Consider the following 115,343-nt stretch of genomic DNA (forward strand, 5'->3'; position numbering starts at 1 on the left):
TGGCGCAACCAGCCAGCCATCGTGATCAGAGCCGGAAAACTCTAATCACCGGCGGTCCAAAGCTTGGTCTCAGAGCATGATGGGCCGGACTCTAATCAATTCTGGAGAAAATTCGCAGTGGCAGGTCAATGGCCATGCTTTCCGCCAAAACTGATGGAGGCGTTGGTTCTAAGTCGTAGAGCGAACGCATGAATGACCATTCCGCTACAATGACATCTTCACCGGATACCTTGCGGGAAAACTCCTGCGACACGGCGTTTGATACCATTCGCATCCAGTAACCGGTGTGATCGGTCAATTTCGGGACTGATGTCATGAATAGCTCCTTGTTGACTAGGAAACTAAAACGAGAAAGTTTCCTAGTCGACAAGAATGATCGACCTACCAAATGAGCCGCAGGTCTTTACGGTTCACAACGGCTGGAGTGCACACTTGTAGTTCGGACCTTCTAATCCAGAGCCAAAAAGGAACTAGAAGCGCCTATGTTCGCAGAGCTTTCCCAGAACGGGCAGTCCCGTCCCGACTCGGTCAATGTGCGATGAAAATACCGATTACCATCTAAAGAAACTTGAGCTTTGTGAAGCGGACAGTAAACTCGAGCCGCTGCCTCCGTACTACGTCCACTCAAAAGCGGAAATGCGGAAACAACTCTCGGAACGAGGCCGCGAGCGGACTGGCAGCTTGTGGGAGATTGAGCCTCTACTCGGAATGACTGTAGTAGGGGCGCATAGCGGATATGATTTCCGCTGCGGAGCGGGCAGATTGCGACGTGACATGCGTCAGCTTTTACCTCCACCAGCATCTGACTGCCCTTCTGCTCAGCGAGCCTCTTACTTCCGATTCCCAATCGGATATTTCCAACTCCCAATCGGAGCCAGCGGCCCAACGGCGGTTGGAGCTACGAAACAACGCCGCATGAGGCGGTTGCAGCCAACCTCTACGGGCTCGCCTTCCACAGGTATAGAGGTCGATATCTAGACCAGCCCGCGATGGCTCGCCGTCACAGCGCATGAGAACATCTTTGCATCCGCGACGGGCGTACTGTTCCTCTATAGCGACGCCTTACCGATTGATGCCCCGCCATCGACTTGGAGCGTCTGCCCCGTGATGAAAGCTGCGTCATCGGACAGGAGGAAGTCTATTGCCGCTGCCAGTTCTTCAGGCTTCCCGAACCGGCCCATTGGAATGCCTGAGAGGTAGCGCGCCTCACCTTTGCTCCCGGCGGGATTGTTGGCGCGAAATAGCTCCGTCTCCGTCGGACCCGGCGATACGGCGTTGACCGTAATCCCGGTCGGAGCAAGCTCGAGCGCCCAGCTTCGCGTGAAGCTGACAAGGGCGGCCTTGGCGGCGGCGTAGCTCGTCCGCTCGACGCTTCCAAGGACCGTCAGGCTGGAAATATTGACCACGCGACCCCAGCCACGCGCCCGCATGGCGGGTAGTGCTGCCTGAACGGCGACCAGTGCAGGAAGGAGATTGACGCGCATCACCTCCTCAAGCGTTCCAACGGCGATATTGCCAAGCGGTGCGGCTCTCACAAGGCCGACATTGTTGATCACGCCATCGACGTTGCCGTCCCGGACGATCTTCACCAGTTCCTCGTTGGCCGTGCGGTCGGCGAGATCGAGCGGATGAAGCGTACCGGGAAAGCTCTCTACCGGATTGCGGGCAATGCCTATGACCTTATGGCCGCGAGCGGCGAGCCGTTGAGCAAGTGCCAGGCCGATACCCTTGCTGGCTCCAGTGATCAGGAATGTTCTCTTCATGGAGTCTCCCTCTGGCCCTGCCTCATCGAAGCAGGGCCTTTCAATAGATGGGGATCACGCGACGACGCGGCGGCTTGCGGACAGGCGAAGGGCCGGCAGCATGTCGTCGGGTTCCGGGCGGCGGGTGTAATCGGGGTTCACCTCCGCATAGAGAATGACGCCATCCTGTCCGACGACGTAGCGGGCAGGCATGGGCAGGGTCCAGCTCGCATCGCCGTTGAAGGCGGGGAGATCGTTCTTCAGCGATTTGTAGAGCTCGACCAGATAGTCCGGCATCGCGAATCGCAGCCCGAAGGCGGCTGCCACGTCGTTATGCGGGTCCGACAGGATCGGGAAGGTCAGGTTGTTCTTCGCGACCGACTTGCGGCTGTTAACTTGGTTTTGCGGCGAGATCGCAACGAGATTTGCGCCCAGTTCCTCGAATTCCGGCAGCGCCTCCTCGAGAGCCTGGAGCTCCATGTTGCAATAGGGGCACCACACACCGCGATAGAAGCTGATGACGAGCGGTCCGCGCGCCAGAAGATCGGTGGAGGAGACCTTGTTGCCCTCTTGATCGGAGAGACTGAAGGCCGGCAGCACCTCGCCCGCTTTCCGGGCGCGAGCTGCCGCGCCCGAGGCAATCAGCTCGGCAGTCGCGCGGTGCATGGTCTCGATTACCCTGTATGGGACGTTGTACGGCGGCTTGCCGGCTTCAAAATCGGCCTTGAACGCATCGAGCTTGGATTGGAGTGTCATGATCTTGTTCCTTCAAGAGGTGAAGGCACTTCAGGGTGAAGCCGGAAGCGCGGTGATTGGGTAGGGGACGGTTCAGCCTTTGGCGGCCATGGATCGGGCGACTTCGGCCGCGCTGATGCCTTCAAGCGCCAGGCCATAGCCAGCACCCTCGTCGATGATCCGGCGCAGCTTCTGCGTCAGCGCGATGCGGGTGTAGCGGCTGGTCAGCGGCGGAAGAGCGGCAATGCCCTCGGCGATCTCATGGGCGCGGGCAAGCAGCCGATCGGCCGGCACAATCTCGTTGACCACGCCCCACTCTTTTGCCGTCTGAGCATCCAACACCTGGCGAGTCAGGATAAAGTGGCGGCCGCGGATCGAGCCGATCACTTCCGGCCAGAGCAGGTTGACACCATCGCCCGGCACGATGCCGAAGTCGAAATGCGGCTTGTCCTGGAAGACGGTTTCCGGCGTGGCCAGAATGATGTCGGTCAGCAGCGCATATTCCGAGTGCAGCAGCACCGGACCGTTCAGCGCGGTGATTATCGGAACCTCGATGTCGAGGATATTCATGAGCACCTTCTTGCCCTCGCGCAGGATCTTGTCATAGCCGCGCGGCGAGAAGAAATCGAAGCCCTCGGGGCTGATTGCATCCATGAAGGCATCGCCGGAGCCGGTGAGGATCACGACGCGATTCTCGGAATCGGAACCAATCTGGTGGAAGAGCTCGACGAACTGTTCATGGGTATGGCCGTTGAACTGAAGCTTGCCGCCATTGGTGTGGAGCGCGACTTCGAGGACGCCGTTTGGCGAGCGGGTCAGGCGGGCATTCGGGAAGCTGTTCTTGTAAGTGTCGAAACGGGACATGAGGGTCCTCCTATGGGTTTGACGCATTTTGAGTGATTTGAGGGGAAAATCAGGCAGCCGGCACGAGGGCTTCGATGCGGGCAATGGCGCGCTCTACGGCCGGGCGCGCAGCCACGGTCTCGTACCAGCGGGAAAGATTGGAGCGCTCGTCGAGCGTCACGGCGGGAAACTGCCGACGCCAGAGCCAGCCGAAATGCGCAATGTCGGCAATGGTGAAGTCGTCGCCGGCCATGAAGGCCTGGTTGGCGAGTTTGTCTTCGAGAAGACCGAGGATACGGTCGGCCTCGCCCGAGAAACGGGCTTCGGCGATCGGCTGCGGCTCGGGCGAGGAGCGCTTGAAGAAGCCGGCATTGCCAAAAGCCGGGCTCAGGGCAGAGGCGTGAAAGAAGAGCTGCTCGAAGACGCGGGCGCGGCCTTCGCCATCACTCGGAAGAAGCTTGCCCGTCTTCTCGGCCAGGTAAACCAGGATGGCGGCGCTTTCCGTAAGCACCAGGGCGTCATCGACAAGCACCGGCACCTTGGCGTTGACGTTGAGCGCCACGAAAGCCGCATCCTTCTGCTCACCCTTGCGGACATTGACCGGCTTCAGGTCATAAGCGAGGCCCAGTTCCTCCAGCGCGATTGGCACCTTGACGCTGTTGGGGGTGGCAAAGGCGTAAACGTCGATCATCTTCGTCTCCATCCGATCGTGTTCGTTGGAGAGCGTTATGACCATTCCTCGTCACTTGCTGCAGACGCCTTGTGGCGATAATGCTTATTCCGAAGAGGAATATGCAATGGACAGACTGCAGGCGATGGCGTCATTCGTGCGGGTGGTGGAAACGGGGTCCTTCTCGCAGGCGGCCCGGCAGATCGGGGTTGGCCAGCCGGCGATCTCGAAGACGATCGCGCAACTGGAAGATCGTCTTCAGGTACGCCTTCTTATCCGCTCGACACATGGCTTGACGCCCACGGATGCAGGGATGCGCTTTTACGAAAGGGCCAAAGCCGCGATACATGAAGCGGACGAGGCCGAGCTTGAGGCAAAGGGTGCAGGATCAGGATTGTCGGGACGACTTCGCGTCTGCGCAGCAACTACCTTTGCGCGGCTGATGGTCATTCCGTACCTGCCGGAGTTTATGGAACGACATCCAGACCTGGACGTCGATATCGTCCTAGACGACCGGGTGATCGATCTCGTCTCCGAAGGGATCGATATCGGCCTGCGAATGGGTGAGCTTACGGACTCCTCCGCCGTCGCACGCCGCCTTGCTACCGGTCGGCGTTCGGTCGTCGCGACGCACGCCTATCTGGAAAAGCACGGCGTTCCGAACGTGCCCGCCGATCTCGCCGCGCATGATGCAGTCGTCTACACCCAGCTTGGCAGAAGCTGGACCTTCTGCCGGAACGGCACCGAAGCGTCGGTCGCCGTCTCAGGCCGCGTGCAGTTCAGCGCTGCGGAGGGAATACGCGCGGCGGTAAAAGCTGACATGGGGCTCGCCGTCACCTCCGATTGGATGTTTTGGCCGGAGCTTCAAAGCGGCGAGGTTATCCGCATTCTCGAAGATTGGGAGCTGCCGCCCATCGATCTTTGGGCCGTGTTCCCGACCGGGCGGCTGGCTAGCGCCAAGGCGCGGGCGTTTGCGGAATTCGTTGAGCAGGTGCTTGCGTGAAATGCCCGGTCTGTGATCGAACGCAAGAAATTGAACGCTGGCGCCTCACTCCCCGCTCGGTCCGATCGCACTTGCCGCTTGCCTGCAGGTCGATGCGATCAGCTACAATGCCTTCATTCAAGAGCAGACACTCGGCATCCACTACAACCAGTCCAATGATGTTCTGGACTACATCGTCAACAGGGACGTCTTCCAATATCTCGAGGGCTATGCCGCCATCCCACGGGGACTTGGCCTCGGAATAGAGATCGATGAGGCCCATGTGATTGAGCGCGCCAAGGAGGGCCATCGCTGGCGCAACACGATCTGGCGGCATGCCGACGGCAGTTTCGCAGAGTGGTGACACCGTCTTGCCGAGTATCCCGGCGCCTTGAAGAGGATCTTCTGTGTCCAGGGATCCCCATTTCCTTGCTCGCAAGAAGCGGTCAGCAGTGACAGCAAACGGTCTGGCACAGTTTGCGGGCAGTCGCGTGTTGGCTGAGGGGCATACATGCGCTTCGATTTTGAGGTTGGAGGCTACAGCCGGTCGGCCAGGGCTCCCCCCGGCGTCAAAATAAGTCGCAGCCTCTGGTTGACTTGAAGGAGAACTTCTCTTTCTGTGAGGTGAAACAAGGGGGATTTCAATGACTTTAAAGCTCTTGGCCTTAGCCGTAGCTGCAGCCGCTATACTCACCGGCTGCCAGACGCAATATCAGGAGATGGGCGCCACCGGTGGGGTTACCGCCGCTCCAATAACGAACGATACGTATCGCATCTCCTCGCGAGGAAACGGGTTTACCGACCCTACCACCATCCAGGACTATAGCCTGTTGAAAGCTGCCGAGGTGACTTTAGCGTCCGGGGGAACACACTTCCTTGTCGTCACCGCAAACGACGCAACAAATCGATCTATCGGCTCGACACCCGGTACCTTCCAGACCAACGTCTACGGTAATACGGCCTTCACCACATATAACCCTGGCGTGACCTACGACATTGTCAAACCCGGGCAAGACCTGATCGTGCAAGTCTTGAAACTTCCCGTCGGCACCGCATCACCATCCGGAGCGTTCGATGCGCAACAGGTCTATAACAACATCAGCCCGAGGGTAATCAGGCCCAAGAAATAACGGGCCGCAGCGCGGCTGATGGTGATCCGGTGCGGAAGATCGCGGCTTGGGTTGGTGTGTTGCTCGTTGTGCTCGTCCTGTTAGGGCGGGAGGACAACAAGTCCTCGCCTCCATTTTCTGCCCCACAGCCCGCAGCTGTTTCTGCTGAGCACCCCCCAAAGCCGGTCGCCCCAGAGCCCTCTGCTGTCACAAACCGGCCCGGGACTGCGGCCGCACGTGCGGAACCAATGTATGTGACTGGCAATGGAGTCGCCTTTCGCGCTGGTCCGAGCATCGAACAGCAGATCATCGATCGCTTTGACAAGGGACGTGAGGTGACGCCTGTGGGCACAAGTACCGACTGGACTGAGGTCCTCGATCACCTGACGCAACGAATGGGATGGATTGCGACACGCTTTCTGTCTAATAGCCCGCCAGAACAAGAGGTACCTCGACAGGCCCAGTTACCGCCACAGAAGCAGCCTCCTTCCGCGCCTGCGACTTCTGACGCGACCATCGTTCAGCGGATCATCGCTCAATCAATCGCAAACTATCCCGGCTCCGCCCATGCCCCTATAGCCGGGATCGTGGAGGCCGGAGATGCGGAAAGCGAAGTGCATATTCCAAGCCTGGCGGCTATGCGCCCATCTGCTTTGCCGACGATGTGTCCAGAGATATGATTGGGGCGTTTCGCCAGCAGTGACGACTTGCGCCTACTGGCGAAAGTTTCGTTCTATTTTGCCAAGGGTCGAGACCGATCACTTGTCCGGAGTTGATTTTGCTGGCAAGCCCGCACCGTTTTCGTCGCCCGCTGGTCATGCCGGCTCGCTGTCGCTGCCCCGCAGCGGACCCGGCCCACAGGGATCCGCCAATGTGCATAGAGGTTGTAGTCTTTGACCTTGCCCCGCTGAACTAATCCATTTTGAAGTAAGCTCTGGCCTATTGAGGGGACCAGAGTATGAAGTGCAACCGTTTCACATATAGAGCCGATTTTCAGGATATCGAAGGTGCAAGATGCAGGCATGCACACCGGTCTCGGAGCGCTTTTTGGCGATGTTTTGCGCCGATGCTATTGCTTAATCTTCTGACACTCCCGGATCACTGGACGGAATGTTCTGCAGCCATAGATTTCGGCAATTCGCGATTTCCAATATCCTGAACAAGCGATGTCAAGGCCATTTCCAGGAGGTATGTCGACATACCCAGGTTCAATTGCTTCGCGCGTTGGCACACAAATGATACCATCCGACCCAGTGCGAGAACCTCGTCGGAATCGGATTCAGTTTGCGGAAATTCCGCCGTTTCAACCATTGCCATGACCGCCCCCGGTTTGATCAGTTCGCCGTGCCAATTCTCTGGCATCCATCTACCTGACCAGACCCGCCGTTACACGAACGTCACAGCTGCGTTAAACCAGAGTGGGCGTGTCGTCAGTTTGGGTTTCTCCCGCCGTTGCAAGCGCACAAACGAGTGCAACAATACGCCTTCTTACATTTGCGCTCTTTATCTTTGTGAAAGCTTGGTTCAGCGCGAATCCTTCGGTTGACGCTGCAAAAGCTTCCAACTCACGACCCTCGCTGCCTCCTGAAGCCTCCTGGTCAGGGCCGAGCAAGCTGTTCGGGAACAGCGCATTCACCTTGATCCCGAGGATCGAAGCGATTCCCTGAATACGGGAGGCTCCAACGCGGTTGGTGCCCTTTTCATATTTCTGGACCTGCTGAAACGTTATCCCAAGCCTTTCAGCCAACGCGGTCTGGCTCATGCCAATCATTTTCCGATGTAGGCGAATCTGGGAGCCGACATGCATGTCTATTGGGCTTGGCGTTTTCGGCTGCATAAGAAAATCTCCAGATAGTGGGGCACACGCAAAAGGATTGCTCACCCTTACGGTACACTTGAGCAGAACACACCTGCAATACAATTTTGGAGAGTTGAAGAAGATCAACCAAGCTCAGCATTGGTTCAGCTTGCTTCCTGCTGCAACGGCTCATCACGACGAAGGACTCTCGTAACACAGCGGATCGCACCATTGCGGCTGGCAAGGCAACTCCATCCCGGAACCGGTATCGGATCAAATCCGAGCCGCCGCCATATGGCGAGGTTGCGGCTATCAAATTCCTCCAGTGGCTCCCTATCGCCAAACTGCGGCACCCAGACCTGAGGACGATTGCGTTGGGGACGCAGTGCATTTTCGAGGAGCACATTGTTGTAGAGACGCGGGAGACGCTTGCCCGTATCCGCCACGACTGCCAAGGGCACTGGGTTTCTTTGAACAGCGAAGCCCTGTTCCTCAAGCAAAAGTACCGAGGCATGCAGCTGCCTTTTCAGCATTTGACAGGCCCTCTCGCCGTCGGGGTCGAACGAGATCGGATCCGCGACCAGAAGCAGCGGACGATCATCGACAAACAGGCCTGTGGCGGAAACATATTGGTCGACGTGGAATCCGCACTGATGAATGCGATCCTCATGACGGTTGTGCCGCTTCGAAAAATTCGGCTGAAGATGAGACTGCGCACGCACTCCCCGAGTGCCGCCTTCCTCACATTCGCGCCCCTGTCCCAAGTCCGCGATACGATAACCGAACAGGCTAGTATCGCGGCCGTCCATCTTCGAAATAGCCCGCCACAGGCCCCAAGCGTCGAGCGAGCGGTCTCGCCTAAAGCCAGGTGGAACCGTTTGAGAGTACCCGACGAGGCGGAAACCCTGGCCGACGAGCTGGTTTCCGCCCGGCACGAAGATACCCTCGGACGCGCGACCCATTGCGAGATGTGATGCAATCGCCGAGGCCAGAACATCGTTCGGGCGGGCAAGTACTTCGGTCCGTTCCCGGCCTTGCGCTCGTTCTGTCCGAATATGGATACGGTCTTGGATCCACGGGCTCCTGATCACACTGACGTCCGACCCCACAGGCACCAGGTTGGTCTGACAGATCGAGTTCAGTCCATCCAGCCACTGCCTCGCACCCTCGAATGCCATGCGATCGACGAAGATGTGGACGTGCAACTCCGCGGGCAAGGATGACAGAAGATTTGAGATTGGGGCGATCAACCTCGCCCCTTCACCAACTGCGCCAATACCAGTCCCCGCGAGGAACACTGTTGGAAGGGCAAGGCCCAGGTCCGTGATCAGACCACCGCAATCGGCCATCAGTGTCCGTTCGCAGGCGGAACTCAACGGTTTTCGTCCAGCGATGGCGATCGTTTCATAAGCGCCTGAAAGAATACTGTATTCTGGAAATTCCAGGCGCTCGGCGCCTGAGGTGTCAGTTCGCCGGTGGCCAAGACATTGAGCAGCTGTTCTGCATCCTGTCTTTTGACAGAAACGACATTCGACTTCAGGACGTGCAGATGGTCGGCGCCGAGCCCTGCCGATGACACGACGGACCGCCACATCCTTTGGCTGAAGTGAAAACGTCTAGCGGCATCCTGAAGAGCTGCAATCTCGTCGGCATGAAAGATGTTTGAGAGAGAGGCAAGGGTCGCTTGTGCATCGACCAGCGCGATCGACAAGGGACGGTAGTCTAGTTCGGCGGGTCCATGTGTCACGGCGACATCCGCATCGGAAAACCGCTCTCCATCGCGATATGCTTCGAATATGCGTCCCACACCGATCATTCCAAAGCTGACACATTCCGCCGCTCTCAATGCACCCATGCTGGCGCCACCCCAGACGCTCACCCCTTTTGACAAAGCATAGAGTATTTCCTTGTGCCAGACCGAGGCACAATCACCGTAAAGGCCATCAATGAGCCCAATGGCCGTGGCGCCGTGATGCACAGCTGCAATAAGATCGCCCGAACTCGCGGGCGGCCGAACGTCGAGATCAAGTCCCGACAGGTCCAAGCCGAAAATCGATGGGCCAGCGAAAACGACTGGCCTCATCACGACAGGCGACCGGCCACCAGCCGCTCCAGCATTTGTGGCGTCATCTGCTGGATCCCACCACGTACCGCCTTAAGGCCACTAGCAAGCACCCGTACAACATGAAGGCCCTTGACGCCGGTCTCCAGCGAAAAGACATATAGGTCCGCAACTCCAGCCTCAAACAGATGGTCCGCAAGCAGCACCCAATTCGGTTGACAGCCATCGGCGAGCAGATCGAGACTAAAGGCTTTGAGCTCGGCCTCACGACCCGTTCGCCGTATTGCAAAAGCCGCGTTGTCTCGCAGGAAGCGATGCGGCGAAAGATCATCCCGGGCACCACTGATGTCAGTCAATCGCGACTGAACGGCCTCAAGCAGGGCGGCGAGTGCTGCGTCATAGGTCGCCAGACGACATGCCACTCCAGCTGATCTGCGCATTGTCGGACCATCCGGTGTCATGACTGGACGATCAAGGCTTGCCATCACCACCGGGACACCGAGGTCGGTCGTCAGATCCTGGAACTCGACCACAATTTTCCGATCAAGAAGATGCTCCACCAGCGCGTCCAGTGATGGGTGCACACCATGTTTGAGCAAAACAGGCCGTGGTACGACTGTCCGTGTCTCGAAGGTATCAATCAGATAACAGGCATCGTTCTCGACAAGCTCGAGCAGCGCATGAAGAACGACCCGGTCACGATCGACACCCGCAGCCAGACCCTCCGAGCTCATATGAAACGTGCTCCGATCCCAAGGCATGTCAGCGCGAAAATCCATGCCGATCAGTTCGAAAGGTGCGAAAACATCTGTGTTTGTCCGAATAGAAACACCCCTCACCCAAGCCCGTTCTCGGCCCGGATCAAGAGCGCCAATGTCAGTGCGACCGACAGAGGCAAACGGGACGAGGCGGTGGCCGAGCGCAAGCATCTGCTCGACCGACCCGAACGCGCAGACGTGTCTTTGGGTATCTTCGGCAACCGCACCTTCGATTGCCTCCATGATCGCTGAATTCCGAGCCTGATCAACCGTAACCCCCTTGCCCTGCGACACCGAGAGCCCGCGGGAATTTGGCCGAACAGCAAACCAGACCGGTATGCCGAGACAATCGAGATCAGTGATGTCGCCCACCCGCGTGATCCCGAACCGCCTGAGGAGTTCAAGATCACACGTAGTTTGCGGGTCGCGCAGACCTTCCAAGCCCGCTACGGATCGCGACGGGCACTCCGCCACCATACGTTTCATCGGTCAGGGCGCTGTGTTCGGCGTATCGAACAGGATTGCTTCGAACAGTTCACCGGCTGAGGCTCCGGAGGGACCGACAGCCTGCAGGGCACCCTCAAGCGGTGACTGGGACTTGCGATTGAAGTCCCATCCGGCATCGGTGACCTCCCCGACGAAGGCAAAGTCCGCTTCGGAAACGACCGCGCGCCCGGCAATCAGCGCCTCGATGCCCTGGATCTGAACCTCATCGAGCTCGCTATCGGGTTGACCGTCCTGACTGAGCAGCATCGATTTTGCCGCAGCAGCAACACGCGCATAACCATCAACGCCCGGATGTTCCGCCTCATAGGCCGTGATCGCCTTGTGCGAAACGCTTGCGACCCGTAGCGGTGTTGTTCTGACAAACAACACGCCGGAACCTCGTTTTCCAATAATGTAGAATGCTGAATTCGTCATGGCTGTCCCCTACCTGATCCCTGCCAAGCGCAGTGCTTCGTAAAAATTTTCGTTTGCCGCGGGATCGCGATCCGGCGACAGGGCTGCAATCTCTCTGGCACTCATGCCAGGATAATTCTCCTGCAAGCGCCAGGCGCAAAGCCGTGCGCTTTCCAGATCGCCGTTGAGTGCGTGGCTCGCGGTCAGGACGCGCAGTGCCGGCTCATCGTCCTTCATGTGGCCGCAGAGCTCGACCGCGCCTGAATAGTCCTGACGATCGAAGGCGATACTGGCGCCTGCCCACCAATAGATATCCGGCGCCAGGGGGTTAAGATCGATCGCATGCTGGAACTTCAGCCACGCCGTCTCGCGATCCCCGAAATGCGCCAGTGCATCGGCATGTTGGAGTAAAAGGTCCGCCGAGTGAGGCGCCAGCGCCTCTGCCTCAAAAAACGTTTGCGCAGATCGATCGAAATCGCGCTGGTAGAGGGCAACCACCGCAGTCATCCAGTGACCCGCAGCAAGGGCGGGATCGCTGTCGATGGCTGCCTCGGCCTCTGCCTTTGCCCGATGGAGCAGGTGAGGATCGTTCCCCCCGAGCATCAACCATTCCAGGTGCAAAGTCTGGGCTATCCGGGCCCTGGCCACGGCCAGACCGTAATCGAGACCGATCGCCTTGCGGAACATGGAACGCGCGCGTCGAACGAGCGGCAGATCGCATTTGCCGCTTAAAAGTTGCTGTCCTTCCAGAAGGGCCCTGTAAGCGTGATCATCCAGATGTCGTCCGGGCTCGATCTGAAGACGTTCAATCTCTCGCGCAAGTGCACTGGCAACCTGTTTTGACAGCAGACGGAATGCCGCATGAAGCTGGTCGTGGTGCAGCTCGACCTCTAGGGACCATACGATTTCGCCCACACCTTCCGCGATGAGAGAGACCGAGAGGCGCGTATTGTCGAGCACACGCGCCGCAACACAAAAGTCTGCCCTCAGAGCGGCAAATCGTTCATCGCGATCACCAGCGTTGATCGCAAAGGTGCTGTGAGTGGCCAGGACCGAGAAGGTACGGTAACGGACGAGGCTGTTTGCAACATCTTCGACGAAGGCGTTGAAAACAGCGGAGGCAGGGTTGCCATCGACACGCACGGGCCTGAGAAATGCAACCCTCTGCTTGCTGCGTTGCAGGGGCTCGGACACGAGATCACGTGCTACTTTGCTGTCACCAATCTGCAGGCACGTAGTCTGAACTCTGCGTAAGAGTGCGACCGTCTCTTGGTCCGGCGCTCGCCTTTCGATACGGAGGTGAATTTGAAGTCCCTCGAAAAGCCGGTCGCATTCTTCAAGCGCCCCGATGCGTGCGTAAGCTGCTATGGCAGCCCTGTGGGTCTCTTCTCGTGAAGGATCAAGGCGCAGCGCGACCTCGGTCAGTTTTGCGATATCCGTGATACGGGCGCGACCGAAGCGGGTGAGTTCTTCGAGCACATGCACATAGGTGTGGAAGAAAAGATCTCTCATTCGCCGGCGTTCAGAAAGAAGCCAGAGATGAAACTGGTCGTGCCCAGTGTCCAGTCCTTGGAGCAGTTCGCCACTGACCGACAGCAGTGCTTGCACACGTTCGGTGACCGCCTCGGCGTTCAATCCCTCCAGGAAACGCCACAAATCGGAGCGCCTGGCCAGCGTACCGGCCCTCAGATAATGTCCGTCGCTGTCGATGAAACGGCCATCGTCTCTACACAGCTTCTGCAGCCGCAGCAGCAATTGACGCAGGTTCCCGAAGACGCGCTTGTCACCTCCACTCTCCCACAGCAGAGACGCTGCGGCGTGACGGGTCAGGACCTGATGAGGCGCCAAGACGAGCGCTGTGACGAGGATAAATCCTTTTGCCGGAAGACGCTCATCATCCGCATTACCGCGTTGCGGTATGCCAAAGAGCCGGAGTTGTGTCTCGCTTGAGTCTTCGAACACGGAGTCGTCCCCATTTCTCCCATCTAACAATGAGAGGTTGAAAATTGGAAGACGTCTTAGCTGCCATTTGACGTTGGTGTGACGCAGAAAGCTGCAATGCATGATCGCATTCGCAATTCCACTGCAACGTAACATCGCTTGCGGCCGAGGAACTCTAGCATGATTGCCTTTATGAGCCAGTATATGATGTTCGATGGCCGCATAGAGCCCTACCAGCGAGCCGATGACGTTGGCTATGCGATCAGCGAGTTTCTCTGGTTCGAGGAGCGACCTTTCTACCCGGCATCAGCGCTGGCGCAGGCCAAGGTTGCTCAGGTCAATCTGTGCTCCTTACAGGGCAGCGAAGACAATCAGGACAACTGCGACCTGGTCTTCCAGATGCCCAAGGCCGACGGAGGGCATTTCTACGAGATTGTCATGCGTTCGGATAATGGAACGGCCTATGGCGGCTGGGCATGGGGTGAAACGCTCGAATGCTTGGACCAAATTGCGAACGGGTATCGCGTACTTCGAACCCAAATACACGAGACCCAAGCGTCGTTCGAATATTCAAGCAAATCTCGGCGCTATGGGCCGACATCGAAGCTCCTCATGGACAAGAAAGCGCTTCGGCCCGGTTGGCAAAGTGCAATGATCAAAGGTTGATCGCGCACCTCTTATCCTTGACACAATCTTGGGTAAGCCGCGGCCGTCAAACTCAGCGGCCGGACTTCGGCTTCTTCGTAGGCCAGTCTTATCACGTGCGCTTTCAGCATGTCTCCCTATGGTAACCTAGCACGAAGGCGACGACTTTGTCTGAGGACATCTCGCATGGTTTGAGCGCTGTTCCGGAGATTTCCAAGCGATAGAGATTGAAGCTGACGATATCGGTTCCCGCCAGGTCTTCGGCGTAAAGCCAGATACGTTTGTGATCCGGCGATCGCTTGACGGTCACGCCCCAGCGGCTGCCATCGAACATCCCTTGTGAATAGCCGTCGGCAAAGTGCTCCAGAGCGCGCTCAAACGCTTCATGTGTTGAGCTATCTGTCATAGATGGAAGGATAGAGTGCAGTCGGGCTAACGACAAGCGCGCACCAGGTCACTGGAAATTACGCGCTTTGATCTTGAGCCGGTCGATATGCAAGTCTCGGATAAAGATATCGCGAGGTGCCGGCGGAGGCGCGCGCTCCCTCGTATCGCCTCCTCCGGCGGACCCATGGGCAAACTCGTCACCACGACCAGTTGTGAGCTTAAACTCCGTGTCTCTATCTGCAAGCCCTGAAAGGTCTGAGGACAAGTCGAAGAGTTGCTGTGCCACGAGATGCACGACATCACCTTCACGCTGGATGCGCCCGTTGATGGCCATCAAGGATGCTCCCAGTACGACACGCCGCCGCTTCTCGAAGAGTTTCGGCCAGACGACAATGTTTGCCGGTCCGGTTTCGTCCTCAATGGTGATGAACATCACGCCTTTTGCAGAGCCCGGCTTTTGTCGAACGAGCACGAGGCCCGCGGTCATGAGCCAGCGACCATCTCGCGCCGTCATCGCCTCCTCGCAAGTGGCGATGCTGCGCTTGGCCAGGTCCGCTCGCAAAAAAGCGATCGGATGGTCCCGAAGCGTAAGGCCGGTATGACCATAATCTTCGACGACGTTGTGACCCTCGGTCATTTGCCGGAGCTCAACATCGGGTTCGACCTGCTCGGCAATCGTTCTCATCTCGCGCTCAGCTGCTGCCGCGAAGAGCGGCAAGGGCTCATCGCGCAAGGCCTTGATGGCCCAGAGCGCATCGCGTCGCTCAAGCCTCATTGACGGATGCAAAGCATCGGCCTCAGCAAGTTGGACCAGCGAAGCCGCAGGCACCCCCGATCGTCGCCATATGTCATCCACGCTCGCGAAGGCCCCATCCATCCGGGCCGCGATAATCCGTGCTGCATCCGCAACCGCAAGGCCCTTTACCAGACGCATGCCCAGCCGCACCGCATGCCGACCGTTGTCGCCGCTCTCCTCCAAAGTACAATCCCAACGGGATCGATTGATACAGACGGGCAACACCGCGACGCCATGCGCACGAGCATCACCAACGATCTGGGCGGGTGCGTAAAACCCCATGGGCTGACTGTTGAGAAGCGCTGCGCAAAACACATCCGGGAAATGGCACTTCACATAGTTGGAGGCATAGGCGATCAGCGCAAAGGAGGCAGCGTGGGATTCCGGGAAGCCATAGGACCCGAAACCTTCCAGCTGAGAGAAGGTCTTTTCGGCAAATTCAGACGTGTAGCCGTTCCTTACCATGCCGGAGACGAGCTTTTCCTTGAAGCGGCTGACGCCCCCGGTGAACTTGAAGGTCGCCATCGATTTGCGAAGCTGATCGGCCTCGCCGCCGGTAAAGCCGGCACAGACCATGGCAACGCGCATTGCCGATTCCTGAAACAGGGGAACGCCGAGGGTCTTGCCCAAAACCGCCTCCAGCTCAGGTGTCGGATACTCGACCTTCTCCTTGCCCTCCCGCCTGCGCAGGTAAGGATGCACCATGTCGCCCTGGATTGGCCCCGGCCGCACGATTGCCACCTGGACAACGAGGTCATAAAATGTCCGGGGCTTCAGGCGCGGCAACATCGCCATCTGTGCGCGGCTCTCGATCTGAAACGTCCCCAGTGTATCGGCGCGACGGATCATCGCGTAGGTCGCCGGATCTTCTTGCGTGATCTTTGCCAGATCCAGATCATCATTCTTATGCGCGCGGATCAGGTCGAAAGCCTTGGACATGCATGTGAGCATGCCAAGTGCCAAGACGTCGACCTTCATGAATTTCAGCGCCTCGACGTCATCCTTGTCCCATTCGATGATCTGCCGATCCGCCATGGATGCCGGCTCGATGGGAACGAGGTCATCAAGGCGATCATGGGTGAGGACAAAGCCGCCCGGATGCTGGCCTAGATGGCGTGGTGCGCCCATCAGTTGTTGCGCAAGCTGCAGTGTTAGCACCAGGCGTCGATCATCGGGATTGAGATTGAGCTCTCGCACATTGCGGTCGCTCACGTCTTCCGACCAGGACCACATGCCCGACGACAAGGCCTTGATCAGATCCTCCGGCAGACCGAGCGCCTTGCCGACATCGCGGATGGCGCCTTTCGCCCGGTAGCGCGTCACGGTCGCGCAAAGAGCCGCCTTGTCCTTTCCATAGGTCCGGTAGATCCACTGAATGACCTCCTCGCGCCGCTCGTGTTCGAAGTCGACGTCGATGTCGGGAGGTTCATCGCGTTCCTGGCTGACGAAACGCTCGAACAGCAGATCGTTGGTTTCGGGGTCGATGGAGGTGACGCCGAGGATGTAACAAACGGCGGAGTTCGCAGCCGATCCCCTCCCCTGACACAGAATGCCCTGGCTTCGCGCGAACCGCACAATCGAAAACACAGTCAGGAAGTAGGGTGCATATTTCATCTTCTCGATCAGCTCGAGTTCGTGCCTGATGATCTGCAGCGTTTTAGGCGGCAAGCCTTCGGGGTAGCGGTCGGGCACGCATTGCCAGACATAGTGCTCCAGGGATTGCTGGGCAGTCTTTCCCGGAACGATCGCCTCCTCGGGATACTGATAGGTGAGCTCCTCCAAGGAAAACTTGCAGCGATCGACAATCTCTATGGTTCGACGCAAGGCTTCCGGATATCGAGGAAAGAGGCGCTCCATTTCTTCCGGAGGCTTCAAATAACGATCTGCATGACGTTCGCGCTCGAAGCCGACGGTATCGATCGTCGTATTATGGCGGATGCAGGTGACAATATCCTGGAGCTGGCGCCTGGCTGGCTCATGAAACAGCACGTCATTGGTGACAACCGTCTTCACGTTGAAGAGGGTCGCCAGCTTCGACAATTCGTGCAGTCGCAGTTGATCATTGGGTCGGCGCCTGAGACATAGCGACACATAGGCCCGGTCGCCAAAGATTTCTGCCAGTTTTCGAAGCTGGACCGCGCAGGTGTCATCGGCAAGATCGGGGACGAGAATAGCAAGCAGGCCATCACAAGACTGCGCGACATCGGCAAGGGTCAGGATGCAGTTGTCCTTGCCCCCACGGCTTTTGCCTAGCGTGATCAGCCGGGTGAGCCTCGAATAGGCGGCCCGGTCCGTCGGATAGACAAGGATCGACATGCCGTCGACTAAGTCGAGACGACAGCCAACCACCAGACGAACCCCTGTGGAACGCGATGCCTCAAGCGCACGCACGATGCCGGCAAGCGAATTGCGATCCACGACACCGATAGCGTCGATGCCAAGATCGCGTGCGGTGGCAAACAGGTCCTCCGCTGATGATGCGCCGCGCAGGAACGAAAAGTGGGTGGTGACCTGAAGCTCGGCATATCTCATGCAAAGATCCCCTGGACAAACCACTTGTGCGAGCCGGTGACGCCATCGACCCCGTCACCGGCGCGAAAGATCCAGAGACGTTCGCCGCCCTCGTCCTCGATGAGGAAGTAATCCCGAACGGCAGCCCATTCGGAGGTGCGCTGCCACCACTCGCCGAAAATCCGCTCGGGGCCGTCGGCGCGTCTCACTTTCCGGCGTTTTCCGCGCCACGTGACGGCAACTGGTGGATGGTCGGGCAAAAGCGCGATCACTTCGATCAATTCCGGATAGGCCAGCAGGCGGACCGGACGCGGCCAGTGATGAGACCAGGAGACGGTGACGTCGTCTGCCACAGCCGCGATACGCTGGACGCTACGTTCCGGCACGTCAGAGGCGACGGGAGCCAGCCGGTAAACCCGTTGCCCTCGATTGCCGAAGATATCGATGAGCGGTGTGATGTCCGGGACCTGGTCGTCAACAAGATCAGACGATCTCTGCGCTTCATCCAGCGGTTCTGCGAGGATGGCGATGAGCGTCAGTTTTTCGATGCCAAAGCCCGGATCAATCTTTTCCGTCCGGTCCCGGAACAGCTTGGTCAACCACGCCACGTCACGCGCTGGCTTGGCGGTCCCCGCCCGGATAGCCTGGTGGGTATTGTCGACCCGGTCGACGATGAGATCGGCTCGGCGAACTCCCAACCCCTTTCTCTGCAACGCATCGCAGAGCTGCACGACCAGGCGGCCGACATATTTGTTGATGGTTTCAGCGGCCCCGATTGGTTCCTGGAATGTGCGACTAACCTCAATCCATTCCGGGCTGCGAACAGGTTCGATCGGCTCGCTGAGGCGCCCAAAGGTCTGGTCGAGGCGACGCGCGATTTCGGGGCCGAAGCGAAGCGTCAGCGGTGCCCGCGCCGTAGCTGACAACTCGCCGATGGTGCGAAAGCCAAGGGTTTGTAGATCCCTGACGGTATTTTGAGGCAGACGCAGCAAGGAAATCGGCAAGTTCTCGACCGCGCGCACGGTTTCGCCAGCCGGCACGATGACAGTGGTCCGGTCGATCGCACGTGCACAGGCATGCGCGGCCCCCCAGGTATCTGCAATCGCGACACGCGCCGTCAGGCCCCTTGCAAGGAAGCGATTGGCGATGCCGGTCAGCATGAGACGTTCTCCGCCCCGAAGATGATCGGCACCATCCGTATCCATGACGATACCGTCAGACCCATCGACAGCAACGATTGGCGAATACTGGGCTAGTGCCCACAAGCTGATGCGCTCAAGGGCGGCTGCGTCCGCGGCCGGATCGGCATCGATCATCATCAGCCCCTGAAACAGGGCCTGGGCCTTTGCCGCTGGCATGCCGACACGCACACCAACTGCCTTTGCAGCCGCATCCGCCGCCGACACCCAGCGCTTTGAGCCGCTCTTTGCGATCACGGCAATTGCCTGCTCAGCCGGAATGGCGGGATCGGTGCGACGAATGCGATCCGTCGAAAGATCTGGAAGGTAGATCGATACGACCCTGGTCATCACATGCTCCAACGATAAACTCAGCACACTCGCCCGCACGCGATCTCATCAACTCCAGCAACCAGGTTGCGCGCCCCACGCCGGGTACCGGCAGCGCCCGGGATGGTAAGGCGCTGACCCGCCATCTGGTTGTGGAGGCGGTCGGTTGGCCAAAGTCATTCGCCTCCGTCTGTCGGCGCCATCGGCGCACCACAAGCGCCAGACTAGCCTTCTTCTCCGCGGCAAGCTGAAGCCGCCTGCTGGCCACCATTGGAAGGCGAACGAGTTCACCGACCACGGCACCCAGTCCGCCGTAGGAAAGCGCCTCCTCCATGGAGGCGAGCACGTCTTCTTCCCGATCGCCCTCGACGAAGATCACCCTGTTGGGATCAAGCCCTGCCTGCGCGAGTGCGGGGAAGAACAGATCCGGCCGTGTCAAACACCAGACGATCTTACCTTTGGTGCGGGCGGCAATACCCGCGACGAACAGGGCAGCCGCCGCACCATCAACTGTTCCGGCACCACCGCCGGCGAATTCATGCAATGCGCCGCGAGCAAGTCCACCACCTGGCAGCACCTGGTCGATCTCGGCGACGCCGAAAGGCAGACATGCGGACTGCTTCGTCCTCCCTCCCTCAAGACAGGTGATGCGATCACGTAAGTCCGCTATGACGTGCTCGCGCGCAGCCGCCATCGTTCACGCAAATCCTCTCGGTTCGTGTTGAGCTAATGAACGGTATCATGCCGTTTTCTCTGATGAAGTTCACGTTCTGTTCTGGCGAAGGGCGAGAGTCAAGCTCTTAAAAATGGGAAAATTCTCCTTCATTTTAGCAGAGAAAGAGATTCACGAGCCGAATCAGCGTGGTACGCTTCGCAGCGAAGTCGGTGCCACCAATGAAAATTATCGCTGAAAATGGCGGCACCGACTGACAATCGCGGCACCGCTTGCTGAAGACACATCGGTTCGAGATGCTTCGGACGCGAATGTATGTCTTGCAGCCTGGACGTCAGAAACGGAGGCTGGAATGTTCATTATTTGTTCTGGAGTCCTATGGTCAGTGCTGTTAAACTCACAGCAGGCGATATGGCTCGATGGAATGCAACAGGCCAAGCGGCCAGCTTCGCAACAAACGGAAAGACGGATAGGCACTTTTCAAGGATGACGGCATGACTTTGGCCTATCTGGACAAACTCAACGAGCAGCAGCGGAGTGCCGTTGAACACGGTATTGGCCTTCCGGACGGAGAGACGGCAGCGCCACTGTTGATCATCGCCGGTGCCGGCTCTGGCAAGACCAACACACTGGCACACCGGGTGGCACATCTGATCGTCAATGGAGCGGATCCCAGGCGTATTCTTCTGATGACATTTTCGCGGCGTGCCGCATCCGAGATGTCGCGCCGTGTCGAGCGGATCTGTAAACAGGTCCTCGGTGCCAATTCCGGTATCCTGACTGACGCACTATCCTGGTCCGGTACCTTCCATGGGATCGGCGCAAGGCTTTTGCGGATCTACGCCGAGCAAATCGGGCTGAACGTCGATTTCACCATCCATGATCGCGAAGACAGTGCCGACCTGATGAACCTTGCCCGTCACGAGCTCGGATTTTCCAAGACGGAAAGCCGCTTTCCAACCAAGGGCACGTGTCTCTCGATCTATTCGCGTGCGGTCAATTCGCAGACGCCCCTCAATGAGATCCTGCGGCTGCATTATCCATGGGTGGCGACTTGGGAAGAGCAGCTCAAACACTTGTTCGCGGCCTACGTCGAGGCCAAGCAGGCCCAGAACGTTCTCGATTACGATGATCTCCTGCTCTACTGGGCTCAGATGGTCAGCGATCCGGACCTCGCCGAAGATATCGGCAATCGCTTCGATCATGTGATGGTCGACGAATACCAGGACACCAACAGGCTACAGGCCTCGGTGCTGATGGCGCTCAAACCCGGGGGGCGTGGGCTGACCGTGGTTGGCGACGATGCACAGTCGATCTATTCGTTTCGGGCAGCGACAATTCGCAACATCCTCGATTTCCCGGCCGCCTTCAGCCCGGCCGCCGACATCATAACGCTCGATCGCAACTACCGCTCGACCCAGCCAATCCTGGCTGCAGCGAACGGCGTCATCGGTCTGGCGCGTGAGCGCTATACCAAGAACCTGTGGACCGACCGGCAATCGCTGGAGCGTCCTAAACTCGTCACCGTCAAGGACGAGACCGAACAGGCCAACTTCATCGTCGACCAGGTGCTTGCCAATCGCGAGACCGGGATGATGCTCAAGAACCAAGCCGTCCTGTTTCGTACGTCCAGCCACAGCGGTTCGCTTGAAGTCGAGCTTACCCGGCGCAACATCCCCTTCGTCAAATTCGGCGGCCTCAAATTCCTGGACAGCGCCCATGTGAAGGACATGCTGGCCGTCTTGCGCTTCGCCCAGAACCCGCGCGACCGTGTGGCCGGCTTTCGGCTGCTACAGATGCTGCCGGGTATCGGGCCCAAGACGGCCGGCCACATCCTCGAGACCATCGCAACCGACCCCGAGCCGCTGCTGGCGCTCGCAGAAGTGCCAGCCCCGCCTAAGACCGGCGAAGACTGGACATCCTTCGTTCAGTTGCTGACGAACCTTCGCAAGACGGACGCGGATTGGCCTGCGGATATCGGGCAGGCACGCCTCTGGTATGAGCCGCATGTTGACCGCATCCATGAAGATGCCGAGACCCGCAAGGCGGACCTGCTTCAGCTCGAGCAGATCGCCAGCGGCTACCCCTCGCGCGAGCGCTTCCTGACCGAACTGACGCTCGATCCACCTGATGCAACAAGCGACCAGGCCGGAGTACCCTTGCTCGACGAAGACTATCTGATCCTGTCGACCATTCATTCGGCCAAGGGCCAGGAATGGCGCGCAGTGTTCGTGCTGAACGTTGTGGATGGCTGCATTCCCTCCGATCTTGGGACTGGCACAACGGAGGAACTCGAAGAGGAGCGCAGGCTGCTTTACGTTGCCATGACGCGTGCCCGAGATCATCTGGCGCTGGTCACACCGCAACGCTTCTTCACCCATGGGCAGAACCCGCAAGGGGACCGGCACGTTTATGCAGCCCGAACGCGGTTCATCCCGGCAATGCTGCTGCAATTCTTCGAGGCGACGACCTGGCCGATGGTTTCGGCTGCAAAGTCCGAGCGAAGCGCCCAGCAGATCCGCGTGGATGTGGCCGAGCGCATGCGCGCCATGTGGAAATAGGAGGGGATCGATGTGCAATCTTTACAATGTCACTACGACGCGTGAAGCAGTCCTTCAGTTTACCAAAGCCATCCGCGATCAGGCGGGCTGGAACGAACCAAGCTTCGATGTCTATCCCGGCTATCAAGCGCCTGTGGTCCGGGTGGGAGCCGACGGCGCCAGAGAGGTCGCGCGAGCGACCTGGGGCATGCCATCACCACCTGCCTACGTGAAGAATTATGATCCGGGTGTCACCAATATCCGCAACGCGGGTTCCCCGCATTGGCGCCGTTGGCTCGGCGCTGCCAGCCGATGCGTTGTCCCCTTCACATCCTTTGCCGAGCCTGATCCCGCCAGCAAAGTTGAAGGTGGGCGCGTGCCCAATGCCTGGTTTGCGGGAGGCGATGACCGGCCGCTGATGTTTTTTGCAGGGCTCTGGACACCATGGACGGGCGTGCGGAAAGTGAGAGACGGCGCACAGGACTATGAACTCTTCGGCTTTCTCACGACCTCGCCAAACGAGATCGTCTCTCCAATCCACGAAAAGGCCATGCCGGCCATTCTGACCACAGCGGAAGAGGTCGATGTCTGGCTGACGGCACCATGGGACGAGGCACGACATCTGCAACGCCCACTACCTTCCAGCATGCTGATGATCGTGCCCCCTCAACCCAAGCCCATTTTGGGCAATCAAGATGTTTTGCTGTGATCATGGCGTGCCATAACCGATATGTGCTGGCCGGGTGGATGAGCCTGCGAACTCGCAGACGTCACTGGTCCAGTGTCCCCGCCAGACAAAGCTGGACAAACCGGGTGAATGAAAATATTTATTTATTCCGATATCTTCATTCGTAGTGGTGGTCGCCGTGAGCTTTCCAGCCAGCATCAGCGAGCAGCTTGCGCTTCTCCTTGACGACTTTCAGGTCGACAGCAAAGAAGCTGCAGTGCTGAAACTTGTGATTGCAAACCGAGGCAATATCGATGATCTCAGCCACGATGACATGTTCGTATGGAAACGCAAAATCGAGCCGCTCTGGCTCTATCAACTCCGTAGAATGCAGGATGGTCCGTTCTGAAGCGAGACGAAAAACCTGGCAATAACGTCAAAGACCATCGACGGTTGCCAGCCACACAGTGGCGATAAGCTGTCCTTCCGCATCCAGCACCTCGACCCGTGCACGGTCAATACATTGCTTCTCCACCCGAGCCTCTTGCGCGCGCTGCCGCGCCTGCCGAATGGCCTGGACGTGCGCTGAATCATGGCTGTTGAACCAACCTGATTGCTGATGGCTGATGTCTCCCGTACCGGAGCGGTGGTAGAATTTGTAATGTGGCATGGCGTGATGAACTGCACCGGGAGCAGTACGTTCCTGTTCCGATTGCAGAATTTGCTCAAAGATCGCGATCCGCGTCCACCTGCTGTCAAACATCCCTCGTCAGGCCTATCCAACCCCAACCATTTGGGCAGGATTTTGGGGTTGATCGAATTTCCAGTATCTGTTTCTCCTGCCATGCGGGCGCGACATGATGTTGGGCATCCCGGCCGCCGCTAGCCCCCAGCCAGCGGTCGCCCGCCACCTCGACATCGAGGCAGGACCACCTATTTCCCTTGTCCGGAGGGCGCGAATGCGATGCGCTATGAACTTGTCTTGATGGCCGTCCTCATCGTCATAACTATCACTGCGATTATTGGACACGGCTGGGAACTGCTCTAAGACCGCATGTCCAACTGTCTGGCTTGATCGACCACAAGGTGCCGCTGCCTAGGGTCTTGAGCCTACGATCGCCCTCCAGAAACAAGATCACCCGCTGGACCGCGTCGGCAAAGATGATTGCCGATGCCGCGGCACCGACCCCATGATATCGAGCGAGGTCACGCCCATGATCTTCAAGCGTTTCACTTCATTGGCAATAGCCTCAACGGCAACCTGTCGATTGGCATCCGTCTTACTTATGCGTTTATCTCGGGGAAAGCCCGTGCCCACTCACTGCAAGAGCGCTGACGCCCGAATGCGAACGCAAGAAACCAGTGATTAAACCACCGGGACACCATAGCCACTTTGGTGTGGAAGGCCTGCCCGGCCATGGCCCCGGCACGTATAATGCTCGTTCTGGATATCATTCTTTCGGTTCCATGGCGTCGCGCAAGCCGTCACCAAGGAAATTGACGGCTAAAACTGTGCCAAAAATCATCAGGCCGGGGGGGATTGCAAGCCAAGGGGCAACGCTGAGCCACGGAGACGCACTGTTCAGCAGGTTTCCCCAAGTTGGCACCGGCGGCTGGATACCGAACCCCAGAAACGATAGCGCCGATTCCAGCATGATGGCGCTACCGACGGCAAGGGTCGCCGCCACCGTGATGGGACCGATTGCATTAGGCAGGATGTGGCGGAACATCAGGCGCGCGCCCCCGGCTCCCAGTGCGCGAGCCGCTTCGACGAATTCACGTTCGCGCAATGCTAGGAACTGACTGCGGACCAGCCTTGCGGTCCCCATCCAGATCAGCATGCCGACGATGGCAACCAGCAGGGGGGGGCTGGGTCGAAACAGACCGGAGAGCAAAAGGACGAGCGGTAGCGTCGGGATGGAAAGCATAACATCTGTGAACCGCATCAGCAGGATGTCGGTCCAGCCGCGATAGAAACCCGACAGGGCGCCAACCAGCGTCCCAGCGATGGTCGCAATAATCGCGCCGGCTAGACCGACGGCCAGAGAGACACGACCGCCATAAATCAGGCGGGTCAGCACGTCCCGGCCGAGCTCGTCTGTTCCAAGCCAATGTTGGGCATTCATCGGACCAGGTGAGCCGATCAGGGTGAAATCCTGGCCGTCAAACGTATAAGGGGACACAAATGGCCCGATGATGATAACCACCGCCATCAAAAACAGAAAAGCGAGGCTCGCGACCGCCAGCTTGTGCTTGAGAAATCGCCTGAGAACACGACGGCCATAGCTCTGCGGCGGCGCCAGATGAGCCAGTTTGATCGTTGCATCAATCATAGCGAATCCTTGGATCGAGAGCGACATAGGCCAGATCAGCGATGATATTGGCGAGGACAATGCCCACGGATCCCATCATCATAAGCCCCATCAACATTGGGTAATCGCGCCCGTCCATGCTTTCCATGAAAAGACGCCCGATGCCGGGCCAGGCAAAGACCGTTTCTGTGATTACGGCTCCGGAAATGACGCTCGCGAAATCCACCGCCATGACGGTCACGGCCGGGATCATTGCATTTCGCAATGCATGGAGAAAAATCACACCGCGCGCGGAGCGCCCCTTGGCATAGGCCGTTCGAATATAATCCTGATTGAGCACATCGATCATGCCGGAGCGAATGAAACGACTCCAGCTCGCGACGGTCGCAAGCGACAATACGGCCGCCGGCATGACGATATGCGCTAGGCGGTCCAGGAAAGAGCCATCGCCGATTGATTTGTAACCGGCAGATGGGAGCCAGCCGAGCTGCACAGAAAACAAAAGCTGGAGCAACAACGCCAGCCAGAAAACAGGGGTGGAAATGCCGGCAAACGACACCATCGTGAGCCCGCTGTCGAGTTTCGAGCCCCGCCTGGCAGCGCTGATGATGCCGAGCGGCACCGCCAGAAAAAGTGAGATCAGAAGCGCGAGTCCACCGAGTTCGAGTGTCGGCCCCAGCCGCAGGACGATCTCGCCGAAGACTGGGCGGCCAGTTCGGATGGAATATCCCCAGTCCCCCAACAGCATCGATCTCAGCCACATCAGATACTGTACCGGGACCGGCTTATCGAGCCCATAAGCAACAGCGATCTGCTGCAGCGCTTCCTTACTGACCGCCGGATTTTCGGCATACATGTCGAGCGGACCGCCAGGGGCCAGATGCACGATGGTAAAGAGAATAAGCGAAATGCCAAGCAGGAGTGGTATCGCTCCCAGCAGACGGCGAAAAACATAACCGAAACTCATGCCGGCTCCCCGTCGAATGTGAACTGGCGTCCGACACCTGATGCCGAACGCCAGACAGATATCAATCCATGTACCAGTCGGCAGTATGCACGAAATTGGTCATGTTGGTCGGGTTCGGCACAAAGTTCTTTAGCGCCACAGTCTTCGCAATAAGAGCAACATTGGTCGTCAACGGGATCGACGGAAGATCCTCTGCCAGGATCTTCTGAAACTCAGCAGCAGCCGTTTTGCGCGCTGCCGGATCGAGGGTAGTTTCGAACTTCGACAGGGCCGCATCCAGAGCCGGGTTCGAATAGGACTGGCCATTGTTGGCCCCGCCAGTACCCCAGAACACAGAGTAGACTGGGTCGGCCGAGGTAATCCAACGACCGTAGATCAGATCGTAGCCGCCCTTGTAGCGTGCTTCACGATAGGCGACACCGGTCTGGTTGTTGGCAACCGCTTCAATGCCGATCGCCTTCAGCTGGGCAATAATCACCTGCTGGGCCAGTTCATCGTCCGCACGGCCGGCCTGCACCATGAAGGCATAGGAAAGACGCTCGCCATTCTTTTCGCGGATTCCGTCAGAGCCCGGCAGGTAGCCTGCCTCGTCAAGGATTTTGTTGGCGGTGGTGACATCATAGGCGATCGTCGGCGTATTCGGGTCATAGAACTCGAACACTGGCACGACCGGAGAATTGATTGGCTCGGGGAAGCCGCCCTGCGCCTTGCTCAGCACCGTGCGGTCGACCGCTGCCGCAATGGCTTTGCGCACATTGATATCAGCGAGAGATGGGCGTTTGAAGTTAAAATCGAGATGCTGCCAGGAGAGCAACGGGCCCTTTACCAATTCGATGCCGGAGATCCCTTCGACCTGCTTTGCCTGGCTGTAGGGCGTGGAGACCACGAGGTTCACTTCGCCAGATTTCAGCTGGGTAATTAGCGTGTTGGTATCGGGGATCATCTTGAAGATGATCTTGTCAAGATACGGCAAGGCATCCCCTTGCGCGGTCTTGGCCCAATAGCCTTCGAAACGCTCAGTCACGACATATTGCCCTCTAACGAATTCGGTCACCTTGAACGGGCCAGTACCGACAGGGGTTTCGTTGTAGGAGGAGGTGTTGAGATCGGTGCCTTCCAGGAGGTGTTTCGGGAATATCCCGAAGGTGAACAGAGTGGAGGCGAAGGTGGGCAGAATGGAGCTGTAATGCACCACCACAGTCAGATCATCCGGCGTTTCAATGCTGGCCACCTCAGCAGATCCATCCTTAGATTCGGCGGTGAAAGCCGGATCCTTGACCGCTTCCCAGGTGAATTTCACGTCAGCGGCGGTGAAAGGTTTGCCGTCGTGCCACTTTACGTCCGGGCGTAGCTTATACTTGACCGTCATTGTCTTGCCGTCTTCGGAGACGACGATGCCGCCGTTTTCGATGGTAGGTACTTCGGTTGCGAGAACAGGCACGTATTTGGCGTGCTCGTCTGGGGCTAGAAGCCCCTCAACCACCGCCGCCTGTGCATCCCCGAGGAAGCCAGTGGAATAAACGTTCATTGTGTCGATTTCGTAGGTGAGGCCCACGATGAGCGTGCCGCCTTTCTGCTGCGCGAAAGCGGGAAAGGCACTAATCGTGGCCAGGGTCGCTGTGCCGGCAAGCATGGCCTGAAGGGCTGCGCGACGGGTGAGTTCAAAGGTCATGGTCTCTTCCTCTCGTTTGCCCCTAAGGGCGTTCCCTGCTCGCCGGCTTTGTTGTGGGTTGGCCGGTCTATGCGTTTTCAGTAGCCCAGTGAGCGATCGACTAGGTGAGGCAGCTTCTCCCCGCGTTCAAACCGCCTGATGTTCTCGGCCATCTCGAGGACGGCCGCGTGGGCGTGCGTGGGGGCTGCGACATGCGGTGAGACCAGCACTTTCGGGTGCTTCCAAAGCGGATCCGCCGCAGGGAGCGGCTCGATACGGAATACATCCAGAGCGGCATAGCTGAGATGGCCATCATCAAGCGCCGCGATAAGGTCGGCATCGACGACATGGCCGCCACGCGCGCCATTGATGAAGAATGCGCCCCTGGCCAGACGCCGCAGAACCGTCGCATCGACAACATCGGCTGTCTCTAGCGTCATGGGCAGAAGATTGACGAGAATATCTGCCCCATCAACCGCATCCAGGAGCTGTTCGCGACCCGCAAAACTCTGAGCTCCCTCGATTAGTCGACCAGAGCGGCTCCAACTACGGGTCTTGAAACCAAAATTCACGAAGTGTTGGGTGACCGCTCCGCCAAGAGCGCCCGCTCCCAAGATCGTTACCCTGCGTTCGCGAGCGAGTTTTTCAGGCTGCGGCGCCCATTCGCCCCGGGCCTGCAGGCCCTGGTAGACTGTAAGGTTGCGGTGCCAGGACAGTGCCTGTGCCAGCACCCATTCGGACATACCTTCGGCCAGGCCGTCATCGACCAGTCGAACGATTGGCAGATGATCAGGAACCTCACCGCTCGCTAACAAGTGCTCGATCCCAGCATTGAGGCTCAACACCAACTCAAGGCCCGGTACGGCTGCAATGACGCCAGGCAGAGGGCGTCCTACGACGATATAGGGCACCGGACCTTCGCCCTTCTTGGGTTGCTCGGTAATGACGTCATGGTTCGGAAGCTCTTCCCGAAACAGGCATGCCATGTGTTCTGGGTTGCCGCGTGAGGCGATAAATATCCTTTTCATAAGCGCAGCATGGTGCGTGAACCTCATCTCGTGCAATGCTCAAAAAAATCCAGTTTGCACGCATTTCAACTCATGCATAAGTTCTGGATCTACCAGAACAAAAAAAGCCTCGTAATGCCAATTTCTTGAGCAATTACGAGGCAATCAGGTCAAAAACTAGCCTGGGGACAGCGATAAAATGCGAAAGCCGATCTATTCTCTCAGGTTAAGTTCGTCCGCCCTCAGGCAGGCTACGGAATGACGGTCGCCGCGGGCTAGAAGCGCCGGGATCGCCTCAGCACACTTTTCGATCGCATAGGGGCAGCGCGTCCGAAAAACGCAGCCCGAAGGAGGGTTTATTGGACTGGGAAGGTCGCCTTTGAGGGTGATGCGGCTTCGGCGTATGCGCGGGTCTGGAACAGGTGCGGCATCTAGCAAGGCGCGCGTATAAGGGTGAAGTGGCTTCGAGTAGAGATCCGCTGCCGGTGCGCATTCCATGATCTTGCCGAGATACATGACGATGACGCGGTCGCAGAGGAACTCGATGACCGACAAATCATGACCGATGAACAAGATCGACAATCCAAGCTCTTGCCGCAGATCCTGCAACAGGTTGATGATCTGCGCCTGGATAGACACATCCAGCGCCGAGACTGGTTCGTCGGCGACGATGAACTGTGGATTGACCGCGAGAGCGCGGGCAATCCCAACCCTCTGGCGTTGCCCTCCGGAGAATTCATGGGGGAACCTTGCGGCGGCCGAGCGCGGCAGGCCTACCTTTTCCAGGAGATCACCAACCCGCTCTGCGCGATCCTTGTGAGTCCCGATTTTGTGCAACAGCAGCGCCTCGCCAAGGGTCTGACCAACGCTCATTCGGGGGTTCAGGCTGGCATAGGGGTCTTGGAAGATGATCTGCATCTGGCTGCGCAGCGCCTTGAGTTGCGCAGGCTCGAGACCCGTAACATTGCCCCCATTGAAAATCACCGAACCGTCCGTCGGCTCGACCAGCCGCAGGATCGAGCGTCCGAGTGTCGTCTTTCCCGAACCGGACTCTCCGACCAGGCCAACGACCTCTCCCCTGGCGACCTCGAAGCTGACCCCGTCCACGGCGCGGATGGCGACACCCGGCTTGAACATTGATTTACCGACTTTGTAATGGACTTTCAGATCCACGACCTGGAGCAGGGCTTCAGCCATTCATCTCGCTCCATCGCAGGCAGCGTGCGCCGTGATCGGGGCTCACTGTGAAAACCGGCGGGACTGCCGCCTGGCAGGTATCGAGCGCCCACTGACATCTTGGGCTGAAATCGCAGCCGGCAGGTGGATTGCGAGGATCGACAACGCTGCCAGGAATAGCCTGCAGCCTCACGTGCTGGCCTGCTGCGCGTGCTGCGTGATCGACCTGCGGCATGCTGGACAGCAACCCTTTGGTGTAAGGATGGCTCGGCCGGTCGAACAGTTGATGGACGTCAGCGCTCTCGACGATGCGGCCACCATACATGACAGCAACGCGATCAGCGATTTCCGCAACAACACCGAGATTATGGGTGATGAACAGGATCCCCATGCCGATCTCGCGCTGAAGTCGACGCATCAATTCGAGAATCTGCAGCTGAACTGTTACATCCAGTGCGGTGGTCGGCTCATCCGCGATCAAGAGCGCTGGATTGCAGGCAAGGGCCATGGCGATCATCACGCGCTGACGCATACCACCGGACATCTGGTGCGGATAAATCTCGGCACGACGGGCAGGTTCCGGTATTTCAACCAGCGCCAGCATCTCGATGGCGTGGCTCCATGCCTGGGAGCGGGTCATCCCTTGATGCAGGAGGGCCGCTTCGGCGATCTGCGCGCCTACCTTTTGCGTCGGGTTCAGACTGGTCATCGGCTCCTGGAAGATCATTGAGATTTCATTGCCGCGCAGACCCCGCATGGCCTTTTCAGGCAATCGGGCGAGATCGAGCACAACGCCACCCTTCCCGCGAAACAGGATCTCGCCGGACGCGATGCCGCCGATGGCTGAGGGGATCAGACGCATAACGGACAGGCTGGTCACGGATTTCCCCGAGCCACTTTCACCAACGAGCGCAACAGTCTGCCCTTGTTCGATCGTCAGATCGACGCCCTTGACCGCCCGCACTAGGCCGCTCTCCGTGCGAAACTCGGTCACCAGGTTGCGGATCTCCAGCAGGGGGGCAGCCATCACTTCAGTTGTCCTGCGCGTTGCATTTCCTCGCCGATCCAGGCAAGCGGCATATGGCCATAGCTGAGAAGCGTATCATGAAATCCGAGGGTGTCCCCCTTCCAGCGACGGCGCAGGTCTTTGATGCCTTCGACACCAATCCAGTACATCAACCGGGAGCCGGGGAGCATCGAATTTCGCACGACTTCCGACTCGACTCGTTGAGCTGCAAATCCGGCTTCGTCGCGATAGAACGCCATGGCTTCCTTGATCGTCCAGTCGCCGAGATGCAACTTGACGTCAACAAGGACGCTTGCCGCGTTTCGACGCTCATACTGCTTGAGCAAAAGGATTTCAGTCGGATCATAAAAGCCTGGCGCCTCCATTAAGAGATCCTCGACATAGCAGGCCCAACCTTCGATCATCGTACCGGATCCGAGAAAAGCCAGTCCGAGCGCACAGTCGGTGCCGGCAATCCGGGCAAGGCGCGACGAAGCGGCGCGGGCGCGGGCGTTCTGCGTGTGGTGACCAACGCCCCCATGGTGCACGGAGTGGATGGTCTTCACCGTGGCCGTATTGTTGCCCCGTAGAAAAGCGCTTTTGTCATCACCCGGTGGCGTCACCCAATAAACACTGCCTTCACCTGGATTGAGGCCAGGCGGTGACCGGTAGAACAGAAAATAGAGTGACTGGCTGATCTTCCGAAAACAGGGCGACATCCAGCGATAGTCGAGCCCGTAGTCCTCCGCCGACGTCACCAGCATCGCACCATCACGCCGCGCGACTAAATCGTGATCCCTATAACTTTGGATCACAGACTGTTGGTCGACCGGATGCCTGTCAACGAGACCGGCGATTAGTTCCTGCCAGCTTTTGGCCGGATCGATGCGCCGCGCCATCTCGACAAGTTCGTCGCCCATGCGATCAAAGGCTTCCTGCGCTCGCTCGACCGCCTTACGAGGGCCGAAATCGAGGCCGTGAACTGTCTTCATCACCAGCGTCAGGTGTTCTTCACCACAGGCCGGGTCTGCATCGGCAAACCCTGAAAGCCCCGATGCAAAGGCGTCGAATGCTTCGGCCGCCATTGTGGCAGGCAACGTCCATTCGTCGGCAAATTCGTCGTGCAGACGAATATCGCTGCGCAGAAACTCCGCCATCGCCCACGCCTCGCGCCGAGCACGCGCAGTCCAGCTCTCCGGTATCGCCTGTCCGTTCAGTCGGTCGAGTGCTGACTGGAGAAAGGTCGGCAGTGCGTTGAGCCGCGCAATGAGGCCACCCCGACGAACAGGCGCAGACTGAGGAAGCAGCAGCGAGATGATCGCGAAAGCCGCTTCACCGGAGTACCAGGCGGGATTGGCAAGACGCGGACGCCCTTCGGCCGCAGCCTTCTGGAAGGCAAGTTCGCCCAACATCATCCGGCGGTCGAGGCGATCCCCCGGCGCTTCGGGTTCCAGGGTGTCGGCAAGCTGCCCCTCAAGAGCTGCGATGCCGGCCAACTCCTCCGCCAGGGTCTCCGGCCCGCAAGGCGGCAGGAGGGCGTCATGGGTCTTGTCGCCCATGAAGGTCGCGTCAACCGGGCGAAAGGTCCAGTGATGCTTCAGAAAGGCGTCGACCAGCGAGGGATCGTAGCGGCGCTCCGTCATGCGCCTTTACCCGGCAGATCGACCCAGCGCCGTTCAAAATGCGCCTGGATGATCGCGTCAACGATTTCCTGGCTCTTGGCGCCGTCGAAAAATGTGCATTCCCGCGGCCTGTCATCGAGAATTTCGTCAACGAAGAAGCGGACCAGATTGCGATAGTAGAGTTCGGGCCACGGTGTATTGAGCGTAGTACCGGGCGGCAGGGCCGACGCGCCGACGTCATACGGTATGAACTCTACGGCTTCGGCCTTCGCAATTTTCAACGTCTCTGCCGTGCCGAATTCCGAAATCAACCGAGCAACCGCGGCCCCCTTGGAACCATAAACCCGCAATTCGACGCCTGGGTAATTTCCCACCGCCACATAACTTGTCTGCAAAAGACCTTGGGCGCCGCTTGCATATTCCACCAGTGCGACAGCACCATCTTCGACCTTGATCTTCTGCAACCCCTCTTCGTCCCGCACGATCCGTTCGGGGATAAAGTTCTTCATGGTGGAGGCGACCGAGCCGAACTCACCTCCGAGCCACCGCATAAGGTCGATCAGATGGGAGCCATAACCTACGATCGAAGACGGAATGAGGGAACTGCGATCGACGCCGGGCGTGATCTGGCGCAGCGGTTCCTGCGGATCCAGCCATTGGCTGTTCTGCTCAAAGCCGTGGATGTGGAAAATTTCCCCTAAAGTGCCGTCGTCGATCCACGCCTTGATCTGCCTGATTGCCGGGGAATAGCGAAAGGTGAAGCCGAGCTTAGTGCGCACCCCAGCGGCATCGGCCCTGGCCGCGGCCTCAAAGGCAGGTGCTGCGAGCGTATGCAGCGGCTTTTCCGATAGCACATGTTTGCCGCCGGCAATCGCGGCAAGGCTGAGCGGCAGATGCGTATGTGTCGGCGTGCAGACATCGACCATCTGCACATCAGGATCCGCGATCAACTTGTCCGGGTCGGTATAGACTTTTCTGGCGCCATATTTTTCGGCCATGGCCCTGGCGCGATCACCATCAACATCGCACACCGCAATGAGGTCGACGCGCTGATGCGCCCTGTAGCCCGGGAGGTGCGCCTTGTCTGCCCAGGTGTGTGCGCCGATCAGTCCGACGCCGAGTTTGCTGGTCATGGGAGGGTCTTTCCGATTGAAGCGACATAGGCTTCGAGTTCATCGAAGTTATGGAAGCCGAGATCGCGCTTGCCGTCCTCGATTTCGTAGATCATGGAAAACAGCTTTTCGTTGAGCCTCGTGTCGGCTCCTGCCTTCCGGCCGTAGTCAATGAGCTTGCCACTGGACGAGCGGGTTTCCGAGGGACGCTTGCGATAGACAATGTCCCACCAGATGCCAGAACCCTTCTTCTTGAAGTTGTGCGTGGGCTTGGTGTCCTGATCCTTTTTCAGCAGCCAGATGGCGTGGTTGATATTGGCCAGAAGCTTCTGGCTGTCCGCAGCCGTTTTCACACGGTAGTTCGCTGGGTCAAAGAAATCGAAGGCCTGCACATCGATGCCGTTGGCATCGGCAACCTCCAGGGCTTCCTTGACGATAGCGCCGGCAATGCGCGCGTAACGCTCGACGCCCAGCGTGTCACGGATCTTGGCATCGGCAAGTGCCGAGAACACCACCTGCGACGCGTAAACTTCCTTAGCCCAGATCTGACCCCAGATGTGGTTGGAATATTGCACCTCAGTTAATGCGCTCAAGGCTTCCCCCAGTTCCTGAAGGCGCGGCGTCATCTCGCCGTTGAGTTCGCCAAGCTGGATCGGCCCCTCATGGACGAATTCCACATAGCCCGGATCCACGAGTGCCCCGCCGTAATTCGGGATCGATCCCATCACGATCCGCTCACCAGGCAATCCCGCCGCGTCGAGCGCGGCGATCATGTCTGGCTCGTTGAAGCCGTTCTGGTAGGAGACGACGCAGCTGTCTGGGGTCAGCAGCGGAATAACCTGCCTCAGTGCCTCGACCGCATGCTGCGACTTGGTGGCGATCAAGACCGTCCCAAGTGACCCGGTCAATTGGTCTGGTGTTAGCGCCCTGACCGAAACGGTCATTTCACCGCGAACCCCGTCGATGAACAGGCCCTTTTCGTTGAGAGCGGCAACGTGTTCGCTCCAACGATCGACCAAAAGCACATCGTGGCCGGCCTCTGTCATATAGGCGCCGGCAAGCCCGCCGATTGCGCCGGCCCCGAGAATGGTGATCTTCATGGATCAGGCCTTTTCGATAACTGTTTGCGGAAACATTTCGAGGCTCTGCGGGCTGTTGGCATGGCTGTAGAGCGCCTCCAGGAATATCGGCCACTCATCCTTCGTGACGCGTTCGCGGACCCGCCTGACGCTTTCATTGCCAGCCCAATAGGAAGAAATGAAGGGTCCACGAAACGGGTGTGCCGCCATACGCAACCGACCCTGCACCCATGCTTCCTGTCCCATGGCGGTGTTGCGCAGATAATCGGCCACCTCTTCGCGCGCGACACCTTCGACCATCAACATCCAGGCAGCACTTGTCTGAGAAGCGGAGCGGACGCGACGAAGCTCCATGTGGATCTCGTCGTCCGCATCCTCGATGAAATCGATAAGGTGGACGCCTTGATCACCGATGCCTTCCTGGACACAGCCGGTGATCGCATCGGTAGTGATGAGAAGCGCATCTGCGGGCGCCCTTCCGGCCTCCACCGCGGCCTTGGTCGACAGCAATTGTGTCGAATGCCCAGGATAGACCTCGTGACAGACAAGATGCTTCAATGCAGCGCGGGTGAAGCTCAAATCGAGATTGAGATCCATCTTACCGTCTTTGAACGAGCAGCGCGCGGTATAGAACATGCCGCGCACGGGATTGAGCACCATATCATAATCGCCAGTGTCGAAGATCAGCGCGTCCGTACGCGACTTGGCCTCGGCCATCAGCTCCCGAAACACCGTATCAATCCGATCAGTCGGCACTGTGCGGTCTTCTTCCCAGGACTGAACCCTCTGGGCGAGTGAACCCCGCACAAATCCCGACTTTCTCAACAAGGCATCAACCTTGGCGCGGGCATCCTCTATCAAGGCCGCATCCTCGCGTCCGGCAGGCGCACCGACGAGATCGGTGACTTTCTCCTCGAATGACGGGCTTGCGCCCGACAACATCTTGACCGCGACCCGCACGGACTTGATCATGCCGTGCAAAAACACACGGCGGGGGCCGGCGGTCAGGCCAGCAACCTGCGCCTCGAGCTCGGTCAAGTCCGCACGAATACGGTCGCGGTCGTCGTAGCGTCGGGCATCGACAAGGCCGTCGCCCAGGTAGATCGGCACGAGGCCCTCACCGCCCAGCAGACTGCCTTGCGCCGGCATACTGCGCTCAAGTGCGTCTATGCCCATAGTGATTGCGGTCAATTGTCTGCCGATTTCAAAGGAATTCATCTGTCGTTAATCCCAGTCATAAGGGGTCAGAACCCGAAGGTCTCAGTGTTCGAAGATGCCTTCGGGGTTCTTGAAGGACTTAAATTCCAGCGCATTGCCGGCAGGATCCTTCAGGAAGAAGGTTCCCTGTTCGCCAGGTTCGTCCTTGAAGCGCACCTTGGGCTCCATGACAAAGGGATACCCTACCTTGCGCAGCCGTTCGATTAAGCCATTCCAGGCGTCCCAGGGCAAAACCGCGCCGAAGTGATGCAACGGAACCAAATCCGTTCCAACCTTGGAGGTCGCCGTGGATTTGGCGTCCATGTTGAGATGGGCGGATATCTGGTGGCCGAAGAAATCGAAGTCGATCCAGTTGTCGGCTTCTCGGCCGACCTTGCAGCCGATGATTTCGCCATAAAAATGACGAGCGGTTTCCTTGTCGTCGATGGCGAACGCCATATGGAAAGGGATCATTCTGAACGCCTTTTGCGTGATTGGCCTTAAGGGTGCCAGCGCCTAGCCTGCGACCCGTGGGAAAAGCTATCGTCTTGACGCTACTCCGCAAGGCGCATAAAGATCGGTTTTCCATGATGTGAAGGAATGAAAACACGTGCGTGGGCGCCTCTTGCCTTCACTCAATGCGATAAGAACCTTCGAAGCTGTCGCCAGGCACAACAGCTTTACGCGAGCTGCGGAAGAGCTGAATGTGACTCAAAGCGCGGCGAGCCGTCTGGTGCGAAGCCTTGAGGAATACCTGCAGGTGTCGCTGTTCACCCGCCAGAGCCGACGGATTGAGCTCACAGATCAGGGTCGATTTTACAACGCGCTGTTGCGTGACGCTCTCGATCTGATCGAGGCAGGCACGGTGGAGCTGATCTCATCCAAAGCGGGCAAAGGGACCTTGTCAATTGGCATGCTGCCGACATTCGGCACGCGATGGCTGCTACCGCGGCTGCCGGCATTTCAGGAGCAGCACCCGGAGATCGCGCTCAATATCGTTTCTAGCGACGGTGAACTTGATTTCACGAAAGAGCGGATCGATGTCGCCATCCGCTTCGGCCATGGAAATTGGACAGATGCAATTGTCGATCCATTGATGAGCGAGGAGATCCAGGTTGTCTGTAGCCCGCGGCTCATGAATGGCGAGCATCCCATCACAAGCTATGAGTCGTTGCGCCACCATCGGCTGATCCGCCACTCAACTCGACCACACAGCTGGGAACACTGGTTTCGCTCCGTCGGCGTGCATCCTGAGGATCTCCAATGGGGTCCTAGCCTCGAGCACTTTTTCATGATCATTCAGGGTGCTGTTGCTGGGCTTGGCGTCGCCTTGCTCCCGACATTCCTGATCGAGGAGGATATCCGCAACGGCAATCTGATCACGCCGTTTACCGATCGCATCGCTGGCCCAGGCGCCTACTACCTCGTCACGTCAGCGGCAAAGAGTGAACTCCCGCGGGTAAAGATCTTTCGAAGTTGGCTTCTCGGGCAGCTAGCGTGACGCCTGGCTTGATCCAAGTCAGGGAAGCTGTTCTACCTCGAAAGATAAGGCAGACACTGCCTCCAGTCCAAAGCCCATGGCCAAGGCTTCGTGACACGGGCCAGCGCGAGAACCCCTTGGGCGGCTGATATTCTCGCACTTAAGCCAGGGCCGGGTGCGGGAAGCCCCCTTCCCCTACCCCCCATCACCCCTTACGCGACGCGATATAGGCTCGCCAGCCGCCAAGCTCAGTCACCTCCTGCGCGCCCTTGACCGCATAGGGTTCGCACAGAAACCCGGACACTTGGCTGCCGTCATCGAGCATGACTTTGCCGATGCCAAGCGGGGCTGGGATGTTCTGGACGAAACGGCCGAACGCTTGAGGTGTCACCTTCCAAACCTCGACCTCCAACCCCTTGCCCTCAAAGCCAGGCTCACGGATCAGGCCGGGCTTCGGAGGCGTGGTATTGGGCAGAACGTAGAGCCGGTACTCGCCGGCAGTGCGGCAGGTCTTCACCAGTTTTCCGCCGGGACCAGTCAGTTCGTGGTTGAGCGGCATGCCGGTCAGATGCGCGCCGACCACCATGATGGTGACGAGTCCGTCATCCGGTTCTGCGACCTTGGATGCTTCAGGCAGACTTACCGCCTTGTCCTTGCCCATGCCCGAAGCGGCTGCTCGATGCATCGCATCGGCGAAGGGGGCCAGCGCATCATCCGAGAAGGAAGGCCCGAACAGGGTGACCCCGCTCGGCAGGCCGTCGGTACCAAATCCGCCGGGAACGGCGATTGCCGCATAGCCGAAGAGATTGGCGAAATTGGTGTAACGGCCGAAATGGCTGTTCTTGACGATCGGGTCGGCGAGCATCGCATCCACCGTATAGGTGGTCGGCGAGGTTGGCAGCATCAAAATGTCGAGCTTTTCCCACTCGGCTAGTGCCTTCTGGCGCAGATGGCCAAGCTTATACTGCCCTTCGAAAGCATCGACCGCGTCATAGGCTCCCGCACCCTCGATGATCTTGCGCACGGTCGGGTCAAAATCATCGGCATTGGTGGCGATAAAATCCTTGACCGCCGCCAGACGCTCGGCAACCCAAGGGCCGTTGTAGAGCAGTTCGGCGGCCTGCCGGAATGGAGCATAGTCGAAGGGCACGATGGTGGCCCCTAGCGATTTCGCCCGCTCGATGGCAGCATCATAAAGAGCCTCAACGGCGGCATTGCCAAAGAACTCCCGCTCTGCTCCGTCGAGTACGCCGATGCGAAGGCTGCTTGCCGGAAGTGCGGCAGGCACGGCCTTCCGCGAATAGGGATCAGCTGTATCGAGACCATCCATGATCTTGCGGATCGCAACGCCATCACCGACGGTTGCGGCAAAGACCGTCACCACGTCGACGCTGCGGCAAGCCGGCACGACGCCGACATTCGGCACCAGACCCGGCGTCGGTTTGATCCCGACGAGGTTGTTGAAGGCGGCCGGTACCCGGCCGGAACCGGCCGTGTCGGTGCCGAGCGAAAAGCTTGCAAGACCTGATGCAACAGTCACCGCCGAACCTGACGAGGACCCGCCAGAGACATAGTCCTTGTTGAACACGGAACGAGGGGCGCCATAGGGCGAGCGTGTGCCGTTCAAGCCAGTTGCGAACTGATCGAGATTGGTCTTGCCGATCACCAAAGCACCGGCGGCTTTCAGGCGAGCAACGACGGTTGCGTCCCGGTCCGGAGAGTAAGCAAAGGCCGGGCAGGCGGCTGTCGTCGGCAGGCCCGCGACGTCGATATTGTCCTTGACCGCAAAGGGAATGCCCCAGAGCGGCAGGCTGTTGGGTTGAGGGGCGTTTGCCACCAGCGCATTGGCCGCTGCCCGCAGATCGTCATCCGGCGTTTGCGTGATGAAAATCGCCGGATCATCCGAAGCTTTGCGGCGGGCGATGACCTCTTCCACGAGATCGAGCGGCGAAAGACCTCCGGCATACAGTGCCTTCAGCGAGGCGAGATCGAGAATGGCAGGGATCATGCGGCTTCCTCCAGAACAACCAGCACATCGCCGGCCTTGACGTTGCGCCCCGGTCCGGCACGAACATCGCGCACAGTACCCGCGGCATGAGCGGTTACGTTGATTTCCATCTTCATGGACTCGATGATGGCGAGTGTGTCGCCCGCCTTCACCGTCTGGCCCTCTTCGACGAGCAATTTCCAGACATTGCCGGGCACAGCACTTTCCACGCCGAAGCAGCCTTCGGGAATATCTCCGCCAAGGCCAGGTCCTGCCCCTTCGTCCGTGACGAAGCTGTCGAGACCTTCTTCCTTCCAGCGACGGCGTTCTGCCTCAAAGGCTGCCTGCTGCCCCTGCTTGAAGGCCTTTATGCTATCAGCATTACGAGCAAGCTCCGCTTCGTAGTCGGCGTAGGAAAAAGTGCCCTCTTCAATGCGGATCGGATAGCCGCCATGCGGGAAGGCCGCACGCGCCTCCATCAGCTCCTCGTGAGAAACGGGGAAGAAGCGAATCTGATCGAAGAAATCGAGCAGCCATGGCTTCCCCTCGGCAAAGACATCGGTTTTTCGCCAGGTGTTCCACACCTGGATGGTGCGGCCGAACAGTTGGTAACCGCCCGGCCCTTCCATGCCGTAGATGCACATATAGGCGCCGCCAATGCCGACGGCATTTTCCGGCGTCCAGGTGCGGGCCGGGTTGTATTTGGTTGTCACCAGCCGATGGCGAGGATCAAGCGGGGTCGCCACTGGCGCGCCGAGATAGACGTCGCCCAGCCCCATGACCAGATAAGAAGCGTTGAAGATCGTGTCTTTCACCGCCTGCTCATCGGCAAGCCCGTTGATGCGGCGGATAAACTCGATATTCGACGGGCACCAGGGGGCATTCGGGCGCACCAGCTCCTGATACTTGCGCATGGCAAGTTCAGCTTCAGGGTCGTTCCAAGAGAGCGGAAGCCAGACGGTGCGGCTCGGCACCTTGACTTCGGAGACCGGTGGCAGGCTCTTTTCGATTTCCATCAACTGGCCAAGCAACTTTGCCCGCGACAGGGTCGTGCCATCGTAATGGATCTGCAGCGAACGAATGCCAGGCGTGAGATCGATCAACCCGGGAAACCGTGCCGCCCGAACGGCCTGCATCAGAAGATGAACCCGCATGCGGATGGCGATATCGAGCTGCATCTCGCCATATTCGACCAGGAGATTATCATCGCCCTGGCGGCGGTAGACAACTTGGACCGGGACGTCGGTGAGTGAGGCGAGGACCGGAGAGCCGGCTTCGACGTCCAGGCGGGACAGACTCGGCGTCACGACAGGCAAATCGGCATCCCGCGAAACCGCATGAAACCGGATCGTATCTCCCGGCTTGAACTGCCCCATCTTCCACTGTTCGTCGCGCACAATCACCGCCGGGCAGACGAAGCCGCCAAGGCTTGGACCATCCGGCCCCAGAATGATCGGCATGTCGCCGGTAAAATCGATCGCACCGATGGCATAGGCGTTGTCGTGCAGGTTGGAGGGATGTAGCCCTGCCTCGCCACCATCCTGACGCGCCCATTTGGGTGCCGGGCCGATCAGGCGCACACCGGTGCGGGCGGAATTGAAGTGCACCTCATAAGGCGTTGAGAACAACGTCTCGATGTCTTCACGCAGGAAGAAATCTGGTGCGCCGTGGGGACCATAGATGACGCCGACGGACCATTCACGGGTGAGCGCAGCCGGCTCGGCAGCGGGCTTCACATCTGTCTGCTCGACGCGCGCCAGGCGCAACACATGGCCGGCGCGAAGCGTGCCCGTGGCATTGCCGCCAAACTGGCCGAGGCCAAATGTTGCGCGCGAGCCCATGACAACCGGCGCATCAAAGCCTCCGGCAACAGCGAGATAGGCGCGCTGGCCGGCGCCTGAAATGCTGCCGATCGTCAGCGTCTGGCCAGCTTTGACCTCTACCGCCCTGTCATGCGCCACTGGCTGACCATCCACCGCCATTGGCATTAGGGCACCGGCAAGCGCCACCACCGTATCGGAGAAGAACTTCAACACCGGCCCGGAGACAGTGAGCTCCAGGGCAGCCGTATAATCGTGGTTGCCGACCAGCCGGTTGGCATGGCGGAAGGAGCGCTCGTCCATGGGACCGGAGGGTGGCACACCAACATGCCAAAGCCCGATCCGGCCTGGCAATTCCTGCAGAGATGATTGCGCGCCGGGTGCGATAACCTCGACGACATCAGGCACGAAGTCGAAGTCCTTGAGTGCGGTTGTCGCGACATCGCCGCTGAGAAAGAGTTCTGAGGCCGCGATCGCTTTCAGGTAGCCGAGATTGGTCTCGATGCCGCAAAGCGATGTCTTGTCGAGTGCCTTGGACAAAGCTGCAATAGCGGCATCACGATCGGCACCCGAAACGATGACCTTGGCCAGCATCGGATCATAGAAGGGCGTCACCTCGGTCCCGGTTTCCACCCATCCGTCGACCCGGACATCTTCGGGGAACTTCACCTCCGTCAGCAGTCCGGCACTCGGACGAAAACCCGCATGGGGCATCTCGGCATAGACACGCGCCTCGATAGCCGCACCCTTCGGCTTCAGGTCTTCCTTGCCGCTCAGCACATCCTCGCCGGCCGCCTGCCGGATCATCCATTCGACCAGATCGATGCCGAAGACCGCTTCGGTGACGGGGTGTTCGACCTGCAGACGGGTGTTTACTTCCAGAAAATAGAATTCCTCGTGTGCCGGGTCATAGATGAACTCGACCGTGCCGGCAGAGGCGTAGTTCACCTGCCGACCGAGTGCCACGGCCGCCTTATGCAGCTTTGAGCGAACCTGATCCGAAAGGCCTGGCGCCGGCGTTTCCTCGATCACCTTCTGGTTTCGCCGTTGCAGCGAGCAGTCGCGCTCACCGAGCGCAATGACGCGACCCTTGCCATCGCCAAATATCTGCACCTCCACATGGCGCGCCTTGGACACAAACCGCTCCAGATAGACGCGGCCATCGCCAAAGCTGGACTTGGCGGTGCGCTGCACGCTGTCGAAGGCAGCGGCCAGAGCCTCCGCTGTGTCGCAAAGCTGCATGCCGATCCCGCCACCGCCGGCAGTGGATTTCAGCATCACCGGATAGCCGATTTTTTCTGCGGCAGTCACTGCTGCCTCACGATCCACAAGCAGGTCGGAGCCAGGCAGCAGAGGGACGCCGCTTTCTTTCGCCAATTCGCGCGCTGTGTGCTTCAGGCCGAAATCAGCAATATTCTGCGGACTGGGGCCAATAAAGGCGATGCCTTCAGCCTTCAGCCGCTCGGCAAAACCGATGTTTTCCGACAGGAACCCATAGCCGGGATGCACCGCTTGCGCGCCTGTCTGCAGGCAGGCCGCAATGACTGCATCAACGTTCAGGTAGCTTTCAGAAGCGGGTGCCGGACCGAGGCGCACGGCCTCGTCGGCCAGGAGCACGGCTTTGGAAAACCGGTCGGCATCGGAATAGACGGCGACCGATGCGATGCCCATGTGCTTCAGCGTGCGGATGACCCGCACGGCGATCTCGCCGCGGTTGGCGATCAGGACTTTTTCAAACATCAGGCGTCCTCACCCTCCCAGACGAGCACCCGTACCGGCGTCGGGTCGAAACCGTTGCAGGGATTGTTGATCTGTGGGCAGTTGGAAATGACCAGCAGCAGGTCCATCTCCGCCTTCAACTCCACGTAATCGCCAGGCGCCGAAATGCCGTCGACGATGGTCATTTCACCCGAAGGTTCGATCGGCACGTTCATGAAGAAGTTGATGTTAGGCACGACGTCCCGCTTGCTCATGCCGTGCTTGGAAACCTCCAGCACGAAATTGTCGCGGCAGGCATGCAGGTATTTCGTGTAATGGCCGAAACGGACCGTGTTGCTCTCGCAGGAGCAGGCACCGGCGGATGTGTCGTGCCGCCCGCAAGTGTCTGCGGTCATCACCGCCATCACTCGGCCTTCCGAGGAGATGATCTTCGTGCCGGTCGAGATATAGGCCGCACCCTGCTCGCGCATCGTGTCCTGGCTGGAATAGCGCTCGGAAAAATCTTGAGCGTTGTAGAACAGGGTGTCTATGGCCTGCTGGCCGTAACTGTCCTCGATGCGTAGGATCTGGCCCTTCTTGACCACGGTGGAAAAAGGGGCTTCGGCGGGAATGTAGTGGTCCTGCACGGCATTGGTCAGCGTGCGGGCGGAAGAGGTCTGGACGAACTGGGTCATGGTTTCTCTCCGCTCACAGGGCCGCGAATGCGTTGTTCTCAAAGCCGCGTACGGCTTCGGGCGTCGCCGTGCGGCAGAGATCGTCGGCGCTCGGCGCGCTGGCCTCAATGCGGGTGACCGTGACCGGGTTTGGGGCATAAACGGGATTCGGATCGAGCGGATGTGGGCAGTTGGAAAAGCCGACGATCATGTCCATGTCTGCGCGCAAATCGACATAATCGCCTTGCTGCACCAGTTCCGGCTTCCAATGGAACTTGCCGTCTGCATCAACACGAACCGGGGCAAACAAGGCGAGCGCCGCCGGAATATCCCGCTTGTCGAGACCGGCTTTGGTGGCGAGCAGCACGAAATTGTCGCGCGTGTTGCGAAGGGCCGGACCATTGGCACCGGCATACTTCTTTGCGTTCGAGGAGGCCGTTGAGCCACCCACCAGCACGTCATGGGCACCGCAGCTGTCTTCCACGATCGAAAACATCACGCGGCCCATGTCGGAAAAGATCACCCGGCCCTTGGCCAATCCGGTGGTCCACTGCACCTTCACCGTATCCGGCAGGTTCAGCCGTTCCGTGGTATCGGCAGCATTCCAGGCGATCAGCGACAGCGTCGACAAACCCTGATCGAGTGAGATGCGCAGCACCTCGTTTGCCTTGACGCGGGTCGACCAATACCAGCCTCCGGGGATGATTTCGCGGTGGATGATGCGGTCCTCGGCTATTGAGGCAGCGGGCTTGTCACTTTTGCCCGGCAGCGCCTTAGGCGTCGCATTCAGCCCCTGACGCTGATGTTCTTCGTAGCGCGCCCTATTGGCGGCGATTTCGTCATGAGAACGGCGGATGTGCATATTCATCTCCAGTGGATGTCGGCTGGGTCGTCCCGGCTATTGCCCCTGTGAGGCGACCGGGCCGTCCCGGTCTGGGCGAAAGATGGATGCCTGACCTGCCTGTCTCGGTGGCCAGATGGTGATGTCGCGGGTGATGGTTGCGCCGTAGCGCAGCCTTTCCTCCGGCCGGTCGCGGGGACGCTCGAACGCCACGACGCGGGTGGCGAGCGTAAACGCCTCGCGCATATCATGGGTGACCATGACGACGGTCATCGGCGCCTCGTGCCAGAGCTTTTTCATCAGCACATGGATTTCAGTGCGGATGCCGGGATCGAGCGCGCCGAAGGGCTCATCGAGCAGCAGAACCTTGGGCCGCATGATCAACGCCTGTGCCAGCGCCAGCCGCTGCTGCATGCCGCCGGAAAGCTGTGCCGGATATTTGGCTTCAGAACCGGAAAGCCCGACTGCTGCGATCATCGCGCGCGCCTCCTCCTCCACCGTATGGCGAGCCGCGCCGAACAGGCGCGCCGCGCGGCGAGAGCCCTGCAATTCCTTGCCGAACATGACATTGCCGAGAACCGTCAGATGCGGAAACACCGAATAGCGCTGGAAAACGACGCCGCGATCCGGTCCCGGCTCTCTCGGCAGAGGCACCCCATCAAGCAGGATTTCGCCGCGGGTCTGACCTTCCTGTCCGAGCAACAAACGCAGGAACGTGGATTTGCCGCAGCCCGACGGGCCGACCAAGGCGACGAAGGCTCTGGATTCGATCTCGATCGAAACGTTTTCCAGCACGATCTGGTCGCCATATTCCTTCCAGAGGTTCCTGATCGACAGCGCGCTCACTTGCCCTTCTCCAGGTCCGACCAGGGGAAGACGGCGATGCGCAGGCGATCGAGGAGGATATCGGTCGCGACGGCGAGAAGCGTGATCCAGACGACATAGGGGAAGATCACATCCATCGAGAGATAGCGGCGCACCAGGAAGATGCGGTAGCCGAGGCCGCTGTCAGACGAGATTGCTTCCGCCGCAATGAGGAAGAGCCAGGCTGGGCCGAGCTGCAGGCGAAGCGTGGTGATGAGACGTGGCAGGATCTGTGGCAGGACCACACGCAGCGCTATCTGCCAGGAGGAGGCCGACAAGGTCTCGGCTTTGACGATCATTTCGCGCGGCAGGGACAGTGCCGTCAGCGCCAGATCGCGCACCATGATCGGGGCAACACCGATGACGATCAGGGCAATCTTGGAGGCTTCACCAAGCCCCATGACGATGAACAGGATCGGCAGGAGCGCCAGCGGCGGCACCATGGAAATGGCGCCGATGAAGGGAGAAAGCAACGCCCTTGCATAGGGTAGGATGCCGATGATCAATCCGAGCAGCAACGCAATTGCCGTGGAAATACCGAGACCGACACCAAGCTTATCAGACTGGCAGCCGTATCCGACCACAGGAGAAAATCTCCCGTGCGCGGATCCGCGACGAAAGCCATGCGGTTGATGGTTTCGGCCAAGACAGACAGTCCGGGCAGCAGCTTGTCATTGGCATTGTCGGCCAGCCGCTCGGCCGAACCAATCATGTAGACGGCCAGCACGAGAACGAAAGGCAGCAGTGCCAGCGACAGGCGGGCGCCATTGCTCGGGCGTGCATTGATCCAGCGCATCGGCTTTCTCCTTCTGACACGGCGTTCGCGGCCGGCCTCAAAGGACCGGCCGAAGCGGTTCAGAGCGCACCCTTTGCGGCAGCGTCCATGTAAGCTGTGGTGAAGCGAAGCTTCACATTGGCCTTGTCGCCGAGCACGGAACCATCTGGCATCTCGATGCCGATGACATCAGCCGACGGCGCACCATTGCCAAGCAGGCCCTTGTCGAACAGGAAGGTGCGGACGAGATCCATGGTCTTGGGTAGATCGGGCGAAGCGGTGAAGGTGACGGCATCAGCCGGCTTGTCGAAGAGCTTCGTCGCCGCCATCTGCGCCTCAAAGCCGGCAAGGTCCGTGCCGGAGGCCGAGCCCATGGCAGTCCGGGCCGCCTTGCCTTCGTCGGTCGCTGCCGTCATCACGGCCAGGGTGTCGTACCAGATACCGGCGAGCGCCTTGCCGAAATCAGGATTGTCCTTCAGGACGTCGGAATTGGCGACCATCAGGTCGATGATCTCGCCCGGGATCTGCGAACTGTCGAAGACCTTCTTCGCCGACCTGTCCTCGAGAATGCTGGCGACCAGCGGGTTCCAGGTGACGACGGCCGAGACTTCCGGCGTCTGATAGGCGGCAACCATATCGGCGTCGGAGGTATTGACCACCTTCACATCCCGTTCGGACGAACCGATGCTTTCGAGCGCGCGCGCCAGCAGGTAGTGGGAAACGGAGAATTCGACGAGGTTGACGTTCTGGCCCTTCACATCCTCGAGCGTGTCCTTACCCTTCAGGATCACCGCATCATTGCCGTTGGAAAAGTCACCGACGATGACGGCGGTTGTGTCGACGCCGCCGGCGGCGGGGATAGACAAGCCGTCCATATTGGTGAGCGTCACCGCATCGAAGGCACCGGCGGTGTACTGGTTCATCGATTCCACATAGTCGTTGAACTGGGTGACCTCGATATTGATGCCATACTTGTCGGCCCATTTCTTGACGATGCCATGGTCTGCCGCATAGCCCCACGGCATCCAGCCGACATAGATCGACCAGGCAACCTTGAAGTCCTTCTTCGGCGCAGCCTCTGCAGAAGTGAGGCTGGCCAGGGCCAAGGCGGCCGAAAGCGCAGTCATCGAAAGAAGCTTTGAAAACGTCTGCATGTGCATTCCCCTTTTGGCTCATCTCAAAAAGGGATCGGCATGGACCATCGCGCCGCCAATCCCTTGGCTTACGAGGTCTCCCGGGCTTTTGTCCCGCCGTGCACCCGTCGGGATGTCTCCCCGCCGGTAGCCGCTCTCGGACCAGTCGCGCTTCTCAAACGAAGCGCCGGAACCCTAGCGGCCAACTCTGATATCGCTTCATGCAAACACCGTGCCAAGGCTGAGCGAGCCCTGAATCAAAGCCCTACTCCTGTCGCGGGGCAAAAAGTGCATACATTTTTGACAAAGGCTGGTCACAAACTATGCAATCAGATGGGAGTGAGGTTTGAGAATGTGTTCGCTTAATCGATATCTAGCAGGCATTGGGCGCTCGACACCGCGACCTGAGACGCCTCCAGCCTAGCGAGATGTGACCGTTATCCATAATCGACGTCGAGCAGTTCAAAGCGCTCAATGCGGTTACGGTTTTGAGCCAGGAAATTTGACTGTATGACGAATTTGTCTTTCAGAAGTCTCTCAGGCATGCCGAGACCAGGCCCCTGGCCGATCGCATCGTTCCAGCCGACATAAAGATAAGCGCTTTGGCTAGTCGCACGGCATAAGCTATGAACGAGGTGGCGGATAGATCGTGAGGATCCAACACGCGCGGGTGCAAAGGTCGCGCATATCAGCAATAGCGGGACGGAGCGAATGATGCGTGGAGACGCGAGAATAGCAACTTCCCCGTCGGTGGCGCAAAGATAGCGGTAAACCGGGGAGCTAATGCGACGTTTCATTTGCTCAAGACTAAGACGTATTCCCGAAGCTTCGGGGGAAGCACACTGAATACATGCTTGTGCAACGCCCTCAATGTCGTTGCGGACGCTCACAAGCCGACCAGGGCGGAGAAAGCTTAAGGGAGGCGCAAGCCCGAGGCGTACCGGGAGCGATGTCGCCTCGTCCATACGAAAGTGCCGCCTGTTGAGAACGGAAGCGCCAGCGTTTGCGTAAGCGAAGATGAGCTGCGCATCTTTCTGGGCGACGATCGTTTTCATCTCTTTGTAGAGAAGACTGGCGACTTTGGTCGATCGATAGTCCGGGGAAACGAACAAATCGACCAACTCGGCAGCGGTACATTCGCGATCATTCAGCACGAATGTCTTGAACAGGCAGCCCAGTTGGCCGATTTTGGAGCCATCGGAAAATGCGGATACAACCTTCACGTCGTCGTATCCGCGCGTGTAGGTCCACGCAAATCTCTGCGCCGACAACGCTGGACCATCTTTTTGAAATGCCAACGAAGCCAGGTTCGATGTGAGTTCCGCGTTCAGCGCCAGTGGTTCTTCGACGTGTATCTTTAGAGTCATAAAAGCCGCTCTCCGCACCAGCGCTTTCGTCACCCCGGCGCTCTAGGCCACCAGGGGTCTACCCGTCCGCCAATACCAGCTTCCACGCCAGGTGACCATTTTAAGAGGCTCGGCGCTCGGCATCGCATTGCGAAGGGAGCGAACTGGCTTCACTGAATGCTAAACGGAAAATACTTTGCATTGATTTCGTCGTATTTACCGTTCGCCTTGATTTCATCCAGAGCTGTATCGAGGATCTGCAGGAGCTGGGTATCGTCCAGGCGAACGGCGATACCTGCTCCCTCCCCAAAAAACTCGTCGTTTTTGATGTCCGAACCCGTGAACTCGCAACAGGCTCCCGCTCGTGTGTTCGCCAGCCAGTCATAGATGGCGAGCTTGTCTTCTAAAATAACATCGACTGTCCCATCGGCGAGCCCTTTATAGAGGTCCGGAGATGCATGGAACACGGTGGTCTCGACACCGGAGAGAAACCGCTTGGCATACTCCTCCTGCGAGGTGGCGGCCGTTACGCCGAGCTTCAAACCGGCCAGGTCTTTAAGATCTGCCGATAGTGCCTGAACATCCTTGCGCTTAACCAGGATTGAGGGGCTATCATAATAGCGACGAGTGAATGCCACCTTTGCGCGTCTTTCTGCGCTCATCGACATTGAGGAGACGATTGCGTCATACCTCTTCTTGATGAGATCCGGGATCATTGCCGTCCACTCCTGGATCACAAACTCGCAATCCAGCTTCCCCGCGTCGCAAAGGGCCTTTGCCAGTTCAACGTCAAACCCCTGCAATTCTCGATTTGCATCGAGGAAGTTGAAAGGTGGGAAAGCGCCTTCAACCGCAATTCGTATGTTTTGCCTCTGCTGGGAAAAACTCGGAGCTTGAAATGAAAGCAAAAGCAAGACGGCCCCAGCCACAGGCAAGACCTTCTTGGAAAACAGTGTGATAGACATTGCAAGCCTCCCTCTGCTGTCACGCTTCAAGGACCGTTCATCCTTCAACCTAAGCACGTAAGTCTTAAAGAGGTCGCTCCGGAATTGGCTAAGTTTGCCTCTTCTTGAAAAGCATTTGGTAATTCGTGTCGTTCATAACGATGTAGGGCGGGAGGAGATCTGTGAGCGTACACTTGTCAATTGCGTCTTCGAACCGACCATCGCGCTGGGCAACCTACAAGATTACGCTCATCCTCCTGACATTGAGCGGTCTTGCCGTGCTTGGGCTTGTCTTTCTGGCGGCGTTTTGGGCTGCAACAGAAAGCGACGCTGTCGCACAAGAACGCCAGCGACGCCTGGTGAATGACCGCCTGCAGGCCCAGATGGATCAGGCGGCTCATGAAATCGAATTGATGTCCGTCGGCTTTTCTTCATTTTTGAACAGCGGTCCCGGGCAGAAAGCCCCGCTGGATCTTGCGCGCGCGACGTGGTCGGCAGCAACATTTGGACGAATTGCAACATCGGTGTTTCGCTATGACGCCGCTTTCGTGGTCAACGCGAATGGTGAGCTTGTTGTGCCAAGAGACGCCGACAACGACAAACGCTATCGTTGGCTTAAACCTTTGCTAATGCCTTTGCTTCGTAGGGAGACGGCCCTACCGGATTCCCTCTCCCTCTTTGTCAGGAATGGAAAACCTTCGGCAAAGATCGGGCTGATGAAGCTAGAAGGGAGACCCTCTATTGCGGGCGCAATTCCGATATCCATGGTGGAGCATAAGGACATTGCCCAACGTCCAGGGGAGAGTGGTCTCTATCTGGTCGCATTCCGGTTCCTGGATGGAGCTGCACTCCAGGAGCTGAGCAAGGAGCAAGGACTTGCGGGCGCGCGCTATTCGCGAGCATCGGATCAGGATCCAAACGAAATCGCGTTTCAGATCAACGCGACGGCGACGGATGACCCTATCGGTTTTATAATATGGGCACCTGAACTACCGGGTTCTCGAGTTGTCGGTAGGTTGATCCCGGTACTTTCTGGCTGCGGGCTGATCATCGCGGCTCTCTTCCTCGCGCTGATGTTTCGTCTGCGTTCGAGCCTGCGAAGACTCAGCGAGAGTGAGGAAACAGCCCGACATCTCTCACTTCATGACGCGCTCACGGACCTTCCCAACCGTGCCTTTTTCAATGCACGGCTTGAGGATTGTCGCCAGCAGGTTACCAGCTCTGACAAGGGGCAGGCCCTGGCGCTTCTCGATCTCGATCATTTCAAAGAAGTGAACGACACTTTCGGTCATGCTGTCGGCGATCAGCTTTTGCAAGCGGCCGTGACACGAATGAAGATAGCAATAGGCTCCTCGCATTTTCTTGCCCGCATCGGAGGCGACGAATTCGCTCTCTTGATCGAAAGAGGAACTTCAATCGAAGATGCGATAAGCCTTTGCGTCCATATTGTCGAACTGATCGGGGCTCCCTACAACTTGGGCAATAGCTCGATCGCAGTACGTATCGGATGTTCGGCGGGACTGGCCATCCTCGATGGACAGACTGTAAACATCTCGGAATGGCTGCGCAGGGCAGATGTCGCGCTATACGTTGCCAAAGGCGCGGGGAAAAACCGCGCTGTTCTCTATGATGGTGCCTTTGATGAGGGGGCAATTGAGCGAGAAAGACTAAAAGCTGATCTGAACCGGATCTTCCAGGAGCACGAGATAGTGCACGATCTGCATGGCACGCCGGGTCTTGGTCACGAGCTCGAGGAATTAGAGGTTTTCTTCCAGAGTATCCACGGTGGGGATCGAACCGAAGATCTGGCGGGTGCGGAAGCTTTGGTCAGATGGCGCCATCCTCAACGGGGCTTATTGTCGCCAGACGTTTTCATACCCCTCCTTGAAGAACTTGGGCTGATGGACAGGCTGGGTCGCTTTGTTCTCAGTCGCGCTCTTCGCGCAGCAATGACTTGGCCAGACACCATGACCATCTCGGTCAACGTCTCGCCGTCGCAACTTAAAAATCCCCATTTTGCGCAGGACGTGCTGTCCATCTTGGAGACCCATCGGCTGAACCCAGCCCGCCTTGAGCTTGAACTCACGGAAGCAGCTCTATTCAAAGCAGATAGAGCAATGAAGAAGTCACTAAAGCGCCTTCGCTCTGTGGGTGTTCGCATTGCCCTGGATGATTTCGGCACCGGTTATTCGTCTCTAAGCCACCTTGTCCAGTTCAACATTGACCGCATAAAAATCGACAAGTCATTTGTCAAACTCCTCGGCACCAAAGCGGAAGGAGCAGCAATTGTGTCCGCTGTGCTATCGTTAAGCCGTAGCCTTGGAACATCGACGACAGCCGAGGGAGTGGAGACATTCGGACAGCGCGATTTCCTACGCGTGGCAGGATGCACACACCTTCAAGGCTATCTTTATTCCAAGCCTATGACTGAGCATGATTTCCGCGCCTTCATCCGATCTTCCAACGGAAGTGAGAGACTGCGTAAGGTTTGAGCAAGTGGCAAAACCTCACCTTCAACGATCTATCAGGTAGCACCGCTACCCGCCCTACCGAATTCCGGTCCTCGCCGTAACACCAATAGCCACTTAGTTCATAGCTGCCCAAGGACTAACTTGCCAGGCCTGATCTTGACGGCTGAGCCAAAAAAGATGCGCCGAGATCTCTCCCACATCATCTTTGACTCCCGTTGACAATCTACATTCCTGCTGATTGATATGATGTCAGACCAATTTGAGACGATGATGAAGTCGACCCTTACTCCCCTCCCCCCTGCAGATCGTGGCCGACAGGTGACGGATTCGCTGGCGGACTACATCCAGCAGTCGGCGCTCGTGGCCGGAGACCGGTTGCCGGCCGAGCGAGAGTTGATGGCGGCGCTCGGCGTCGGACGCTCGACGATCCGCGAGGTCATCCGCCAGTTCCAGGCGCTCGGCGTCATGGAAACGCGCAAGGGCAGCGGCACCTATCTCTTGAAGCCAATCACTTCGGCCACGATCCATATGCCGCTCTCCGTCAACATGGGCAGCCTCAGAGATGCCCTGTTGCAGACGCTCGAGGTTCGTCGCGGCATCGAATGCGAAGCCTGCATGGCTGCCGCCCGCCGTCGCACCAAGGAAGACCTTCGCCATATCAGCGAGGCGCTGGATGAGATGGAACGGGTCCATCTGGAAAAAGGAACGGCCGGCAAGGAAGACCTCGTCTTCCACCTCGCCATCTACGACGCCACGCACAATCCGCTCTTCCGCCAGCTTCTCGAACAGATGCGCGAGGCATTCGAGAGCTTCTGGGACACGCCCTTTGACCGGCCGGACTTCGCCCGTCGGTCCTTTCCCTATCACCGCACCCTGTTCAACGCGATCGTGGCCCAGGACACCGAGGCAGCGCGGCGCGAGACCATCAAGATCCTCGACATCGTTGAGGAAGACATCAAGGAAATGTCCAAATGATCAACGGCTCTGATCCGTTCGAGCTCGCCTCTCTCATCGTTGCCCATGACGAGACCAATGCGTTCGAGGCAGTCGTGCCGCCGATCGTGCAGACCTCGCTCTTCACGTTCGAGACCTACGACGAAATGGTCGCCACCTATCGTGGCGAGCGCAATCGTCCCGTCTATTCGCGCGGCCTTAATCCGACGGTCCGCCATTTTGAAGAAATGCTGGCCAAGCTCGAAGGCGGCGAGGATGCACTTGGTTTCGGCAGCGGGATGGCTGCGATCTCCTCCACGGTCATCACCTTTGTCGAACCTGGCGATCGTATCGTCGCGGTCCGCCATCTCTATCCCGATGCCTTCCGTCTGTTCGGCACGCTGTTGAAGCGGATGAAGGTCGACGTGACCTATGTCGACGGCACCGATCTCGATGCGGTGGACGCGGCCATGGCCGGCGCCAAGCTGCTTTATCTGGAAAGCCCGACCAGCTGGATCATGGAGCCGCACGACGTGGCTGCCCTTGCGGCCATCGCCAGGAAACACGGCGCGGTCAGCGTGATCGACAACAGCTGGGCAAGCCCGATCTTCCAGCAGCCTCTGGCACTCGGAGTCGATATCGTCCTGCATTCGGCCTCGAAATATCTCGGCGGCCACAGCGATGTCGTCGCTGGCGTCGTCACCGGATCGAAGACGCTGATCGATCGCATCCGCGGCGAGGCCTCGCCTTATCTCGGCGGCAAGATGTCGCCATTCGATGCCTGGCTTTTGATCCGGGGGTTGCGCACGCTTCCGATGCGTATGAAGGCGCATGAGGCCTCGGCTCTCGACATTGCTCGGCGGCTGAAGGCGCTCGACGTGGTCGAGCAAGTCAACCATCCAGGGCTCGCCAACCAATTGCCCCCGGGCCTTTCCGGCACATCTGGCCTCTTCTCCTTCGTCTTCCGCGGAGGTGTCGATATCAGGGTCTTCTGCGACAAGCTGCAGCTTTTCAAGCTCGGCGTCAGCTGGGGTGGCCACGAAAGTCTCGTGGTGCCGGGCGAGGTCGTGCTGCAGCAGAAAGCCCAACCGAATTCCGCGCATGCCTTCGGCATGAACCCGCGGTCCGTGCGCCTCCATGTCGGCCTCGAGGGAACCGAGGTCTTGTGGAGGGATCTGGAGACGGCCATCGCCGCCGCCAAACAGCCCTGAGCCCTGTCGAACCAATCCAAAAAACAGTGGAGGAACTGTATAATGAAAACCCTTTTGACAGCAGCCTTGATGAGCGCCCTGATGGCGGGGACGGCCCTGGCCGACACCACGCTCAAGCTCGTGGAAGTGATCACGAGCCCCGAACGCACCGAAACCCTGAAGTCGATCGTCTCGAAATTCGAGACGGAAAACCCCGGCACCAAGGTCGAGATCATCTCGTTGCCCTGGGGCGAGGCCTTCCAGAAATTCGCCACCATGGTCTCGGCCGGCGAAATTCCCGACGTCATGGAAATGCCCGATACCTGGCTGTCGCTCTATGCCAACAATGGCATCGTCGAGAACCTCGAGCCCTATCTGAAGACCTGGGACCAGACGGCTGATCTTTCCGACCGCGCGCTCGAGCTCGGCCGCGACGTCAAGGACACGGCCTATATGCTGCCTTACGGCTTCTATCTCCGGGCCATGTTCTACAACAAGAAGCTGCTCGCCGAAGCCGGCGTCTCCGAACCGCCGAAGACGATGGAAGACTTCGCTGAAGCCTCCAAGAAGGTTTCGGCTCTGCCCGGCAAATATGGCTACTGCCTGCGTGGCGGCCCGGGCGGCCTGAACGGCTGGGTCATGTTCGGCGCCTCTATGGCCGGCTCGAACGCCTTCTTCACCGAAGACGGCACCTCGACCTTCAACTCCGAAGGCTGGGTCAAGGGCCTCACCTGGCTGATCGACCTCTACAAGAACGGTTACGCCCCGAAAGATTCGGTCAACTGGGGCTTCAACGAGATCGTTGCCGGCTTCTACAGCGGCACCTGCGCCTTCCTCGACCAGGATCCGGATGCCCTCATCGCGATTGCCGAACACATGGGCGAAGACGACTATGGCGTCATGACCATGCCGAAGGGTCCCGACGGCAAGACCTTCCCGACCATTGGTTACGCCGGCTGGTCGATGATGTCGGCCAGTGCCAACAAGGATTTGTCCTGGAAGCTGATCGCAACGCTTGAAGGCAAGGAAGGCAATATTGCGTGGAACAAGCGAACCGGTGCGCTTCCCGCACTCAAGTCCGCCGAGAACGACCCTTTCTATGCGAGCCCGCAGTTCAAGGGCTGGTTTGAGGAACTTTCCGACAAGGATGCCGTCCCGACCGTGATGCCGACGCATCTGGAAGAGTTTGCCTTCTTCAAGGATTCGCTCGTGATCAAGACCTCGCAGCAGGCGCTGCTCGGCGACATCACCCCGCAGGAACTGGCCGACCAGTGGGCGGAGTACCTGACCAAGGCTCAGCAGAAGCACCTGGCCAAGAAGTGAGCTGAACGACCGGGCGGAGCCTCGGCGCTTCGCCCGGTCGGTCAAGCACAAACAGATGAAAGCCTGAACGATGACATCGACCCTTCACCGGGGTGATCGGCGCACGCTCATCAAGCGCATGGCCGATGCGTCGGATCCTTATCTCTACAGTGCCCCGGCGCTGATCCTGATCGTTGCGGTCATGCTGGTGCCGCTGGTGCTCGGCATTTCCTATGCCTTCCGCGATATCCAGCTTCTCAATCCCTTTTCCGGCGGCTTCATCGGTCTCGACCATTTCCGCGCCCTCGGCAAGGATGCCGATTTTTACCGGGCGCTGAAGAACACGCTCTGGTGGACCGGCGCATCCGTTTTGCTGCAATTCACATTCGGCCTGATCCTCGCCCTGCTGCTCGACAAGCCATTTTACGGCCGAGGCCTTGCCCAGGCACTGGTCTTCCTGCCCTGGGCCGTACCGAGTTTCCTCGCGGGCCTCAACTGGGCCTGGCTGTTCAATCCCGTCATAGGCCCCCTGCCCCACTGGCTTTTCGCCATGGGTATCCTGAGCGAACCGAACAACATCCTGTCCGACCCAAACCTCGCCATGTGGGGACCGATCGTTGCCAATGTCTGGTGGGGTATTCCCTTCTTCGCCATCACGCTGCTTGCAGCACTCCAGGCCATTCCACGTGATCTCTATGAAGCAGCCTCCATCGATGGCGCCGGCCCAGTCCAGCGCTTCTGGTCGATCACGCTGCCATTCCTCGCCCCGACCATTGCAATCACCGTTCTGCTGCGCACCGTCTGGATCTCCAACTTCGCTGACCTCATCATCGTCATGACCAATGGCGGCCCCGCAGACCGCACCCAGATCGTCGCCTCCTACATCTTCACCCAGGCCTTCAAGCGGCTGGATTTCGGCTATGCCTCGGCGATTGCGCTGGTGCTGCTCGTCCTGCTGCTCGCCTATTCCATGCTGATCGTGCTGCTTCGGCAGACGCTGTTGAACAAGGATTGAGCGCATGAGGCCCTCCCGCATCGCCCTGACCGCCGCGCACCGACTGGCGATCCTCGCCTACATCGTCGTCGCCCTCTTCCCGCTCTACTGGCTGCTGAAAGTCGCGGTCACACCCAACGACCTCCTCTACAGCGAAGGTGTGCGGATGTGGCCCTCGCGCACGACCTTCGAGCATTTCAGTTACGTGATTTCACACAGCGCTTTCCCGACCTTCTTCAAGAACAGCCTTGTCGTTGCCGGGTCTACCGCCTTCGTCGTCACGATCATCGCCTCGCTCTCCGGTTACGCTCTGTCCCGCTTCAATTTCCGCGCCAAATACTGGATCGTGGCGCTGATGCTTTTGACCCAGATGTTTCCGCTGGTCATGCTGGTAGCGCCGATCTTCAAGATCCTTTCGCCGCTTGGCCTGACGAACAGCCTGACCGGCCTCGTCGTCGTCTATTCCGCCTTCAACGTGCCCTTCGCCACCTTCCTGATGCAGTCCTTCTTCGACGGCATCCCGAAGGATCTCGAGGAGGCGGCGATGATCGACGGGGCAACCCAGTTCGTCGCATTCCGGCAGATCATCCTGCCGCTGACGCTGCCCGGCATCGCCGCGACGCTCGGCTTCGTCTTTACCGCCGCCTGGTCGGAGCTGCTCTTCGCCCTGATGCTGATTTCGGGCAATGACGCCGCCACCTTCCCAGTCGGCCTGTTGTCTTTCGTGTCGAAATTCTCGGTCAATTTCGGGCAGATGATGGCGGCCGGCGTGCTGGCCCTCATCCCGGCCTGCCTCTTCTTCCTCCTCATCCAGCGCTATCTCGTGCAGGGCCTGACGGCCGGCGCGGTCAAAGGCTGAAAGGTATCAACCCCATGGCTTCCATCGATATCTCCGCCATCCGCAAGAGCTACGGCCATTTCCCGGTGCTGCATGGCGTCAACCTCACCATTCGCGACGGCGAGTTTATTGTCCTGGTCGGCCCCTCCGGCTGCGGCAAGTCGACCCTTTTGCGCATGATTGCCGGCCTCGAAGACGTGACATCGGGCGAGATATCCATCGAGGGCAGACGGGTGAACGACCTGCCGCCAAAGGATCGCGACATTGCCATGGTCTTCCAATCCTATGCGCTCTATCCGCATATGACGGTCGCCGACAACATGAGCTACAGCCTGAGGCTCAGGAAGACGAAAAAGGAGAGGATCGGGGAGATCGTCGCCGGCGCCTCTTCCAAGCTCGGCCTCGACGCGCTTTTGCAACGCCGCCCCAAGGCTCTTTCCGGCGGCCAGCGCCAGCGCGTCGCCATGGGCCGCGCGATCGTCCGCCAGCCCAAGGCCTTCCTTTTTGACGAGCCGTTGTCCAACCTGGACGCGCGCCTACGCGAACAGATGCGGGCGGAGATCAAGAAGCTGCACAAGGAGCTGGGCGCGACTTCGATCTACGTCACCCACGACCAGATCGAGGCCATGACACTTGCCGACCGGATCGTTGCCATGCATGGCGGCGTGGTTCAGCAGGTTGGTGCACCACTCGACCTTTACGACCGTCCAGCCAATCTCTTTGTCGCAGGCTTTATCGGCTCGCCGGGGATGAACTTCCTTGAAGGCACCTATGTGGTGGAGAAGGAAAGCACCTCCGTCCGCTTTGCCAATGGAACAGCCGTTTCAGTCGAGCCGCGCAATACCCTTGCAAACCAGAGCAAGGTGACGCTCGGCATTCGTCCCGAACATGTCGTGATTTCGCCGACCGGTGCCATTGAAGCCGGCGTGGAACTGGTCGAGCCGACGGGCTTCGGCATCATCCTGCATCTCTCTGTTCATGGCCTGCCATTCAAGATTTTTACCCTCGATCGGAGCGTGCTGAACGTCAGCACGACGATCCGCGTCGATTTTCCAAAGGAGCGGCTTCACCTCTTTGACAGCGAGGGGCGAAGGGTCGACTGACGGTCGCCACGGCGCTCAAAGATTTTCCTTGAGCAGGATCTCGATGCGGATCTTCTCCTGGGCGGCGAGCGGTTCGCGGGCGTCCGAGCGCGCACGCATGATGCGAATTGCGCTGCGCACCGCATGGCCCGGATCCTGGGCAATCACGGCATCGATCAGGTCGTCGCGCAGCGCCTGTTCGGTAAAGGGCGTTCGCTCATGCACGACCACGGCGATACCTCCCAATTCCACGTTTTCGGCCGCAGCAAGCATCGGCGTGCGCGCCTCCGCACTCAGCACATAGATCCCTGAAACGTCGCGATTGCCGGCGAGCACGCGGGCCACCACCTGACGCGTGCGCGCCTCATCGGCATGGGTTTCAATCGACGGCAGACAGCTCAGATGCGGGAAGGAACGGTTGATCACTTGATCGAAACCCAGACGACGCTGAATGCTGTCGAGCGACTGCATCGTCTCTGCAATGACCATGACCTTTCCCGGCTGGGGTCCCGCAAGCATCCCCATCAACTTGCCTGCGGTCTGACCGGCCGCAAAGTTGTCGACGCCGACAAAGTCGGCCTCGGGCAGCTTCTCTTGGCCGGACAGGAATTGAACCACCTTGATGTTGCGCTGAAGAAGTCGGGCCATGGCGTCGCGCACCTGGGGCGATTCAGGCGCCATCACGGCAACGCCGTCGACCGTCTCCTTGTCGAGGCCCGATAGAAGTTTTGCGAGCCCATGCGCATCATCGGTCTTGATCTGGCGGCATGAGATCTCGGTCAAGTCGCCCTTGAGCGCACGCGTCAATTCCTCCACGTGGCGCAGCAATTCCCTGAGGTAAAGGTCACCACTGTCCGGGAGCAGGAAGAGGAAGCGGTAGACCTTATTCCGCGCAAGGCTGACGGCGGCAGGATTGCGAACGAAGCCGATCCGCTCGATCGCGTCATTCACCAGCCGGGCAGCCTTCGGGCTGACGTTCGGCCGATCGTTCAAGACACGATCGACGGTTGCGAGGCTGACACCTGCTGCCTCGGCCAGATCTTTCGCGGTGGGACGCATGAAGGCTTCCTGATCATTTCAGTCTTACAGACCTTTCCTTCAAAACGAGGTAAAACGCAAGAATTGATGTGCGCACCTCAAAAACTGCTTGCATTGAGGTGCGCACATCAATTAGCCTCCATCTCGGTTCGGGAGATGTGTTAACGTATCCCGTTCCGCTGGAGGAGGCCGGCCAGGGATGAGGGTCCGGAGCCGGCATGGAGCCCGTCAGGGCGTTTCGCCATCCGTTGGAGACCGGACGGCGCTGGGAGGATGACATGATGAAATCGCTTTGCGTGAAAGGCCTGCTTGCTGCCGGAACGATCGCCTGTTCGATGGGGCTCGGCACGATGATGGCTCATGCCGATGACAAGGAACTGACGCTCTGCTGGGCCGCCTGGGATCCGGCAAACGCGCTGGTCGAACTGAGCAAGGACTTTGAGGCTTCGTCCGGCATCAAGATGAAATTCGAATTCGTGCCGTGGCCGAACTTCGCCGACCGCATGCTCAATGAACTCAATTCAGGCGGCAAGCTTTGCGACCTGATGATCGGCGACAGCCAGTGGATCGGCGGCGCGGCCGAGAACGGCTGGTATGTGAAGCTCAACGACTTCTTCGACAAGGAAGGCATCACGATGGATGCCTTCGTACCGGCGACCGTCACGGGCTATTCGGAATGGCCGAAGAACACCCCGAACTACTGGTCTCTTCCGGCTTTCGGCGACGTTGTCGGCTGGACCTACCGCAAGGACTGGTTCGAACGCCCGGAAATCCAGACCGCCTTCAAGGAAAAGTACGGTCGCGACCTGACGCCGCCGGCGACCTTCGACGAGTTGAAGCAGGTTGCCGAATTCTTCCAGGGCCGCGAGATCGACGGCAAGACCGTCTACGGCGCCTCGATCTATACCGAGCGCGGCTCGGAAGGCATCACCATGGGCGTGATGGACGTGCTCTACAGCTACGGCTTCAAGTACGACAACCCGGACAAACCCTACGAGATGGAAGGCTTCGTCAATTCGGAGGGCGCCGTGAAGGGCCTCGAATTCTACAAGGCGCTCTATGATTGCTGCGTCGCTCCGGGCACCTCCAACACCTATATGGGCGAAGGCATCGACGCCTATAAGTCGGGCCAGGTCGCCCTGCAGATGAACTTCGCCTTCACCTGGCCGGGCTTCGAGGCGGATCCGAATGTCGGCGGCGGCAAGACCGGCTACCTCGTCAATCCCGCAGGCCCCGGCGGCGAAAAGTTCGCCCAGCTCGGCGGTCAAGGTATTTCAGTCGTCGCCAATACCGACAACATGGACGGCGCACTGGCCTACATCAAATGGTTTGCCCAGAAGGATGTACAGGACAAGTGGTGGTCGAAGGGCGGCTTCTCCTGCCTTCGCGCCGTGGTCGAAGACCCGAACTTCGCCAAAAGCCAGCCCTATGCGCAAACCTTCCTCGACAGCATGGCGATCGTGAAGGACTTCTGGGCCGAGCCGTCCTATGCGACGCTCCTCCAGGCCTCGCAGAAGCGGTTCCACGACTATGTCGTCGCTGGCAATGGCACCGCGAAGGAAGCGCTGGACGGCCTGATTTCCGACTGGACGGAAACCTTCGAGGACGAAGGCAAGCTCTGACACGCGAAGTGCAAGGCTCCCGGACCTGGAGTTTGGAGGCCATTCCCTCAATCGCTCTCCCGGCAAGTCCGGGAGAGCCCCCAAAGCCAGCCTCGCCGCCGGCACATATCGTTGACAACATATGCCGGCACAACCCGAACCCTGCCTCGTTGCCTTAAGGCAAGGCACAGTGTGCGGCTGCCCTTTAAAAACGCCACACGGATCCGGACGATGACCGATACCCCTGCAGACCGCCTCGCCCGCGCGACGCCACAACCGGTTGCGAAACGCATCCGTGGATTGAGCGACCGAGCCATTGCCTGGATCTTTGTTGCCCCGACGATCTTCCTGCTGCTCTCGGTCAACATTTTCCCGTTGATCTGGACGATCCGGCTGTCGTTTACGAACTTCGCCGCGAACAAGCCCAACGCCGAGGTCAAATGGGTCGGCTTGCGCAACTATGAGCGCATCCTGACTGACGCGGATACCTGGGCGAACATGCAGACGACTGCCCATTTCCTCATCTGGACGATCATCTTTCAGGTGCTGATCGGCTTCACCCTGGCATGGCTGATCAACCGCAAGTTCAAGGGCAACGATCTGGTGACGACGCTGATCGTCATCCCGATGATGCTCTCGCCCGCCGTCGTCGGCAATTTCTGGACCTTCCTCTATCAGCCGCAGATCGGCCTGGTGAACTATGCCGTCGAATTCCTGACCGGCATTCCCGCCGACAGCTTCTCGATGCTCGGCCCGGGCGGCTGGGCACGCTGGGCGATCGTCATCGTCGACACCTGGATGTGGACGCCCTTCGTCATGCTAATCTGCCTGGCCGGCCTGCGCTCCATTCCCGACTACATCTATGAGGCAGCGGAAGTCGACCGCGCATCGAAGTGGCGGCAGTTCTGGACGATCACGCTCCCGATGGCGCTGCCGTTCCTGATGCTCGCGGTCCTTTTTCGCGGCATCGAGAACTTCCGCATGTTCGACCTCGTGGTCCTTCTGACCGGCGGCGGGCCGGGGGACGAAACGCTGCTCGCCTCGATCGACCTCAAGCGTGAGGCCTTTGAAAAATGGCGCACCGGCTATTCCAGTGCCTACGCGATCGTCCTCTTCGTCACGGTCTTCGGTCTCGCCTCCATCTATGTGAAGGCCCTGAACAAGGTGAAAGAACGATGAGCGCCCATTCCGTCACCGAACCGTCGACCGCCTCCAAGTGGTTGGCCGGCATCCTCGTCGGACTTTACGCGGTGATCACGCTGATCCCGCTGCTGTGGATCATTTCGACGAGCTTCAAATCCGGCCCGGACTCGATCAGCTATCCGCCGAAGGTCGTCTTTCAGCCGACACTCGAAGGCTATGTCAACCTCTTCACGACGCAGTCGCGCCCCTCGGCGGCAGACCTCGCCAAGCTGCCGCCACCGACCACCTGGTATGACAAGATCACCCGCGAAAGAGGCATGATCATCTCGGGTCCGTCGCGCTTTGGGCAACGCTTCCTGAACTCGGTCATCATAGGCTTCGGCTCGACATTCTTGTCGATCTTCCTCGGAACGCTCGCCGCATATGCTTTCAGCCGCTTCAGGGTGCCGCTCAAGGACGACCTCCTGTTCTTCATCCTCTCGACCCGCATGATGCCGCCGATCGCGGTTGCCATCCCGATCTACCTGATGTTCCGCCAGCTCGGTCTCTCGGACACCCATCTCGGCATGATCCTGCTTTATACGGCGGTCAACCTGTCGCTGTCGGTCTGGCTGCTCAAGGGCTTCATCGACGAAATCCCGCGCGAATATGAGGAGGCGGCACTCATCGACGGCTACACCCGCTTCCAGGCGTTCTACAAAGTGGTGCTGCCGCAGGCGGCAACGGGCATCGCCTCGACCGCGATCTTCTGCCTGATCTTTGCCTGGAACGAATATGCCTTCGCGGTCCTGCTGACGAGCGGCAATGCCCAGACGGCGCCGCCCTTCATCCCGACCATCCTGTCTGTCGGCGGCGGCATCGACTGGCCGGCCGTGGCGGCGGCTGCGACCCTGTTCCTCTTGCCCGTCGTCATCTTCACCGTGCTGTTGCGCAAGCATCTGCTGCGCGGCATCACCTTCGGAGCCGTGCGCAAATGATGAACTTTCTTGCCCGCCTCAGCCGGTTCCGCCGGTCCGAATGGGAGCTGCTCGCTTCGGCGTTCATTGCACTTGGTGTTGTCATGCTGATGCAGCCATTGTCGCTGACGCTCTTTACCCTCTCCTTTCCGGTGACGCTGATCGGAACCGTCATGTTCATCGTCGTCAGTCATTTTCCGGAGTAAGTGATGGCTCAGATTCGCGTTCAAAACCTGCGCAAGGACTTCGGAGCCTTCAATGCGGTGAAGTCCTCCACCTTCACCGTCGAGGACGGTGAGTTCTTCATGCTGCTTGGGCCCTCCGGCTGCGGCAAGACGACGACGCTGCGCATGATGGCAGGCCTCGAACTGCCGACAAGTGGCGAGATCTATATCGGCGGCGAAGAGGTGGGCATGAAGCGCGCAAGCGAGCGCGACATTGCCTTCGTCTTCCAGATGTTTGCGCTCTATCCGCACATGAACGTGCGAAAGAACATCTCCTATCCGCTGGTCAGCCAGGGCTTCTCCCGCTCCGACGTCGAGCGTCGCGTGGCGGAGGTTGCCCGCATCCTGCAGATCGAGTCCATTCTCGACAAACCGGTCGGCGGTCTCTCAGGCGGCGACCGCCAGCGTGTCGCCCTTGGCCGTGCGATCGTACGCGAGCCCAAGGCCTTCTTCATGGACGAGCCGCTCGGCGCGCTCGATGCGGAGTTCCGTGAGCACATGGCAGAGGAGTTGCGCGCGCTGCATGACCGCATGGGCGCGACCACCGTCTACGTCACCCACGACCAGCTGGAAGCCATGCAGATGGGCGACAAGATCGTCGTCATGAACCATGGCGTCATTGAGCAGTTCGGAAAACCGCAGCAGATCTACGACTGGCCGGCGACCAAGTTCGTGGCAAAGTTCATCGGCTCGCCGCCCATGTCCTTCCTGGAATTCGACGGCGCCATCGACGAGGGGGGCAATGTGGTGACGATCGGCGGAACCCGCATCGAAGTTCCGATGTCCCGCGAAGGCCGCAAGGGGGCGTTGACCCTAGGTGTCAGGCCGGAACATGTCCGCCTCTCGGATGCTGCAGGTCTTCGCGGACGGGTGGCCGCCGTGGAATATCTCGGGACCACGCAGATCGTCACGATCGAAACCGCCCACGGAGAGATCAAGGCGCGGACGGCATCGAGCCATGCCATACGGGCGGATGCCGCAGTCGGGCTTGAATTCGATCGCCGCTCCCTCACCCTGTTCGACGCGAAGAGCGGGCGGGCCCTCGTGTCCGAAGCCAATGAAGGAGTCCTCACCCGTGGCTGAAGTCGTCATCTCCAGCATAGGCAAATCGTTTGGCGCAGCCCATGCGCTCGACGACGTGACGATGACCGTCCCAGACGGCTCCTTCGTCGTGCTCCTCGGCCCGACCGGCGCCGGAAAAACTACGCTGTTGCGCCTGGTTTCCGGCCTCGAAACACAGGACAGCGGCGACATCCGGATTGGTGGTCAGTCGATGACCGGGCTGACACCCGCACAGCGCAATGTCGCGATGGTCTTTCAGCAATATTCCCTCTACCCGCATATGACGGTGCGGCAGAATCTCGAATTTCCGCTGCAATCACCATTGCTCCGCACGCCGCAGGCGGTGATCGATCAGAAGGTGAAAGCCATTGCCGATGTCCTGCAGATCGCTCACAAGCTCGACAACAGGGCAACTGCCCTTTCGGGTGGCGAGATGCAGCGCGTGTCGATCGGCCGGGCGCTGGTCCGCAATCCGCAGATCTATCTCATGGATGAGCCTCTGAGCTCGCTCGACGCGAAACTTCGTGCTGATCTTCGCGTTGAACTGAAGAACATCCAGGCCCGGTCCGCGGCCACTTTCCTCTATGTGACCCATGACCAGATCGAGGCGATGACCATGGCGACCCATGTCGGCGTGCTCAAGGAAGGGCGCCTGGTGCAGTTCGGATCCCCGCGCGAGATCTACGAAGCCCCGGTCAGCATCTATGCCGCGACCCGTCTCGGCCAGCCGCGCATCAACGTCCTGCCCGCACATCTCTTCCCCGGAACACCCGCCAGAGCCCATTCAATCGGGCTTCGGCCCGAGCACATTCGCCAGGGAGAAGGCCAGGAAGCGAAGGTAATCCGGGTCGAGCATCTTGGTGATCAGACGCGCCTTCATCTGATCGTCGGGGACCACCCGATCATCACCGTCACCGATGCCCATACCGCCCTCAAGGGCGGCGACACCATCAAAATCCAGCCGCACGAGCCGCTTTATTTCGACGCGGCCGGACAGCGTCTCGTCTAAGGGAGGGTCTCATGTCTCAATTCCTCAACAGCAGGGAAAATGCCGTCACCGAAGCGATCGACGGCGTGCTCATGGCCTCGGCAGGAGCCTTGAGCCGTCTCGACGGCTATCCCCATATCCGCGTTGTGGTGCGATCCGACTGGGACAAATCGAAGGTGGCGATCGTCTCGGGCGGCGGATCGGGCCATGAGCCGGCCCATGCCGGCTTCGTCGGACGCGGCATGCTGACGGCTGCCGTCTGTGGCGATGTCTTCGCCTCGCCGAGCGTCGATGCGATCCTCGCCGCCATCCTTGCGGTGACCGGCCCGCTGGGCTGCCTGCTAATCGTCAAGAATTACACGGGCGACCGCCTGAACTTTGGCCTCGCGGCCGAGCGTGCCCGTGCCTTCGGGCTCAATGTCGGCATGGTGATCGTCGACGACGACATCGCCCTTCCCGATCTGCCGCAGTCGCGCGGCGTCGCAGGCACGCTTTTCGTGCACAAGATCGCCGGTGCGATGGCGGAAAACGGCGCAAGCCTCGATGCCGTCATCGACACCGCCCGGCGGGTCATCGCCAATACCCGCTCGATCGGCATCTCGCTCGACACCTGCACCGTGCCGGGCTCCCCGAAGGAAGCCCGCATCCCGCCCGGCCGCGCCGAACTCGGTCTTGGCATTCATGGCGAAGCCGGTGTCGAGCAGATCGACTATGACGGCGTCCGGGGCGCCGTGGCCGCCATGACGGAAAAACTTGCCGCTGGCATGGAGGATAAGCCGCATGTCGTTCTCTTGAACAACTTGGGCGGCACTTCCGTCCTGGAAATGGCCGTCGTCGTCAACGAACTGGTGCAGTCCCCGATCGGCGCGCGCATCGCCCATATCGTCGGACCGGCACCGATGATGACCTCGCTCGACATGCACGGCTTTTCGATTTCGGTCATGCCGGCGGAAAAGGCCGATCTCGACCTGCTGGCCAAGCCCGTCGGGCTCGCAGCCTGGCCGGGCGTCTCGGCCATCCGACCGGTCAACATCATCGCTCTGCCCGATGGCCTGACCCCGATTGCGCCGCTCGCCTCCGAGCATTTGCCGACCCGCCAATTCCTCACCGAATGCTGCAAGCTCCTGATCGAGGCTGAAAAGGACCTGAACGCGCTCGACGCCAAATCCGGCGACGGCGACACCGGCTCGACCTTGGCAAGTGCCGCACGCGCCCTGATCGAAGCCCTTGACCGCCTGCCTTTGGCCGATCACACACAACTCCTGCGCGCCATGGGGCAGGAGCTTAGTCAGACCATGGGCGGTTCGTCAGGTGTCTTGCTCGCCATCTTCTTTGCTGCGGCGGGCGATGGAGCCTCAAGCGGGCTCGGAATGCGCGATGCACTGAACGCTGGCCTTACCCGCATGCAGGAAATCGGCGGCGCAAAACTCGGCGACCGCACGATGATCGATGCACTCTCGCCTGCACTTGACGCCTACGACAAGGGTTTCGCGGCAGCGGCAAGCGCTGCCCGCGCCGGCGCTGACCTCACCGCTACCTACGTCAAGGCTCGAGCCGGGCGGGCAGCATATATCAATGCCCAACAGCTTGAAGGACACGTCGATCCAGGTGCAGAGGCAGTCGCGCGTCTCTTCGAGTTCCTCGCGCGCCGCCATGGCGGATCGCAGGGAAAAGCCGCAGAGTGATGCAGTGCGACACGGCACAACCTGAAACCGGAAACGATTGAAGGGCTCGCTGATTGCTCGCGCCGCCTGCTCGAGGGTGGAGCTGACGCCCCCGGTAGCGCTTCTGCGATCGCCTACGAGGCGGCGATGCTTCTTTACGACGACGTATTTGGCTCGCATCCGGTCGTCAGCCAAGAGTTCCGTGCGATGCAACATGTGATCGACCACATCAATTCCAATCTGCAGCAGCCGCTGCCGGTCGAAAAGCTGGCGGAGGTATCAGGCCTCAGCCGTGCCCATTTCTCCCGCGTCTTTGCTGCCAGCGAAGGCATGCCACCGGCAGAGTTCGTCCTGCAAAAGCGCTTGCAAAGGGCGACCAAACTCTTAACCAGAGAGGTTCAGATGTCCGTCAAGGAAGTGTCGATCCTGTCCGGTTTCGAAGATCCCAATTACTTCGCCAAGGTGTTCAGGCGCCATTTCGGTGCAAGCCCCACGGAGTTCCGCACGACCGGAATGTATTCGAGTGTCGCGGCGAAGAGCTGACCGCCGGGCTTTACGTTCCGAACGCGCCGTCGGCCTCAGTTCCCCGCAGTCTGCAGATCATGTGCCCGCATCGCATGCGTCCGGATGGTTCCCAGCACGCTTTCCGCATGGGCCTTGAGCGCGCCGGCCTCGCCGTCTTTCGCATAGGCCTCGATCAACGCGATCGCATTTTCATGAGCCGTGATCTGGGTCGAGAAATAGGCCTGGTCGAAGTCGGCCTCGGCTGCGCCCTTCAGCGCATCCAGCTGCTGACGGTGCTCGTCGCTCATTTTGGGTGTAAGGGCGACATTGTCGGCCTTTGCCGCTTCGATAAGGCCGGCTGAGGCCTTTTCATGATCGCGCAGCATCTGATTGGCGAAATCGATCGCCTTCGGGTCCTTGCCGCGCTCGATCACGAGACGGGCAATCATCGGCCGCTGCCCATTGGACAGACGGGCGGCAAAATTTGCGAGCACCCCGGTATAGGGATTGGAAAGCGCCTGACCCGCGCCGAAGACATTGAAGAGCCTCAGGGCCACCGCCTCGACGCCGTAGGCTTCGGCAAAGATCAGGCACTGGCGTTCCTGCGAATATTTTGTGAGAGCATAGATCGAGGAGAGGTCGACCGGCTTTTCTTCATCCGTCGGCACGGGCACGAGCGGCTGGCCATCGGCAGATTTCAGGTCCCATTGACCGGCCTTCACATGCTCGGCGCGGCGACGGACGAGACCGAGGCTTTGCCCATCGGCAGCCTCATACCGACCCTCGCCATAGACGCTCATCGAGGAGGCAACGACGAGTTTCTTGATCGGCTTCCCGATCATCGCCTCAAGCAGGACAGCCGTGCCCAGATCATTGGCGCCGACATAGCGGGCGATTTCGTACATCGACTGGCCGACACCGACTTCGGCAGCCAGATGCACCACGCCATCTACGCCGTCGAGCGCTTCTTCTATGACCTCCCGGTCACGCACATCGCCGCGCAGAACCTCGACTTCATCTGGTAACACCGCTTCCGTATCGCCATGCACCTGCTCGAGAGCGCGTCGAGAACACGCACGTCATAGCCATTTTCGAGAAGTTCTTCCGTCACGTGACGGCCGATGAAACCGCGGCCGCCAGTCACTAAAATTCTTGTCATGGTAACCCTCTGAAACACGGAAAACAGGTGTGGTATCAGAGGGCCGAACCGGAGCAGGGAACGAAGGTTCCTGCTGCTGCTGCATCTTTTTCATCAATGTCATCATCAATGACTTCATCATTGACTTAATGCCGGGGGGGAACCGGACACCTTGGTGCGTGTTGGGCGGCTGTTCACCCAAGGGATTTTTATGACACGCGAGGGACGCAGTGCGACACACGACGGCCCCAGCGAGGTCTCGAGCGTCATTGACCAGAACATGGAAGCGCTAATCCAACGTCAGCGCGAAAACGAGAAAGACCGGTCATTTCAGGAAAAAGTCGCCGGTGGGATCACCCGTTTTGCCGGCAGCATGGTCTTCGTCTACCTTCATCTCGCCTTTTTCGGGACTTGGATCACCGTCAATCTTGGACTGGTTCCGATCATGTCGCCTTTCGACCCCACATTGGTGATCCTGGCAATGGTCGCTTCCGTCGAGGCAATCTTCATTTCAACCTTCGTCCTGATCAGCCAGAACCGGATGGCGGCAGAAAGCGAGAAACGCGCAGAGCTTGCCCTGCAGATCTCGCTGCTGAACGAGCATGAAACGACGCGCATCATCACCATGCTTTCGGCCATCGCCGAAAAGCTCAATGTCGGTACAGAGGTCCATCCGGAGGAACTTGCGGAACTGAAGCAGGATGTGTCGCCCGAAGTTGTGCTTGCGGAGATCGAGCGGCGAAAGCCGGATTAGGTTGAGAGCTTCTTCTTCATCTTCTTTGACTCCCAAGGGAACAGACCCGGAGATCGGCGGTTCGAGCCCTCGATCCCGGCCGATGTTCTGGAGGACAAACATGGACACGACGAACCACCGCCGCAGCGAGGAACTCGTTTCGGCAGGTCCCGCCGCCGGCGAACTTGCCATAGAGCGCAGCACATTGCGTGCACCTGATGCAAACGAGGTGCGCGTGCGGCTGGAAGGCTGCGGCGTCTGCGCATCCAACCTCACGCCCTGGTCCGGCCCCGACTGGATGACGTTCCCCACGGAACCCGGTGGTCTCGGCCACGAAGGCTGGGGGCGCGTCGATGCCGTTGGAAGCGACGTCGATTCATTCAACGTGGGCGACCGCGTCGCGATGCTCAGCTACCACGCCTATGCCAGCCACGATTTTGCGCCCGCCGATATGGTGGTGGCACTGCCGAAGGCTCTCGACGGTCAGCCGTTTCCGGGAGAACCCCTCGGCTGTGCGATGAACATCTTTCGCCGCTCGGAGATCAAGGCAGGTCAGACAGTGGCGATTGTCGGCATCGGCTTTCTCGGCGCCCTTCTAACCCAGCTCGCCACCAAAGCCGGCGCCCGCGTCATCGCCATTTCCCGGCGACCGGATTCGCTTGAAATCGCAAAAGCGATGGGGGCGGAAGTCACCATTGCGATGGACGACCACTGGCGGATCATCGAGGAGGTGCGAGGCCTGACCAAGGATAAGTTCTGCGACTGCGTGATCGAGGCGGTGGGCAAACAATGGCCGCTCGACCTCGCCGGCGAACTGACCAAGGAGCGCGGGCGGCTGGTCATTGCAGGCTATCACCAGGATGGCCCACGCCAGGTCAATATGCAGATGTGGAACTGGCGCGGGCTCGACGTCATCAATGCCCATGAGCGCGATCCTGCTGTCTACATTGACGGCATTCGGGAAGCGGTTGCCGCAGTGACCGATGGACGGCTCGACCCGACACCGCTCTATACGCACCGGTATCCGCTGGAGAAACTCGACGAAGCTCTGAACGACACCCGTGACAGGCCCGATCACTTCCACAAAGCCCTGGTGGTCTACCCATGAGCGGCCTTGCAGAGACCCGGGCCCTTGCCGAAAACCCCGCCAAGACTGGTAGCAAGGCGAGTAGCGTGACAAAACGCTTGCGGATCGGCTTCCTTGGAGTCGGATGGATCGGCCGGCATCGTATGGAAGCCATGCTTGCGACAGGGCTTGCCGACGCGGTCGCCATCGCCGATCCGTCAGCAGAGATGCTTGACGCTGCTCTCGCTGTTGCCCCCGAGGCGCAACAGGCGCATGACCTCGACAACCTGCTGACCCATGATCTTGACGGCCTGGTGATCGCCACGCCAAGCGCTGCCCATGCAGCCCAATCCATTGAAGCCCTGAAGAGAGGCGTGCCCGTCTTTTGCCAGAAGCCGCTCGGCCCAAGTGCAGCAGAGGTCGAGGCTGTGGTTGAGGCCGCCCGCCAGAATGATCTTCTGCTCGGAGTGGACCTCTCCTACCGCCAGACCGATGGGATGCAACGCATCAAGGCGCTGCTCGACGAGCAGGCATTGGGCGAGACCTTCGCCGCCGATCTCGTGTTCCACAACGCCTATGGTCCCGACAAGCCGTGGTTCTATGACAGATCCCTGTCCGGTGGCGGTTGCGTCATCGATCTCGGTGTCCATCTGGTAGATTTGGCACTCTGGTCTTTGGGTTTTCCCGAGGTCGATGAGGTCTCGTCGACCTTGCTGTCCAAGGGCCGCCCCGTCGGGCCTGATAGCGACGAGGTGGAAGATTATGCTGTCGCTAACCTGACCCTCAAAGGTGGCGCGGTTGTCCGGATTGCCTGCTCCTGGCGGCTCCAGGCCGGCACAGAGGCCATCATTCAGGCAAGCTTCTACGGCACGCAGGGTGGTGCCAGCCTGCAGAATGTCGACGGTTCCTTCTACAAGCTGACAGCCGACCGGTTCCTTGGCACGTCCACGGAAAGCCTTGCCGGTCTCCAAGAGGACTGGGGTGGCTTTGCCGCAGCCGCCTGGATCAGGCAACTTGCACAAGACCCGGGCTTTGATCCGGATTGCGAGCACCTCGTCCAGAGTGCAAAGGTCCTCGACAGGATCTATGGCAGATAGATCTCTCATCTCGTTACAGTTTGCCATCTCAATGCCACCTGTCGGCGCAAATCCGGCAGGTCAGCGCCTATAGGTGCGAGCCATGTCACAGACATCTGACGTGGCTGCGGGATTGGAGCCTTTAGGCCACGAGATCGTGGGTGCCTAAGCGTGCTCACGGCCCACTTGTCAACATCCGGATTTTTGATACATATCGAAGATCAACAGAGGTGTACCAGGTGAGCAGCCGTTTTCTCATGATCACGCCGGAGGACGGCAAGGATGTCCTCAGGTGCCTCGCCGCCCCCGCCCGGCTTTCCATCCTCGAAATTCTGCACGCCAAGGGATCGCTTAACGTCAACGAGATTGCCGACCTCCTCGATCTGCCGCAATCGACGACCTCCACGCATATCAATCAGATGGAGGAAGCGGGCCTGATCCGGACCGAAGTACAGAAGGCGCGCAAGGGCAGCCAGAAGATCTGTCACGCCGTTCATGACGAGATCGTGCTCACCTTTACGCGCCCCAGTGAGGCCTCGGATGAAGCGATCGAAGTCTCGATGCCGGTTGGCCTTTATAGCGGCTATGACGTCTATGCGCCTTGTGGCATGTGTGGCCCGGATGCCATCATCGGATACCTTGATAACCCCGATACCTTCCTGTCGCCCGACCGCATGAAGGCCGGGCTGCTCTGGTTTACCCGTGGCTATGTCGACTACCAGTTTCCCAACAATGCCCGGATCAAGGGAGCGCCGATCCGGGAGCTGGAGCTGCTACTGGAACTGTCGTCTGAGGTACCGGGGACCTCGGAGAACTGGCCGTCAGATATTACCATCTCGATCAACGGGAAGGCGATTGCCACATGGACCTCTCCCGGTGATTTCGGGGATCGGCGGGGCAAACTCACGCCGGACTGGTGGAAGCTGCGCGGCAGCCAGTACGGTGTGCTGAAGAGTTTTCGCGTGACGGACAGCGGCACATTCATCGACGGCATGCGGGTCTCGGATATCACGCTCCATGATCTTGAATTGCTGGAGCATCGCTCCGTGAGAGTGAGGATCGAAGTTCCGGAAAAGGCCGAACATCCCGGCGGAATCAATATCTTCGGCCGCGGATTCGGCAATTACGACCAGGACATCGTCCTTCGCATCAAGACGTGATCACGATTGATTTTCCCACTGATATTGCCGGATTGACCTCCGGCCCATCCCGTGTATCATATCCTCAATTATGATATATATCCGAAAAGCGGATACATTCGGAGGAAATGCACATGCGGGCTGTCGGCACCGTTCACCGCGATTACAAAATCAGCACGATCGATCCGCGTCTTTATGGCTCCTTCGTCGAGCATCTGGGTCGCGCGGTGTACACCGGGATCTACGAGCCCGATCATCCGACCGCCGATGAAAACGGCATGCGTCAGGACGTCATTGACCTCGTGAGAGAACTCGACGTTCCCGTGGTCCGGTATCCCGGCGGCAACTTCGTGTCGGCTTATAACTGGGAAGACGGCATCGGTCCCAAGGAAGATCGCCCGGTTCGCCTCGATCTCGCCTGGCACACATCGGAATCCAATCAGGTCGGCATCCACGAATTCGCCGATTGGGCGAAGGCTGCCAACACAGAGATGATGCTCGCCGTCAATCTCGGCTCTCGTGGCCTCGATGAAGCCCGCGCCTTCCTCGAATATGTCAATCATCCCGGCGGCAGCTACTGGTCGGATCTGCGCCGCAAGAACGGCCGGGAGGAGCCGTGGAACGTCAAGCTCTGGTGCCTCGGAAACGAAATGGACGGCCCCTGGCAGATCGGCCAGAAGACGGCCGAAGAATACGGCCGCGTCGCCTTCGAAACCGCCAAGGCCATGCGCGCCTTCGACAAGTCGATCGAACTGGTGGTCTGCGGTTCCTCTTCGCCAAAGATGCCGACCTATCCAGCCTGGGAAGCGACCGTTCTCGACTACACCTATGACAGCGTCGATTACATCAGCCTGCATATGTATTTCGAGAACCATGCCGGCGACACGACCGCCTATCTGGCGCAGAACGCGCGGCTGGACGATTACATTGAGACCATCGCCTCCGTGATCAAGGTGACCAAGGCGAAGAAGCGCTCGAAGAAGGACGTCTATATCAGCTTCGACGAGTGGAACGTCTGGTATCATTCCAACGAAGCCGACCGAAAGGTTCTCGAAGGTCGCGATGGCTGGCCGCATGCGCCGGAACTCTTGGAAGACATCTACAATTTCGAGGACGTTCTCCAGGTCGGCTGCATTCTCAACACCTTCATCCGCCGCGCGGACGTGGTGAAGGTCGGCTGCCTGGCGCAGCTCGTCAACGTCATTGCCCCGATCATGACCGTTCCGGGTCGCCCTGCCTGGCGGCAGACGACCTATTACCCATACCTCTTCGCCTCGCGCTATGGCCGCGGCACCTCCTACCAGCTGTCGATCGACTGCCCGAGTTACAAGACCGACTTCGCCGAAGCCGTTCCCTATCTCGATGTCTCGGCCGTCGAGAGCGACGCCGACGGGGCGCTGACCCTCTTCATCGTCAACCGCCACGAGACCGACGCCATCACACTCGATGTTGCGCTCGAAGGCTTCGGCGCTCGCCAGGTGATCATGGACAAGGTGATCGCGGGCCATGCGCTGAAAGCCGTGAACGGACCGGACAGCCAGGCGGTCGCCCCCGCCGATGGCAGCGGTATCGAGGTCGAAGGCGGACGCATCACGGGAGAGATCGCACCGCTCAGCTACCGGATGATCCGGCTCGGCCAGTAACCAATCGACGACGGGGAGGAGAAACCATGTCGGCTTCGATTGAAATTGACAATGTCACCAAGCGCTACGGCGCGCTAACCGTACTTGAGGAGATCTCGCTCTCCATCGAGGCCGGAGAGTTCGTGGTCTTTCTCGGCCCTTCGGGCTGCGGCAAGTCCACGCTGCTCAGGATGATCGCCGGCCTGGAGGACGTCACGGCTGGGACCATTTCGGTCAGTGGCAACCGGGTGGACACGCTACCGCCGGGCAAGCGTGGCGTGGCGATGGTGTTCCAGTCCTATGCGCTCTATCCGCATATGACAGTGAAACAGAACATGTCCTTCGGCCTCGAAAATATCGGGATGGCGAAGGACGAGATCGAGCGCCGCGTGCTCGCCGCTGCAGAAACGCTCGAGATCGGGCATCTGCTCGATCGCAAGCCGGCGAAACTCTCGGGCGGCCAGCGTCAGCGCGTCGCCATCGGGCGCGCCATCGTCAAGGAGCCGAAAGCCTTCCTCTTCGACGAGCCGCTGTCGAACCTCGATGCAGCGCTGAGAGGCCGCACGCGTCTGGAACTCGCTCAACTCCACCATCGCCTCGGCTCGACGATGATCTTCGTCACGCATGATCAGGTAGAGGCGATGACGCTCGCCGACCGGATCGTCATCATGAACGCCCGCAAGATCGAACAGATCGGCACGCCGATGGATGTCTATCAGCGGCCTGCCACCAAATTCGTCGCTGGCTTCATCGGCTCGCCCGCCATGAACTTCCTGCCGGTTACGGGCTGGAAACAAGGCAGCTCCGGTCTTGCTGTCACGACGGCGGGCCTCGGACACGTCGAGACCCGCTTCAACGTTCCTGAAGGGATCACCCCCGAGGGCACGACGCTCGGCATTCGCGCCGAGGACATTACTGTGCTGACCGATGGAAGTGCCGGTGTGCCGGTGACAGCCGAAGTGATCGAGCGTCTCGGGGATCGCTCGCTGGTCTATGGCGTCCTCGACGACGGCAGCAAGTTCGTCGTGGAGGCGGACGGTCGCTCCCTGATCAAAGCGGGCGACCGGCTGATGGTCTCGGTTGACGCCAGCGCCTTACACCTCTTCGGCGCTGATGGACGGGCTTACTCCAGGAGGGCGGACTGACATGGCCGAAAGCTATCGCCGCAGCCAATGGAGCCACGGGCTTTTCATCCTGCCCTATCTGCTGGTCTTCCTAGCTCTGCTGGTGTTCCCGCTCTTCTGGGGCATGTGGCTGAGCCTTCACAAGGTCGACCTCTTCGGTCCCGGCCGATTTGTCGGCCTGACCAACTACATCCGCGTCGCCGGCGATGCCGTCTTCCTGCAAGCGCTGCGCAACACCGTTGTCTTCGTGCTGGTGAGCGTCCCCACGCTGGTCGCGCTTGGCCTCTTTCTGGCGCTCGCTCTCAATCGCACGACGCGCACGACCAGCTTCTTCCGCGGACTGTTCTTCTCGTCCTCGGTCCTCTCGGTCACCATCGTCACGCTGATCTGGCGCTTTGTGTTCATTCCTGGAGACGGCCTTCTCTCCGTCTTGTCCGAGCAAGCCGGCTGGCAGCAGATCAATTTCATCTCGACACAAGGCTGGTCGCTCTTTGCCGTTGGCGTTACCACGGTCTGGTGGTGCGTCGGGCTGCCGATGATGCTCTTCCTCGCGGCCCTTCAGCAGGTACCCCAGGATCTTTATGAGGCTGCCGCCCTCGACAATGCGAGCCCATGGCGGGTTCTGACACGTGTCACCCTGCCCTCGATTGCGCGCACCATCATGCTCGTCACGATCATCCAAATTGTCTTCCAGTTCCAGCTGTTCGGCCAGGCGCAGTTGATGACCAATGGCGGCCCGAACGGCTCTTCGCGCCCGCTCGTCATGTATATCTACGAAGTCGGCTTTATCCGCTGGGATGTCGGCCGTGCTGCTGCTGCCTCGCAATATCTCTTCCTGATCATCCTGATCGCGGCCATGGCGCAATATGTCGTGTCCTCGCGCAAGACGGAGGACGGCGCATGAACCCGCCGAACGACACTTACAGGCCAGACGTGCTGACGGCCAACCGACCGCTGCTCTGGGGCGCGGCCTTCCTCTCCGTCATCATGATGGCACCGGTCGCCTGGCTGGTCGGTCTCTCGATCAAGAGCAACCAGGACCTCATGGTTGGCACGGACTCGGTTTTCCGGGCACCTTACACAATCGCCAACTATCTCAATATCCTGCATTCCTCTCAGGTCTTCGGCTGGTTCTTCAACAGCCTCGTGGTTGCCACTGGCGAGACGCTGATGGTTTTGATCCTCTCGTCGCTCGCCGGTTACGGCTTTGCGCGGCTGGAGTTCCCGTTCCGCCGCACGCTGTTCATCATCGTGCTCTTTGGGCTCGCGGTACCGGAACAGGCCGTCATCATCGCCCGGCACCAGATGTTCAACTGGTTCGGCCTGCACAATACCTATCTTGGCCTGATGCTGCCGGGCATGTCCGGTGCCTTCGGCGTCTTCCTGATGACGCAATTTTTCCGGGCAATCCCGAAGGATATCGACGAAGCGGCCCTGCTCGACAACGCATCGCAATGGCGGATCTTCTGGAAGATCATGCTGCCGCAGACCCTGCCCGCACAGGCAACGCTTGGCATATTCACCTTCCTGCATGGCTGGAACGACTACTGGTGGCCGCTGATCTCGGCGACCAAGAAGGAAATGTACACGCTGACCGTCGGCCTTGCCTCGTCGCAGTCCAACTTCGCCCAGAGCGAGGGCCTGGGATTTCTCGCGGCTCAGGCGGTCTTTGCGAGTGTCCCGGCGCTCATCGTCTACGTGATTTTCCAGAAACACATCGTGACTGCCGTTTCGGGCGGCGCGGTGAAGTGAAGCCTACCCGGTCGGAGAGGAGCCGACCGGATCCGTTCAACAGGGTCAAGAGACCTGAAAAAGGGAGTGAGACATCATGAAACGCATCCTACTGACCACCGTTGCAATGATTGCGCTCGGTTATGGCGCGTCTGCCCAGGCCCAGACGAAGATCGAGCTGCAGCGCTTCTTTGGCGCTTGCGAGGCAGATTATGGCAAGGTGACCGACGTCTCCGCAGCGGTTGGCGAATGCGGTATCATCACCGCCCTTGTCAACAAGTTCGAGGCCGACAACCCGGATATCGACGTGAACGTTACCACGGTTGAGTGGCCGGGCTACGATCAGCTGAATGCGCAGATGGCTTCGGGCGCTGCCCCTGATGTCGTCTCCATGCATTACTCGGCAATCTCGGACTATCAGAGCCGCGGCCTGATCGAGCCGATCGACGATGTACTGGCAGCCCAGGGCGTAACCCCTGACAGCTTTACCGATGCCGGACGTGCGGGCGTCACCAAGGAAGGCAAGCTGTACGGCCTGCCCTTCGACAACTGGACGATGCTCGTCCACGTCAACCTGAACCTGATGAAGCAAGCCGGCCTCGTCAACGCGGACGGTACACCGATCCTGCCGAAGTCGGGCGAAGAGCTGATTGCCCAAGGCAAGCAGTTCAAGGAAAAGACCGGCAAGCCCTATCTGATCCAGATTATGGCCAATGAGACGGCCTCTTACACCCGCATCCTCTACACCCTCCTGCAGCAGCAGAATTCGGACTTCTTCTCCGACCCGACCGCGATCAAGCTCAACACGCCGGAGGCAAAAGCCGCCGTCGAGCTGATGAAGGCGACGAAGGATGAGGGCATCTCGACCACTGGCCTCGATTATGCGGCAGCCGTCTCAGGCTTTGCCAATGGCGAAGGCGGGATCGCCGTCAATGGTACCTGGCTGATCGGCGACTACGTCGCCCAGGCGGAAAAGGAAGGCACGGCATTGTCGAACGGTTACACCGTTTATCCCGTGCCGCAGCTCTTCCCTGGTCAGGACAGTACCTATGCCGACGGTCATAGCTGGGTAATGCCGAAGAAGGACCGTTCGCCCGAACAGGTGGCGGCAATCGGCAAGCTGTTCAAGTTCCTGACCGAGAACGACTTCCAGTGGGCTCGCAACGGTCACCTGCCCGCGGTCAAGGCAGTCTTCGACATGCCGGAGTTCAAGTCGCTGCCGCATCGCGACAATATCGCCAAGATCGCCCAGACAGGTCGCTCGCTGCCGGCTGAAGTCCAGCGCCAGTTCCCGATCCAGGACATCATCGGCGAAGAAGTCGGCGCTGCAGTGAACGGTGACAAGTCTGTCGACGAGGCGCTGACATCGGCCGAAAGCCGGATTAACGAACTGCTCGGCGATCTCTGAACACCATCCCTCCCCTGGGCCTCCCTGGCCTGCCCCGCGCACTCCGGTGTGCGGGGCCTTTTTGTCAGAACAAGAGCAGTCGAAAGCGACCATTGAAGACCGATGGTCACCGTGCGGCTCGGGCTTTTGAAGTCGTCTGTCGCTCACTCGACACTCAGCACATCCGCTGTTGCTTAAGTGCGTTTTCTCAGAGACCTTCGATGAAGGCGAGGATGTCTGCTTCCGAGACGACATCGGCATATTTGGCATTCATGTCGAACAGATTGGCCTCATGCGGGGCCGAATGCCGATCCCCGCAGGCGTCGCGCACGACAGTGGTGATGAAGCCATACGACATGGCGTCAACGCAGGTGGCGCGCACGCAGCCGCTCGTCGTCAAGCCGGTCAGGATGACGTTATCGACCCCCATGCAGGTGAGCATCGAGGCGAGCGAGGTGCCGAAAAAAGCGCTCGGATATTGCTTGGTGATGACGAATTCATCCGGGAAGGGCTCAAGCCCCGCAGGCCAGGCGCCAAGCGGATTGCCTGCGGTGAAACAGGCAAGCGGCTTTGCCTTCTGGAAGAAGCGGCCACCGTCAAGACCAGAGGGGTGGAGCACGACGCCGGTCAGGATCACGGGCAGACCTTTTTCCCGGGCGGCTGCTCGAATGCGCAATGCACTGGCAAGCGCTGCATCGACACCGGCATAAAGCGGGCTTGTCGGCTCGAAATAGGCCTCGACAAAATCCACCAGCACCAGAGCCGGCTTTTTACCGAAGCCGATCCGGTTGTCATAGGCCTTGGCGTAATTGGCGGCGAGATCGGCATCGGTCATGGGTCACTCCCGATTTCGGAAAATTTCTGCTCGAAGGCCCAGACATCGTCAAAGCCAAGCAGGGTGTTGAAGTCCTTGAAGGGATAGAGATCGACGGCATCAGTGGTGATGCCGTTGTCCAGAAGGTCCCGATAGGCGTGGCGGACCGCATGGCCATGGGCGAGGAAGCCGAGCGCCGGGTAGATCGCAATGCCATAGCCGAGCGCCTGGAGTTCGCTGGCAGTCATCAGCGGGGTGCGCCCGCCGTTGACCATGTTGGCCAAAAGCGGGCGATCGATTTCAGCGGCAATCTGGCGGACCTCATCCGCGCTCTCCGGAGATTCGATGAATATGATATCAGCGCCGGCTGCGGCATAGGCCTTTGCCCGCCGGATCGCCTCGTCGAGACCCAGGCCTGTACGGGCATCGGTCCGGGCGATCACTAGAAAATCGTCGCTCTTCCGGCTATCGACGGCGACCTCGATCTTCTTGACCATGTCCGTCATCGGCACCACGCGACGGTTGGGTGTATGCCCGCATTTCTTCGGGAATTCCTGGTCTTCCAACTGGATGGCGCTCACGCCGACATACTCATAACCGCGCACCGTGTGGCGCACGTTGAGGAGACCGCCATAACCGGTATCGGCATCGGCGATCACGGGCGTCTTGGTCAGCTTGACGATCTGGGCGATGCGCTCGATCATGTCGCGATAAGTGGCAATACCGGCATCGGGGATGCCGAGATACGAGGCTACCGTTCCATAGCCGGTGACATAAAGCGCCTTGAAGCCCATATTGTCGGCAATAAGGGCTGAGATCATGTCATAGACGCCGGGCGCAAGGATGAAATCTCCGGCGGCGAGTGCTTGTTTCAAGGCTGGATCCGGCATTAGGCTTCAGGCTTTCCATGAGATTTCAAAATAGGTGCGATCCGTGCGGCGTGGGCGAGCAGATGGCTGTCGGCAAAACGCTGCGCGATCAGGGTGACGCCGATCGGCAGGCTGTCCCGCTCCAGAGCGACGGGAACATTGATGCAGGGCACCCCGAGCAAGGTCCAGGAGGCGTTGAAGAGAGGGTCGCCTGGCCGGCGACCGACCGGCGCAAAACCCGGGGCACTCGGCGCGACCACAGCATCGAAATCGGCGGCAATCTCATCGAAGGCAATGCGCGAAAGCGCCATGGCATCATAGGCGCGCGCAAGATCGGCAAGGCTTGAACCGTCACGGTTCTCTACGCGGTGGTGGAAATCATCGTGAAGCTCGCCTCCGTGACGAGCAGCCAGATTGCGAAACGCGGCCTGGCCCTCGCGGTGCAGGATCACGCGGTGCTGGGCGTCGAGTGCCTTGGAATCCTCCGGCAGTTCCAGCCGGGTTACAAGATGGCCGGCAGAGGAAAGGCGTTCGGCGGCAAGGCTCAAGGCTTTCAGGCTTTCTGGCGCCAGCTTGTCGCGATAGGGACCGCTGGTGATGGCTATCCGTAGCTGCCCGGTTGCCGTTGCCTCCGGCTCAAGCGGTTCGTTGAGGCCAAGCACGCCGGCCATCAACGCCAGATCCGCAACCGAGCGGCCATACCAGCCGACGGTATCGAAGCTCAGCGCATAGATCTTTACGCCCTCCCGGCTGACGCGGCCAAAGCTCGGTTTCATCGCATAGACGCCGCAGAACGAGCCGGGACGGATGGTCGAGCCGCCGGTCTGGGTGGCAAGGGCGAGCGGCACGTGGAAGTCGGCAACGGCTGCAGCCGAGCCGGCGGAGGAGCCACCGGACGTGCGGGTCAGGTCATGGGGATTGCCGGTTGCCGCATCGCGACCGGCTGCAGCAAATTCCGTTGTGTCCGTCTTGCCGAGCACAATCGCGCCTTCTGCACGCAGGAAATCGACGACCGCAGCATCTGCTGCGGGGCGGAAACCTTGGTAAAGTGGCGAATTGTGCGTAGTCGGCAGATCGGCAGTGTCGAAGACATCCTTCACCCCAATTGGCAGGCCGTGAAGGCGTCGACGTTTGTCGAGAGGAACAGCGTCCAATCGCGCCGCTTCGGCAAGCGCATTCGAATTTAGCGCCAACCAGGCTTTGACGTCTCCGTCTCGCTCTGCAATGCGGGCAAGACAGGCAGAGACGAGATCCCGGGAGGACAGCGCTCCTTCCCGCATGGCAGCAAGTGCCTCGGTCGCGCTCAGCCGCTGAATTTGGACAGCATTCATCATCACATCTGCCCCGCAGGCGTTGCATGATGAAAGCCGGTCACGGCTTGAAAGGCTGCCCCGAGGCTCAAGCAAAGCGCATCATCACCCGGCCGGCCGACCACTTGGATTCCGGTCGGCAATCCGGTGCGACCAAGGCCGGACGGCAACATCAAGGCTGGCAGTCCCGTGACATCGAAGATCATCGTGTTACGGGAAATGACGGACTGAAACGCATGCGCCGTGTCGTTGACAACGACGGTGAGATCTTCGAGCCGGCCGGCCTCACCACCAAGTCCCGCTGTCACTATCAGGTCTATGCCCTGCATGGCTCTGACAAAAGCAGCCCGCGCCTCCGCCCGAAGCTGAAGCGCCCGCCCGTAGTCCACGGCCGAAAACTGAAGACCATTGTTCAACCGGTGCAACATGCCCCTGTCGAAGAGCTCGGCGCGGTCGAGCCGCGTGCCATGCAGTGTCGCCAGTTCACTTTGCAGGATGACCCAGCCCGCCTCATGCCAAGCTTCGATATCGAGCGCCGGGAAGGGCACAAGCATACAGCCGAGACCTTCCAGTCGGGCAAGGGCAGACTGCCAATTCGCAAGCACCGCATTGTCAACGTGGTCGGTGAACCAGACCTCGGGCACCCCAATGCGCACCCCTCTCACAGACGCGTTGGACAGCACAGCCCGGCAGTCGTTCAGAAGTCCTGTATTCGGAAGGGCCGTCATAAAGGGGAGAACACGGGCAAGATCCCGCGCCGAGCGCGCCATCGGCCCGACGTGATCGAGCGTCCATGAGAGTGGCGCAACGCCTTCCCGGGACACGAGCTCTCGGGTGGGTTTGAAACCCGTCGTGCCGCACCAGCAGGACGGCACCCGTATCGAGCCGCCGGTGTCGGTGCCAATTGCGAGCGGCATCAGGCGCGCGGCCAAGGCAGCGCCCGATCCCGTGGACGAGCCGCCGGTCCAGCGCGCGGCATTCCAGGGATTGGTGACGACGCCGAAGCGCGGATTGTGTGGCGAACCGGCAGCGAATTCGGTCGTCGCGGTCATGGCAAAGGGAATGGCGCCAGCTGCCCTGAGGCGTGCCACGGCTGCGGCATCGGCCGGCGCGATACGGTTGCCGGTGAACAAAGAGCCCGAGGTGACGACGGCCCCCTCGACGTCGATGATGTCCTTGACGCCAAAAGGGATGCCTTCAAGTGGCCTCGGATTGCCGGCCTTCCAGCGCGCATCGCTCTCGGCTGCTGCCGCTTTCGCGCCGGGCACGAGCCGCAACACGGCCTCACGGCCCGTCCTCGTTGCCGAGATCGCAGTGATCAGGCTTGCCAAAGCAGCAGACGGGCTGAGTGCGCCTTGGGAAAAAGCGCCCAGAAGCGTTTCGACATCGGCAGCGGCAACCGATCCCGGCAGGGAAGCCGGGACCAATTGGTAAGGTGACACAGAACCAATTGTTTCACTTAGCGCCGAGCCGCCTGAAGCCGGCCAATCGGGCGAGCTTGGATCGACAATCGAGAGCGGGTCAAGGTCAGCGGTCAGACCGGTGTCCTCAGCACGTGCCAGAGGGGCATTCGGCACCGGCGTCACCTCATTCAGCCGCGATCTGGGCCGGCGTGCGCGAGGCCATCAGCGGCTGAATGCGTTCGCCAAACTGATCGAGGCCGACGAGGAAGTCGTCGAAGGTCAGCATGATGCCCTTGGTACCGGGAACACTGCCGGCTTCGTCCAGCATGCGCGCGACATTGGCATAGGAACCAACCAGCGTGCCCATGTTGAAATTGACGGCACCCTCGGGAAGATTGATGTGCTTGGCGGTCGAATTGGCGTCCGCTGTCGCGTCCTTCGAGCCCTGATCGGCCATCCAGGCCAGTGCGTCGACATCGGCGCCGGCGCGGTAGCTTTCCCACTTGGCACGGGCGAGCTCGTCGGTCTCGTCGGCGATCACCATGAAAAGCACATAGGCGCCGACGTCACGGCCGGTCTTGGCAGCAGCCTCCATCAGCTTGACGTTGTTGGGCGCATAGGCCGTGGGCGTGTTGATGCCCGAACCCATGACGAAGTTGTAGTCGGCGTATTCGGCGGCGAATTCCATGCCGCGCGGGCTCTGGCCGGCGGCCACGATCTCGATCTTGTTCGCCGGCGTGGGCTTCATCATGCAGTCCTTCATGGTGAAGTGCTTGCCCTCGAAAGTGCAGGCACCTTTCTCCCAGAGTTCCTTCATGATGTGCACGTATTCGGTCGAGTAGTCGTAGCGGTAGCCGAAATAGCTGTCGCCCGGCCACATGCCCATCTGGTCATATTCGGCCATTTGCCAGCCGGAGACGATGTTGACCCCGAACCGGCCCGGCGCGACGCTGTCGATGGTGGTTGCCATGCGCGCGACGATCGCAGGCGGCAAAGTGAGGACGGCAGTCGAGGCAAACAGCTTGATGCGCTCGGTGACGGCCGCAAGGCTCGCCATAAGGGTGAAGCTTTCAAGGTTATAGTCCCAGAATTCCGCCTTGCCGCCGAAGCCGCGCAGCTTGATCATCGAGAGCGCGAATTCCAGGCCATATTTTTCGGCCTTCTGTACGATCTGCTTGTTGAGCTCGAAGCTCGGCATGTATTGCGGCGAGGTGGTCGAGATCAGCCAGCCATTGTTACCTATTGGAATGAAGACACCGATATCCATCTTGGTTCCCCTTTTTATGAGCCAAACGCATGCACTATGTACGAACTAATGCAAAAAACTCTCCGACTGTCCAGCCGAAAATGATGCATGTTTAGGCGTGCATATTTTATGTGCATTCGGCGAAATTACGCGCAAGAACAACTGCCGCCGAATGGATCAGGCGACGTCGGAGTGGGCAAAACCACGGGCCAGAAGCTCAAGAAAGAAAAACGAGCACGGTTGCCACCACCCCATCGCTCAGAGCGCGATAAGGCCGGCATTCTTTAGAAATCAGCGAGGGGTCAGCCCTCGGCGCGCAACGTGGTGGTGAAGGTGAAACGCTCTGCCGGCAGGACTTGGAAGGCGTATTCCAAAAGGCGACGGCCGGAGCCGTAATAGCGGCGGGTCACGACGAGCGCCAAATCTCCCGGCTTGACGTCGAGCTTGGAGGCGATCACCTCGTCCAGCACAAGAGGCTTTATATCCTGCTGAATTTCCTGGATTTTCTCGCCGGTAAACTGCTCGATATAATGGAAGATCGCGCTGCGTGCGACGGTGATATCCTTAACGGCAGCCGACAATTTCGAATCGACATAGACCTCATTCCAGGAAAATGGCCTGCTGCGGTTGCCCGGGTAACGAATGCCGGCCATATGGAAGAATTTTCGACCTGGTCGGCAGCCGAGCTCGACGGCAAGCTTGCCTTGGGCGGAAATCTCCTCCTTGGTGTCAATGACGAATTCGGTCTCAGCAGCGATTTCGAAAAGCTCGGAGCGTGAATGGGCAATGAAGCGCTTGCGCTCCGGGTCAAATCCCGCCTCGACGCGGGTCCCCACACCCTTTCGGGCTGAGAGACGTCCCTTGTTGCGCAAAGTCCCGATTGCCTGGCGCACCGTCTGACGGCTGACGCCGAGAGCCGCCGCAATTTCGTTTTCCGTCGGCAGAAGCGAACCCACCGGATAGTCGCCATTGCTGATGCGACCCTCCAAATGGTGGGCCACCTGAAGATAAAGCGGAGCCGTATCAAGTTCAGGTTTCCAGTTGGTGTGCTTCTGATCCACGTCCATGGCAGTCCCCGCCGGCACAACCGCCGGACCAATCCCAGTGCCTGTGTTCAATCCTCTTTCGTCATAAAACGCAAACGGAATCCCGCCGTCTGAACGCGGCTCGTGCGGTGACTTGCGGATAACCCGTAAATCAATTAGTACGTACATATCCTAGCAACCAATCCTCGGATCATTGGGCCATATGTCGGATCTCATTGCCGGAGAGGCGCCGCCCGCGCGCCGCGTCTCGTCCCTCCTCCAGACGCTTGCAGCCGCAACGCTTATCCAGATCGTGGCGACCGCGAGCGTGCTGGCGCTCACGGCAATCGCTCCGACCGTGGCTGCCGATCTCGATATCGGCGCCTACTGGATCGGCTACCAGATCAGCCTGATTTATGCGTCGGGCATGTTTTCGTCGGCTGTCGCTGGCACGCTGGTGCAGCGTTTCGGGCCGGTGCGCATCGAGCAGGTCGCGCTCATCTGCTTCGTGCTCGGCTTTGCCGGCATTGCAAGCGCCAGTATCCCGCTGATCGTTGTCGCCTCGCTCTTCATCGGCATTGGCTACGGGCTGAACAACCCGGCCTCGTCGGAGATGCTGAGCCGCGTGACGCCACAGTCCAAACGCAACATCGTTTTTTCCTTGAAGCAATCAGGAGTGCCACTCGGCGGCATCCTGGCAAGCTTCGCCTTTCCCTTCCTGTCGCGTTATGTCGACTGGCACGTGGCACTGCTGATCGGTGCGCTTGCGCCACTCTCGACCATGGGGCTGCTGGCGATAACCCATGCCGCAGACCCGATCGTTCCGGCCTCGTCCCGCTCGCTTTTGAAGGGGCTCATCGAAGAACAATCGACGATCTGGCGCCATCCGCGCCTGCGTGCGCTATGCGGCCTGGGATTTGCCTATTCGGCGATGCAGTTGTCGATCTCCGCCTTTGCCGTCGTCACCCTCGTGCATGATGCGGGATGGTCACTGCTGTCGGCCGGCTCGGTCGCTGCGGCAATGCAGCTGGCGGGCGCGCTGGGTCGCGTCTTCTGGGGCGTCGTCGCCGACCGGATCGGCGGCGGCTTTCTGACGCTCGCCCTGCTCGGCCTCCTCGGCGGCACGGGCTATGCGCTTCTCTTTTTTTTGCAAGACCTGCCCGTCGTCCTGCAAGTCACCCTCTTCGTTTTGACCGGTGGCGTCACGATCGGCTGGAATGGGGTACTCCTGGCAGAAGTGGCGCACAACGCCCCCCATGGCCGCGTCGGCGCCATTACCGGTGGCGTTCTGGTCTACACCTTCATCGGTGTCATCGTCGGCCCCTCGTCCTTTGCCGCCGTCTATGCGCTGACCGGCCACTACGGCGCGAGCTTCATGATCTTCTCGCTGTTCGGCCTTGCCGGCATGATCGTCGCCTGGCGGGCCCATCGCAACCGCACCTGATCCATATGTACTGACAAAGCAAGCACGCGACACGGCCCGAAGCCATGCTGCGCGCGCTCAGTCTTGTCTGTGGATTTGGTCCTTCGAGGCAGTTTGAACACGATTCAAGCGCCAGAATGGTGGGCTTTTTGGCAATCGCCGCTTTTATGTGCAGCGCAAAAAAATAGGCAAAAGCCAGTTGACGTCTCTCTGACTATGTACGTACATTATCTGTCAGCAGCCCTCTCAAGCTGCAGCAGAACTCACCGGAAAATCCGGGATTACAGAGGGGAATGTTGATCATGCGCCTGCTTATCGCCAGTTCGTTCTTGGCCGCCTCCACTGCTGCGGTCATCGCCACACCCGCCGCTGCAGATCCGATGGCCGACGCCAAGGCCATTATCGAGCAGCACCGTGCGATGCCGGTCTTCGAGGCACCCGGTGAGCCTTTCGACGCCAAGGCCTGCATGGCAGACAAGAAGGTCTTGTCGATCCCGATCTCGATGACCATTCCTTTCAATGTCGAGCTGCAAAAGGCTATGGCTTCGGCAGCCGAAGAGGTCGGCTTCACCTATACGACCTGGGACAACCAGCTCAAAATCGACCAGTGGGTACAGGGGATTTCGCAGGCGATCAGCCAGAAATACGACGTCATCGATCTCGCGGGCGGCCTTAATCCGGAAGTGCTCGGGCCGCAGCTCGGCGAGGCCCGTGCCGCCGGCCTGAAGATCTCCACGACCCATTTCTATGACGTCACGCAGCCGGCCGTCGACAGCGTCGACTATTCCGGCAAGGTCGACTTCACCGGTGCTGGTAAGCTGCTGGCCGCCTGGGCCTATGTGCAGACCGAGGGTAAGCCGAACGTTCTGATCATCGGCTCGTCCGACGTGCTTCCGTCGATCCCCTTCGTCCAATCGATCCAGGACGAGTTGAAGACGCTCTGCCCGGATTGCGTTCAGAAACATCTCGACGTTCCGGTTTCCGAATGGGCGACCAAGATCCAGTCCGGCACCCAGTCTGCGCTGCTGGCCGACCCGTCGATCAACTACATCCTGCCGATCTATGATTCCATGTCGCAGTTCGTCGTACCGGCGCTGCGCATCACCGGATCGGAAGGGTCCGTGAAGCTCGCAAGCTTCAACGGCACACCTTTCGTGCTCGACATGGTGCGCGAAGGACAGGTTGAGATGGATATCGGCGAAAGCCTCGGCTGGGCCGGTTATGCGGCGATCGACAACATCATGCGCATGCTCTGCGGCAAGCCGGAAGTGGCGAAGCTCAACGTACCCCTCCTGGTCTTCGACAAGGACAATATCCAGACCGCAGGCGTGCCCGCCAACTTCAACGACGGCTATGGCGACGCCCATCTCGATGGCTTCCGCAAGCTGTGGAAGCTGAAGTAAGCTCCGACTGACAAAAGCAGGAGCCGTCTCATGACCGAGAATGCCGTGCTCACCATGAACAACATCCGCATGCGGTTCGGCAGCTATTACGCGCTCAAGGGTGTTTCGCTGTCGATACGCCGCGGCGAGGTGTTCGGGCTACTCGGCCAGAACGGCTCCGGCAAGTCGACGATGATCAAGGTGCTCGCGGGCTTCCACCAGCCGGAGGAGGGCTCGGAAGTGATCCTGTGGGGGCAGACCATGCCCCTGCCGCTCAATCCCATGGAGATCAAGAAGCGCGGCGTCACCTTCGTGCATCAGCATCTGGGTCTCGTTTCCTCATTGACCGTGATGGAAAACATGCGCGTCACCGCGCTCGGCCAGAAGACACCTCTGTTCGTCAACTGGAAGAAAGAAGCGGCTGCAATCTCCAGGCTGTTTGCGGAATTCGACCTCACCATCGATCCCTTTGAGACAGTTGCGAACCTGCCGCCGGTCGAACGGGCCTTCGTCGCCATTATCCGCGCCTTTGAAGAACTGCGTGCCTCAGATGCCGGCTATGGCGGTGAGGGTATTCTCGTCCTCGACGAACCCACCCCCTTCCTGCCGGCGGACGATGTGCAGCGGCTGTTTGCCCTCATCCGCTCGATCGTCAAGACCGGCGCCTCCGTGGTCATCGTCACGCATGACATTGACGAGGTGCGCGACATCACCGACCGGGTGGCGATCTTACGCGATGGAGAACTGGTCGACGTGCTCGATACCAAAGTCGCCGAGCGGCAGTCGATCCTCGACACGATCGTCGGCTCGCGGATCGATGCGTTCGAGAAGAAGCGTATGGCAAATGCCGGCGTACCGGCGGCTGTCAGCGTGCGCGGTTTTTCCGATGGCACGAACACGCCTTTCAACTTCGAGATCCGGGCGGGCGAAACGCTTGGTGTCACCGGTCTGATCGGCTCGGGCTTTGCAGCCCTCCCCTATCTCCTCTACGGCGCACGCAGTGGCACCGGCGAGATTACCCTTGACGGCCGAACGATCTCGCTTTCCACGATCACGCCGCTTGCCGCGCAAAAACTCGGCATCGCCTTCCTGCCCGGCGACCGTCTGGGGGCGGCGGGCATCGGTACGCTGTCTGTCACCGACAATATCACCCTTCCCGTGCTCCATGGCCTGTTGAAGCCCTACGGCCTCGATCGTCCCGGCATGACGCGCGAGGCGGCCCGGCTGGCACAGATCCATGATGTCAGACCGCAGGATCCGAACCTGCCGCTCGGCTCTCTTTCGGGCGGCAACCAGCAAAAGGTGCTGCTCGCCAAGTGGCTCCAGATCAAGCCCAAGCTGTTGATGCTGGACGAACCGACGCAGGGCGTCGATTTCGGCGCCCGCCAGCAGATCTTCAAGGCGCTCGACCGGGCAGCAGCGGAGGGCACGGCGATCCTCTGTGCTTCGACCGACAACGAGCAGCTTGAGCAGATCTGCGACCGGATCATCGTGTTTTCGCGCGGCCGGCCCGTCATCGAGCTCAAGGGTGCCGAGATCTCCAGAAAATCCATCACCGAAGCCTGTTTCCACAGCCATGACGCGGAGGCTGCAGAATGACGACGCTCGATATGCCAACGACCAAACCGATCACCCGGCCGAAGAGCCGTTTCACCCTGAAGACGGAGGCCGAACGCTTTGCGCTGGTGGGTGCCTGGCTGCTTCTGATCATGATCTTCGGCACGCTGATGCCCGACAGTTTCTTGAGCTGGCGCAGCTTCTCGACGCTGTTTGGCTCGCAGGCCGTGCTTGTGGTGCTGACGCTTGCCATCATCATTCCGCTGACGTCAGGCGATTTCGATCTCTCCGGCGCTTCAACGCTGACGATGAGCTCAATGCTGATTGCGGTCCTCAACGTCAAGCTCGGCTGGCCGATCGTGCCGGTCATGCTGATTGCCCTTGCAAGCGGCTTGATCATCGGGGCAGTCAACGCCTTTTTTGTCCTCTACTTCCGCATCCACTCCTTGATCGTGACACTCGGCGTCGGCACCTTCGTCAACGGCCTGATCCTCTGGGTCAGCAATTCGCAGACCATCTCCGGTGTTTCGATGGGTCTTGTGCAATGGGTGATTATCAATCGCTTCCTCGGCATTCCACTGGCCTTCTTCTATGCACTGATCCTTGCGGGGGTGATCTGGTATGCGCTGGAATTCACCATCCCAGGTCGCAAGCTGCTCTTCGTTGGCCGGGGCCGCGAAGTCTCGCGCCTGAACGGCATCGATGTGGACCGCGTGCGGGCCACCTCCTTCGTTCTGTCGGGTCTGATTTCGGCCTTTGCCGGCATGCTCTATGCGGGCATGACCGGCTCGGCCGATCCGCTATCGGGGCTCAACCTGCTGCTGCCGGCCTTTGCCGCTGCCTTTCTCGGCGCCACGACCATTTCGCCCGGTCGCTTTAACGCCTTTGGTGCTGTCATCAGCGTCTACTTTCTCGTGACCGGCATCACCGGGCTCACCATGCTCGGCGCTGATGCCTATGTACAGAACCTGTTTTATGGCGGCGCCCTGGTCATTGCCGTGTCGCTCAGCCAGCTCGTTCGCAACCGTCAGCCACAGGATTTCAGCTGATGGATACGCGCCAGATCATGGAAGCTCTGGCCGAAGCCTATTGGAAGCGGCCGGCCGTCGAGGCGGAACTGGTTGCGATGATCGGCGAGCTGACGCGTGACGCAGAGAAGATCGCCGGGCGCGTGCCCGCCGGCCGCTCCGATCTCTTCGGCATCGAACCATCGAGCTTCGACGCGGTGCTGCTGTCGGAGGTCACCCGATGAGCGACACCGATCCGAAAAACCTGCGCGAGGCCGCCGGGTTGATCCGATCCGGCAAGATTTCGTCGGTCGAACTGACCATGGCGGCACTTGACCGGGCCAAGGCCAGCCGAGAGCGGCTGAATGCCTTCATCGAAATCGAGGAAGAGACAGCCCTTGCCGCCGCTCAGGCTTCGGATGCAGCGCTTGCAAGTGGAAAGGCGCTTGGGCCGCTCCATGGCGTGCCGCTTGCCCACAAGGACATGTATGACCGCGCCGGTTTCGTCACCGGCTGCGGCTCAAAGATCCGCGCAACCCATATGGCCACCTCCACTTCGACGGTGATGCAGAGGCTTGAAGCGGCCGGTGCGATCTCGATCGGGCGGCTCAATATGAGCGAATTCGCCATGGGACCGACCGGCCACAACTTCCACCATGGCCGTGCCATCAATCCTGTTGACCCCGAGCGTATCACCGGCGGTTCGTCCTCCGGCTCGGGTGCGGCGGTCGGCGGCGGTGTGGTGCTCGCCGCGCTTGGCTCCGATACAGGCGGATCGATCCGTCTGCCGGCTGCCTGTTGCGGCGTGGTCGGCATCAAGCCAACGCAGGGGCGGGTCAGCCGACATGGCGCCATGCCGCTGTCGTTTTCGCAGGATTGCATCGGTCCGCTGGCCCGCTCGGTCGAGGATGCCTATCTGCTGCTGCAGTTGATCTCGGGGCCCGACGGACAGGATACGACCTGTGCTGCCATCGATCCGCCGGGTGCGCTCACCAGCGACCTTTCCTCCCTGAGGATCGGGATAGCCGGCGGAATTTTCGCCGACAATCTCGATGCCGAGACGGCCAAGGGGGTGGAGATTGCAGCAAAGGTTTTGGCTGACAGCGCCCAAAGCGTTACGGCCGCAACGATCCCTGATTTCTCCGCCATTGCCGAACTTGCCAATGCTGTTGCCATGGCCGAAGCCGGAAGTTTTCATTTCGACTGGATGCGGGACCGACCAGAAGACTATGGCCCGCAGGTCCGCATGCGGCTCTCGCAGTCGCTCGCCATTCCCGCGCCAATCTATCTGCGGGCATTGCAGGCCCGCTCGATTATGCTCGAGCAATTCCTGGACGCAGCCTTTGCCAAGGCCGATGTGCTGATTGCCCCGACCATGCCATTCGTCGTGCCGCTCTCCGCAGATGTCGATGTCGGATCGAGCCCCTCGATGAATGCTGTCACCAGCGCCATGACGTCGCTGACGCGGCCCTTCAGCTATCTGGGGCTGCCGGTGGTGACCGTTCCCGTCGGCGTCTCGGCGCAAGGACTGCCCGTGGCGCTGCAGATCATCGCCCGGCCCTGGCGCGAAGATCTGGCAGCCAGCATCGCCCTTCATCTCGAAAGCAGGCTGGCAGTGCCGGCCTTTCAATCCATGTCCACCTTGAACAGGCCAGCGGCATGACCGCAGCGCCCCGAGAGCCCGAAAGGATCTTTTCGATGAACACCGTTCCGACCCTGACCGCACCTGTCGAACCCTTGAGCGACGTCAGTCAGAAGGCTTTTCGCGACGCCATGGCGAAGATGGCGGCCGCCGTCAACATCATCACGACCGATGGACCCGCCGGCAAAGCCGGCTTTGCCGCAACCGCCGTCTGCAGCGTGACCGACAGCCCGGCCTCGCTGCTGATCTGTCTGAACCGCAGCGCCTCCGTATTCGAGACGGTGATCGCCAATGGGGTTGTCAGCGTCAACGTGCTGTCAGCTGAACACCAGGTTCTGTCGTCACTGTTCGGCGGCAAGACGCCGGTCGAGGAGCGCTTTGCGGCTGCCGACTGGCATCTTGGGGTAACCGGGGCGCCGATGTTGTCGGATGCGATGGTGTCCTTCGACTGCACCATCACAGAGACCCAGGACATCGGCACCCACCGCATCCTGTTCTGTTCGGTGAAGGCAATCGAAGAACGCGACGCCTCCGGTGCGCTGCTCTACTATAAGCGTAGCTACCACCATCTGCCCGCCTGACCCATCGACGCCCGATCAGCCAACCGAAGTAGAAAACTTCCAACGGTTACCAGGTAAATATTTTCTTGAGATTTTCTCGCCGCCCTTCCATAAGCGGTGGCGAGGAGTTCTCGTGCCATGGTCACAATCAAGGAAATCGCCAAGGCGGTCGGCGTGTCGTCCGGTACGGTCTCGCGCGTCTTGAACTACGACCAGACGCTCTCGATCTCCGAGCCGAAGCGGCAAGCCATTATCGAAACGGCCGAGGCGCTGAACTATGCGACGCCACGTGCGCGGCGAAGTGCCCAGGTCCAGCCGCTGCAGATTGCCATGGCAAGCCACGCGGATGTCTCGGCTCGCATAGCCGTTATTCACTTCCTCGCCCCGAACGAAGAGCTGGTCGATCCCTATTATGTTGGTGTTCGCCTGGCCATCGAGGCGCGGTGTCGAGAATACAAGATCGAGATCGCAAGGGTGTTCAACCCCGATGTGCCGGTAGATCCTTCTTTACTCGCAGGGCTGTCGGCCGCCATCATCGTGGGCCATCATCCTCGCGCGGAGATCGAGAGCCTTGCGCGGACCTGCCCGCATCTGATCATGGCCGACTACAATCCGCGTATGCCGCAGTTCGACTGCGTGCGGGCGGATCTCGGCGAGGCGACCGTCAATATCCTCGATAGTCTCGACCGGGCGGGCTACGGCCGGATCGGTTTCGTCGGCGGTTACGAGTTGATGGACAATGACGCGCTGATGCATGGCGAGCAGCGCTGCAAGGCCTTCATCGAATGGCATGAGGCGCGCGGCCGCTATAAGCCGCAACTGCTGGCGCTCGGCCAGAGCGAGCGTTTCGGGCAGAACCTTCGCCTGGAAACAGGCTATCAGCAGGCTCGGACCCTCCTCGCACTACCCGAACGACCCGATGCCATCGTCGCGGCAAACGACAACATGGCAATCGGCACCTACCGGGCCATCCAGGAAGCGGGGCTAAAGATTCCGGAAGATATCGCCGTGATTGCTTTCAACGACATACCGGTTGCACAGTTTCTGGTCCCGCCGCTTTCCACCATGCGTATTCCCGGTGAACTGATTGGCGAAACCGCAGTCGACCTGATGGTTGAGCGCCTGAACGGCCGCGACTATTCCAAACATGTGACGATCCCGACCCAGATGGTCTGGCGCGGAAGTGCACGCAAACCGTGATCAAAGCCTCCTGATAAGATTCCAGAGACTTACCGCAGCGCACAAAATATTTAGTAAAAATTTTCTTGGCTGTGTTCCGATTTTCGGGAATAGTGATTGTGAGGCAGGGGATGAGGCTGCCGTTCAAGTCACAATGGGAGGAACACATGGATTACTCACGCGTGCTCAAGCGCTCCGTCTCGGCGGCCCTGACGGGTGCTGCACTTCTTTGCAGCACCGCCGCCTTTGCCGGTGAAGTCACCGTCTGGTGCTGGGACCCGAACTTCAACGTCGCGATCATGAAGGAGGCTGCAGCGCGCTACACCGCGAAGCATCCCGACACAACCTTCAACATCGTCGACTTCGCCAAGGCTGACGTCGAGCAAAAGCTGCAGACGGGCCTTGCTTCCGGCATGACCGACACGCTGCCGGATATCGTCCTGATCGAGGATTACGGCGCGCAGAAATATCTGCAGTCCTTCCCCGGCGCCTTTGCCGCGCTCACCGACAAGATCGACTATTCCGGCTTTGCCAAGTACAAGGTCGATCTGATGACGCTTGAGGGTCAGGTCTACGGCGTGCCTTTCGATTCGGGCGTGACTGGTCTCTACTATCGCAAGGATTACCTTGAGCAGGCGGGCTACAAGGCTTCCGACATGGAGAACCTGACCTGGGACCGCTTCATCGAGATCGGCAAGGACGTGAAGGCCAAGACCGGCCACGAGATGATGGCGCTCGATACCAATGACGGCGGCCTGATCCGCATCATGATGCAGTCCGGCGGCAAGTGGTATTTCAACGATGACGGCAGCCTCAACATTACGGGCAATGCTGCGCTGAAAGCGGCACTCGAAACCCAGGCACGCATCGTCAACGAAGGCGTTGCCAAGCAGACCAGCGGCTGGAATGACGGCATCAATGCGCTGACGTCCGGCGATGTCGCCTCGGTCCTGATGGGCGTCTGGATCACCGGCACCGTCAAGTCGCAGGCCGACCAAGCCGGCAAGTGGGCGCTGACCGCCATTCCGAAGCTCAACATCGAGGGCGCGACCGCTGCCTCGAACCTCGGCGGTTCCAGCTGGTATGTCCTCGAAGCTTCTGCGGAGAAGGACGAAGCGATCGACTTCCTCAATGAAGTCTACGCCAAGGATCTCGACTTCTATCAGAAGATCCTGACCGAACGCGGCGCGGTCGGCTCGCTGCTGGCTGCCCGCACCGGTGAAGCCTATCAGAAGCCGGATGATTTCTTCAGCGGCCAGACCGTCTGGCAGAACTTTGCCGACTGGCTCGTCCAAGTGCCGGCCGTCAATTACGGCGTCTTCACCAATGAACTCGATACGGCCGTCACCGCAAACTTCCCGGCATTGCTGAAAGGCACGCCGGTGGATGACGTCCTCAAGGCGATCGAAAGCCAGGCCGCCGGCCAGATCCAATAATCTCATCCCACAGGGGCTCTTGTCGTCAGGGGCCCCTGTCCTCCCGGAGACGTGCGGCGGAAACGCCGCGCGGCTTCCTTTCGCATAACCAGGTCCACTGATCGGGTTCGGGGACACCGCATGGCCACCACATCCAGATCAAGCTTGAAGCGTTACTTCGACGTGAACGGGTGGCTGTTCGTGGCGCCCGCCGTCGCGCTGATCTCGCTTTTCATGATATATCCGATCATCCGCTCGCTCATCCTATCCTTCTATTCGGGTCGCGGGATGATGTTGAAGTTTTCCGGCAGCGGAAATCTCGTGCGGCTCTGGAACGACCCCGTTTTCTGGAAGGCGCTGGAGAACACGGTGATCTTTTTCATCGTCCAGGTGCCGATCATGATCACCATGGCGCTGATCCTGGCAGCCATGCTGAACAATCCGAAACTGCGCTATTCCGGCCTCTTCCGGACGATGATCTTCCTGCCCTGCGTTTCCTCGCTGGTCGCCTATTCCATCCTGTTCAAGAGCATGTTCTCGCTCGACGGCGTGGTGAATAACACGCTGCTGGCAATGGGCATCATTGGCGAGCCGATCGGCTGGCTGACCGACCCCTTCTGGGCCAAGGTCCTGATCATCATCGCCATCACCTGGCGCTGGACCGGCTACAACATGATCTTCTATCTGGCGGCTCTCCAGAATATCGATCGCTCGATTTATGAGGCGGCGAAAATCGACGGCGTGCCGTCCTGGGGGCGCTTCGCCTTCCTGACGATCCCGATGCTCAAACCCGTGATCCTGTTCACGACCATCACCTCGACGATCGGCACGCTGCAGCTCTTTGACGAGGTCTACAACTTCACCGAAGGCAAAGGCGGACCTGCAGATTCGACGCTGACGCTGTCGCTCTACATCTACAACCTGACCTTCCGCTTCATGCCGAGCTTCGGTTATGCCGCGACCGTCTCCTATGTGATCGTGCTGATGGTGGCGGTCCTCTCCTTCCTGCAGTTTTACGCCGCGAGGGAACGCGCATGAGGATCACGCTTCGCCGCCATCTGCCTGATATCGTGCAGTATAGCGTCCTATCGCTTGCGGCCTTCCTCTCGGTCTTTCCCTTTATCTGGATGGTCATCGGGGCGACCAACACCACGAGCCAGATCATCCGCGGCAAGGTCACCTTCGGTACTGCGCTGTTCGACAACATCGCCTCCTTTTTCGCGCAGGTGGATGTGCCGCTGGTTTTCTGGAATTCCGTCAAGATTGCACTTGTCGGCACGGCACTGACACTGCTCATATCTTCGCTTGCCGGTTACGGCTTCGAGATGTTCCGCTCGAAACTGCGCGAACGCGTCTATACCGTGATCCTGCTGACGCTGATGGTGCCGTTTGCGGCGCTGATGATCCCGCTCTTCATGCTGATGGGTCAGGCGGGGCTGCTGAATACGCATATTGCGATCATGCTGCCGATGATCGCGTCCGCCTTCATCATCTTCTACTTCCGTCAGGCTTCAAAGGCCTTTCCGACCGAACTTCGCGATGCGGCGAAGGTGGACGGCCTGAAGGAGTGGCAGATCTTTTTCTACATCTATGTGCCGGTGATGCGCTCGACCTATGCGGCGGCCTTCGTCATCGTCTTCATGCTGAACTGGAACAACTATCTCTGGCCGCTGATCGTGCTGCAGTCGAACGACACCAAGACGATCACGCTCGTCGTGTCCTCGCTGGCTTCCGCCTATTCGCCCGAATACGGCACCGTGATGATCGGCACGATCCTGGCCACGCTTCCCACACTTCTCGTTTTCTTCGCCATGCAACGTCAGTTCGTGCAGGGCATGCTCGGCTCCGTTAAATAGGACTTTGAAATGCGCATTATCGAGACTTTCAACAAGGACTGGACCTTCCGCGCCGGGTTTGAGCCGGCTTTCGCTTCGGCTGCCCAGCCGGGCGAGAAGGTCCAGCTTCCCCATACGGCGGTCGAGCTGCCATACAATTATTTCGATGAGAAGAGCTACCAGAAGGCCTTTACCTATCAGAAGGTCATTGCCTGGGACCCGCATTTCGAGGGCCGCGAAGTGTCGCTGGTGTTCGATGCAGCCATGACCGACAGCGTGGTCTATTTGAACGGTAGTGAGATCACCGCGCACAAGGATGGTTACACGCCGTTCGAAGCACGGCTCACGCCGCATCTGAAGGCCGGCGACAACCTGCTGACGGTCAAGATCGACGGTTCGGAAAACCCCGAGATACCGCCCTTCGGCGGCGTGATCGATTATCTCACCTATGCCGGCATCTATCGCGACGTCTGGCTCAAGATCACCGCGCCGGTTTCGATCAAGAACGTCAAGATCGAGACGCCGGATGTGCTTGCCGAGACCAAGCAGGTGACGGCCAAAGTCTGGATCTCCAATCCGACCGATCAGGTACTCTCCGGCAAGGTCACGGCTGTTCTGAAGGATGGCGCAGGTCAGGAGATCACGCGGACCGAGGCGACCGTCTCCGGCGCCGAGGTTTCGCTCGGCCTCTCCGGGCTCAAGGGCATCACGCTCTGGGATATCGACAATCCTGCGCTCTATCATCTCACGGTGACGCTCGAGACGGCTTCCGGCACCGACGCCGTGACAAACCGTTTCGGCTTCCGTTCTGCGGAATACACGATCGACGGTTTCAAGCTGAATGGTCGCGTGGTGAAGCTTCGCGGCCTCAACCGTCACCAGGCCTGGCCGCATCTGGGTTACGCCATGGGCCGGCGCGGCCAAGAGAAGGACGCCGATATCCTGAAATTTGACCTCGCCTGCAACATCGCCCGCACCTCACATTATCCGCAGTCGAAATATTTCCTCGACCGCTGCGACGAGATCGGCCTGCTGGTCTTCGAGGAGATTCCCGGCTGGCAGCATATCGGTGGCGATGTCTGGAAGGCGGAAAGCGTTCAGAACGTGCGCCGGATGATCGAGCGCGACTGGAACCACCCCTCGATCATCATCTGGGGGGTGCGCATCAACGAGAGCCAGGACAGTCACGACTTCTACGTTGCGACGAACGCCATGGCCCGTTCGCTCGATACCACCCGCCAGACCGGCGGTGTTCGCTACATCACCGAGAGCGAGCTGCTCGAAGACATCTACACGATGAACGACTTCATTCTCGGCATGGAGGAGCTACCGGGCCATAATCGTGAGCGGCTGGTTCTGCGCGACCAGCGCGAGGTCACGGGCCTCGACCGCAAGGTTCCCTACATGATCACCGAATATGGCGGGCACATGTATCCGACCAAGCGCTTCGACCAGGAGCAGCGCCAGGCAGAGCATGTCGGCCGGCATCTGGCGATCCTGAATGCAGCCGCCGGCGACCCATCAATTTCGGGTTCCACCGGTTGGTGCATGTTCGACTACAACACCCACAAGGACTTCGGCTCCGGCGACCGCATCTGCTATCACGGCGTTCTCGACATGTATCGCGAGCCGAAATTTGCGGCTTACGCCTATGCCTCGCAGGGCGATCCGAAGGACAAGGTCGTGCTGCAGCCGGTCAGTTTCTGGGCGCGCGGCGAGCGGAATATCGGCGGCGTGCTGCCGCTGATCGTGCTGACCAATTGCGACTACGTCGAAATCCGCATGGGCCACATCGTCAAACGGATCAAGCCGGATCGGAAGAGCTATCCGCACCTGCCGCATCCGCCCTGCATTCTCGATCACAGCATGGTCACACCGGAAGAATTCGGCGAATGGGGCATGACCTGGCGGGACGGCGAACTCGTCGGCTTCGTCGGCGGAAGAGAGGTGGTCAGACGCCATCTGCCGGCCGATCCGCTGCCAACGACCCTCGATATCGCCGCTGACGATACCGAACTGCGGGTGGGCGAGAAGGACACGGTGCGCGTCATCCTGCGGGCACTCGATCAGGGCGGCAATGTCATGGGCTTCTTCGACGATCCGGTCGAGGTCTCGCTTGAGGGTCCGGGCCGCATCGTTGGCCCCACGCTTCTCTCCTTCAAGGGCGGGGCCGTCGGCGTCTATGTCGAAGCCGGAAACGAGGTCGGGCGCTTGACGCTGACGGCCAATTGCCGTCCCTTCGGTACCAAGCGCATCACCTTCAACGTCACCTGAGCGAGGCTGAAATGGCAGAGGTCCGGCTCACCGATATCCGCAAGTCCTATGGGTCGCTCGAGGTCATCAAGGGGGTAAACCTCGAGGTGCGCTCCGGGGAGTTCGTCGTCTTCGTCGGCCCCTCCGGCTGCGGCAAGTCCACGCTGCTCCGAATGATCGCGGGGCTTGAGGATATCTCCTCCGGAGAGCTGACGATCGGCGGCAGCGTGATGAACGATGTCGATCCGTCGAAGCGCGGGATCGCCATGGTGTTCCAGACCTATGCGCTCTATCCGCACATGACCGTGCGCGAGAATATGGGCTTTGCCCTGCGTTTTGCCGGCATGGCGAAGGATGAGATCGAGGCCCGCGTCAATGCGGCGGCGAAGATCCTCGAACTCGGACCGCTGATGGACCGCAAACCGAAGGCCTTGTCCGGCGGCCAGCGCCAGCGTGTCGCCATCGGCCGGGCCATCGTGCGTCAGCCGGACGTCTTCTTGTTCGACGAGCCGCTATCCAATCTCGATGCGGAACTGCGCGTGCATATGCGCGTCGAGATTGCCCGGTTGCACAAGGAGCTGAACGCCACCATCGTTTATGTCACGCATGATCAGGTAGAAGCGATGACGCTCGCCGACAAGATCGTCGTGCTACGCGCCGGTCGCGTCGAGCAGGTGGGTGCGCCGCTCGCACTCTATGACGATCCCGACAACGCCTTTGTCGCGGGCTTCATCGGTTCGCCGCGGATGAATTTCCTGCCAGCCAGGGTGACCGCCGTCGGCAGCGGCACGGTGACTGTCGCGCTCACCGCTCAGCCCGAAACCATCTTGACGCTCCCGGTGACACAGACCTGCCAGACAGGAGACGCCGTACAACTCGGCGTGCGGCCAGAACATTTTCTGACCGAAGGCCAGGGAGAGGCACAGCTGACAGCACAGGTCGACGTGATCGAGCATCTAGGCAACACGAGCTATGTCTATTCCCACATCACGCCGGGCGAACAGATTATCATCGAGCGAGAGGAACGCCGTGGCACCGACCGGAAGACCGACCAGATCACCGTCGGACTGTCAGCCGCCCACTGCCTTCTCTTTGATCACAAGGATGAGCGGATACGCTGACGAGCAATCGTCCACGCGACCGAATGAGCAAGCGACGAATTCCATTCCCCTGGTGTTGTGCAAGCACGCGTGTTTTGCCAATAAGGCCGCTTGACAAAGCTCGGCTGAGCAGATTTTAATCAAGCCCATAAAGTAAGCACTCTCGCTTCCATCTCAAATTCGGCGTTCATCGTCACCGGGCAACAAAGCCCACAACGCCCCTTAACCGGGATCCGCGTTGTGGGCTTTTTCGTATTTGGAAATCGCATGCAACAGTCGGCTAAAATCGGCGTCCTCTATTCGACCACCGGCCCCTACGGGGCCATGGGACGGGATGCGCATGGCGGCGTCGCATTTGCTTTCCACGAATATCATGCGCGTGGCGGAGACAAGATCGAGCCCGTCTTCTACGATCCTCAGGGCGATCTCGCTGCCTATCTCGAAGGTGCGCGCAGCCTGATCCGTGACCACGGCTGCCGCCATATCATCGGCACCATCACGTCTGCCGCCCGCAAGGAAGTACTGCCGCTGGTCGAAAAACACGACAGCCTGCTGTGGTATGCCTGCCCTTATGAGGGTTTCGAAGCTAATGAGAACGCACTTTATATCGGCGGCTGCCCGAACCAGCACCTGATCCCGCTCTTCGAACATCTGATCCCTCGCTACGGCGCCCGCCCCTATCTCGTCGGCGCGAACTATGTGTGGGGCTGGGAAATGAATCGGCTCGCGCGCGAACTGATCGCCAATGCCGGCGGCTCTGTTCTCGGCGAGCGCTATCTGCCGATAGAGGAAACCGGTGTCGAACGGATCATCGCTGATATTGCCGAAAAGCGACCGAGCTTCATCCTCAACAACCTGATCGGCCCGTCGAGCTACGCCTTCCTGGAGGCCATGAGAGAGCTCGGCAACCGTGATCCTGCCTTCCTGCCGGAAAACTGTCCGGTTGCCAGTTGCGACCTGCAGGAGTCGGAACTTGAGGAAGTGGAAGACGGGGCGGCCATCGGCCAGCTCTGTGCTGCCTCCTATTTCAACACATTCAACAGCGTCGAGAACCAAGATTTCCAGGCGCGTCTGCGTGCATTCGATCCTGATCTCGGTCCCGTCTCCAGCATCTTCGCCAGCGCCTACACGGCAGCAACGCTCTGCATCGCGGCAATCGAGGCGAGGTCGACCGATGAGCCAGCTGGCGTTCGCGACCATATCCTGTCCCGCACCTGGCCAGGTCTGTTCGGCGATATGGCCTTCGATAACAAGACCAATCATGCGAGCCTGCCCTTCCTGCTCGGCCGGGTGAATGCGACCCGCAGCTTCGACGTCATCGCCTCACGACTGCCTCTTGCCGCCGACCCCTATCTCACCGCTGCGAGCAGCCGCGCGCAACCCTGGCTGAGGATGGCAAAATGATCTCCAAGACACCGAATTTTACCGGCTGGAGAGCGGTGATCCTCGCGGAAGAGGACTCCAATGTCGAAAGACTGCGCCGCCAGCTCTCGCTGCTCGGTCTGTCGTCTGCCATGCAATGGCTGCCGCTGGGCGGTGGGGACCTGCCGGATCTCGTGATCGTCGACGCCGACCGTGGCTGGGATGAACTGCTCCCCTGGCCAGCCAAACGTCCGGCACGCCCGGTCGTGGCCCTTCTCGGCTCGGAAGCGCCTGGCCGCATTGCCTGGGCGATCAGCTGTGGTGCAGGCGCCATCGTTCCTAAACCCGTCACCTCGGCATCCGTCTATCCGGCACTGGTGCTGGCCGTCAGCAGTCATGAGCAGCGGAAAGAAGAGGAAGCGCGCATTGCCCATCTTGAAGAGCGACTCCGCCTTCGCCCTGTGGTCTTTGCCGCCATCGAACGACTGAAAGTCCAAAAATCCATCGATGAGGAAGCCGCCTATGCCCTGTTGCGGGACAATGCCATGCGCCAGCGCATGCCGATCGAACGGCTTGCCGCCCTTTTCCTCGGCGGCGCTGATGTCATGCGGGAGGTCGGCTGATGCGTGTCTTGCGTGAAATTCTGCGCCAACCCTCGGCCTTGTTCGGCTTCATCATCATCCTGATCGTCGCGATTGGCGCTCTTGGCGCGCCTCTTCTCGCGCCTTTCAATCCGGACGAACAGATGTTTGACGGGCTCACGCTGGAAGGGGCGCCGATGCCCCCCGGCAGCCCCTTCCTGCTCGGAACGGACACGCTCGGCCGCGATCTCCTGTCCCGCATGCTCTTTGGTGCAAGGACATCCCTGCTGATCGGGCTTGTGGCCAACGGGGTGGCGGTTGCCATAGGCCTGCTTGTCGGCATTACCGCAGGTTATATGCGCGGCTTTGCCGGCAATCTTCTGATGCGGTTCACCGATCTGATGATGGCTTTTCCCGCACTCCTGCTCGCGATCGTTCTCGCGGCGCTCCTCAAGCCCAGCCTCTGGATCGTTGCAATGGTGATTGCGCTGGTCAACTGGGTGCAGGTTGCGCGCATCGTCTATACCGAAACGCGCGGTCTGGTCGAACGTGACTTCATCCTGGCCGAGCGCTCGCTGGGTGCCGGCCACGGGCGTATCCTGTTCCTCCACATCCTCCCCCATCTCATCCCGACGGCAATCGTCTGGGGCACGCTCGGGATCGCAACCACCGTGCTGCTTGAGGCAACTCTGTCCTTTCTTGGCATTGGTGTGCAGCCGCCGAACCCGTCCTGGGGCAACATCATCTTCGAGAGCCAAAGCTACTTCCAGGCGGCCCCTTGGTTGGTGTTCTTCCCCGGCGCCGTGATCCTGCTCACTGCACTCGCCTTCAATCTGGTCGGAGACGCGCTTCGCGATCTTCTCGATCCGACCCAGCGCGGGAGGGGATGATGCTCCAGCTTCTCGCCAAGCGGCTCGTGCAGTCGGCGCTCATCCTGTTCGGCGTCTCCGCCATCACCTTCGTTCTGCTCTATGCCCTGCCGGCCGATCCTGCACGGATGATTGCAGGACGCAGTGCGACGGCCCAGACGGTTGCCAATATTCGCCACGAGCTCGGTCTCGACAAACCGCTCATCGTCCAGTTTGGCCATTATGTAGGCGGCCTCGTCCACGGCGATCTTGGACGTTCCTACGCCCAGAAAACGCAAGTTGCCACCCTGATCGCCGCCCGGCTTCCGGCAACGCTGACACTGATGGCGGCAGGCATCGCACTCGAGGTTCTCTTCGGCATGCTGCTCGGGGTCACGGCAGCGCTTCATCGCGGCAAGCTTGCCGACCGGGTGATCATGATGTCCTCCTTCGTCGGGGTGTCCGCCCCGCAATTCGTCGTCGCCCTTCTCCTCCTCTATGTCTTTGCTGCCACGCTGGGCTGGTTCCCGATGTCGGGTTACGGCACAGCAGCTCATGTGATCCTTCCGGCTGCCACCCTCGGCCTGCTCGGTGCCGGCTGGTATGCCCGCATGGTTCGCTCGGCAATGATCGACGTGCTGAACCAGGATTATGTGCGCACCGCCCGCGCCAAGGGGCTTTCACGCGCCCGGGTCGTGCTGCGCCATGCGCTGCCCAATGCGACGCTTCCGATCGTCGCCATGATCGGGATCGACATTGGTCAGTTCATGGGCGGCGTCGTGGTGGTCGAGGCGGTCTATGGCTGGCCCGGCATCGGCCAGCTCGCCTGGCAGGCGATCCAGCAGGTCGACATTCCCATCATCATGGGTGTCACGCTCACCTCGGCCCTCGCCATCATCCTCGGCAATCTTCTTGCCGATGTCATCGCGCCGGCGATTGACCCGCGCATCCGTTCACACTGAAGCCTGACAACAACAAGGGGAACCCGTATGTTCAGACGCTTGCTTCTCAACTCAACCGCCGCAGCCTTGATGGCATTTCTGCCATCTGTGGCGGGGGCACAGGATACTCCGGCGAAGGGCGGCGACATCGTCGTCACCTACAAGGACGATATCACCACGCTCGATCCGGCCATCGGTTATGACTGGGTGAACTGGTCGATGATCAAGAGCCTCTACTCCCGCCTGATGGACTATGAGCCGGGCACGGCCAATCTCGTGCCGTCGCTTGCCGAAACCTTCGATGTCTCGCCCGACGGCCTCACCTACACCTTCAAGCTGCGTCCGGGGGTAAAATTCTCGAACGGCCGCACGGTCGTCGCTTCCGACGTCAAATATTCGATTGAACGCGCCGTCAATCCGAAGACCCAAGGTCCGGGTGCCGGCTTCTTCGGGGCGATCGCAGGCTTCGACGCCGTCTCCGGCGGCACCTCGGAAACGCTTTCGGGCATCGAAACGCCTGACGATCAGACCGTAATCTTCAAACTCTCCCGTCCTGACGCCACCTTCCTCCACGTGCTCGCGATCAACTTCGCCTCCGTCGTGCCGAAGGAAGCCGTGGAAGCCGCCAACGGCGATTTCGGCAAGCAGCCCGTCGGCTCCGGCACTTTCATCCTGAAGGACTGGACGATCGGCCAGAAGCTGGTGTTCGATCGCAACCCCGACTACTTCAACAAGGACCTGCCTTATATCGACAAGGTGACCGTCGAAGTCGGCCAGGAGCCGCTGGTGGCGCTGCTGCGTCTGCAGAAGGGTGAAGTCGACATCGCCGGCGACGGCATCCCGCCGGCCAAATTCCTCGAGATCAAGAACTCGCCGGAAGGTGCGCAAATGATCGTCGACGGCGAACAGCTGCACACGGGCTATCTGACCCTCAATACCAAGATAAAGCCGCTCGACGACGTCAAGGTTCGTCAGGCGATCAACATGGCCGTCAACAAGGAGCGCATCACCCGCATCCTGAACGGCCGCGCGACGCCGGCAAACCAGCCGCTGCCGCCGCTGATGCCAGGCTATGACAAAGGCTTCACCGGTTACGCCTATGACGTCGAGAAGGCCAAGGCCCTTCTTGCCGAAGCCGGTTATCCCGACGGCTTCGAGACCGTGCTGTTCTCGACCAATACCGACCCGCAGCCACGTATTGCCCAGGCGATCCAGCAGGATCTCGCGGCGATCGGCATCAAGGCCGAAGTGCGTGCGCTTGCGCAGGGCAATGTGATTGCGGCCGGCGGCACCGAAGGCGAAGCGCCGATGGTCTGGTCGGGCGGCATGGCCTGGATCGCAGACTTCCCGGATCCGTCCAACTTCTACGGCCCGATCCTCGGTTGCGCCGGGGCGGTTCAGGGCGGCTGGAACTGGTCATGGTATTGCAACGAAGCGCTCGACAAGCGGGCCATTGAGGCCGATTCCATGTCGGACCCGGACAAGGTTGCCGAGCGTCAGGCCGCCTGGGGCAAGATCTTCACCGACATCATGGCAGATGCCCCCTGGGTACCAGTCATCAACGAACGGCGTGTGGTTGCCAAGTCGGCCCGCATGGGCGGCCCGGACAACATCTACATCGATCCGACCCGGGTCATCAATTACGACGCGATCTTCGTGAAGCAATAAGCTTCTATCGACGCTTTTCCGTCCCCCGGCGTGTTCGGGGGACGGTCCATCCAACAAAAACAAGCTGGACATCCGGAGCCATCCCATGTGCGTCGCCTGCAACCACACCATTCACCGCGCCCAACACAATTTCGGCTGGAACCGCGACTTCCCGCCGGCGCTGACCGCAAAGCCCGGCGAAACGATCCTGTTCGAGTGCATGGATTCCTCCGGGGGCCAGATCGGTCCCGATGCGACGCTTGAAACACTCGCCAACCTCGACTTTGGCAAGATCAACCCGGTGTCCGGCCCCGTTTACGTCGAAGGCGCTGAGCCCGGCGACGCGCTAAAAGTTACCATCCGCAAGTTTCATCCGTCGGGCCATGGCTGGACCGCGAATATTCCAGGCTTCGGCCTGCTTGCCGACCAATTCAAGGATCCGGCTCTGCATGTCTGGTCCTATGATACGGCGTCCATGGCGCCCGCCGCTTACGGCCCCGGTGGCAAGGTGCCGCTCAAACCCTTTACCGGCACGATCGGCGTAGCACCGGCAGAAGCAGGGCTCCATTCCGTCGTCCCGCCGCGGCGCGTCGGCGGCAACATGGACATCCGCGATCTGACGGCAGGGGTGACACTTTACCTGCCGATCGAAGTCGAAGGCGCACTGTTCTCCGTCGGCGACACCCATGCCGCCCAGGGTGACGGCGAAGTCTGCGGCACGGCCATCGAAAGCCAGATGAATGTCGAGCTCACGCTTGACCTGGTGAAGGGTGCCAACCTCAAGACGCCGCGCTTCACCACCACCGAACCCGTTACTCGCCATCTCGACGGCGCCGGCTACGAGGTGACGACCGGCATCGGTCCCGATCTGATGACCGGCGCCCAGGAAGCCGTCATGCGAATGATCGATCTTCTGACCGCCGAACACGGCATGAACCCCGTTGATGCCTATATGCTCTGCTCGGTCTGCGGCGACTTGCGCATCAGCGAGATCGTCGACATGCCAAACTGGGTCGTGTCCTTCTATTTCCCGAGGATCGTGCTCCAGTGACGGCTACCTCTCGTCAGCCGGTCCTCGCGGTCCGTAATCTCTCCGTCGACGCGCGCACGCCGACAGGCCTGAAACGCATCCTGAACGATGTGAGTTTCGAGATCGCCGCTGGAGAGACCTTGTGCCTTGCCGGTGAATCCGGCTCGGGCAAGTCCGTGACCTCGCTTGCCATCATGGGACTTTTGCCGAAGGCGGCGCTTAGGGTCGCATCCGGTGAGATCAGGCTTGGCGAAGAAAGCCTGCTTGGGCTGCCTGAACGGGCCATGCGCCGCATCCGTGGCCGTGACGTGGCGATGATCTTTCAGGAGCCGATGACGTCGCTTAACCCTGTCATGACGATCGGCGCCCAGATGACGGAGGCGATCCGCGAGCATCGGGAAGACAGCACCGAGAGCCCGGAAACGATTGCCCGCCAGATGCTCGATGCCGTTCACATGACAGAGGCGCAGCGTCGCCTCACACAGTACCCGCACGAGCTCTCAGGCGGCATGCGCCAGCGCGTGATGATCGCAATGGCGCTCTCCTGCCGTCCCAAGGTCCTGATTGCCGATGAACCGACAACAGCACTCGACGTCACCGTCCAGGCGCAGATCCTGACACTGATCCGGGAACTGCGCCGGGAGTTCCAGACCTCGATCCTGATGATCACCCACGACATGGGCGTGGTCGCCGAAATGGCGGACCGGGTCGCTGTCATGCAGCAGGGGCGCGTGGTCGAACAGGGTGATGCCCTTCAAATTTTCGAAGAACCCGCACAGCCCTATACCCGCCAATTGCTGGCCGCGGTTCCGCGGCTTGGCGCCCTTGCCGGGACAACGGTTCCGCCGAAGGTGACCGCCCACCCTCCCCTGCCCGCGTCGCCCCAGCCCGTGCTCGAAGTCCTCGACCTCAGCGTGACCTATGGCAAGAAGACCGGCTGGTTCTCACGAAGCAAGACGCCGGAACCGACCGTCAAGAAGGTCGGCTTCGACCTGAAAGCCGGCGAGACGCTCGGCCTCGTCGGTGAGAGCGGTTCGGGAAAATCAACGACCGGCAAGGCCGTGCTCGGCCTAATCCCCTTCGACGGCAGTGTCCGCATTGCGGGACGCGAAGTCTTTCCGTCATCCCCCTCGATCATGCTGCCGGTGCGTCGCAGCGCCCAGATGATCTTCCAGGATCCCTATGCCTCGCTTGATCCGCGCATGAGTGTGGGTGCAGCGATCGCCGAACCGTTGGTCATTCACGGTATCGCCAACGCATCGGAGCGCAAGGACCGGGTGGCCGCACTCCTCAAACGGGTTGAACTGCCCCCAGAGGCTGCCGAGCGTTATCCGCACGAATTTTCTGGCGGGCAGCGCCAACGGATCTGCATTGCACGCGCCCTTGCGCTCAAACCACAACTGATCGTCGCCGACGAAAGCGTGGCCGCCCTCGACGTGTCGGTCCGGGCTCGCGTGCTCGACCTGATGCTGGAACTGCAGGAAGAAATGGGGCTCGCCTATCTCTTCATCTCACACGACATGGCCGTCATCGAGAAGATGTCGCACAATGTCGCTGTCATGCGCGGTGGAGAAATTGTCGAGATCGGGCCGCGCGCCCAGGTCTTCGAGAACCCGCGCGATCCCTATACCCGGGCCTTGATGGCCGCCGTTCCTATCCCCGATCCGCGTCGGTATCGTTGACCACGAAAGGGGAATTCCGGCCTCCCTTGTGAGAAAATGAGCGATACTTGGACCTTTTATCGCTCATTTTTTTAGGGCACAATGAGCGATAAACAGGAATTTATCGCTCATGGCGTGGAATTGGCAACTGGAGGGGTGGCCTCACTTCGAGTGGCAACCGCCGCGACTACGGCTCAGGGAGCAGGCATTCACGGAGAACGCGGCGGTCGCCGTCGGCACCATGCGCCATATAGGTTCGGAAGACCGAGAAGAGCTTGTGATCGAGTTGCTGAGCTCGAACGCGATAAGCACATCGGCAATAGAAGGTGAGATCCTGGATCGTGACAGTGTCCAATCCTCTCTTCGCCGACAACTGGGAATGTCTGCAGCCAACCTGCGCAGCAGGCCGGCCGAAGCAGGCATCGCCGAGATGATGGCAGATCTCTACCGGCGTCCGCTGTCCCCGATTTCCGAGCAGCGACTTTTCGAATGGCACCGCATGGTCATGAACGGTCGCCGGGACCTCAGCCAGATCGGGAGCTACCGCAGTCATGACGAGCCGATGCAGATCGTCTCAGGCGCGTTGGGCCGCGAGCGAGTGCATTTCGAGGCACCGCCATCCGACCGTCTGGCGAAAGAGATGGGCATGTTCCTCGAATGGCTTGACCGCACTTCTCCAGGTGGGCCTGAGCCATTGCCCACACTGGCACGTGCCGGCATTGCCCATCTTTGGTTTGAAAGTATTCACCCCTTCGAGGACGGCAATGGCCGTATCGGGCGTGTGATCGCCGAAAGTATCCTTGCTCGCGCGATCTCCACGCCAACATTCAGCGCATTGTCGAAAACCTTGTTGAAGCATCGCAAGGATTATTACGCCAGGTTGGAGGCTGCAAGCACCACGCTCCTCATCGACGACTGGCTCTCATGGTTCGCGGACCGGGCTCTTGAGGCGCAGGCGTCAGCGGACGATCTGGTCGGGTTCCTGATCGAAAAGACACGGTTCATGGACCGATTGAGAGGCATAATAAATGAACGGCAGGAAAAGGTCCTCCTGCGCATGCTGGCGGAGGGGCCGGAAGGATTTGAGGGAGGTCTGAGCGCCGGCAATTATGCGACAATCACCGGGGCCCCACCCTCCACTATTACTCGGGACCTTTCCGATCTTGTCGATAAGGGCGCTCTACTGCGCTCAGGCGAGCGCAAGGCAACGCGCTACAGGTTGAACCTCGCGACCCAATCGGAAAGACCAGTTGCCACCCGCCTCCACCCGGAGCGATAAAAGCGTCGATCAGATCGTCTTGCTGAAGCTATCGGTGAACTCTACCGAGCCATCCCCGCGGCTTGCTTCGCAAAGAACGACGTCCAAGGCTTCGGCCATCACGTTCACCACGGCAAAGCCGCCCATGTAACCGGCCTTCGGCTTGAAGATGTCGATGCCGTCCCGATTGTAGATCATGGCTGTTTCGTGCTGGTGGCCGTGAAACAGAGCAATGACATTGTAGGGTTTCAGGATCTCGACCATCTTCGCGCGATCCTCTTCACTCCACCAGTGAGGCGGACCGCTCCCCTGCGTATCGAAAGTCCGTTTTTCGGCATCCCACATTTCGGTGGAGAAGGGATCCCATCCATAGTGCTGAAACAGGATCACTGGCTTGCGGTTGGCAGCGTAGGTGGCAAGGTCTGCGGCAAGCCAGTCCAGTCCGGAGATCGCGCCTTTCACGGTGTCCCCCGCGAAGCGCTGGGTCTGGACGAGGTGTACGTTCGGCCAGTCCCAGGAATAGCAGTCGGATTCGACGTCGTAGTTGGTCACAGGGACCGGAGGCTTGAAGAAGACCGTCGAGCGGTGGTTCATCTCGACATAGTCGCGAAGCTCGCGGCGGTACCAGTCGACATGCGGCGGTCCATCCTGATCGAGGTCGTGATTGCCGAGGCCCAGATACACCGGAAAATGCACACGGTCTTGTCCGACACCCTGTTCATACCTCTGGCTGAACTGGCGCAACTGGTAGCCTTCCCCCGGAAGCGCGCGCTGACCGCCGCCGTCATCGGTCAGATCTCCGCCGGTCACGACGCCTCTTGGGGTCGCCATCCGTTTCCCTGCGCCCATGAGGTTGGTCGGCTTGCCGGAGATCTCATTTGGCCAAAACAGCCGGGGGACGCTATTGATGGCCCGGACATGCCTCAGCAGATTGGCGTCGGTCTTGCCTTCTTCGGCGCAGTTCGGTGCCAGGCCATTGGCCATCCGGCAGGCGTGAATGTCGTTGGTGAAGATGAAGGTCGAGCTTTCCGGCTTCTGCGCTGCCATCAGTCTCGGCGGCAAAACCAGGCCGGCGCTTGCGGTTGCCGTGAGGGAACTCAGAAATCTCCGTCTGCTCAGCAGCGGAAAGTTGTTTCGGCTCATTTCGTTTGCCACTCTTTGCATCCATGTGTGACTGCTTGCAGCCCCCCACATGTCTGACCGCACCTGTTTTTATGCCAGACTAGAATTGCTCGACCTTGGCGTCCAGAGCCCCTGGTCCGCATAGACTTCAGTCAAACTCCAGCGTGGCTTCAAAGACGGTTTCCCCCTCGACAGAGGCAAGGGAGCGCAGCGTGAGGCGGCCGTTCATCTGCGCCATGAGGCGATCGACGATGGCAAGGCCCAGACCCGATCCCGGCAGGGTCGAGCGCCCACGGCGAAAACGCTGCCGATACTGGTCAACATCCTCCCCGCCCGACCCCGGCATGACATTGCTCACGCGGATGCGCCGGCCCTGTGATAGGTGGACCTCAACGGGTCTGTCCTCAACACCATATTTCGACGCATTTTCGAGGAGGTTCTTGAAGGCAATGCCAAAGGCATCCGGATCGATTTGCAATGGGACCGGCACATCAGGCAGGTCTTTGCCGACTTCAATCGTGACCCCGGGATGAGCCCGGATAAAGTCGTCCAGCACGAGGTCGAATAACGGCAGAAGCTCCGTTGGTTCCGCGGCGCTGCCAATACCGGCCTCGGCGCGGGCGAGCTGCAGGAGCTTTTCCAGCATGGCCGAGAGGCGCCGTAACGCCGACTGCACCTGGAGCGCCCTTGCGCGTGCGGGACTGTCGGCAAGATCGGTGACCAGGATCTCGGTTTGCGCCAATGCTCCGGCAAGAGGTGTGCGCAGTTCATGCGCGCTGTTGGCCGCAAGATCCCGCTCCGCCTGAAGCGAGGCGGTCAGGCGTTCGAGCAGCGTGTTGATCGAGCCCGGGATCGCGGCAAGTTCCGCCGGCAGATCCTCCATCAAGATCGGCGTCATGTTGGTGCCATCCCGTTCGGCGATCGCGTCGCCGAGTCGAGCCACGGGAGCGGTCGCTCGAGAAACGAGCCACCAGGTGGCAAGCATGCCGAGCGGCAAGAGGACCATGATCGGCAACAACAGGGCAAGCGCGCTTTCAAGCGTTGCCTCGCGACGATGGGCGAGCGAATCCGCCATTTGCACGAAGAGGCTGCCGCTCACCGTCTCGACAGTAAAGATGCGTCGGTCCCCGTCATCTGTGAAACCGGAGACCAGCGGTGCCCCGTAAGGCTCTGGACTAACGTTATTGGAGTGGAGTAGGACACGACCCGTTGCGTCACGTACCTGATAGGTCAGATATTCGTCGTGCAATCCGGGTTTCGGATCCGCGATCCGGTAAGGCTCCTCCCGCGCCTCACGCCGAAAAAGATCATCGACCACGAGCGGCACCAGGCGCTCCGTGGTTTCCTGAAGAGCACTGTCAAAGACCTCGTCAAACTCATCGCGCATCACGGAGATGCCGAGCAGCACTGCAATTGTCCAGAAGACGAACAACAGTCCCGACAATGAGGCGATCAATCTGCGCGACAGGCTGGCCGGTTTCCTTGCCATATCATACAATCCTGTAACCGAGCCCACGTACCGTCTCGATGGCGTCTTTGCCGAGCTTGCGACGCAAGCGGCTGACATAGACTTCGACCGTATTGCTCTCCACTTCCGCACCGAATTCATAGAGGGCTTCCTCGATCTGGCCCTTAGAAACGATGGCATGACGACGCGCGATCAGCCGATCAAGGACTGCCCATTCGCGCGAGGAGAGACTTACATCGGTGCCGTCAGCCGCCACCAGGCGGCGCTCAGCAACGAAAACCTTGAGTGCGCCGATCGTTACTTCCGGCAAAGGTTGGGCGCCATAACGGCGCGAGACGGCCTGGATGCGCGCCTGCAACTCGCCGAGATCGACCGGTTTCACCAGATAGTCATCCGCCCCGGCATTCAGCCCGGCGATTCGGTCGGACACCTGGTCATGGGCTGTCATGATGATCACAGGGGTTGCATCCCGCCGACTGCGCATCTGCTTGAGAATGTCGATGCCATTTCCGTCCGGCAGCCGCAGGTCGAGCAGCACCAGATCATAAGGAGCCGCGGCGAGACTGGCCTCGCTTGCTTCCCGGGTCATTGACCAGTCAACGGCGTGGCCCTGCCGGCGCACATAGGTCCTGACCGCGTCGCCTAACACCTCATCGTCTTCAACCAAAAGCACGCGCATGGGTCCGCCTGTGAAGCCTTTCAGATCACAGGGTAGTTCGTAATCGTCAGCATCAAAAGGTCAACCGCAGTTCTCCGTCGAAACGTCGAGCTCGCATCAGGGTTTGTCAACCCTTCGCATGCGAGATCGGAACCGCTGCGTGTCGCATGCGTTCACCATGCTCCTACAAAACATGGAGGAACGACAATGGATCACAGCAAGCATGTCCGCCTCGCCCCGACCGAACTGACCCCTTCCGTCCTTCAGGGCGCCACCGTCTATGGTGCCGACGACCACAAGGTCGGGAAGGTTGACCACGTTCACGGCATCGGTGCCAGCAGCCAGGCAATCGTGGATGTCGGCGGCTTTCTCGGGATCGGTGCCAAGCCTGTGGCAGTCCCGCTGACCGACCTCGATTTCATGCGTGACGAGGATGGTGACGTCCATGCGGTCACATCCTGGACCAAGGACCAGTTGAAAAACATGCCTGAACACCGGCACTAACTGATCACCAACCCCTCATCGAAACCCGGCCAACGTGTCGGGTTTCTTTTTAGATCTCTGACTTAGATATCGATCCAGACGGGCGCGTGGTCGCTCGTGTGCGGCCATTCTCTCACGAAGCGATCTATCCCTGCCCGCTTCAGGTCAGGGGTGAGCTGTGGACTCAACAGAAAATGGTCGATGCGCAGACCTGCATCGCGGGCATAGGCGTTTCGAAGGTATTTCCAGAACGTATAGAGCCGCTGCTGCGGATAAAGGTGTCGCAAGGCGTCTGTCCAGCCTTGATCCACAAGATTGGCGTAGGCCCTGCGAACCTCCGGACGGAACAGGGCGTCATCGGCCCACCGCTCCGGATTGTAGACGTCCAGGTCCGTTGGCATGACGTTGAAATCACCGATCAGCGCCGTCTTCAGCTCAAGATCCAGAAGCCCGGCTGCATAGTCCTGCAGCCGCTTGAACCAACGAAGCTTGTAATTAAACTTCGGCCCGGGAGCAGGATTGCCATTGGGAAGGTAAAGACAGCCAAAGATGATCCCGTCGATGGCCGCTTCGATATAGCGGCTCTGCTGGTCGTGCGCGTCTCCAGGCAGCCCGCGGCGGGTTTCAATCGGCTCTCGGTCACGCGCAAGAATAGCCACGCCGTTCCAGGAGGTCTGGCCATGCCATACCGCCCCGTATCCCGCTCGCTCCAGGGCGCGGTGGGGAAACTTGGCGTCCGGCGCCTTCAACTCCTGAAGGCAGACGACGTCGGGGCGTGCCTCTGAAAGCCATCGAAGAAGAAGCTCCAGCCGGCCATTTATGCCGTTCACATTGTATGTTGCGACCTTCACCGAACAATGCTCGTCAACCGCGCGAAACCTCCACGGCACCGGTTTCGCTCAGACTGCGTTGCACGGTGTCGAGTTGCGCCGCCGCAATATCCACCGAGACCTCGATCTGACCTTCGAGCGGCGCGTCGTGACGGTCGCCATCCTCGTGGTCGACATCACCGCCTGAGGGTGCGGTGCCTGCGGTATTTTTGGACGTCGTAGACTGGACGAAGATATCGGGGCGTGCGACCCGGTACTGCTGCACAAGATGCTCGACCGCACGGTCTGCAGCCGCCCGGGTTTCAAATCGGGCTCGGATGGTGGTGGTGCTGTCGTCGGCCATGGCATGCTCCTGTTGATTTGATGACAGGAGGCAAACGCATCAGGACGCTCCAGGTTCGGATTGCGATGCGCGATGGTTTTGGATGGCCATGCTTACTTCTCCGCCTGCCTCGGGCAGGGATTGACAT

General features: G+C 59.8%; 101 protein-coding genes, 4 pseudogenes and 1 riboswitch. Of the genes and pseudogenes, 55 read left to right on the plus strand and 50 right to left on the minus strand.

All coding sequences use genetic code 11. The annotated features are described in order from the left end of the window. Positions 1 to 91: 91 nt before the first annotated feature. The 5 genes from FJQ55_RS19115 to FJQ55_RS19135 all read right to left on the minus strand — a co-directional run bounded on the left by FJQ55_RS19115 (position 92) and on the right by FJQ55_RS19135 (position 4,011). On the minus strand, positions 92 to 316 hold the full coding sequence (locus FJQ55_RS19115; RefSeq protein ID WP_342781725.1) for a hypothetical protein: 225 nt from the start codon (positions 314 to 316) through the stop codon (positions 92 to 94). A 733-nt stretch (positions 317 to 1,049) separates the two neighbouring features. After that, complete coding sequence (locus FJQ55_RS19120; protein WP_140830961.1) at positions 1,050 to 1,763, minus strand: SDR family oxidoreductase; 714 nt, start codon at positions 1,761 to 1,763, stop codon at positions 1,050 to 1,052. 54 nt (positions 1,764 to 1,817) lie between these two features. Next, positions 1,818 to 2,498 (minus strand): peroxiredoxin-like family protein, encoded by a 681-nt coding sequence (locus FJQ55_RS19125; RefSeq protein WP_140830963.1) that lies wholly within the window; start codon positions 2,496 to 2,498, stop codon positions 1,818 to 1,820. Positions 2,499 to 2,570: 72 nt separating this feature from the next. After that, positions 2,571 to 3,341 carry an enoyl-CoA hydratase/isomerase family protein gene (locus FJQ55_RS19130; RefSeq protein WP_140830965.1) on the minus strand — a complete coding sequence of 257 codons (771 nt, stop codon included), beginning with the start codon at positions 3,339 to 3,341 and terminating at the stop codon, positions 2,571 to 2,573. A gap of 49 nt (positions 3,342 to 3,390) precedes the next feature. Then, positions 3,391 to 4,011 carry a glutathione S-transferase family protein gene (locus FJQ55_RS19135; RefSeq protein WP_140830967.1) on the minus strand — a complete coding sequence of 207 codons (621 nt, stop codon included), beginning with the start codon at positions 4,009 to 4,011 and terminating at the stop codon, positions 3,391 to 3,393. Positions 4,012 to 4,117: 106 nt separating this feature from the next. Between FJQ55_RS19135 and FJQ55_RS19140 the strand changes: the two genes are divergently transcribed. The 4 genes and pseudogenes from FJQ55_RS19140 to FJQ55_RS24015 all read left to right on the plus strand — a co-directional run bounded on the left by FJQ55_RS19140 (position 4,118) and on the right by FJQ55_RS24015 (position 6,761). Then, the gene (locus tag FJQ55_RS19140) at positions 4,118 to 4,993 is read left to right on the plus strand and encodes a LysR family transcriptional regulator (protein WP_140831391.1); all 876 of its coding nucleotides are present in this window, start codon (positions 4,118 to 4,120) and stop codon (positions 4,991 to 4,993) included. Between the two features lie 37 nt (positions 4,994 to 5,030). Continuing rightward, a pseudogene (locus tag FJQ55_RS19145) lies at positions 5,031 to 5,336 on the plus strand (enolase C-terminal domain-like protein); the annotation flags it as partial. 280 nt (positions 5,337 to 5,616) lie between these two features. Then, positions 5,617 to 6,102, plus strand: coding sequence for a CC0125/CC1285 family lipoprotein (locus FJQ55_RS19150; protein WP_140830970.1), 486 nt, complete (start codon positions 5,617 to 5,619; stop codon positions 6,100 to 6,102). Between the two features lie 227 nt (positions 6,103 to 6,329). Further along, entirely contained in the window at positions 6,330 to 6,761 is a 432-nt protein-coding gene (locus FJQ55_RS24015; RefSeq protein WP_425467558.1) for an SH3 domain-containing protein, read from the plus strand. Between the two features lie 418 nt (positions 6,762 to 7,179). Here FJQ55_RS24015 and FJQ55_RS19155 read toward each other — a convergent pair whose 3' ends face one another. From FJQ55_RS19155 to FJQ55_RS19185, 7 genes are all read right to left on the minus strand, one after another. Beyond that, the gene (locus FJQ55_RS19155; RefSeq protein WP_425467563.1) at positions 7,180 to 7,398 is read right to left on the minus strand and encodes a hypothetical protein; all 219 of its coding nucleotides are present in this window, start codon (positions 7,396 to 7,398) and stop codon (positions 7,180 to 7,182) included. Positions 7,399 to 7,489: 91 nt separating this feature from the next. Next, positions 7,490 to 7,918 carry a helix-turn-helix domain-containing protein gene (locus FJQ55_RS19160; RefSeq protein ID WP_140830973.1) on the minus strand — a complete coding sequence of 143 codons (429 nt, stop codon included), beginning with the start codon at positions 7,916 to 7,918 and terminating at the stop codon, positions 7,490 to 7,492. A gap of 125 nt (positions 7,919 to 8,043) precedes the next feature. Next, a complete protein-coding gene (locus FJQ55_RS19165; protein ID WP_140830976.1) occupies positions 8,044 to 9,255 on the minus strand; it encodes a hypothetical protein in 1,212 nt (403 codons plus the stop codon). Next, a complete protein-coding gene (locus tag FJQ55_RS19170; protein ID WP_140830978.1) occupies positions 9,252 to 9,962 on the minus strand; it encodes a TfuA-like protein in 711 nt (236 codons plus the stop codon). The genes FJQ55_RS19165 and FJQ55_RS19170 overlap by 4 nt, the downstream gene beginning before the upstream one ends. Continuing rightward, positions 9,962 to 11,185, minus strand: a complete 1,224-nt coding sequence (locus tag FJQ55_RS19175; protein ID WP_425467559.1) for a YcaO-like family protein — start codon at positions 11,183 to 11,185, stop codon at positions 9,962 to 9,964. The genes FJQ55_RS19170 and FJQ55_RS19175 overlap by 1 nt, the downstream gene beginning before the upstream one ends. Positions 11,186 to 11,188: 3 nt before the next feature. Then, on the minus strand, positions 11,189 to 11,620 hold the full coding sequence (locus FJQ55_RS19180; protein ID WP_140830980.1) for a hypothetical protein: 432 nt from the start codon (positions 11,618 to 11,620) through the stop codon (positions 11,189 to 11,191). A gap of 9 nt (positions 11,621 to 11,629) precedes the next feature. Continuing rightward, positions 11,630 to 13,663 carry a BTAD domain-containing putative transcriptional regulator gene (locus FJQ55_RS19185; RefSeq protein ID WP_140830981.1) on the minus strand — a complete coding sequence of 678 codons (2,034 nt, stop codon included), beginning with the start codon at positions 13,661 to 13,663 and terminating at the stop codon, positions 11,630 to 11,632. Between the two features lie 57 nt (positions 13,664 to 13,720). Between FJQ55_RS19185 and FJQ55_RS19190 the strand changes: the two genes are divergently transcribed. Beyond that, positions 13,721 to 14,206: a hypothetical protein gene (locus FJQ55_RS19190; protein WP_140830983.1), complete on the plus strand. Its 486-nt coding sequence runs from the start codon at positions 13,721 to 13,723 to the stop codon at positions 14,204 to 14,206. A 103-nt stretch (positions 14,207 to 14,309) separates the two neighbouring features. On the opposite strand, the gene FJQ55_RS19195 is transcribed toward FJQ55_RS19190, so the two are convergent. From FJQ55_RS19195 to FJQ55_RS23710, 4 genes are read right to left on the minus strand one after another with little or no spacing between them, the layout of a single operon-like run. Beyond that, positions 14,310 to 14,591, minus strand: coding sequence for a hypothetical protein (locus tag FJQ55_RS19195; RefSeq protein ID WP_140830984.1), 282 nt, complete (start codon positions 14,589 to 14,591; stop codon positions 14,310 to 14,312). 48 nt (positions 14,592 to 14,639) lie between these two features. Continuing rightward, the gene (locus FJQ55_RS19200; protein ID WP_140830986.1) at positions 14,640 to 17,900 is read right to left on the minus strand and encodes an error-prone DNA polymerase; all 3,261 of its coding nucleotides are present in this window, start codon (positions 17,898 to 17,900) and stop codon (positions 14,640 to 14,642) included. Beyond that, entirely contained in the window at positions 17,897 to 19,408 is a 1,512-nt protein-coding gene (locus FJQ55_RS19205) for a Y-family DNA polymerase (protein ID WP_140830988.1), read from the minus strand. Before FJQ55_RS19205 ends, FJQ55_RS19200 begins: the two co-directional genes overlap by 4 nt. Beyond that, positions 19,329 to 20,081, minus strand: a complete 753-nt coding sequence (locus FJQ55_RS23710) for an ImuA family protein (protein ID WP_140830990.1) — start codon at positions 20,079 to 20,081, stop codon at positions 19,329 to 19,331. Before FJQ55_RS23710 ends, FJQ55_RS19205 begins: the two co-directional genes overlap by 80 nt. A 473-nt stretch (positions 20,082 to 20,554) precedes the next feature. Here FJQ55_RS23710 and FJQ55_RS19215 point away from each other — a divergent pair, with 473 nt between their 5' ends. From FJQ55_RS19215 to FJQ55_RS23360, 3 genes are all read left to right on the plus strand, one after another. Then, positions 20,555 to 22,621 (plus strand): ATP-dependent helicase, encoded by a 2,067-nt coding sequence (locus FJQ55_RS19215; protein ID WP_140830992.1) that lies wholly within the window; start codon positions 20,555 to 20,557, stop codon positions 22,619 to 22,621. A gap of 10 nt (positions 22,622 to 22,631) precedes the next feature. Next, entirely contained in the window at positions 22,632 to 23,309 is a 678-nt protein-coding gene (locus FJQ55_RS19220) for an SOS response-associated peptidase (RefSeq protein ID WP_140830994.1), read from the plus strand. A 157-nt stretch (positions 23,310 to 23,466) separates the two neighbouring features. After that, positions 23,467 to 23,676 (plus strand): hypothetical protein, encoded by a 210-nt coding sequence (locus FJQ55_RS23360; RefSeq protein WP_161597000.1) that lies wholly within the window; start codon positions 23,467 to 23,469, stop codon positions 23,674 to 23,676. A 27-nt stretch (positions 23,677 to 23,703) separates the two neighbouring features. Here the strand turns inward: FJQ55_RS23360 and FJQ55_RS19225 are convergent, their stop codons facing one another. The 12 genes from FJQ55_RS19225 to FJQ55_RS19280 form a co-directional block, all read right to left on the minus strand. Continuing rightward, positions 23,704 to 24,030, minus strand: a complete 327-nt coding sequence (locus FJQ55_RS19225; RefSeq protein WP_140830996.1) for a DUF6894 family protein — start codon at positions 24,028 to 24,030, stop codon at positions 23,704 to 23,706. A gap of 688 nt (positions 24,031 to 24,718) precedes the next feature. Beyond that, positions 24,719 to 25,600 (minus strand): ABC transporter permease, encoded by an 882-nt coding sequence (locus tag FJQ55_RS19230; protein WP_140830998.1) that lies wholly within the window; start codon positions 25,598 to 25,600, stop codon positions 24,719 to 24,721. Next, on the minus strand, positions 25,593 to 26,546 hold the full coding sequence (locus FJQ55_RS19235; protein WP_140831000.1) for an ABC transporter permease: 954 nt from the start codon (positions 26,544 to 26,546) through the stop codon (positions 25,593 to 25,595). The genes FJQ55_RS19230 and FJQ55_RS19235 overlap by 8 nt, the downstream gene beginning before the upstream one ends. Positions 26,547 to 26,607: 61 nt before the next feature. Continuing rightward, positions 26,608 to 28,218, minus strand: coding sequence for a peptide ABC transporter substrate-binding protein (locus FJQ55_RS19240; RefSeq protein WP_140831002.1), 1,611 nt, complete (start codon positions 28,216 to 28,218; stop codon positions 26,608 to 26,610). Between the two features lie 77 nt (positions 28,219 to 28,295). Continuing rightward, complete coding sequence (locus FJQ55_RS19245) at positions 28,296 to 29,252, minus strand: 2-hydroxyacid dehydrogenase (RefSeq protein WP_140831004.1); 957 nt, start codon at positions 29,250 to 29,252, stop codon at positions 28,296 to 28,298. Between the two features lie 165 nt (positions 29,253 to 29,417). Beyond that, complete coding sequence (locus tag FJQ55_RS19250) at positions 29,418 to 30,401, minus strand: ABC transporter ATP-binding protein (protein ID WP_140831006.1); 984 nt, start codon at positions 30,399 to 30,401, stop codon at positions 29,418 to 29,420. Beyond that, complete coding sequence (locus FJQ55_RS19255) at positions 30,394 to 31,410, minus strand: ABC transporter ATP-binding protein (protein ID WP_208758233.1); 1,017 nt, start codon at positions 31,408 to 31,410, stop codon at positions 30,394 to 30,396. Before FJQ55_RS19255 ends, FJQ55_RS19250 begins: the two co-directional genes overlap by 8 nt. Continuing rightward, on the minus strand, positions 31,407 to 33,029 hold the full coding sequence (locus FJQ55_RS19260; RefSeq protein WP_140831010.1) for a DUF885 family protein: 1,623 nt from the start codon (positions 33,027 to 33,029) through the stop codon (positions 31,407 to 31,409). The genes FJQ55_RS19255 and FJQ55_RS19260 overlap by 4 nt, the downstream gene beginning before the upstream one ends. Continuing rightward, complete coding sequence (locus FJQ55_RS19265) at positions 33,026 to 34,141, minus strand: Gfo/Idh/MocA family protein (protein WP_140831012.1); 1,116 nt, start codon at positions 34,139 to 34,141, stop codon at positions 33,026 to 33,028. The genes FJQ55_RS19260 and FJQ55_RS19265 overlap by 4 nt, the downstream gene beginning before the upstream one ends. Further along, complete coding sequence (locus FJQ55_RS19270; RefSeq protein WP_140831014.1) at positions 34,138 to 35,220, minus strand: ketopantoate reductase family protein; 1,083 nt, start codon at positions 35,218 to 35,220, stop codon at positions 34,138 to 34,140. The genes FJQ55_RS19265 and FJQ55_RS19270 overlap by 4 nt, the downstream gene beginning before the upstream one ends. Positions 35,221 to 35,223: 3 nt before the next feature. Continuing rightward, positions 35,224 to 36,417, minus strand: a complete 1,194-nt coding sequence (locus tag FJQ55_RS19275) for a hypothetical protein (protein ID WP_140831016.1) — start codon at positions 36,415 to 36,417, stop codon at positions 35,224 to 35,226. Positions 36,418 to 36,459: 42 nt separating this feature from the next. Further along, a complete protein-coding gene (locus FJQ55_RS19280) occupies positions 36,460 to 36,870 on the minus strand; it encodes a VOC family protein (protein ID WP_140831018.1) in 411 nt (136 codons plus the stop codon). Between the two features lie 136 nt (positions 36,871 to 37,006). On the opposite strand from FJQ55_RS19280, the gene gcvA reads away from it, so the two are divergent. After that, complete coding sequence (gcvA, locus tag FJQ55_RS19285) at positions 37,007 to 37,897, plus strand: transcriptional regulator GcvA (protein ID WP_140831020.1); 891 nt, start codon at positions 37,007 to 37,009, stop codon at positions 37,895 to 37,897. 184 nt (positions 37,898 to 38,081) lie between these two features. Here the strand turns inward: gcvA and atzF are convergent, their stop codons facing one another. From atzF to FJQ55_RS19330, 9 genes and pseudogenes are all read right to left on the minus strand, one after another. Further along, complete coding sequence (atzF, locus tag FJQ55_RS19290; protein WP_140831022.1) at positions 38,082 to 39,884, minus strand: allophanate hydrolase; 1,803 nt, start codon at positions 39,882 to 39,884, stop codon at positions 38,082 to 38,084. Further along, the gene (gene uca / locus FJQ55_RS19295; RefSeq protein WP_140831024.1) at positions 39,881 to 43,423 is read right to left on the minus strand and encodes an urea carboxylase; all 3,543 of its coding nucleotides are present in this window, start codon (positions 43,421 to 43,423) and stop codon (positions 39,881 to 39,883) included. The genes atzF and uca overlap by 4 nt, the downstream gene beginning before the upstream one ends. Then, on the minus strand, positions 43,423 to 44,076 hold the full coding sequence (locus tag FJQ55_RS19300) for an urea amidolyase associated protein UAAP2 (protein ID WP_140831026.1): 654 nt from the start codon (positions 44,074 to 44,076) through the stop codon (positions 43,423 to 43,425). Before FJQ55_RS19300 ends, uca begins: the two co-directional genes overlap by 1 nt. Positions 44,077 to 44,089: 13 nt before the next feature. Further along, positions 44,090 to 44,917, minus strand: coding sequence for an urea amidolyase associated protein UAAP1 (locus tag FJQ55_RS19305; protein WP_140831028.1), 828 nt, complete (start codon positions 44,915 to 44,917; stop codon positions 44,090 to 44,092). A 36-nt stretch (positions 44,918 to 44,953) separates the two neighbouring features. After that, positions 44,954 to 45,742, minus strand: a complete 789-nt coding sequence (locus tag FJQ55_RS19310; RefSeq protein WP_140831030.1) for an ABC transporter ATP-binding protein — start codon at positions 45,740 to 45,742, stop codon at positions 44,954 to 44,956. Continuing rightward, positions 45,739 to 46,556 (minus strand): annotated as a pseudogene (locus tag FJQ55_RS19315) (ABC transporter permease). Before FJQ55_RS19315 ends, FJQ55_RS19310 begins: the two are co-directional and overlap by 4 nt. 59 nt (positions 46,557 to 46,615) lie before the next feature. Then, the gene (locus tag FJQ55_RS19320; protein WP_140831032.1) at positions 46,616 to 47,689 is read right to left on the minus strand and encodes a putative urea ABC transporter substrate-binding protein; all 1,074 of its coding nucleotides are present in this window, start codon (positions 47,687 to 47,689) and stop codon (positions 46,616 to 46,618) included. Positions 47,690 to 47,764: 75 nt separating this feature from the next. Then, a riboswitch (guanidine-I (ykkC/yxkD leader) is annotated at positions 47,765 to 47,878 on the minus strand. A 227-nt stretch (positions 47,879 to 48,105) separates the two neighbouring features. Next, a complete protein-coding gene (locus FJQ55_RS19325; RefSeq protein WP_140831034.1) occupies positions 48,106 to 49,068 on the minus strand; it encodes a GNAT family N-acetyltransferase in 963 nt (320 codons plus the stop codon). 116 nt (positions 49,069 to 49,184) lie between these two features. Continuing rightward, entirely contained in the window at positions 49,185 to 49,979 is a 795-nt protein-coding gene (locus FJQ55_RS19330) for a transporter substrate-binding domain-containing protein (RefSeq protein ID WP_140831037.1), read from the minus strand. Between the two features lie 161 nt (positions 49,980 to 50,140). Here FJQ55_RS19330 and FJQ55_RS19335 point away from each other — a divergent pair, with 161 nt between their 5' ends. The 7 genes from FJQ55_RS19335 to FJQ55_RS19365 all read left to right on the plus strand — a co-directional run bounded on the left by FJQ55_RS19335 (position 50,141) and on the right by FJQ55_RS19365 (position 58,789). Continuing rightward, on the plus strand, positions 50,141 to 52,450 hold the full coding sequence (locus FJQ55_RS19335) for a bifunctional diguanylate cyclase/phosphodiesterase (protein WP_140831039.1): 2,310 nt from the start codon (positions 50,141 to 50,143) through the stop codon (positions 52,448 to 52,450). 249 nt (positions 52,451 to 52,699) lie between these two features. Beyond that, positions 52,700 to 53,404, plus strand: coding sequence for a FadR/GntR family transcriptional regulator (locus FJQ55_RS19340; protein ID WP_425467560.1), 705 nt, complete (start codon positions 52,700 to 52,702; stop codon positions 53,402 to 53,404). Next, positions 53,401 to 54,573 (plus strand): PLP-dependent transferase, encoded by a 1,173-nt coding sequence (locus tag FJQ55_RS19345; RefSeq protein WP_140831043.1) that lies wholly within the window; start codon positions 53,401 to 53,403, stop codon positions 54,571 to 54,573. The genes FJQ55_RS19340 and FJQ55_RS19345 overlap by 4 nt, the downstream gene beginning before the upstream one ends. A gap of 42 nt (positions 54,574 to 54,615) precedes the next feature. Next, positions 54,616 to 55,875, plus strand: a complete 1,260-nt coding sequence (locus FJQ55_RS19350; protein ID WP_140831045.1) for an ABC transporter substrate-binding protein — start codon at positions 54,616 to 54,618, stop codon at positions 55,873 to 55,875. 70 nt (positions 55,876 to 55,945) lie between these two features. After that, positions 55,946 to 56,869 (plus strand): carbohydrate ABC transporter permease, encoded by a 924-nt coding sequence (locus FJQ55_RS19355; RefSeq protein WP_140831047.1) that lies wholly within the window; start codon positions 55,946 to 55,948, stop codon positions 56,867 to 56,869. Positions 56,870 to 56,873: 4 nt separating this feature from the next. Beyond that, positions 56,874 to 57,707, plus strand: a complete 834-nt coding sequence (locus FJQ55_RS19360; protein WP_140831049.1) for a carbohydrate ABC transporter permease — start codon at positions 56,874 to 56,876, stop codon at positions 57,705 to 57,707. Between the two features lie 14 nt (positions 57,708 to 57,721). Next, entirely contained in the window at positions 57,722 to 58,789 is a 1,068-nt protein-coding gene (locus FJQ55_RS19365; protein ID WP_140831051.1) for an ABC transporter ATP-binding protein, read from the plus strand. Between the two features lie 15 nt (positions 58,790 to 58,804). Here FJQ55_RS19365 and FJQ55_RS19370 read toward each other — a convergent pair whose 3' ends face one another. Further along, complete coding sequence (locus tag FJQ55_RS19370; RefSeq protein WP_140831053.1) at positions 58,805 to 59,827, minus strand: LacI family DNA-binding transcriptional regulator; 1,023 nt, start codon at positions 59,825 to 59,827, stop codon at positions 58,805 to 58,807. Positions 59,828 to 60,141: 314 nt separating this feature from the next. On the opposite strand from FJQ55_RS19370, the gene FJQ55_RS19375 reads away from it, so the two are divergent. From FJQ55_RS19375 to FJQ55_RS19410, 8 genes and pseudogenes are all read left to right on the plus strand, one after another. Beyond that, positions 60,142 to 61,428, plus strand: coding sequence for an ABC transporter substrate-binding protein (locus FJQ55_RS19375; RefSeq protein ID WP_246085216.1), 1,287 nt, complete (start codon positions 60,142 to 60,144; stop codon positions 61,426 to 61,428). Positions 61,429 to 61,638: 210 nt separating this feature from the next. After that, complete coding sequence (locus FJQ55_RS19380) at positions 61,639 to 62,586, plus strand: carbohydrate ABC transporter permease (protein ID WP_140831058.1); 948 nt, start codon at positions 61,639 to 61,641, stop codon at positions 62,584 to 62,586. Beyond that, positions 62,583 to 63,527, plus strand: coding sequence for a carbohydrate ABC transporter permease (locus tag FJQ55_RS19385; protein WP_140831060.1), 945 nt, complete (start codon positions 62,583 to 62,585; stop codon positions 63,525 to 63,527). The genes FJQ55_RS19380 and FJQ55_RS19385 overlap by 4 nt, the downstream gene beginning before the upstream one ends. Then, positions 63,524 to 63,712 (plus strand): hypothetical protein, encoded by a 189-nt coding sequence (locus tag FJQ55_RS19390; protein ID WP_140831062.1) that lies wholly within the window; start codon positions 63,524 to 63,526, stop codon positions 63,710 to 63,712. The genes FJQ55_RS19385 and FJQ55_RS19390 overlap by 4 nt, the downstream gene beginning before the upstream one ends. 3 nt (positions 63,713 to 63,715) lie before the next feature. After that, positions 63,716 to 64,813, plus strand: coding sequence for an ABC transporter ATP-binding protein (locus FJQ55_RS19395; RefSeq protein WP_140831064.1), 1,098 nt, complete (start codon positions 63,716 to 63,718; stop codon positions 64,811 to 64,813). Further along, a complete protein-coding gene (locus tag FJQ55_RS19400; protein ID WP_140831066.1) occupies positions 64,806 to 65,801 on the plus strand; it encodes an ABC transporter ATP-binding protein in 996 nt (331 codons plus the stop codon). The genes FJQ55_RS19395 and FJQ55_RS19400 overlap by 8 nt, the downstream gene beginning before the upstream one ends. A gap of 11 nt (positions 65,802 to 65,812) precedes the next feature. Further along, positions 65,813 to 67,465: a dihydroxyacetone kinase subunit DhaK gene (locus FJQ55_RS19405; protein WP_140831068.1), complete on the plus strand. Its 1,653-nt coding sequence runs from the start codon at positions 65,813 to 65,815 to the stop codon at positions 67,463 to 67,465. A 21-nt stretch (positions 67,466 to 67,486) separates the two neighbouring features. Next, positions 67,487 to 67,987 (plus strand): annotated as a pseudogene (locus tag FJQ55_RS19410) (helix-turn-helix domain-containing protein); the annotation flags it as partial. A 35-nt stretch (positions 67,988 to 68,022) separates the two neighbouring features. On the opposite strand, the pseudogene FJQ55_RS23915 reads toward FJQ55_RS19410, so the two are convergent. Further along, positions 68,023 to 69,107: pseudogene (locus FJQ55_RS23915) on the minus strand (NAD-dependent epimerase/dehydratase family protein). A 190-nt stretch (positions 69,108 to 69,297) separates the two neighbouring features. On the opposite strand from FJQ55_RS23915, the gene FJQ55_RS19425 reads away from it, so the two are divergent. The 9 genes from FJQ55_RS19425 to FJQ55_RS19465 all read left to right on the plus strand — a co-directional run bounded on the left by FJQ55_RS19425 (position 69,298) and on the right by FJQ55_RS19465 (position 78,985). Beyond that, the gene (locus FJQ55_RS19425; protein WP_140831074.1) at positions 69,298 to 69,840 is read left to right on the plus strand and encodes a DUF1003 domain-containing protein; all 543 of its coding nucleotides are present in this window, start codon (positions 69,298 to 69,300) and stop codon (positions 69,838 to 69,840) included. A gap of 100 nt (positions 69,841 to 69,940) precedes the next feature. Next, positions 69,941 to 70,927: an MDR/zinc-dependent alcohol dehydrogenase-like family protein gene (locus tag FJQ55_RS19430; protein ID WP_140831076.1), complete on the plus strand. Its 987-nt coding sequence runs from the start codon at positions 69,941 to 69,943 to the stop codon at positions 70,925 to 70,927. 65 nt (positions 70,928 to 70,992) lie between these two features. Beyond that, entirely contained in the window at positions 70,993 to 71,982 is a 990-nt protein-coding gene (locus FJQ55_RS19435) for a Gfo/Idh/MocA family protein (RefSeq protein WP_281285511.1), read from the plus strand. 218 nt (positions 71,983 to 72,200) lie between these two features. Then, positions 72,201 to 73,121, plus strand: a complete 921-nt coding sequence (locus tag FJQ55_RS19440; protein ID WP_140831080.1) for an ArsR/SmtB family transcription factor — start codon at positions 72,201 to 72,203, stop codon at positions 73,119 to 73,121. A gap of 113 nt (positions 73,122 to 73,234) precedes the next feature. Continuing rightward, complete coding sequence (gene arfA / locus FJQ55_RS19445; protein WP_140831082.1) at positions 73,235 to 74,743, plus strand: arabinosylfuranosidase ArfA; 1,509 nt, start codon at positions 73,235 to 73,237, stop codon at positions 74,741 to 74,743. Between the two features lie 26 nt (positions 74,744 to 74,769). After that, complete coding sequence (locus FJQ55_RS19450; protein WP_140831084.1) at positions 74,770 to 75,867, plus strand: ABC transporter ATP-binding protein; 1,098 nt, start codon at positions 74,770 to 74,772, stop codon at positions 75,865 to 75,867. A gap of 1 nt (position 75,868) precedes the next feature. Then, on the plus strand, positions 75,869 to 76,750 hold the full coding sequence (locus FJQ55_RS19455; protein ID WP_140831086.1) for a carbohydrate ABC transporter permease: 882 nt from the start codon (positions 75,869 to 75,871) through the stop codon (positions 76,748 to 76,750). Continuing rightward, positions 76,747 to 77,598: a carbohydrate ABC transporter permease gene (locus FJQ55_RS19460; protein ID WP_140831088.1), complete on the plus strand. Its 852-nt coding sequence runs from the start codon at positions 76,747 to 76,749 to the stop codon at positions 77,596 to 77,598. The genes FJQ55_RS19455 and FJQ55_RS19460 overlap by 4 nt, the downstream gene beginning before the upstream one ends. 76 nt (positions 77,599 to 77,674) lie before the next feature. Then, a complete protein-coding gene (locus FJQ55_RS19465) occupies positions 77,675 to 78,985 on the plus strand; it encodes an extracellular solute-binding protein (protein WP_140831090.1) in 1,311 nt (436 codons plus the stop codon). A gap of 187 nt (positions 78,986 to 79,172) precedes the next feature. Here the strand turns inward: FJQ55_RS19465 and FJQ55_RS19470 are convergent, their stop codons facing one another. The 6 genes from FJQ55_RS19470 to FJQ55_RS19495 all read right to left on the minus strand — a co-directional run bounded on the left by FJQ55_RS19470 (position 79,173) and on the right by FJQ55_RS19495 (position 85,673). Beyond that, positions 79,173 to 79,799, minus strand: coding sequence for an isochorismatase family protein (locus FJQ55_RS19470; protein WP_140831092.1), 627 nt, complete (start codon positions 79,797 to 79,799; stop codon positions 79,173 to 79,175). Next, entirely contained in the window at positions 79,796 to 80,653 is an 858-nt protein-coding gene (locus FJQ55_RS19475) for an isocitrate lyase/PEP mutase family protein (RefSeq protein ID WP_246085205.1), read from the minus strand. The genes FJQ55_RS19470 and FJQ55_RS19475 overlap by 4 nt, the downstream gene beginning before the upstream one ends. 14 nt (positions 80,654 to 80,667) lie before the next feature. After that, positions 80,668 to 81,981, minus strand: a complete 1,314-nt coding sequence (locus tag FJQ55_RS19480; RefSeq protein WP_140831097.1) for an amidase — start codon at positions 81,979 to 81,981, stop codon at positions 80,668 to 80,670. Then, positions 81,981 to 83,534: an amidase gene (locus FJQ55_RS19485; RefSeq protein WP_161597002.1), complete on the minus strand. Its 1,554-nt coding sequence runs from the start codon at positions 83,532 to 83,534 to the stop codon at positions 81,981 to 81,983. Before FJQ55_RS19485 ends, FJQ55_RS19480 begins: the two co-directional genes overlap by 1 nt. 10 nt (positions 83,535 to 83,544) lie before the next feature. Continuing rightward, positions 83,545 to 84,627: a pyrimidine utilization protein A gene (gene rutA / locus FJQ55_RS19490; RefSeq protein ID WP_140831101.1), complete on the minus strand. Its 1,083-nt coding sequence runs from the start codon at positions 84,625 to 84,627 to the stop codon at positions 83,545 to 83,547. A 281-nt stretch (positions 84,628 to 84,908) separates the two neighbouring features. Then, positions 84,909 to 85,673 carry a GntR family transcriptional regulator gene (locus FJQ55_RS19495; RefSeq protein ID WP_161597003.1) on the minus strand — a complete coding sequence of 255 codons (765 nt, stop codon included), beginning with the start codon at positions 85,671 to 85,673 and terminating at the stop codon, positions 84,909 to 84,911. Positions 85,674 to 85,854: 181 nt separating this feature from the next. Here FJQ55_RS19495 and FJQ55_RS19500 point away from each other — a divergent pair, with 181 nt between their 5' ends. The 21 genes from FJQ55_RS19500 to FJQ55_RS19600 all read left to right on the plus strand — a co-directional run bounded on the left by FJQ55_RS19500 (position 85,855) and on the right by FJQ55_RS19600 (position 110,333). Beyond that, a complete protein-coding gene (locus FJQ55_RS19500; protein WP_140831105.1) occupies positions 85,855 to 87,075 on the plus strand; it encodes an MFS transporter in 1,221 nt (406 codons plus the stop codon). A 281-nt stretch (positions 87,076 to 87,356) separates the two neighbouring features. After that, the gene (locus FJQ55_RS19505) at positions 87,357 to 88,457 is read left to right on the plus strand and encodes a sugar ABC transporter substrate-binding protein (RefSeq protein WP_161597004.1); all 1,101 of its coding nucleotides are present in this window, start codon (positions 87,357 to 87,359) and stop codon (positions 88,455 to 88,457) included. A gap of 30 nt (positions 88,458 to 88,487) precedes the next feature. Then, positions 88,488 to 90,035, plus strand: a complete 1,548-nt coding sequence (locus FJQ55_RS19510; RefSeq protein ID WP_140831109.1) for a sugar ABC transporter ATP-binding protein — start codon at positions 88,488 to 88,490, stop codon at positions 90,033 to 90,035. After that, positions 90,032 to 91,042: an ABC transporter permease gene (locus tag FJQ55_RS19515; RefSeq protein ID WP_140831111.1), complete on the plus strand. Its 1,011-nt coding sequence runs from the start codon at positions 90,032 to 90,034 to the stop codon at positions 91,040 to 91,042. The genes FJQ55_RS19510 and FJQ55_RS19515 overlap by 4 nt, the downstream gene beginning before the upstream one ends. Then, entirely contained in the window at positions 91,042 to 91,245 is a 204-nt protein-coding gene (locus FJQ55_RS19520; protein WP_140831113.1) for a hypothetical protein, read from the plus strand. Before FJQ55_RS19515 ends, FJQ55_RS19520 begins: the two co-directional genes overlap by 1 nt. Beyond that, on the plus strand, positions 91,242 to 92,663 hold the full coding sequence (locus tag FJQ55_RS19525) for an amidase (RefSeq protein ID WP_140831115.1): 1,422 nt from the start codon (positions 91,242 to 91,244) through the stop codon (positions 92,661 to 92,663). The genes FJQ55_RS19520 and FJQ55_RS19525 overlap by 4 nt, the downstream gene beginning before the upstream one ends. A gap of 35 nt (positions 92,664 to 92,698) precedes the next feature. Beyond that, positions 92,699 to 93,223 (plus strand): flavin reductase, encoded by a 525-nt coding sequence (locus tag FJQ55_RS19530; protein WP_140831117.1) that lies wholly within the window; start codon positions 92,699 to 92,701, stop codon positions 93,221 to 93,223. Positions 93,224 to 93,340: 117 nt separating this feature from the next. Continuing rightward, positions 93,341 to 94,402 (plus strand): LacI family DNA-binding transcriptional regulator, encoded by a 1,062-nt coding sequence (locus tag FJQ55_RS19535; RefSeq protein WP_140831120.1) that lies wholly within the window; start codon positions 93,341 to 93,343, stop codon positions 94,400 to 94,402. A gap of 146 nt (positions 94,403 to 94,548) precedes the next feature. Next, positions 94,549 to 95,817: an ABC transporter substrate-binding protein gene (locus FJQ55_RS19540; RefSeq protein WP_140831122.1), complete on the plus strand. Its 1,269-nt coding sequence runs from the start codon at positions 94,549 to 94,551 to the stop codon at positions 95,815 to 95,817. 120 nt (positions 95,818 to 95,937) lie between these two features. Then, positions 95,938 to 96,834, plus strand: a complete 897-nt coding sequence (locus FJQ55_RS19545; RefSeq protein ID WP_140831125.1) for a carbohydrate ABC transporter permease — start codon at positions 95,938 to 95,940, stop codon at positions 96,832 to 96,834. After that, positions 96,831 to 97,652, plus strand: a complete 822-nt coding sequence (locus tag FJQ55_RS19550) for a carbohydrate ABC transporter permease (RefSeq protein WP_140831128.1) — start codon at positions 96,831 to 96,833, stop codon at positions 97,650 to 97,652. Before FJQ55_RS19545 ends, FJQ55_RS19550 begins: the two co-directional genes overlap by 4 nt. 9 nt (positions 97,653 to 97,661) lie before the next feature. After that, on the plus strand, positions 97,662 to 99,905 hold the full coding sequence (locus FJQ55_RS19555) for a glycoside hydrolase family 2 protein (protein WP_140831130.1): 2,244 nt from the start codon (positions 97,662 to 97,664) through the stop codon (positions 99,903 to 99,905). 11 nt (positions 99,906 to 99,916) lie between these two features. After that, positions 99,917 to 101,005 carry an ABC transporter ATP-binding protein gene (locus tag FJQ55_RS19560; RefSeq protein ID WP_140831133.1) on the plus strand — a complete coding sequence of 363 codons (1,089 nt, stop codon included), beginning with the start codon at positions 99,917 to 99,919 and terminating at the stop codon, positions 101,003 to 101,005. A 246-nt stretch (positions 101,006 to 101,251) separates the two neighbouring features. After that, positions 101,252 to 102,388: a transporter substrate-binding protein gene (locus tag FJQ55_RS19565; protein ID WP_140831135.1), complete on the plus strand. Its 1,137-nt coding sequence runs from the start codon at positions 101,252 to 101,254 to the stop codon at positions 102,386 to 102,388. Beyond that, entirely contained in the window at positions 102,388 to 102,969 is a 582-nt protein-coding gene (locus tag FJQ55_RS19570) for an ANTAR domain-containing response regulator (RefSeq protein ID WP_140831394.1), read from the plus strand. Before FJQ55_RS19565 ends, FJQ55_RS19570 begins: the two co-directional genes overlap by 1 nt. After that, positions 102,969 to 103,817, plus strand: coding sequence for an ABC transporter permease (locus tag FJQ55_RS19575; RefSeq protein WP_140831138.1), 849 nt, complete (start codon positions 102,969 to 102,971; stop codon positions 103,815 to 103,817). Before FJQ55_RS19570 ends, FJQ55_RS19575 begins: the two co-directional genes overlap by 1 nt. After that, positions 103,817 to 104,737 (plus strand): ABC transporter permease, encoded by a 921-nt coding sequence (locus tag FJQ55_RS19580; protein ID WP_140831140.1) that lies wholly within the window; start codon positions 103,817 to 103,819, stop codon positions 104,735 to 104,737. Before FJQ55_RS19575 ends, FJQ55_RS19580 begins: the two co-directional genes overlap by 1 nt. A 27-nt stretch (positions 104,738 to 104,764) precedes the next feature. After that, on the plus strand, positions 104,765 to 106,384 hold the full coding sequence (locus FJQ55_RS19585; protein WP_140831142.1) for an ABC transporter substrate-binding protein: 1,620 nt from the start codon (positions 104,765 to 104,767) through the stop codon (positions 106,382 to 106,384). Between the two features lie 85 nt (positions 106,385 to 106,469). After that, positions 106,470 to 107,414, plus strand: a complete 945-nt coding sequence (locus FJQ55_RS19590) for an acetamidase/formamidase family protein (protein ID WP_140831144.1) — start codon at positions 106,470 to 106,472, stop codon at positions 107,412 to 107,414. Then, positions 107,411 to 109,075: an ABC transporter ATP-binding protein gene (locus tag FJQ55_RS19595; RefSeq protein ID WP_140831146.1), complete on the plus strand. Its 1,665-nt coding sequence runs from the start codon at positions 107,411 to 107,413 to the stop codon at positions 109,073 to 109,075. The genes FJQ55_RS19590 and FJQ55_RS19595 overlap by 4 nt, the downstream gene beginning before the upstream one ends. Before the next feature lie 109 nt (positions 109,076 to 109,184). Then, positions 109,185 to 110,333: a Fic family protein gene (locus tag FJQ55_RS19600; RefSeq protein WP_140831149.1), complete on the plus strand. Its 1,149-nt coding sequence runs from the start codon at positions 109,185 to 109,187 to the stop codon at positions 110,331 to 110,333. A gap of 9 nt (positions 110,334 to 110,342) precedes the next feature. On the opposite strand, the gene FJQ55_RS19605 is transcribed toward FJQ55_RS19600, so the two are convergent. From FJQ55_RS19605 to FJQ55_RS19615, 3 genes are all read right to left on the minus strand, one after another. Then, the gene (locus FJQ55_RS19605) at positions 110,343 to 111,359 is read right to left on the minus strand and encodes a metallophosphoesterase (protein ID WP_246085207.1); all 1,017 of its coding nucleotides are present in this window, start codon (positions 111,357 to 111,359) and stop codon (positions 110,343 to 110,345) included. Positions 111,360 to 111,582: 223 nt separating this feature from the next. After that, positions 111,583 to 112,923, minus strand: coding sequence for an ATP-binding protein (locus FJQ55_RS19610; RefSeq protein ID WP_140831153.1), 1,341 nt, complete (start codon positions 112,921 to 112,923; stop codon positions 111,583 to 111,585). Position 112,924: 1 nt separating this feature from the next. Further along, the gene (locus FJQ55_RS19615; RefSeq protein ID WP_140831156.1) at positions 112,925 to 113,581 is read right to left on the minus strand and encodes a response regulator transcription factor; all 657 of its coding nucleotides are present in this window, start codon (positions 113,579 to 113,581) and stop codon (positions 112,925 to 112,927) included. Between the two features lie 186 nt (positions 113,582 to 113,767). Here FJQ55_RS19615 and FJQ55_RS19620 point away from each other — a divergent pair, with 186 nt between their 5' ends. Beyond that, on the plus strand, positions 113,768 to 114,064 hold the full coding sequence (locus tag FJQ55_RS19620) for a PRC-barrel domain-containing protein (RefSeq protein ID WP_140831158.1): 297 nt from the start codon (positions 113,768 to 113,770) through the stop codon (positions 114,062 to 114,064). Positions 114,065 to 114,126: 62 nt separating this feature from the next. Here the strand turns inward: FJQ55_RS19620 and xth are convergent, their stop codons facing one another. Further along, on the minus strand, positions 114,127 to 114,894 hold the full coding sequence (gene xth, locus FJQ55_RS19625) for an exodeoxyribonuclease III (RefSeq protein ID WP_140831161.1): 768 nt from the start codon (positions 114,892 to 114,894) through the stop codon (positions 114,127 to 114,129). A gap of 13 nt (positions 114,895 to 114,907) precedes the next feature. Continuing rightward, positions 114,908 to 115,216 (minus strand): hypothetical protein, encoded by a 309-nt coding sequence (locus FJQ55_RS19630; RefSeq protein ID WP_140831163.1) that lies wholly within the window; start codon positions 115,214 to 115,216, stop codon positions 114,908 to 114,910. Positions 115,217 to 115,343 lie beyond the last annotated feature (127 nt).

The sequence above is a fragment of the Rhizobium glycinendophyticum genome (genome assembly GCF_006443685.1).
In the GTDB taxonomy this organism is placed as follows: domain Bacteria; phylum Pseudomonadota; class Alphaproteobacteria; order Rhizobiales; family Rhizobiaceae; genus Allorhizobium; species Allorhizobium glycinendophyticum.

Bases quoted from the DNA above. Each gene is read 5' to 3' on its own strand.
- FJQ55_RS19115 (WP_342781725.1), bottom strand. From the start codon at position 316: ATGACATCAGTCCCGAAATTGACCGATCACACCGGTTACTGGATGCGA.
- FJQ55_RS19120 (WP_140830961.1), bottom strand. From the start codon at position 1,763: ATGAAGAGAACATTCCTGATCACTGGAGCCAGCAAGGGTATCGGCCTG.
- FJQ55_RS19125 (WP_140830963.1), bottom strand. From the start codon at position 2,498: ATGACACTCCAATCCAAGCTCGATGCGTTCAAGGCCGATTTTGAAGCC.
- FJQ55_RS19130 (WP_140830965.1), bottom strand. From the start codon at position 3,341: ATGTCCCGTTTCGACACTTACAAGAACAGCTTCCCGAATGCCCGCCTG.
- FJQ55_RS19135 (WP_140830967.1), bottom strand. From the start codon at position 4,011: ATGATCGACGTTTACGCCTTTGCCACCCCCAACAGCGTCAAGGTGCCA.
- FJQ55_RS19140 (WP_140831391.1), top strand. From the start codon at position 4,118: ATGGACAGACTGCAGGCGATGGCGTCATTCGTGCGGGTGGTGGAAACG.
- FJQ55_RS19150 (WP_140830970.1), top strand. From the start codon at position 5,617: ATGACTTTAAAGCTCTTGGCCTTAGCCGTAGCTGCAGCCGCTATACTC.
- FJQ55_RS24015 (WP_425467558.1), top strand. From the start codon at position 6,330: ATGTATGTGACTGGCAATGGAGTCGCCTTTCGCGCTGGTCCGAGCATC.
- FJQ55_RS19155 (WP_425467563.1), bottom strand. From the start codon at position 7,398: ATGGCAATGGTTGAAACGGCGGAATTTCCGCAAACTGAATCCGATTCC.
- FJQ55_RS19160 (WP_140830973.1), bottom strand. From the start codon at position 7,918: ATGCAGCCGAAAACGCCAAGCCCAATAGACATGCATGTCGGCTCCCAG.
- FJQ55_RS19170 (WP_140830978.1), bottom strand. From the start codon at position 9,962: ATGAGGCCAGTCGTTTTCGCTGGCCCATCGATTTTCGGCTTGGACCTG.
- FJQ55_RS19175 (WP_425467559.1), bottom strand. From the start codon at position 11,185: ATGAAACGTATGGTGGCGGAGTGCCCGTCGCGATCCGTAGCGGGCTTG.
- FJQ55_RS19180 (WP_140830980.1), bottom strand. From the start codon at position 11,620: ATGACGAATTCAGCATTCTACATTATTGGAAAACGAGGTTCCGGCGTG.
- FJQ55_RS19185 (WP_140830981.1), bottom strand. From the start codon at position 13,663: ATGCATTGCAGCTTTCTGCGTCACACCAACGTCAAATGGCAGCTAAGA.
- FJQ55_RS19190 (WP_140830983.1), top strand. From the start codon at position 13,721: ATGATTGCCTTTATGAGCCAGTATATGATGTTCGATGGCCGCATAGAG.
- FJQ55_RS19195 (WP_140830984.1), bottom strand. From the start codon at position 14,591: ATGACAGATAGCTCAACACATGAAGCGTTTGAGCGCGCTCTGGAGCAC.
- FJQ55_RS19200 (WP_140830986.1), bottom strand. From the start codon at position 17,900: ATGAGATATGCCGAGCTTCAGGTCACCACCCACTTTTCGTTCCTGCGC.
- FJQ55_RS19205 (WP_140830988.1), bottom strand. From the start codon at position 19,408: ATGACCAGGGTCGTATCGATCTACCTTCCAGATCTTTCGACGGATCGC.
- FJQ55_RS23710 (WP_140830990.1), bottom strand. From the start codon at position 20,081: ATGGCGGCTGCGCGCGAGCACGTCATAGCGGACTTACGTGATCGCATC.
- FJQ55_RS19215 (WP_140830992.1), top strand. From the start codon at position 20,555: ATGACTTTGGCCTATCTGGACAAACTCAACGAGCAGCAGCGGAGTGCC.
- FJQ55_RS19220 (WP_140830994.1), top strand. From the start codon at position 22,632: ATGTGCAATCTTTACAATGTCACTACGACGCGTGAAGCAGTCCTTCAG.
- FJQ55_RS19225 (WP_140830996.1), bottom strand. From the start codon at position 24,030: ATGTTTGACAGCAGGTGGACGCGGATCGCGATCTTTGAGCAAATTCTG.
- FJQ55_RS19230 (WP_140830998.1), bottom strand. From the start codon at position 25,600: ATGATTGATGCAACGATCAAACTGGCTCATCTGGCGCCGCCGCAGAGC.
- FJQ55_RS19235 (WP_140831000.1), bottom strand. From the start codon at position 26,546: ATGAGTTTCGGTTATGTTTTTCGCCGTCTGCTGGGAGCGATACCACTC.
- FJQ55_RS19240 (WP_140831002.1), bottom strand. From the start codon at position 28,218: ATGACCTTTGAACTCACCCGTCGCGCAGCCCTTCAGGCCATGCTTGCC.
- FJQ55_RS19245 (WP_140831004.1), bottom strand. From the start codon at position 29,252: ATGAGGTTCACGCACCATGCTGCGCTTATGAAAAGGATATTTATCGCC.
- FJQ55_RS19250 (WP_140831006.1), bottom strand. From the start codon at position 30,401: ATGGCTGAAGCCCTGCTCCAGGTCGTGGATCTGAAAGTCCATTACAAA.
- FJQ55_RS19260 (WP_140831010.1), bottom strand. From the start codon at position 33,029: ATGACGGAGCGCCGCTACGATCCCTCGCTGGTCGACGCCTTTCTGAAG.
- FJQ55_RS19265 (WP_140831012.1), bottom strand. From the start codon at position 34,141: ATGACCAGCAAACTCGGCGTCGGACTGATCGGCGCACACACCTGGGCA.
- FJQ55_RS19270 (WP_140831014.1), bottom strand. From the start codon at position 35,220: ATGAAGATCACCATTCTCGGGGCCGGCGCAATCGGCGGGCTTGCCGGC.
- FJQ55_RS19275 (WP_140831016.1), bottom strand. From the start codon at position 36,417: ATGAATTCCTTTGAAATCGGCAGACAATTGACCGCAATCACTATGGGC.
- FJQ55_RS19280 (WP_140831018.1), bottom strand. From the start codon at position 36,870: ATGATCCCTTTCCATATGGCGTTCGCCATCGACGACAAGGAAACCGCT.
- atzF (WP_140831022.1), bottom strand. From the start codon at position 39,884: ATGATCCCTGCCATTCTCGATCTCGCCTCGCTGAAGGCACTGTATGCC.
- uca (WP_140831024.1), bottom strand. From the start codon at position 43,423: ATGTTTGAAAAAGTCCTGATCGCCAACCGCGGCGAGATCGCCGTGCGG.
- FJQ55_RS19300 (WP_140831026.1), bottom strand. From the start codon at position 44,076: ATGACCCAGTTCGTCCAGACCTCTTCCGCCCGCACGCTGACCAATGCC.
- FJQ55_RS19305 (WP_140831028.1), bottom strand. From the start codon at position 44,917: ATGCACATCCGCCGTTCTCATGACGAAATCGCCGCCAATAGGGCGCGC.
- FJQ55_RS19320 (WP_140831032.1), bottom strand. From the start codon at position 47,689: ATGCAGACGTTTTCAAAGCTTCTTTCGATGACTGCGCTTTCGGCCGCC.
- FJQ55_RS19330 (WP_140831037.1), bottom strand. From the start codon at position 49,979: ATGTCTATCACACTGTTTTCCAAGAAGGTCTTGCCTGTGGCTGGGGCC.
- FJQ55_RS19340 (WP_425467560.1), top strand. From the start codon at position 52,700: ATGAAGTCGACCCTTACTCCCCTCCCCCCTGCAGATCGTGGCCGACAG.
- FJQ55_RS19345 (WP_140831043.1), top strand. From the start codon at position 53,401: ATGATCAACGGCTCTGATCCGTTCGAGCTCGCCTCTCTCATCGTTGCC.
- FJQ55_RS19350 (WP_140831045.1), top strand. From the start codon at position 54,616: ATGAAAACCCTTTTGACAGCAGCCTTGATGAGCGCCCTGATGGCGGGG.
- FJQ55_RS19355 (WP_140831047.1), top strand. From the start codon at position 55,946: ATGACATCGACCCTTCACCGGGGTGATCGGCGCACGCTCATCAAGCGC.
- FJQ55_RS19360 (WP_140831049.1), top strand. From the start codon at position 56,874: ATGAGGCCCTCCCGCATCGCCCTGACCGCCGCGCACCGACTGGCGATC.
- FJQ55_RS19365 (WP_140831051.1), top strand. From the start codon at position 57,722: ATGGCTTCCATCGATATCTCCGCCATCCGCAAGAGCTACGGCCATTTC.
- FJQ55_RS19370 (WP_140831053.1), bottom strand. From the start codon at position 59,827: ATGCGTCCCACCGCGAAAGATCTGGCCGAGGCAGCAGGTGTCAGCCTC.
- FJQ55_RS19375 (WP_246085216.1), top strand. From the start codon at position 60,142: ATGGGGCTCGGCACGATGATGGCTCATGCCGATGACAAGGAACTGACG.
- FJQ55_RS19380 (WP_140831058.1), top strand. From the start codon at position 61,639: ATGACCGATACCCCTGCAGACCGCCTCGCCCGCGCGACGCCACAACCG.
- FJQ55_RS19385 (WP_140831060.1), top strand. From the start codon at position 62,583: ATGAGCGCCCATTCCGTCACCGAACCGTCGACCGCCTCCAAGTGGTTG.
- FJQ55_RS19390 (WP_140831062.1), top strand. From the start codon at position 63,524: ATGATGAACTTTCTTGCCCGCCTCAGCCGGTTCCGCCGGTCCGAATGG.
- FJQ55_RS19395 (WP_140831064.1), top strand. From the start codon at position 63,716: ATGGCTCAGATTCGCGTTCAAAACCTGCGCAAGGACTTCGGAGCCTTC.
- FJQ55_RS19405 (WP_140831068.1), top strand. From the start codon at position 65,813: ATGTCTCAATTCCTCAACAGCAGGGAAAATGCCGTCACCGAAGCGATC.
- FJQ55_RS19425 (WP_140831074.1), top strand. From the start codon at position 69,298: ATGACACGCGAGGGACGCAGTGCGACACACGACGGCCCCAGCGAGGTC.
- FJQ55_RS19430 (WP_140831076.1), top strand. From the start codon at position 69,941: ATGGACACGACGAACCACCGCCGCAGCGAGGAACTCGTTTCGGCAGGT.
- arfA (WP_140831082.1), top strand. From the start codon at position 73,235: ATGCGGGCTGTCGGCACCGTTCACCGCGATTACAAAATCAGCACGATC.
- FJQ55_RS19450 (WP_140831084.1), top strand. From the start codon at position 74,770: ATGTCGGCTTCGATTGAAATTGACAATGTCACCAAGCGCTACGGCGCG.
- FJQ55_RS19455 (WP_140831086.1), top strand. From the start codon at position 75,869: ATGGCCGAAAGCTATCGCCGCAGCCAATGGAGCCACGGGCTTTTCATC.
- FJQ55_RS19460 (WP_140831088.1), top strand. From the start codon at position 76,747: ATGAACCCGCCGAACGACACTTACAGGCCAGACGTGCTGACGGCCAAC.
- FJQ55_RS19465 (WP_140831090.1), top strand. From the start codon at position 77,675: ATGAAACGCATCCTACTGACCACCGTTGCAATGATTGCGCTCGGTTAT.
- FJQ55_RS19470 (WP_140831092.1), bottom strand. From the start codon at position 79,799: ATGACCGATGCCGATCTCGCCGCCAATTACGCCAAGGCCTATGACAAC.
- FJQ55_RS19480 (WP_140831097.1), bottom strand. From the start codon at position 81,981: ATGATGAATGCTGTCCAAATTCAGCGGCTGAGCGCGACCGAGGCACTT.
- rutA (WP_140831101.1), bottom strand. From the start codon at position 84,627: ATGGATATCGGTGTCTTCATTCCAATAGGTAACAATGGCTGGCTGATC.
- FJQ55_RS19495 (WP_161597003.1), bottom strand. From the start codon at position 85,673: ATGGACGTGGATCAGAAGCACACCAACTGGAAACCTGAACTTGATACG.
- FJQ55_RS19500 (WP_140831105.1), top strand. From the start codon at position 85,855: ATGTCGGATCTCATTGCCGGAGAGGCGCCGCCCGCGCGCCGCGTCTCG.
- FJQ55_RS19505 (WP_161597004.1), top strand. From the start codon at position 87,357: ATGCGCCTGCTTATCGCCAGTTCGTTCTTGGCCGCCTCCACTGCTGCG.
- FJQ55_RS19510 (WP_140831109.1), top strand. From the start codon at position 88,488: ATGACCGAGAATGCCGTGCTCACCATGAACAACATCCGCATGCGGTTC.
- FJQ55_RS19515 (WP_140831111.1), top strand. From the start codon at position 90,032: ATGACGACGCTCGATATGCCAACGACCAAACCGATCACCCGGCCGAAG.
- FJQ55_RS19520 (WP_140831113.1), top strand. From the start codon at position 91,042: ATGGATACGCGCCAGATCATGGAAGCTCTGGCCGAAGCCTATTGGAAG.
- FJQ55_RS19525 (WP_140831115.1), top strand. From the start codon at position 91,242: ATGAGCGACACCGATCCGAAAAACCTGCGCGAGGCCGCCGGGTTGATC.
- FJQ55_RS19530 (WP_140831117.1), top strand. From the start codon at position 92,699: ATGAACACCGTTCCGACCCTGACCGCACCTGTCGAACCCTTGAGCGAC.
- FJQ55_RS19535 (WP_140831120.1), top strand. From the start codon at position 93,341: ATGGTCACAATCAAGGAAATCGCCAAGGCGGTCGGCGTGTCGTCCGGT.
- FJQ55_RS19540 (WP_140831122.1), top strand. From the start codon at position 94,549: ATGGATTACTCACGCGTGCTCAAGCGCTCCGTCTCGGCGGCCCTGACG.
- FJQ55_RS19545 (WP_140831125.1), top strand. From the start codon at position 95,938: ATGGCCACCACATCCAGATCAAGCTTGAAGCGTTACTTCGACGTGAAC.
- FJQ55_RS19550 (WP_140831128.1), top strand. From the start codon at position 96,831: ATGAGGATCACGCTTCGCCGCCATCTGCCTGATATCGTGCAGTATAGC.
- FJQ55_RS19555 (WP_140831130.1), top strand. From the start codon at position 97,662: ATGCGCATTATCGAGACTTTCAACAAGGACTGGACCTTCCGCGCCGGG.
- FJQ55_RS19560 (WP_140831133.1), top strand. From the start codon at position 99,917: ATGGCAGAGGTCCGGCTCACCGATATCCGCAAGTCCTATGGGTCGCTC.
- FJQ55_RS19565 (WP_140831135.1), top strand. From the start codon at position 101,252: ATGCAACAGTCGGCTAAAATCGGCGTCCTCTATTCGACCACCGGCCCC.
- FJQ55_RS19575 (WP_140831138.1), top strand. From the start codon at position 102,969: ATGCGTGTCTTGCGTGAAATTCTGCGCCAACCCTCGGCCTTGTTCGGC.
- FJQ55_RS19580 (WP_140831140.1), top strand. From the start codon at position 103,817: ATGCTCCAGCTTCTCGCCAAGCGGCTCGTGCAGTCGGCGCTCATCCTG.
- FJQ55_RS19585 (WP_140831142.1), top strand. From the start codon at position 104,765: ATGTTCAGACGCTTGCTTCTCAACTCAACCGCCGCAGCCTTGATGGCA.
- FJQ55_RS19590 (WP_140831144.1), top strand. From the start codon at position 106,470: ATGTGCGTCGCCTGCAACCACACCATTCACCGCGCCCAACACAATTTC.
- FJQ55_RS19600 (WP_140831149.1), top strand. From the start codon at position 109,185: ATGGCGTGGAATTGGCAACTGGAGGGGTGGCCTCACTTCGAGTGGCAA.
- FJQ55_RS19605 (WP_246085207.1), bottom strand. From the start codon at position 111,359: ATGGCAGCGCAGAAGCCGGAAAGCTCGACCTTCATCTTCACCAACGAC.
- FJQ55_RS19610 (WP_140831153.1), bottom strand. From the start codon at position 112,923: ATGGCAAGGAAACCGGCCAGCCTGTCGCGCAGATTGATCGCCTCATTG.
- FJQ55_RS19615 (WP_140831156.1), bottom strand. From the start codon at position 113,581: ATGCGCGTGCTTTTGGTTGAAGACGATGAGGTGTTAGGCGACGCGGTC.
- FJQ55_RS19620 (WP_140831158.1), top strand. From the start codon at position 113,768: ATGGATCACAGCAAGCATGTCCGCCTCGCCCCGACCGAACTGACCCCT.
- FJQ55_RS19630 (WP_140831163.1), bottom strand. From the start codon at position 115,216: ATGGCCGACGACAGCACCACCACCATCCGAGCCCGATTTGAAACCCGG.